Annotated in this window: 91 protein-coding genes and 1 tRNA gene (2 of these 92 only partly in view); 49 read left to right on the forward strand and 43 right to left on the reverse strand. The window is 42.7% G+C overall.

The annotated features are described in order from the left end of the window. On the forward strand, positions 1-325 hold the end of the coding sequence (locus N7E81_RS11020) for an IS110 family RNA-guided transposase (protein ID WP_263049646.1). It extends 695 nt beyond the left edge of the window; 325 of the gene's 1,020 nt are visible here — the last part of the coding sequence; the start codon falls outside the window, past its left edge; its stop codon occupies positions 323-325. Positions 326-539: 214 nt separating this feature from the next. Here the strand turns inward: N7E81_RS11020 and N7E81_RS11025 are convergent, their stop codons facing one another. Continuing rightward, positions 540-1,547 carry a hypothetical protein gene (locus N7E81_RS11025; RefSeq protein WP_263049647.1) on the reverse strand — a complete coding sequence of 336 codons (1,008 nt, stop codon included), beginning with the start codon at positions 1,545-1,547 and terminating at the stop codon, positions 540-542. Between the two features lie 241 nt (positions 1,548-1,788). On the opposite strand from N7E81_RS11025, the gene N7E81_RS11030 reads away from it, so the two are divergent. The 5 genes from N7E81_RS11030 (at position 1,789) to N7E81_RS11050 (ending at position 5,923) form a co-directional block, all read left to right on the forward strand. Further along, entirely contained in the window at positions 1,789-2,082 is a 294-nt protein-coding gene (locus tag N7E81_RS11030; protein WP_263049648.1) for a hypothetical protein, read from the forward strand. Between the two features lie 29 nt (positions 2,083-2,111). Beyond that, on the forward strand, positions 2,112-2,570 hold the full coding sequence (locus N7E81_RS11035; protein ID WP_263049649.1) for a hypothetical protein: 459 nt from the start codon (positions 2,112-2,114) through the stop codon (positions 2,568-2,570). Further along, positions 2,545-2,955 carry a fibrobacter succinogenes major paralogous domain-containing protein gene (locus tag N7E81_RS11040; protein ID WP_263049650.1) on the forward strand — a complete coding sequence of 137 codons (411 nt, stop codon included), beginning with the start codon at positions 2,545-2,547 and terminating at the stop codon, positions 2,953-2,955. The genes N7E81_RS11035 and N7E81_RS11040 overlap by 26 nt, the downstream gene beginning before the upstream one ends. A gap of 324 nt (positions 2,956-3,279) precedes the next feature. Next, a complete protein-coding gene (locus tag N7E81_RS11045; protein ID WP_263049651.1) occupies positions 3,280-4,890 on the forward strand; it encodes a 1-acyl-sn-glycerol-3-phosphate acyltransferase in 1,611 nt (536 codons plus the stop codon). Continuing rightward, positions 4,868-5,923, forward strand: coding sequence for an NAD(P)H-dependent glycerol-3-phosphate dehydrogenase (locus N7E81_RS11050; RefSeq protein ID WP_263049652.1), 1,056 nt, complete (start codon positions 4,868-4,870; stop codon positions 5,921-5,923). The genes N7E81_RS11045 and N7E81_RS11050 overlap by 23 nt, the downstream gene beginning before the upstream one ends. Here N7E81_RS11050 and N7E81_RS11055 read toward each other — a convergent pair. Continuing rightward, on the reverse strand, positions 5,916-7,154 hold the full coding sequence (locus tag N7E81_RS11055) for a M48 family metallopeptidase (protein ID WP_263049653.1): 1,239 nt from the start codon (positions 7,152-7,154) through the stop codon (positions 5,916-5,918). The two genes, N7E81_RS11050 and N7E81_RS11055, sit on opposite strands and share 8 nt — an antisense overlap. A gap of 322 nt (positions 7,155-7,476) precedes the next feature. On the opposite strand from N7E81_RS11055, the gene N7E81_RS11060 reads away from it, so the two are divergent. Continuing rightward, on the forward strand, positions 7,477-8,766 hold the full coding sequence (locus N7E81_RS11060; protein WP_263049654.1) for a T9SS type A sorting domain-containing protein: 1,290 nt from the start codon (positions 7,477-7,479) through the stop codon (positions 8,764-8,766). Between the two features lie 7 nt (positions 8,767-8,773). Here N7E81_RS11060 and N7E81_RS11065 read toward each other — a convergent pair whose 3' ends face one another. Continuing rightward, positions 8,774-9,811, reverse strand: a complete 1,038-nt coding sequence (locus tag N7E81_RS11065; RefSeq protein ID WP_263049655.1) for a PorP/SprF family type IX secretion system membrane protein — start codon at positions 9,809-9,811, stop codon at positions 8,774-8,776. Between the two features lie 229 nt (positions 9,812-10,040). Between N7E81_RS11065 and N7E81_RS19315 the strand changes: the two genes are divergently transcribed. The 5 genes from N7E81_RS19315 (at position 10,041) to N7E81_RS11095 (ending at position 18,229) form a co-directional block, all read left to right on the forward strand. Further along, on the forward strand, positions 10,041-15,254 hold the full coding sequence (locus tag N7E81_RS19315; RefSeq protein WP_317624037.1) for a PKD domain-containing protein: 5,214 nt from the start codon (positions 10,041-10,043) through the stop codon (positions 15,252-15,254). 61 nt (positions 15,255-15,315) lie between these two features. Beyond that, a complete protein-coding gene (locus N7E81_RS11080; RefSeq protein ID WP_263049656.1) occupies positions 15,316-15,678 on the forward strand; it encodes a carboxypeptidase-like regulatory domain-containing protein in 363 nt (120 codons plus the stop codon). Positions 15,679-15,680: 2 nt separating this feature from the next. Continuing rightward, complete coding sequence (locus N7E81_RS11085; protein WP_263049657.1) at positions 15,681-16,220, forward strand: NUDIX hydrolase; 540 nt, start codon at positions 15,681-15,683, stop codon at positions 16,218-16,220. Further along, positions 16,220-17,002, forward strand: coding sequence for an ABC transporter substrate-binding protein (locus tag N7E81_RS11090; protein ID WP_263049658.1), 783 nt, complete (start codon positions 16,220-16,222; stop codon positions 17,000-17,002). Before N7E81_RS11085 ends, N7E81_RS11090 begins: the two co-directional genes overlap by 1 nt. A 96-nt stretch (positions 17,003-17,098) precedes the next feature. Beyond that, complete coding sequence (locus tag N7E81_RS11095; RefSeq protein ID WP_263049659.1) at positions 17,099-18,229, forward strand: hypothetical protein; 1,131 nt, start codon at positions 17,099-17,101, stop codon at positions 18,227-18,229. 88 nt (positions 18,230-18,317) lie between these two features. Here N7E81_RS11095 and N7E81_RS11100 read toward each other — a convergent pair whose 3' ends face one another. Continuing rightward, positions 18,318-19,232, reverse strand: coding sequence for an ATP-grasp domain-containing protein (locus tag N7E81_RS11100; RefSeq protein ID WP_263049660.1), 915 nt, complete (start codon positions 19,230-19,232; stop codon positions 18,318-18,320). 162 nt (positions 19,233-19,394) lie between these two features. On the opposite strand from N7E81_RS11100, the gene N7E81_RS11105 reads away from it, so the two are divergent. Both N7E81_RS11105 and N7E81_RS11110 read left to right on the forward strand, forming a co-directional pair. Then, positions 19,395-19,991: a hypothetical protein gene (locus N7E81_RS11105; protein ID WP_263049661.1), complete on the forward strand. Its 597-nt coding sequence runs from the start codon at positions 19,395-19,397 to the stop codon at positions 19,989-19,991. A 128-nt stretch (positions 19,992-20,119) separates the two neighbouring features. Further along, on the forward strand, positions 20,120-21,367 hold the full coding sequence (locus N7E81_RS11110) for a DEAD/DEAH box helicase (RefSeq protein ID WP_263049662.1): 1,248 nt from the start codon (positions 20,120-20,122) through the stop codon (positions 21,365-21,367). A 197-nt stretch (positions 21,368-21,564) separates the two neighbouring features. Here the strand turns inward: N7E81_RS11110 and N7E81_RS11115 are convergent, their stop codons facing one another. Then, positions 21,565-22,896, reverse strand: coding sequence for a GntP family permease (locus N7E81_RS11115; RefSeq protein WP_263053076.1), 1,332 nt, complete (start codon positions 22,894-22,896; stop codon positions 21,565-21,567). A gap of 370 nt (positions 22,897-23,266) precedes the next feature. On the opposite strand from N7E81_RS11115, the gene N7E81_RS11120 reads away from it, so the two are divergent. From N7E81_RS11120 to N7E81_RS11140, 5 genes are all read left to right on the forward strand, one after another. Beyond that, positions 23,267-24,445 (forward strand): YHYH protein, encoded by a 1,179-nt coding sequence (locus N7E81_RS11120; RefSeq protein WP_263049663.1) that lies wholly within the window; start codon positions 23,267-23,269, stop codon positions 24,443-24,445. A gap of 1 nt (position 24,446) precedes the next feature. Further along, the gene (locus N7E81_RS11125; protein WP_263049664.1) at positions 24,447-25,070 is read left to right on the forward strand and encodes a toxin-antitoxin system YwqK family antitoxin; all 624 of its coding nucleotides are present in this window, start codon (positions 24,447-24,449) and stop codon (positions 25,068-25,070) included. Next, the gene (locus N7E81_RS11130) at positions 25,067-25,726 is read left to right on the forward strand and encodes an SCO family protein (protein WP_263049665.1); all 660 of its coding nucleotides are present in this window, start codon (positions 25,067-25,069) and stop codon (positions 25,724-25,726) included. Before N7E81_RS11125 ends, N7E81_RS11130 begins: the two co-directional genes overlap by 4 nt. A gap of 111 nt (positions 25,727-25,837) precedes the next feature. Continuing rightward, positions 25,838-27,382, forward strand: a complete 1,545-nt coding sequence (locus N7E81_RS11135; RefSeq protein ID WP_263049666.1) for a T9SS type A sorting domain-containing protein — start codon at positions 25,838-25,840, stop codon at positions 27,380-27,382. A gap of 85 nt (positions 27,383-27,467) precedes the next feature. Continuing rightward, positions 27,468-29,228, forward strand: a complete 1,761-nt coding sequence (locus tag N7E81_RS11140; protein WP_263049667.1) for a hypothetical protein — start codon at positions 27,468-27,470, stop codon at positions 29,226-29,228. Between the two features lie 215 nt (positions 29,229-29,443). Here the strand turns inward: N7E81_RS11140 and N7E81_RS11145 are convergent, their stop codons facing one another. Together N7E81_RS11145 and N7E81_RS11150 are read right to left on the reverse strand one after the other, a co-directional pair. Next, positions 29,444-30,514, reverse strand: coding sequence for a M42 family metallopeptidase (locus tag N7E81_RS11145; RefSeq protein ID WP_263049668.1), 1,071 nt, complete (start codon positions 30,512-30,514; stop codon positions 29,444-29,446). A gap of 3 nt (positions 30,515-30,517) precedes the next feature. Then, a complete protein-coding gene (locus N7E81_RS11150; RefSeq protein ID WP_263049669.1) occupies positions 30,518-32,074 on the reverse strand; it encodes an acyl-CoA carboxylase subunit beta in 1,557 nt (518 codons plus the stop codon). 260 nt (positions 32,075-32,334) lie between these two features. On the opposite strand from N7E81_RS11150, the gene N7E81_RS11155 reads away from it, so the two are divergent. Then, positions 32,335-33,246: a Ppx/GppA phosphatase family protein gene (locus N7E81_RS11155; RefSeq protein ID WP_263049670.1), complete on the forward strand. Its 912-nt coding sequence runs from the start codon at positions 32,335-32,337 to the stop codon at positions 33,244-33,246. Positions 33,247-33,617: 371 nt separating this feature from the next. Here N7E81_RS11155 and N7E81_RS11160 read toward each other — a convergent pair whose 3' ends face one another. After that, a complete protein-coding gene (locus tag N7E81_RS11160) occupies positions 33,618-37,217 on the reverse strand; it encodes an FG-GAP-like repeat-containing protein (protein ID WP_263049671.1) in 3,600 nt (1,199 codons plus the stop codon). Between the two features lie 34 nt (positions 37,218-37,251). Further along, positions 37,252-38,343 (reverse strand): TIGR03032 family protein, encoded by a 1,092-nt coding sequence (locus N7E81_RS11165; protein ID WP_263049672.1) that lies wholly within the window; start codon positions 38,341-38,343, stop codon positions 37,252-37,254. 519 nt (positions 38,344-38,862) lie between these two features. Here N7E81_RS11165 and N7E81_RS11170 point away from each other — a divergent pair. Both N7E81_RS11170 and N7E81_RS11175 read left to right on the forward strand, forming a co-directional pair. Further along, entirely contained in the window at positions 38,863-40,902 is a 2,040-nt protein-coding gene (locus N7E81_RS11170) for a tetratricopeptide repeat protein (RefSeq protein WP_263049673.1), read from the forward strand. Positions 40,903-40,972: 70 nt separating this feature from the next. Beyond that, entirely contained in the window at positions 40,973-42,040 is a 1,068-nt protein-coding gene (locus tag N7E81_RS11175; protein ID WP_263049674.1) for an Ldh family oxidoreductase, read from the forward strand. Here the strand turns inward: N7E81_RS11175 and N7E81_RS11180 are convergent. Both N7E81_RS11180 and N7E81_RS11185 read right to left on the reverse strand, forming a co-directional pair. Further along, positions 42,037-42,582: a hypothetical protein gene (locus N7E81_RS11180; protein WP_263049675.1), complete on the reverse strand. Its 546-nt coding sequence runs from the start codon at positions 42,580-42,582 to the stop codon at positions 42,037-42,039. The two genes, N7E81_RS11175 and N7E81_RS11180, sit on opposite strands and share 4 nt — an antisense overlap. Before the next feature lie 39 nt (positions 42,583-42,621). Further along, positions 42,622-42,912 (reverse strand): FtsB family cell division protein, encoded by a 291-nt coding sequence (locus tag N7E81_RS11185; RefSeq protein ID WP_263049676.1) that lies wholly within the window; start codon positions 42,910-42,912, stop codon positions 42,622-42,624. 425 nt (positions 42,913-43,337) lie between these two features. Between N7E81_RS11185 and N7E81_RS11190 the strand changes: the two genes are divergently transcribed. From N7E81_RS11190 to N7E81_RS11200, 3 genes are read left to right on the forward strand one after another with little or no spacing between them, the layout of a single operon-like run. Continuing rightward, positions 43,338-46,013: a TonB-dependent receptor gene (locus N7E81_RS11190; RefSeq protein WP_263049677.1), complete on the forward strand. Its 2,676-nt coding sequence runs from the start codon at positions 43,338-43,340 to the stop codon at positions 46,011-46,013. Next, positions 46,010-47,119, forward strand: coding sequence for a DUF4249 domain-containing protein (locus N7E81_RS11195; protein ID WP_263049678.1), 1,110 nt, complete (start codon positions 46,010-46,012; stop codon positions 47,117-47,119). The genes N7E81_RS11190 and N7E81_RS11195 overlap by 4 nt, the downstream gene beginning before the upstream one ends. 6 nt (positions 47,120-47,125) lie before the next feature. Next, positions 47,126-49,237, forward strand: a complete 2,112-nt coding sequence (locus N7E81_RS11200) for a hypothetical protein (RefSeq protein WP_263049679.1) — start codon at positions 47,126-47,128, stop codon at positions 49,235-49,237. 18 nt (positions 49,238-49,255) lie between these two features. On the opposite strand, the gene N7E81_RS11205 is transcribed toward N7E81_RS11200, so the two are convergent. Both N7E81_RS11205 and N7E81_RS11210 read right to left on the reverse strand, forming a co-directional pair. Next, positions 49,256-50,158 (reverse strand): hypothetical protein, encoded by a 903-nt coding sequence (locus tag N7E81_RS11205; RefSeq protein ID WP_263049680.1) that lies wholly within the window; start codon positions 50,156-50,158, stop codon positions 49,256-49,258. Beyond that, complete coding sequence (locus N7E81_RS11210) at positions 50,155-51,123, reverse strand: vWA domain-containing protein (protein WP_263049681.1); 969 nt, start codon at positions 51,121-51,123, stop codon at positions 50,155-50,157. Before N7E81_RS11210 ends, N7E81_RS11205 begins: the two co-directional genes overlap by 4 nt. A 366-nt stretch (positions 51,124-51,489) precedes the next feature. Between N7E81_RS11210 and N7E81_RS11215 the strand changes: the two genes are divergently transcribed. Next, the gene (locus N7E81_RS11215) at positions 51,490-52,467 is read left to right on the forward strand and encodes a metallophosphoesterase (protein ID WP_263049682.1); all 978 of its coding nucleotides are present in this window, start codon (positions 51,490-51,492) and stop codon (positions 52,465-52,467) included. Positions 52,468-52,503: 36 nt separating this feature from the next. On the opposite strand, the gene N7E81_RS11220 is transcribed toward N7E81_RS11215, so the two are convergent. Continuing rightward, on the reverse strand, positions 52,504-54,354 hold the full coding sequence (locus N7E81_RS11220) for a hypothetical protein (protein WP_263049683.1): 1,851 nt from the start codon (positions 54,352-54,354) through the stop codon (positions 52,504-52,506). A gap of 152 nt (positions 54,355-54,506) precedes the next feature. Next, positions 54,507-55,571: a hypothetical protein gene (locus N7E81_RS11225; protein ID WP_263049684.1), complete on the reverse strand. Its 1,065-nt coding sequence runs from the start codon at positions 55,569-55,571 to the stop codon at positions 54,507-54,509. A 168-nt stretch (positions 55,572-55,739) separates the two neighbouring features. Between N7E81_RS11225 and N7E81_RS11230 the strand changes: the two genes are divergently transcribed. After that, positions 55,740-56,027 (forward strand): hypothetical protein, encoded by a 288-nt coding sequence (locus N7E81_RS11230; RefSeq protein ID WP_263049685.1) that lies wholly within the window; start codon positions 55,740-55,742, stop codon positions 56,025-56,027. Between the two features lie 9 nt (positions 56,028-56,036). Then, positions 56,037-56,315: a GNAT family N-acetyltransferase gene (locus tag N7E81_RS11235; protein ID WP_263049686.1), complete on the forward strand. Its 279-nt coding sequence runs from the start codon at positions 56,037-56,039 to the stop codon at positions 56,313-56,315. A gap of 44 nt (positions 56,316-56,359) precedes the next feature. Here the strand turns inward: N7E81_RS11235 and N7E81_RS11240 are convergent, their stop codons facing one another. The 6 genes from N7E81_RS11240 to N7E81_RS11265 form a co-directional block, all read right to left on the reverse strand. Beyond that, positions 56,360-57,289 carry a GNAT family N-acetyltransferase gene (locus N7E81_RS11240; protein ID WP_317624038.1) on the reverse strand — a complete coding sequence of 310 codons (930 nt, stop codon included), beginning with the start codon at positions 57,287-57,289 and terminating at the stop codon, positions 56,360-56,362. 16 nt (positions 57,290-57,305) lie between these two features. Next, positions 57,306-58,118: a 1-acyl-sn-glycerol-3-phosphate acyltransferase gene (locus N7E81_RS11245; RefSeq protein ID WP_263049687.1), complete on the reverse strand. Its 813-nt coding sequence runs from the start codon at positions 58,116-58,118 to the stop codon at positions 57,306-57,308. 181 nt (positions 58,119-58,299) lie between these two features. Beyond that, on the reverse strand, positions 58,300-59,631 hold the full coding sequence (locus N7E81_RS11250) for an MFS transporter (protein ID WP_263049688.1): 1,332 nt from the start codon (positions 59,629-59,631) through the stop codon (positions 58,300-58,302). A gap of 75 nt (positions 59,632-59,706) precedes the next feature. Next, positions 59,707-61,101, reverse strand: coding sequence for a dihydrolipoyl dehydrogenase (gene lpdA / locus N7E81_RS11255; protein ID WP_263049689.1), 1,395 nt, complete (start codon positions 61,099-61,101; stop codon positions 59,707-59,709). Between the two features lie 273 nt (positions 61,102-61,374). Beyond that, positions 61,375-62,247: a succinate--CoA ligase subunit alpha gene (gene sucD, locus N7E81_RS11260; RefSeq protein ID WP_263049690.1), complete on the reverse strand. Its 873-nt coding sequence runs from the start codon at positions 62,245-62,247 to the stop codon at positions 61,375-61,377. Positions 62,248-62,384: 137 nt separating this feature from the next. Further along, a complete protein-coding gene (locus tag N7E81_RS11265) occupies positions 62,385-62,879 on the reverse strand; it encodes a KdsC family phosphatase (RefSeq protein WP_263049691.1) in 495 nt (164 codons plus the stop codon). Positions 62,880-63,112: 233 nt separating this feature from the next. Between N7E81_RS11265 and N7E81_RS11270 the strand changes: the two genes are divergently transcribed. The 6 genes from N7E81_RS11270 (at position 63,113) to N7E81_RS11295 (ending at position 73,471) form a co-directional block, all read left to right on the forward strand. Continuing rightward, the gene (locus N7E81_RS11270; RefSeq protein WP_263049692.1) at positions 63,113-64,411 is read left to right on the forward strand and encodes a sugar MFS transporter; all 1,299 of its coding nucleotides are present in this window, start codon (positions 63,113-63,115) and stop codon (positions 64,409-64,411) included. Positions 64,412-64,707: 296 nt separating this feature from the next. Continuing rightward, positions 64,708-66,768, forward strand: coding sequence for a M13 family metallopeptidase (locus N7E81_RS11275; RefSeq protein ID WP_263049693.1), 2,061 nt, complete (start codon positions 64,708-64,710; stop codon positions 66,766-66,768). Positions 66,769-66,817: 49 nt separating this feature from the next. Next, on the forward strand, positions 66,818-66,940 hold the full coding sequence (locus N7E81_RS19400) for a 30S ribosomal protein THX (RefSeq protein ID WP_263049694.1): 123 nt from the start codon (positions 66,818-66,820) through the stop codon (positions 66,938-66,940). A gap of 197 nt (positions 66,941-67,137) precedes the next feature. Next, complete coding sequence (locus N7E81_RS11285; protein ID WP_263049695.1) at positions 67,138-69,183, forward strand: tetratricopeptide repeat-containing sensor histidine kinase; 2,046 nt, start codon at positions 67,138-67,140, stop codon at positions 69,181-69,183. A 141-nt stretch (positions 69,184-69,324) separates the two neighbouring features. Continuing rightward, positions 69,325-71,256, forward strand: coding sequence for a PKD domain-containing protein (locus N7E81_RS11290; RefSeq protein ID WP_263049696.1), 1,932 nt, complete (start codon positions 69,325-69,327; stop codon positions 71,254-71,256). Between the two features lie 277 nt (positions 71,257-71,533). Continuing rightward, entirely contained in the window at positions 71,534-73,471 is a 1,938-nt protein-coding gene (locus tag N7E81_RS11295) for a YgiQ family radical SAM protein (RefSeq protein WP_263049697.1), read from the forward strand. Between the two features lie 114 nt (positions 73,472-73,585). Here the strand turns inward: N7E81_RS11295 and N7E81_RS11300 are convergent, their stop codons facing one another. From N7E81_RS11300 to metG, 5 genes are all read right to left on the reverse strand, one after another. Next, positions 73,586-74,461, reverse strand: coding sequence for a patatin-like phospholipase family protein (locus tag N7E81_RS11300; protein WP_263049698.1), 876 nt, complete (start codon positions 74,459-74,461; stop codon positions 73,586-73,588). A gap of 35 nt (positions 74,462-74,496) precedes the next feature. Continuing rightward, positions 74,497-74,745, reverse strand: a complete 249-nt coding sequence (locus N7E81_RS11305) for a hypothetical protein (protein ID WP_263049699.1) — start codon at positions 74,743-74,745, stop codon at positions 74,497-74,499. 50 nt (positions 74,746-74,795) lie between these two features. After that, positions 74,796-76,289: an arylsulfatase gene (locus N7E81_RS11310; protein ID WP_317624039.1), complete on the reverse strand. Its 1,494-nt coding sequence runs from the start codon at positions 76,287-76,289 to the stop codon at positions 74,796-74,798. Positions 76,290-76,371: 82 nt separating this feature from the next. Further along, a complete protein-coding gene (locus N7E81_RS11315; RefSeq protein ID WP_263049700.1) occupies positions 76,372-77,919 on the reverse strand; it encodes a DUF1254 domain-containing protein in 1,548 nt (515 codons plus the stop codon). Positions 77,920-78,675: 756 nt separating this feature from the next. Beyond that, positions 78,676-80,766, reverse strand: coding sequence for a methionine--tRNA ligase (gene metG, locus N7E81_RS11320; RefSeq protein WP_263053079.1), 2,091 nt, complete (start codon positions 80,764-80,766; stop codon positions 78,676-78,678). 79 nt (positions 80,767-80,845) lie between these two features. On the opposite strand from metG, the gene N7E81_RS11325 reads away from it, so the two are divergent. Then, the gene (locus N7E81_RS11325; protein ID WP_263049701.1) at positions 80,846-81,418 is read left to right on the forward strand and encodes a hypothetical protein; all 573 of its coding nucleotides are present in this window, start codon (positions 80,846-80,848) and stop codon (positions 81,416-81,418) included. On the opposite strand, the gene N7E81_RS11330 is transcribed toward N7E81_RS11325, so the two are convergent. The 10 genes from N7E81_RS11330 to N7E81_RS11375 form a co-directional block, all read right to left on the reverse strand. Next, complete coding sequence (locus N7E81_RS11330; RefSeq protein WP_263049702.1) at positions 81,415-83,142, reverse strand: transglutaminase domain-containing protein; 1,728 nt, start codon at positions 83,140-83,142, stop codon at positions 81,415-81,417. The genes N7E81_RS11325 and N7E81_RS11330 overlap by 4 nt on opposite strands. 91 nt (positions 83,143-83,233) lie before the next feature. Beyond that, positions 83,234-84,553 carry an RIP metalloprotease RseP gene (gene rseP / locus N7E81_RS11335; protein WP_263049703.1) on the reverse strand — a complete coding sequence of 440 codons (1,320 nt, stop codon included), beginning with the start codon at positions 84,551-84,553 and terminating at the stop codon, positions 83,234-83,236. Then, complete coding sequence (locus N7E81_RS11340) at positions 84,553-85,704, reverse strand: 1-deoxy-D-xylulose-5-phosphate reductoisomerase (RefSeq protein ID WP_323131632.1); 1,152 nt, start codon at positions 85,702-85,704, stop codon at positions 84,553-84,555. The genes rseP and N7E81_RS11340 overlap by 1 nt, the downstream gene beginning before the upstream one ends. Positions 85,705-85,809: 105 nt before the next feature. Further along, positions 85,810-87,306 carry a GH3 auxin-responsive promoter family protein gene (locus N7E81_RS11345; protein ID WP_263049704.1) on the reverse strand — a complete coding sequence of 499 codons (1,497 nt, stop codon included), beginning with the start codon at positions 87,304-87,306 and terminating at the stop codon, positions 85,810-85,812. Positions 87,307-87,311: 5 nt separating this feature from the next. Further along, positions 87,312-87,893 carry a DUF6624 domain-containing protein gene (locus N7E81_RS11350; RefSeq protein ID WP_263049705.1) on the reverse strand — a complete coding sequence of 194 codons (582 nt, stop codon included), beginning with the start codon at positions 87,891-87,893 and terminating at the stop codon, positions 87,312-87,314. Continuing rightward, positions 87,890-88,942, reverse strand: a complete 1,053-nt coding sequence (locus N7E81_RS11355; RefSeq protein WP_263049706.1) for a M42 family metallopeptidase — start codon at positions 88,940-88,942, stop codon at positions 87,890-87,892. The genes N7E81_RS11350 and N7E81_RS11355 overlap by 4 nt, the downstream gene beginning before the upstream one ends. Positions 88,943-89,150: 208 nt before the next feature. Beyond that, a tRNA-Leu gene (locus N7E81_RS11360) sits at positions 89,151-89,234 on the reverse strand. A 94-nt stretch (positions 89,235-89,328) separates the two neighbouring features. Beyond that, positions 89,329-90,303: an L-histidine N(alpha)-methyltransferase gene (gene egtD, locus N7E81_RS11365; RefSeq protein WP_263049707.1), complete on the reverse strand. Its 975-nt coding sequence runs from the start codon at positions 90,301-90,303 to the stop codon at positions 89,329-89,331. Next, a complete protein-coding gene (egtB, locus tag N7E81_RS11370; RefSeq protein WP_317624075.1) occupies positions 90,296-91,582 on the reverse strand; it encodes an ergothioneine biosynthesis protein EgtB in 1,287 nt (428 codons plus the stop codon). Before egtB ends, egtD begins: the two co-directional genes overlap by 8 nt. An 81-nt stretch (positions 91,583-91,663) precedes the next feature. Further along, complete coding sequence (locus N7E81_RS11375) at positions 91,664-92,572, reverse strand: cytochrome-c peroxidase (protein ID WP_263049708.1); 909 nt, start codon at positions 92,570-92,572, stop codon at positions 91,664-91,666. Positions 92,573-92,723: 151 nt separating this feature from the next. Between N7E81_RS11375 and N7E81_RS11380 the strand changes: the two genes are divergently transcribed. The 5 genes from N7E81_RS11380 to N7E81_RS11400 all read left to right on the forward strand — a co-directional run bounded on the left by N7E81_RS11380 (position 92,724) and on the right by N7E81_RS11400 (position 98,041). Continuing rightward, positions 92,724-93,827, forward strand: a complete 1,104-nt coding sequence (locus N7E81_RS11380) for a cytochrome-c peroxidase (protein ID WP_263049709.1) — start codon at positions 92,724-92,726, stop codon at positions 93,825-93,827. Continuing rightward, the gene (locus tag N7E81_RS11385; RefSeq protein ID WP_263049710.1) at positions 93,796-94,530 is read left to right on the forward strand and encodes an MbnP family protein; all 735 of its coding nucleotides are present in this window, start codon (positions 93,796-93,798) and stop codon (positions 94,528-94,530) included. The genes N7E81_RS11380 and N7E81_RS11385 overlap by 32 nt, the downstream gene beginning before the upstream one ends. A gap of 107 nt (positions 94,531-94,637) precedes the next feature. After that, positions 94,638-96,170 carry a carbon-nitrogen hydrolase family protein gene (locus tag N7E81_RS11390; protein WP_263049711.1) on the forward strand — a complete coding sequence of 511 codons (1,533 nt, stop codon included), beginning with the start codon at positions 94,638-94,640 and terminating at the stop codon, positions 96,168-96,170. Between the two features lie 104 nt (positions 96,171-96,274). Beyond that, positions 96,275-96,934, forward strand: coding sequence for a porin family protein (locus N7E81_RS11395; RefSeq protein WP_263049712.1), 660 nt, complete (start codon positions 96,275-96,277; stop codon positions 96,932-96,934). A gap of 54 nt (positions 96,935-96,988) precedes the next feature. Next, the gene (locus N7E81_RS11400; RefSeq protein ID WP_263049713.1) at positions 96,989-98,041 is read left to right on the forward strand and encodes an alkane 1-monooxygenase; all 1,053 of its coding nucleotides are present in this window, start codon (positions 96,989-96,991) and stop codon (positions 98,039-98,041) included. Here N7E81_RS11400 and N7E81_RS11405 read toward each other — a convergent pair. Continuing rightward, positions 98,038-99,012, reverse strand: coding sequence for a YheT family hydrolase (locus N7E81_RS11405; protein ID WP_263049714.1), 975 nt, complete (start codon positions 99,010-99,012; stop codon positions 98,038-98,040). The two genes, N7E81_RS11400 and N7E81_RS11405, sit on opposite strands and share 4 nt — an antisense overlap. Positions 99,013-99,188: 176 nt before the next feature. Here N7E81_RS11405 and N7E81_RS11410 point away from each other — a divergent pair, with 176 nt between their 5' ends. The 6 genes from N7E81_RS11410 (at position 99,189) to N7E81_RS11435 (ending at position 104,490) form a co-directional block, all read left to right on the forward strand. Further along, positions 99,189-100,151 (forward strand): ROK family protein, encoded by a 963-nt coding sequence (locus tag N7E81_RS11410; protein ID WP_263049715.1) that lies wholly within the window; start codon positions 99,189-99,191, stop codon positions 100,149-100,151. 38 nt (positions 100,152-100,189) lie between these two features. Beyond that, positions 100,190-102,586 carry a TonB-dependent receptor gene (locus N7E81_RS11415; protein ID WP_263049716.1) on the forward strand — a complete coding sequence of 799 codons (2,397 nt, stop codon included), beginning with the start codon at positions 100,190-100,192 and terminating at the stop codon, positions 102,584-102,586. 4 nt (positions 102,587-102,590) lie between these two features. Further along, positions 102,591-103,025, forward strand: coding sequence for a GNAT family N-acetyltransferase (locus N7E81_RS11420; protein WP_263049717.1), 435 nt, complete (start codon positions 102,591-102,593; stop codon positions 103,023-103,025). A 104-nt stretch (positions 103,026-103,129) separates the two neighbouring features. Continuing rightward, positions 103,130-103,402 (forward strand): MoaD/ThiS family protein, encoded by a 273-nt coding sequence (locus tag N7E81_RS11425; RefSeq protein WP_263049718.1) that lies wholly within the window; start codon positions 103,130-103,132, stop codon positions 103,400-103,402. Positions 103,403-103,416: 14 nt separating this feature from the next. After that, positions 103,417-103,800 (forward strand): WD40/YVTN/BNR-like repeat-containing protein, encoded by a 384-nt coding sequence (locus N7E81_RS11430; RefSeq protein ID WP_263049719.1) that lies wholly within the window; start codon positions 103,417-103,419, stop codon positions 103,798-103,800. A gap of 120 nt (positions 103,801-103,920) precedes the next feature. Then, a complete protein-coding gene (locus tag N7E81_RS11435) occupies positions 103,921-104,490 on the forward strand; it encodes a WD40/YVTN/BNR-like repeat-containing protein (protein WP_263049720.1) in 570 nt (189 codons plus the stop codon). A 3-nt stretch (positions 104,491-104,493) separates the two neighbouring features. Here the strand turns inward: N7E81_RS11435 and N7E81_RS11440 are convergent, their stop codons facing one another. After that, a complete protein-coding gene (locus tag N7E81_RS11440) occupies positions 104,494-105,981 on the reverse strand; it encodes a tetratricopeptide repeat protein (RefSeq protein WP_263049721.1) in 1,488 nt (495 codons plus the stop codon). Between the two features lie 105 nt (positions 105,982-106,086). Here N7E81_RS11440 and moaA point away from each other — a divergent pair, with 105 nt between their 5' ends. Beyond that, complete coding sequence (moaA, locus tag N7E81_RS11445) at positions 106,087-107,097, forward strand: GTP 3',8-cyclase MoaA (RefSeq protein ID WP_263049722.1); 1,011 nt, start codon at positions 106,087-106,089, stop codon at positions 107,095-107,097. On the opposite strand, the gene N7E81_RS11450 is transcribed toward moaA, so the two are convergent. From N7E81_RS11450 to N7E81_RS11465, 4 genes are all read right to left on the reverse strand, one after another. After that, positions 107,098-107,850: a hypothetical protein gene (locus N7E81_RS11450; protein WP_263049723.1), complete on the reverse strand. Its 753-nt coding sequence runs from the start codon at positions 107,848-107,850 to the stop codon at positions 107,098-107,100. Positions 107,851-108,158: 308 nt separating this feature from the next. Beyond that, positions 108,159-108,881 (reverse strand): hypothetical protein, encoded by a 723-nt coding sequence (locus N7E81_RS11455; protein ID WP_263049724.1) that lies wholly within the window; start codon positions 108,879-108,881, stop codon positions 108,159-108,161. Then, complete coding sequence (locus N7E81_RS11460) at positions 108,878-109,570, reverse strand: SIR2 family NAD-dependent protein deacylase (RefSeq protein ID WP_263049725.1); 693 nt, start codon at positions 109,568-109,570, stop codon at positions 108,878-108,880. Before N7E81_RS11460 ends, N7E81_RS11455 begins: the two co-directional genes overlap by 4 nt. A 19-nt stretch (positions 109,571-109,589) precedes the next feature. Beyond that, the gene (locus N7E81_RS11465) at positions 109,590-111,005 is read right to left on the reverse strand and encodes a pyridoxal phosphate-dependent decarboxylase family protein (RefSeq protein WP_317624040.1); all 1,416 of its coding nucleotides are present in this window, start codon (positions 111,003-111,005) and stop codon (positions 109,590-109,592) included. Positions 111,006-111,231: 226 nt separating this feature from the next. Here N7E81_RS11465 and N7E81_RS11470 point away from each other — a divergent pair, with 226 nt between their 5' ends. After that, positions 111,232-112,869, forward strand: coding sequence for a M28 family metallopeptidase (locus N7E81_RS11470; RefSeq protein WP_263049726.1), 1,638 nt, complete (start codon positions 111,232-111,234; stop codon positions 112,867-112,869). Between the two features lie 64 nt (positions 112,870-112,933). Beyond that, positions 112,934-115,048: a M3 family metallopeptidase gene (locus N7E81_RS11475; RefSeq protein ID WP_263049727.1), complete on the forward strand. Its 2,115-nt coding sequence runs from the start codon at positions 112,934-112,936 to the stop codon at positions 115,046-115,048. Positions 115,049-115,172: 124 nt separating this feature from the next. Here the strand turns inward: N7E81_RS11475 and N7E81_RS11480 are convergent, their stop codons facing one another. Further along, positions 115,173-115,343 carry the end of a DUF7009 family protein gene (locus tag N7E81_RS11480; protein ID WP_263049728.1) on the reverse strand. It continues 180 nt past the right edge of the window, so 171 of the gene's 351 nt are visible here — the last part of the coding sequence; the start codon falls outside the window, past its right edge — the gene reads right to left on this strand; it ends in the stop codon at positions 115,173-115,175.

Raw genomic sequence — 115,343 nt, forward strand, 5'->3', positions numbered from 1 at the left:
TTATACAGAAGGATTTACTCGCATGTTGGACAACCGAAAGCTGGCTTGTTATTGCGGTGTAGCTCCTTTCGAATACAGTAGTGGAACCAGCATATTTGCCAGTCCAGGCACATCAAGTTTTGCCAACAAACAACTCAAATTTCATCTACACATGTGTGCGATGAATGCCATCAAATGTCACAAAGAACTTCGAGGATATTACCTTCGGAAAACCGAAGAAGGGAAAAGTAAAATGAGTGCACTCAATGCAGTGAGAAACAAACTACTCCATAGAGTAGTCGCCGTAGTAAAAAGAGGAACTCCTTATCAAGAGAAATTGGATTAAAAAAAGACCAATACGCTTGTTTTTACCATAGATATCGCCCAGCTATCATCCGTGGTGCTTGACGTGTATTTTGTTTCGGTGACAATGTAGGAAAATCTTCGATTTTCATCACTACCTTTTTTGATCCAAGTGAGGGAAATCGAAGATTTTCCGGTGCTCTCAGAAACCGCAGCCCTCAACTCTAGCGCTGAACGCCATGGATGGATAGGTAATGTTAGGCCTCGTTTTTTTTACTATCAAAACTATCTAAATAATCTGCTATATCTTCAAGGCCTTTCGTCTCATTTCCTTGTTGAATACGGATAAACGATATGTTTGGCAAATATCGTTTTATAATTTTCTCTCTCTTCCTATCCTCTTCTATTTGAAATTTATGAGCGTATTCGTCATATTCTACAATTAAACTCTCGTTGATAAACCAAAAATCTGGTCTAAACTTTAAGTTCCAACTAATTTGTTCGTCATGGATATATCTATTTTTATACCCTTTTGAATCTAGAAGCCTTAGAAATTTTATTTCGGGCCGACTTTCATCTAAGATCTCTTTGGAAAAAATCTGTCGTTTTACGTAATCAATTTTACCCCAAAGATTATTATTGACACTCCATTTTCCATATGCCTCAATAATTTCATTGTGAAGCCATATCTTAGAAGACATCCAAAGTTTTTGAGAGCGTACAAAGTCTTTATCAAATAAATAGAGAAGCTTTCTTATAAGTGCTTCTTTCTTGATACCAACTGACACTTGAAATTCGTAAAGAAAGTTTTTGGCATTCTTTGATTTTAACCATTTAACCACGTCTGATTTTCGTTCAACTGCTTGGTACAGTCGATACGTATTGAAGTCAGGGTGGTCTTCCTTATCAAAAATTTCCCGAATGAGGTTGGCTACATTTATGTTAATTATTTGATCCCATTTAGTATCATTAATTTTCACTCTTGGTAACCAAATAACTTCTAGAGGAATAGAATGTATTCTAGAATGCTCTTTTAGCTTATTTCTAATGTATGAAACGCTTTCTGAGAATTCCATCTCATAGTGTTTTACATTAGATGATTTGAAAATAATGTATTCTCTAGGATTCGATGAAATATGGTTAAACATCTCATCATAAAGATATTTGTAATTATTATGCTCTTGTTCAGAAAAATTGTCTTTTATATAGCCTAATTCTTCTATGAAGAAGTTTTTGTAAGCTTTTATATATTCTTCCGTTATCAATTTCTCATGAGGCCTAACATCCGGATATCACACACTAGTGGTTGATATATTCCTTATGTTTTAGTTTTAAAAATGTTCTTTTTTTCTCAGAAGGGCTGCGGTTAGGTTTAGCCTTAGACAAGAATAAATCAATGTGGAGTAGATCGCAAGTTTTGGGCATACTTTAATGTGGCTGCTATGATCACCGTCTAGGGAGGCATTAGAGGACTTGATTTAGCTGCTATGGATAAACGCACTCTTGTTGAGTGTATTGGTGTTTTCGCAGTGTAGCGATGATAGTACAGGTGAAAAGTCCTATGCGGTCGTTGGGCAATTTGATGGCGACTATAGTTTAGATTATGTTAGCCACGCTGTAGAAGGTAGGTTTAGTGTTGAAAATGATGGCACATTTACACTCCAAACTTTTGCAGGCGAATTGGCTGGAAGTGCCATAGAAGAAGAGGGCGTTTATGACCTTACTTTAGATGAGTTTAGTGGGGTGTTTGATAACCTATCCGGCGTGTCGGGGACGTATGATGCCGAACTCAATATTTAGAAGTAGATGGATTATATGAAAGTGGTGATGTGTTTTCGGTAAGTGGTAGTGTACTTGCTGTAGAGGAGTCCGATGAAAAATTCAGTGAAAGGCTGGATAAGGTGACGGTGTATTTTCCCCACGAAGAGTCGTGTAGTGCTAATATATATTTGGATAACAACGAAGAAATAGAAGGGCTTATTAATCATTATGCAGATGGGGCACTGTGCAGTTCGGTGTATGATTATATGGACGATATCAAAACGGATGTAGATCACAAGTCTTCTAAACTGCTGTGTCATGATGTCGTTCTCAAACAAGAAAATGGTTCATATAAGACTTACACTTTGTGTGAGACGGCCGTCTTTGTGTTGAACAAGAATGAGAGATACAATTATACCGTAGAGTGGTCCAATGGAGAGCATACTTCAGGAGATTTCAAAACTGGTGATGGCGGTAGTTATACTCGGATTTGTATCACTAATGAGCGAAGAGTGTACAGACACTAGTGGTAGTTATAATTATACCTATACAAAAAGCACAGTTTCGGATGTCGATGGTAATAACTATCCTACTGTGATTTTTGGTGAACAGGAGTGGATGGCTGAAAACTTACGAACCACTAAATTTAACGATGGCACTGAGATACCATATGTCACTGACAATACGATCTGGAAGGAAGGAGAATGTGAGTCTTGGTGTATTGAAAGAACAACGCCTGCTTATAGCTGGTACGACAATTCCACATCAAATAAAAGTGTCTATGGTGGCCCTCGACTAATAGAACTAGTGATAAGAATCTATATAACAGAAACCTACAATATTATAATGGAGGCATATTTAGGCACGACATCACTGGAGACAAAAATCAAGGGTACGCTATCCTATGTATGAGAGACAATTAAAAAAAAGCCTAATGTAAAAAGGATAGTACCGCTAAGTGCTATCCTTTTTTTTATACCATAGTTCATACTAAAAACACACCAATGGGATAAGACCACATCTACAGTAGGATTTAAAAAAGAGCAGAAATATCTTGCTCGTAAAGGCTCTGAAAATCGCATATAATTCGCTATTTTAGCCGATTCTAAAGGGGTGAATTTTCAAGTTCATCCTTTTTAATTTAATTCTATGAAGCCATTGGTGATAAGAAAAAGGAATAAAAAATCTAGATATAAACCCATACTGAACAGTACGAAACATTGGCCTGTAGTACAGATGGCCAAAAAAAGAGATGAGTTTATACAGTTGGTAGTAGAGGAGAGTTTCGACAACATGCTATTGCTCAAGCGAGGACGTACCTTGCGTGAGGAAATAGAAATGACCGCTTATCGCGAAAAACAAAGAGCCAAAAACCATCCTTGGAAAGTAGATCCCAAAGACGATTATTCATTTTGGGACGGTGTGCAGCAGCGCGTGGTTAAGCTGGACGGCCTTGGTAAAAAAGAGCAAAACGATTGTTTAAAAGACATATTAAGAGAAATCTTAAACCGCTATGGCAATGAGATCGCAGGCAATTTCAATCCCTCTCATTACCATGTGGCTCGTGCGGTAGTTACACTAGGATTTGGCCGATTACTCAATGCAGCACGCGTCAAAGGGCCGTGGTCATTGTTTAGCAATCAGCTGGACTTGGATGACAAAATACACATCAAAGGCGAAGTGGATCAGTTGAGAAAATTGGCTAAACTGGGTACTGTAGTGATGGTGCCTACTCATTTTAGCAATATCGACTCTGTGCTTATTGGCTGGATCATCCAGTTTTTGGGGTTGCCGCCATTTATCTATGGTGCAGGGCTCAACTTATTCAACCTGAAGGTGTTTTCATATTTTATGAATAGTGTGGGAGCATATAAGGTAGACCGCAGAAAGAAAAATTCTATTTATTTAGAATGCCTCAAATCCTACTCGACCATTGCACTGAGAGAAGGCTGTCACAGTTTGTTTTTCCCAGGAGGTACCAGGTCTAGAAGTGGCCGAATCGAAAAGGCCTTGAAGCTGGGATTGCTCGGAACGACTATCGAGGCACAACGTCAGATTTTCCAATTCGAAGAAAATCCCGAGGAAAAGAAAATATTCATAGTACCCGTCACGCTCAACTATCATTTTGTGCTTGAAGCGCCGAGCCTGATCAACGACTATTTGAAAAGCAAGGGGCAGGAACGATACTATGAGGAAAACGATGAATTTACTACCTCATTTAAAATCTCTACGTTTTTGATGAAGTTTTTCACCAAAGGATCTGATATTTCGGTGAGCATTGGCAATGCCTTGGATGTATTGGGCAATGAAGTGAACATCAATGGAAGAAGCTTAGACAAGAATGGGAATGAAATTGATCTCAAAGATTATTTCAAATCCAACGGGGAGGTGACTGAAGATGCACAGAGGGAGCAAGAGTACAACCGCATTCTTGGCAAGAAAATCGTGCAGGAGTTTCACAAGCACAATCGTGTTTTCTCTAGTCATTTGGTTGCTTTTACGGCATTCAGAATACTCGAAAGGAAACACACCTCACTCGATTTATACGGCCTGTTAAGGTTGTCGGATGAGGAATTGATCCTCCCTTATGAGGAATACAAAGAAGGATTTTCGAATTTGCTAGATGCCCTCAGGGCAATGAAAGACGCAGGCAGTGTAGGACTGGCCGATCATTTGAGCAGAGAAAAGGATGAGGTGATCAAACATGGCATCAAAAACCTAGGAATGTATCATGCTCAGCCACCTTTGAAGTTTTCGAAATCAGGCGATGTAGTCATTCGCAACATGAACTTGCTTTATTATTATCACAATAGGTTAGACGGTTATGAGCTCGAAAAATACCTCTGATAAGGTCGTAGGTGTAATAGGGGCGGGGAGTTTTGGGACTGCAATAGCGAATATGCTTGCAGAAAAAACGGATGTGCTGCTCTATGTACGAGACAAGACCAAAGCGGAGGAGTTTGAAAAAAATCGAGCAGTAGGCACGCACCGTCTGTCTGATAGAATCCGAATCACAAACCAACTGTCGGATATTGGTGTGCAGTGTGAGATCATTTTTCCGATAGTGCCTTCGGCCAATTTTAGAGAAATGATTAGGAATCTGGCACCGCATCTCAAACCTTATCATATATTGATACATGGCACAAAGGGCTTGGATATGACTGTGCCAGAAGGAGAGCACCTATCGAAGAAGAATCCACTTTCGCGAAAACATGTGAAAACCATGAGCGAAGTGATATTAGAAGAAACGACGGTACTGCGGGTGGGCTGTCTGGCAGGGCCTAATTTGGCCAAAGAGATAGAAGAAAAACAACCAGCGGCAGCAGTAGTGGCCAGTCACTTCGAAGAAGTGATCGATCAAGGGCAAAAGCTATTGAAGAATGACCGTTTCTTGGTTTATGGTAGCAATGACCTGATCGGTATAGAACTTTGTGGGGTTTTGAAAAACATCATCGCCATAGGTACTGGTATGGTGAGCGGCATGGGGCTAGGCGAAAATTCTAGAGCCATGCTGATCAGTAGAGGTATGGTAGAGATGGTCTATATCGGCAACGCCCTAGGCGGCAATACCAAAGCTTTTTTGGGCTTGGCTGGTGTGGGCGACTTGGTGGCTACTTGCAGTTCTAAATTGAGTAGAAACTTTACCGTAGGATTTCGAATGGCCAAAGGGGAATCGCTCGATGATATTATCCAATCCATGGAAGAAGTTGCTGAAGGAGTCAATACCATCAAAATCATAGATCAATTGGCCGAGAGCTACAATATCCGAGTGCCTATCACGGAGACATTACACAATATCATCAAAGGGGAGATGAGCGTAAAGGAAGCTTATGCCTATTTTATGAAGTTTCCGTTCCGTTCCGAAATTGACTTTATTTAATCGCCTTCATGGCTCTGATTCGCTTGAGTAAGCTGGGGTGCGAATAGTTCATAAACTCATACCATGGATGTGGTGTCAGGTTGCCCAGACTGTCTGAGGTCAGCTTCTTTAGCGCAGTGATCAAGGGCTCTTTGTCGTAAGTAGTCACGGCATAGGCATCCGCTTCATATTCATTTTTTCGACTCATCAGATTCATCAGAATACCGATCACAGTAGAAAGGGGAGAAAATAAGATCGCAAAGGCAAATACGTTGAGATGGAGGGCCGTCACATGGCCACCTAAGGCCCATGAGATTTCACTGCTGAAGATAAACTTGGACAAGAGCCAAAGCATAAATCCAGTTTGAAGAATCCCAGAAACCATAGACCAAATGATGTGTTTTTTTTTGAAGTGACCTACTTCGTGTGCCAGTACACCCACTAGTTCTTCTTCTGTGTGTTTTTCTATCAAAGTATCGTAGAGGACTACTTTCTTTTTCTTGCCCAGCCCAGAGAAGAAAGCATTGCCTTTGGAGGAGCGTTTCGAGCCGTCGATCACAAAGATGTTGTGAAGCGGAAAACCTACTTTCTCGCTGTAATTGGTAATCGCTGTTTTGAGCGGCCCATCTTCGAGTGGGCTTAGCTTGTTGAACATCGGAATAATCAATGAGGTGTAAAACATATTGATGAAAATCATAAACACGCTAATAGCGACCCAGAAATAGATCCAGAAGTTTTCCTCGAAAAACATCACGAGCACGATAAATAGCGAAGCCAAAACTCCCCCTAGGAGCAGGGCGAGCAAGTAGCTTTTGAATTTGTCTGTGAGGTAGGTTTTGAAGGTCATCTTGTTGAACCCATATTTCTCTTCGATCACAAATGTGCCATAGAGTTCGAAAGGAATACCCATCAAATCTGAAGCTAGGTAGACCACACCAAAAAAGTACAATGACGTAAGCGGTTCTACAGAAGCTGCTCCTCTCAGATATTCGTCGAGCCAGCCAAATCCTCCAAACCACAGTATGGCTAGCATCATGAGAAAACTAAATGAAGAACTGATCAAAGAAAAGTTAAAGACTTCTGATTGATAGGCTTGAGATTGAGCATACTTCTCTTGGTCGTAGATGCCCTCGAGTTCAGCAGGTACTGGTTGTTGCCGACTTCTGTTATTGAGGATCCCCAATGCCTTGTTGAAAATGAAATCGAAGGTAAGAATACCTATAAGCAGTAAGCGGATCGCTTGATAGTCCATGTATTTTTTTGTACAAATCTAAGAAGTATTGATAACTGAATTTATATCGTTTGGACAAAAATCAATCAGTATCATTTGATTTTTGTGTTTTGATAGCGTATTCAGACTTTTATAAAATTGAAATATTCCATTAAGGGTTTTTCCTAAGGAACAGATTAGGGGAATGGCCGAAGATTTTGGTGTAGGCGGCGTCTAATTTTGAATCAAACTAATTCAAAAAAAACCAATTTAACGTCTAGCTATGAGAAAAATGCTATTTAAATCCCTTCTAATAGGAGCGGTTTGTTTCTATTCCTTCACGACTTATGGTCAATGCCCAAGTATGACAACTACCAATACCCAAACGGGAACAGATGTTTGTTCTGGAAATCAGGTTTATTCCGATGCCAACTGGAGGACGAGAACATTAACCATAGACGGGGTATTAACCATCAATGGAGATTTTACTACAGTAGATCGTGTGGTAGTCAATGGAACATTGATTGTCAATGGCTATTTAGAAGCAGGAGGTGCTTTGGACGTAAATGGAACCCTTACGGTAACAGAAGACTTGTATGTTGAAGATGATTTTCAGGTAGATGGAGATTTACAAGTAGGGGGCAGTGTGGATATTGATAGGTGGGGATTATTAACGGTTGCAGATGGAGGTAGTATGGATGTAAGTGAAAGCCTTGTTGCCAATGGAGACTTTTCTATAAGTGGAGATGTGATTGTAGATGAGGACTTGACTGTTGGAGAATGGTCAACACTTACTGTGAATGAAGGGGGTAATTTGCAGGTAGGAGATGACTTTAATAACGGAGGCTGGTTTGATTGGTTTGATAGTGAAAATAGGGGAGAGATCGTAGTAGGAGGAACTTTTACCAATGAAGAAAATGGAAACATGGTCATTACGGATGGAGGTGTATTAGATGTTTCGGAAGGCATTGTATTGGAGTCGGGCTCCATTATGACTGTAGAAGATGGAGGTACCATTAGTGGTGGTGCAGGAGGTATTGTCAACAATGGCGGCACTTTGACAGCACCAGACGAGTCAGAATGTTTGACTGGTTGCTGTGGGCCAGAATGTAAGACGCTGCCTGTAGAGCTTACGTATATTGTCATCACGTCTAGAGATGGTGAACAATACCTAGAGTGGGAAACTGCTACAGAGATCAACAATGAAGGCTTCGAAATACAAGCAAAACTAGCCTCAGTTGATGAATTTGAATATCTCGATTTTGTAGCAGGACATGGTACTACCTCGGAGGTGCAGAGGTATTCGTATCGATTGTATACTGCAGCCTATAAATACTACAGACTCAAGCAGGTCGATTACGATGGGCAGTTCGAATACAGCCCAATCGTTGCTTTGCAAAATCAATTAGAGCAAGCTAGCTATGCGGTGTTTCCTAATCCGACTGCAGGAGAAGTACACTTGGAAGGTGCAGGACAGACAGCATTTCAGCTTTACGATGCTTATGGCAATGCCTTACTAAGTGAGCACTTGCTAGCGGACGAGCTACTCGAAGTGAAAGTATCGAATTGCTTGTCGGCCTCACCTGATGGCAATTATATTTTGACCTTACAGACGGCTCAAGGACAGGAATCCATTCGAATTGTTAAAAAATAATAGGGTATTAAAAGACCATTGGAAGGGGGCATTGTAGCTCACGCACCGACCGTGAAGGTTTGCGTGGGTCGCCCCATTTGAAGCTGTAGGTTAGTGAAATCTCATGAGCACCACCACTTTGGATGCCGAGATTAGACAACGTATAGTCAAAGCTGTAGCCTATGGTGAACTTCTTTTGGGTTACCCCAAACATGAAAATCAAAGATTCGTTGTTGGCTCCGCCACCTTCTGGCGATTTGAGCGGAATACCCCTATACCACATGCCAAAGATTACGGGCTCCCAAGTGAAGTAAAGTCCCAAGTCCAATTGATTGAATTCGCCTTGTGCTCGATAGTTGAACGTAGGAGACAGGCTTCTTTTGGCTCCTGATGCTGTTTGCCCACGATTAAAGCCAGATTTTAAGGGAATCATATATCCGCCATGTATAGATAGTTTTTGTGGCAGGGGGCTGTCCTCTCCCAAAAAGGATTGGTTGGGCTCTCTGATGTGGTGCATGGATACGCCAATCCAGCTTCTGGCCGAATATACCACCCCCCCAAGAGCAATATCAAAGTAGTTGACTTTCCAATCTGTGTTGAATTGCTCTGCACTCGGATTGCCTGTTGGGCCATTGTTGTCTATTTGGTCTCCAAAAACTAGTTTGTTGAAATTTACATTTCTAGAGGTATAGGAGAGCTGAAAGGCTGGGCGAAAGACCCATTTATGGTTCACATTTACCTGATAGGCATATTGCAAGGCTATTTCATTAGATTGTAGCCCTACAAGTCCTTCTGTGTCATTGACAAAAATAAGCCCTACACTGCTGTTTTTCTCGTCAAAATTGTTGTCTGCATAGACCGAAAAGGTTTCAAAGTTGGCATCTATCGATGGCCATTGGTTTCTGTAATTGATTCCAGCACGGCCTTGTTGGGTGATTCCTGCCAGCGCAGGGTTCAGATACAAAGGTGCTGAGTAATACTGCGAAAATTGAGGGTCTTGCGCCCAAACCTTGTTAGTAGTAAGTAAGCTAGCAGTGATTAATAAAAAGAATGAAAATCTTTGCATCTGTTTGTTTGAATCGAGCTTACGCTCTTAAATAGAATCGTTGCAAAATATAAAATATTGTCCCAAATCAGAAATGAATTATTTTTTGTTGAGTCAATTGCATTGAAATATATTTTGTCACCGTTAGTATTAGTAATTGAGTTATTTTTAGCCCTTGATTAATATACTCCTAAATTTTTTTAAAAGGACACTTTAAGATTTGAGAACCCTTACCGAAATGATGAACGTTGTGAAATCGAAATTTGCGCTTTTGTGCGTTTTTTTTATCGTATTGAGTTCGTTCAGCTTCTCCCTTCAAGCGCAAAACTATTCAGAATATAATTGGTTGTTTGGTAATTCCACAAGTACCATCACATTCAACAAGTCAGATGCACGTGCGCAGCTCGATACTTTACAGTTCACCCCTTATGGAACTGGTGGTGGTGCTGTTATTTCTGACCCTGTTACGGGCAACTTATTATTTTATACCGACGGAGAAAATGTTTATGATGCCACCCATACCTTAGTACCCAATGGGGCAGGTCTAGGGGGGGATGCCACGATCAATCGTGCGGCCTCGGTGATGCCGATGCCTTATACTGATGGGGAGTATTATATATTCACTAATCCTGGAGCTAGTGGTCCAGAAATTCTTTATACAGTAGTAGATAGAACCGTACAGGGCAATGCCGCTGCAGGCGAGCCTCCATTAGGAGATGTAGATGCTGCAAGAAAGAACTTAGGCACTGGGCTTATGAACCCATCCGAAGGCATGATCGTGATTCAGCAGGACAAAGACAACTATTGGGTGATCACTAATGATAGAACTACTTTTGATTTTCAAGTATTGCCTGTAAATAATGGTGCAATCGGAGTCGTGCAAGTGTTTGATCTCAATGATTTGGCTGCTCCAGATTTTGAAGCGGCTTCTTTTGCCTACGATTCGGTTAATTCAGTATTGGCTGTAGCCCCTAGAGATGCCAATCGCAATGTAACCTTATATGACTTTGATATCCTCACAGGTACACTTACACTCAATCGAGCGATACTCAATACAGGAAATGCTGATTTTGCCACAGAAGCGGTCTACGATATTGAGTGGTCTGCTAGCGGTGATAATCTATATGTCTCTCGACATGGAGGTGCAGGAGTAGAGGCGGATCTATACCAGTACAACATCAATGACCCACTCAATACCATCAATTCTATCCTTTTTCAACCAGTGTTTAGAAGTTTTGGAGTACAGCGTGGTCCTGATCAAAACATTTATCATCTCTACCAACAGACCAGTACGGCGGCTATTGAGATTGGAGTGATCACCGAAGCAGATAGTTTGTTTCACGCAGATAGCTCGTTTTTCAATGTGGGTTACGACAGTTTGGCGTTTACACCTTCGGGTATTGCTGGTACGCAATTCCCTCATTTTCCAGCACCACATTTTGAGATGTTTGACTCTGTTGGTTTTGCTGTTTATGATTCTTGTGCGCTATTGTCTACCAAGTTTTTCTCTAACGTAGAGCCACCTGCACAATCCTATTTGTGGGACTTTGGAGATGGGGCTACTTCTACAGCTGTTAACCCCATTTATACCTATCAGGTAGGAGGGACTTATCCAGTTTCGCTCACTGTAGAGCTCAATGGTATCATAGAAACCTATACACGTACGGTCAATGTAGTGGACAATGATTTGCAAATCGACCTTGGTATGGATACCGTGAGATGTGTCGGAGAAATTTTTACTTATGATGCTGGAGCAGGGGGAGCTTCTTATTTTTGGAACACGGGTGAAATTACTCAGACAATCAATGTAGATACGACAGGACTCTATTCAGTAGCTGTACAAAGTGCTGCCACGGGCTGTATCAATTATGATTATGTAATGGTGACCACCTATGAAGATACCAATATCTTTAGAAACCAATGGTATTTTGGAGAGCAGGCGGGGATAGATTTTAATCCACCCACTACTACAGCGATTACTGATGCCAATCAGATGAGTTCTCCACAAGGGGCATCGTCTGTGTCAGATTATAATGGGGATTTACTGTTTTACACCAATGGAGAAACCATTTGGAATAAAAACCATAGAGTGATGGACAATGGAGACAATATAGGAGGAGACCCCAATTCCAGCCAAGGTGTTATGATTGTGCCTGTACCCAGTGACCAGACCAACTCTAACGACAGCTCGCTTTTCTATGTATTCACTTCAGATCCTATCTATGGTGATTTTAGTTATGACATGAAGTATGCCGTAGTGGATATGCGTAGAGATACTGCACAGGGAGAAGTTATTGTCAAAGATGTTTCGTTTTTTACGAATAGTACAGAAAGAATCGCCGCATTTGGGTTAGGACAAGGGGTGACTTGGTTGGTCACTCATGAATTTGGAAACAATCAGTTTCGATCATATCCCATTACTGGGGCTGGTATTGGGCAGCCGATTACTTCTTCGGCTGGAAGTGCTATGCGGTTTGATGAGCAAAAAACAGGACGGGCACAGATGAAGTACGCCGCTGGTGGTGGCATCATAGCAGTTGCCTTTCAAGACACCAACGAAAACTATATAGAACTCTTTAGTGTGGTGGACAGTACTGGTGTGATTACAGGACTAACCAAAATTGACATCGCAGAGCCAGCGCCTTCATTGATCTATGGGGTGGAATTCTCTTCTAGTCTTCAAAAATTGTACGTCAGCACCAATGGCACAGGAGGCTCTAAACTGCTGCAATACGACTTAGATAGCTTGTACGCACCTACAGCCAAAGCCGATATTCAAGCAACTAAATTTGTGTTGGGCAATGATACAGGGTTGCAATACGGAGCTCTACAAACAGGTTCGGATGGTATTATTTACATGGCTGTAGATGGCGAGACTGCTGTAGGTACAATTAGTAGCCCCAATAGCAACGACAATTCTGCGAGTTTCTCAGTCAGTGGTTTCGACCTCAACGGACGAGTCAGTAGATTGGGTTTGCCCAATTTTGTACAAGAGTTGCCACTCAGTGCACAAGAGCCAGGTATCGCCTATACCAATCCTTGTTTAGGACAAGAAACGGTTTTTGATGGAACGGGTACTTCCATAATAGATGAATTTTTCTGGGCGTTCGACGATGGCACTTCAGCGATTGTAGAAGATACTACACATTTGTACAACCTAGTGGGTGTGTACAATGTGAGCTTGCGTGTCACCAACCGATGTGGACTGGATACTCTGTTTGTAGAGCCAGTGGAGATATTCCCAATACCAGCCAATCCTACTTTGCTAGATGCCGTGGCCATTTGTAATGGTCCTGTCACTTTGGAAGCGTGGCCAGTAGATACCGCTGCTTTTAGCTATACTTGGTCTACGGGAGATACTACGCGTACCATAGTGGTAGATACTCCTAATTTGGTCAATGTCTACATTACTAATGAAGAAGGATGTCAGTCTGAGCCAAGAGAATCATTTGTAGACGATACGCGGCCTGAAGTGGATTTGGGTACGGACCAAACCATCTGTGAAGGCGTGGCCTTTCCTGCTTTGGATGCGCTCAACCCAGGTTCCACTTATCTATGGGCTATCAATGGCTCCTCCAATGGAAATGCCTTGCGGACGCAAACCGTAGATACTTCGACACCAGGAGTGTATACTTACGAAGTAACTATAGAAGATATTTTGAATTGTGTAGCAACAGATCAGGTAGAGTTTACAGTAGCCAACAGCCCTGAGTTTACTACTCTTGGAGGAACTACCTCAGGTTGTGGAGCGACCGATGGCACGATTGACATTGATGTGACTGAAAGTGGGAGCTTCACTTATTCGGTGAGTGGCCCATCAGCTATTGGGGTTACGCCATTGGCAGGGCCATTATTCGTGACTACTCCTAATACATTACGCTCAGGGGGATATTCCGTTTCTGTTACTAATACACTTACTGGTTGTGCACTGGCTCAGGTGGCGACCGTAGACGATGCAGGAGCAGGGTTTACTATAGATGGGTATGTGCCTACTCCAGACTGCCCAGGGGATGGAATACTTACGTTTAATCTAGATGTGGCAATAGCCAGTATAAATTACGAGCTGTTCAATAGTGAAGGAACTACCTCGGCGAGTGGTTCTGCTACTCCATCTCCCACACCAACATTCGATGTGAATGATCTCGATTCTGGCACCTATTCTATAACAGTAGTAGAGAATATAAGTGGCCTGTTGTGTAGGCAAACACTTGATAATATTATTTTGGACGGAAGTCCTGCAGCAGATTTTACGACCACTCCTCAGAATATTTGTGGTACAGAAGGAGAAATTAATATTTATCCGATCAGAACGGATCCCGCTATTACATATACATGGAGTGGACCTGGCATAGTAGGGACTTCATTGGGCGAAACAATAACTGTGTCTGCAGGTGGCACTTATTCGGTTACATCATCCAATGGTGGCTTCTGTGAAGTCACGCAGACCATGGATGTAGTGCAGAGTCAGGCACCTGAGGTAGAGATTCTTACTGAGGGTCAGGAGTGCGAAAGCGCTTATGTGCTGTTTGCCAATGTGACTAATGGATTGGTGGGCAACGGTGGCTATCAGTGGGACAATGGTGCCAATGGTTCCAGAAGAGGAATCAACTCTTCTGGAAGTTACGAGGTGCTGGTGCTCGATCAGGGCACGGGCTGTACAGGCACGGCCACTAAAGATGTAGAAGTATATAGTGAGCTCACCGTTTTTGCAGCTGCGTCGCCCAATTGCGATGATAATGCAGAAGTTTTTCTAACAGCTTATGCCAATATTACAGAGGACGTCACATTTACATGGACAGGGCCTGAAGGGGAAACATTAACTGATCAAGATGCTGAAATTTCTATTAGCGAAAGCGGCAACTACACCATACATGTAGCTTCTACCTTGAGTACTTGTGAAGCAGATGCCTCACTGAATGTGTCGGTCGTACCTATCACAGCTGATCAATTGCTATTAGGGGAGAGAGAAACGTTTTGTAGTGAAGACCCTGCCAACAGCTCGGTAGATTTGGATCCAGGGCTATTCAGTACCTATGAGTGGACGATTGTCAACGATGATGTGCTTCTTTCCACCGATCGGGTATACAATACCAACGCAGCAGGAGTATACGAAGTCACGTTGAGTAATGGATTTACCTGTACCAGAGACGTTATAGAGGTGTTGAACGACTGTTTGCCGAGAGTACATGCACCTAACGCATTTACACCTTCAGCTTCTCCTGGATTCAATGATGAGTTTTTTGTCTACCCGAATCCCTATGTGAGTAATTTTGAAATTAAAATTTTCTCCAGATGGGGTGAAATGATCTATCAGTCTAAGGATATCGCTTTCCGGTGGGATGGTACTTATCGAGGCGAACTGTTGAAAATAGATACTTATGTCTATGTGATGACTTTCAGAAGTTTGCTTAATCCAGAGCTGGGGGTGATCACTCAGCGTGGAGGTGTGGCACTCTTGAGATAGGTTAATGCTGGATTTCGGCACGGTATGTGATGAACCTAGTCTGACAAATAAAAATAAGAAGATGAAAAAGTATTTGATTATTACATTTCTGTTTTTGGCGGCCATTAGTGTGTCGGCCTACGAATTTGCTGATTTCAAATTTCTACCTACCTCTTTGAAGGTCACAGTATTGGACGAACTAGGGAATCCGGTAGAAGCAGCAGAAGTGACTTTGTTTAAAAACAAGGAAGATTATAAAGCCCATGTCAATCCATTAGAGAAAAAAGTAACTGATGAAAGTGGCGAGGTGGTGTTTAAAAAATTAGACCCTAAGTCTTATTTCGTTCATGCCGATTTTCAAAACAAAAACAATGTGGGATTAGGTGTGCAAACAGAAATACTTATCGAGGGACGTATAAATAAGGTAAATACAGTAGTACAGTAAGTATGAACAGAAGTTGGTTGCAGTCTGAATTGGAAAAATATCAGACGGCCTATGTGGAAGAAGAAAAATATAAAAGCAGGTTTTTGGACCTGCTTTTTTTTGATAATTGTTTTGAGCGTTCATTGTTGACAGGTCATATCACAGCATCTGTTTGGGCTTTGACGCCAGATTACAGACAGGTGGCTTTACTGCACCACAAGAAGCTTAATAGGTGGCTACAACCTGGTGGTCATGCCGATGGTGATGAGAATGTGCAGCGAGTAGCTTTGAAAGAACTCGCAGAAGAGACTGGTATCACAGATGTTCGCTTGTTAGGCGATTCGTTTTTTGATATAGATATACATGCGATTCCGGCTAGAAAGGAAGTACCAGCTCATGAACATTACGATGTGCGATTTGCTTGTGTCGCTAATGATCCGATGCAACTCATGAAAAATGAAGAGTCTAATGCTGTGGATTGGATCTCATTAGATGGCCTTGAAGAAAAGGTGGGACATGAAGTCTCCATCCTGAGAATGAGAGAAAAAACGAGTAAATTTTAATGCAAATTACCGATGACCTTCAACGAATTTTTCAATTAGTAGAGTCGCCTCAGCGAATCATCTCACTAGTGCCTTCTTTGACCGAGCTGCTCTTTGATTTGGGACTGGGAGATCGTATCGTGGGCGTGACTAAATTTTGCATTCATCCAGCCCAAGTGCAGCAAACGGTGAAGAGAGTAGGAGGTACCAAAAAATTTGATTTCGAAAAAATAGAAGCACTTCAGCCTGATCTGATTATTGCCAATAAGGAGGAGAACTATCGAGCGGGCGTGGAGCAGTTGTGTGAAAAGTATCCTGTGTATATCTCAGATATCTTTGAGCTCAAAGACGCTCTCCGAACCATTGAAAATATAGGGGTGATGACTGGTACTGAAGCACTGGCGCTGCCGATGATAGAGCAAATTCAGCAAAGTTTTGATGAGGTGAAGGGCAAGCTTCAAGGTGAAGTGTTATATTTTATTTGGCAGCAGCCTGACATGGTGGTAGCTACGGACAATTTTATCGACGATGTGTTGCAATGGTTGGGCCTGGACAATGCCGTAGCTCACCTCACTAGATACCCCGAACTTTCCGAAGAAACTTTAGCCAAATTATCACCTAATTATGTTTTTCTTTCATCCGAGCCCTATCCATTCAAAGAACGGCATATCAGTCGATTTCAATCTCTTTTTCCAAATGCCGAAGTACTTCTTGTCGATGGGGAGATGTTCAGCTGGTATGGAAGTCGCCTGATTCATTCACCGAAATATTTTATGAGTTTACCGGTATCTAGAAGACGTTAGCCTATTTCTAATCTTTTTTTTGGTTTCCCCGTGGGGGTAAAAAATTGTTTGGTTTCCCTGAAAGTGTAAAAACATTTAAAGGTTATGAAATCAGAAATGAAAAACGCAAAATCAATAGTAGTATTCGCACTCTTACTCACGGTGTTTCAATCCCAAGGTCAAAATAAGTATGATGTTCAAGAGGAGCATTCGGTCAAAGAAAGGCCTTTTCAAATCTCACTTGTCCCAGGCTTTGGGACGAGTAAGGGCCCCAAAGAAGGCTACATCAATCAATTTTCACTTAACATCATTGCTGGCTATGAGTATAGTCTAGCTGGTGCTGAATTTGGCGGGTTTTATAATGTCAACCAACAAAATATACATGGGGCGCAGTTTGCTGGTTTTGGCAATGCAGTGGGTGGTGATGTGAGTGGTGCACAGTTTGGCGGGTTCGTCAATACGGTGCAAGGGAAAGTACATGGTTTGCAGTCTGCCGGTTTTGTTAATGTGGTAAATAAAGAAGTACAAGGAACACAACTCTCTGGTTTTATCAATCTGGCTGATAGTATCAAAGGACTTCAGGCTGCAGGAGCGATCAATATAAACAAACGCAATGCAAACGCAGTGCAATTGGCTGGTTTGTTCAATTATGCCCAAGACATAGAAGGGACACAAGTGGCGAGTTTGGTCAATAGAGCGAAGCATGTAAAAGGTACGCAAATTGCCCTGATCAATATTGCTGATACTGTAGAAAAAGGTGTTGTTGTTGGTTTGATCAATGTCGTTAAAACAGGTAAGCACCAACTGGCAATAGAGCACAATGAAGTGATGGATATTAATCTAGCTTTTCGGTCAGGTACGAGCAAATTGTATAGTGTACTATTTGCAGGAATACAGGCACAAAGTAACTTCTTGTGGTCTTATGGTGCAGGTTTTGGTACGGAGTTCAATCTCAAAAACAAGTGGAACTCAAGCGTAGAGTTGACCACTCAGTCGATCAATGTCAAGGAAGAACACCATGAGGAGTTGAACCTACTCAACCGCCTCAGTTGGAATATAGACTATCGAGTGGCCCAGCATCTCACTGTATCTGCTGGGCCAGTGTTCAATGTGTATGTTACCAAAGTGTACGATCCCGCTACGGGTGTATATGGCGATGATATAGGGTTGGGTACTTTCTACGACGAGACGAGTTCAGACACCAATATTCAAATGTGGGTGGGTTACAATTTTGCCATCAAATTTTAGAGAAAGAGGAGGTTAGGAGCTCACTTCAGCATCTAACCTCTTTTTATGTTTTAGTTTTATAGATGAAGGCTGGCAGAGTGTATTTCTGCTAGCTTTTTTTGAAGTACCTCTCCCAGATCAGAGTTGCCAGTTGCTCTGCAGCACCTTTTTCGTTTCTGAACCAAAGCTCTGGTTCGATCAGTTCTAGTTCGGAGACGCAAAGATCGCCATCGTTGCCCCAGATAAAATCTACACGAGCTTGTGTAGGCACAGGATCGCACGCTGCTACTACGCGCTCTGCAAACGCAATCTCAGCGGCAGTGGGCTCATAGGTATGCACGGTGCCGCCAAAATCGTCTTGTACTCTAAAGTCTCCTACTTTGGCTTTTTTTAGCACAGCGTGAGAATATTTGCCCCCGAAGACCATGAGTGTGAGCTCTCCTTTATCAACTACATGATGTTGAAACTCTTGTAGAAGCATAGATTCTTCTTGGATAAGCGTAGAAAAAGTATTGGCTATAGCATTGAGCTGATTGTTGTCGAGTTTGTAAGTGTGTCGCCCACCACCAGAGATAGCTGGTTTTAGGATCGATTGCTCCCATCCGGATGCTTGTACTATTTCGTGAAGGTTTTTGCTTTCGCCCTGAGGGATGAAAATTGTAGGAGGAATTTTGATGCCTCGTGTTTTCAAATCTTTGAGGTAGCGCTTGTCTATATTCCAGCGGATGGTTTCATAAGTATTGATGAGTTGGGTCTGGTCTTTGATTCGATCCAGCCACGCTTCGAATTGATCAAACATCCCATCGTCATAAATATCCCATGTAGTGCGAATCATAGCGCATTGTGTGCTTGTCCAGTCAAACTGCTCATTGTTCCAGTGGGTTTTGTGTGCTTTGAGTCCTATGTGAGTAAGCGCATTGATGAGTAGCTGATCTTCCAAAAGTACATTTTTTGCATAATCGTCGATGGCTACTTCATTGGTAAACCGAGCATCGGTAAGTAGTACTATATCGTAAGTGAGCATGTTGTTTTTTTGCGGAAAACTAGTAAAAATACATGCTCAGAGATCGCCAGTAGTAAAATATTATGGAATTTTGTTAGTTATAAAGAAGCATTGGAATATTAGGAGATAAAATATCCATATTTTTGCATTTTTAAGAACAACACAATTGTAATAATCAGCATCATGCAGCTATCTACTTTGAATAAAACTTTACTTTCTCTAGGCCTATTTTTAACTCTAGCTATTGCCGCACAAGCGCAGGGCAATATCCAAGCTCAATTCGATCAGTTTTATGAAACCGAGACTTCTTCTTGGCAAGATTACAAATTGATAAAGAAACCAAGGTTAAAAGAATTTTGGACTGTAGTGGCTGATACGATCAAGGTAAAAGAAGGCAAAATAGCTTCAGCTAGAGCTGAAGTGAAGTCTTTGAAAGGGGAGCTGGTTGCTATCAATAAGCAATTGGCGGAAACGCAATCCAATCTTGCGGCGAGCGAAGAGCGCAATGATTCCATAGAGTTTATTGGTATTCAGATGAGTAAATCTGGTTACAATACCTTGGTGTGGTTGATTATAGCTGCTTTGGCTATAGGGATAGTGAGTCTGTACCTGTTGTATTTGCGCAACAACAGTACCACTAAAGAAGCTCGAAGATTGCTAGCTAAAGTGGAAGAAGAATATGCTACACATCAAGAAAAAGCAAGAGAAAATCAAACCAAACTCAAAAGAGAGTTGCAAACGGCACTAAACACGCTACAAGAGCACAGAATCAAAATTTGATGGCTTAAAAAAATAAAAATGAGAAAGCCCTTACTTGGTTGTCGAGTAAGGGCTTTCTGTTTATGGCGTGTATACAGTATAAAACTGAAAATGTAGATAGTTCGCTATACTAGTCTACCTTTGCCTCGATGAAATACGAAGATTACCACATCAGTCCAGAACTAAAGCGAAACCTTGAAACGCAGGGATTCAAGCGGCCTACCGACATTCAGTTCAAATCTATCCCTGCCATTCTCAAGGGAGAGGATGTATTAGCCATTGCTCAGACAGGTACAGGCAAGACCGCTGCTTTTGCCATTCCAGTGATCGATCGATTGCAGCGTTCCAAAAAACATGGGAGAGGTGATTCTATTCGCTGTGTAGTGATGGTGCCTACACGTGAGCTGGCCATCCAGATCACGCGAGCTTTTGAAGAATTGGCTAAAAACACCAAAGTACGTGTAATGAGTATTTTTGGGGGGGTAGAGCAAGATCCACAAATCGCCAAATTAGCGAAGGGTGTAGATGTGATCGTGACAACGCCAGGTAGAATGTTCGACTTGGTAAGTCAGGGGTTTATCCTGCTCGATCAGGTGGAAACGGTGGTGCTAGATGAGGCCGATCACATGCTCAATCTTGGGTTTATCAAAGACATTCAAGATTTGGTGAAATTCTTACCTAAGCGCCGGCAGACACTTTTTTTCTCCGCTACGATAGACGATAAGATCAAAAAAGTAGCTTATTCACTCGTGCATAAGCCTATCCGTATTCAGGTCTCGCCTAAAGACCCCGTGTCTAAAAATGTAGATCATGCGGTAGCTTTCATCAAAATGGACGATAAGCGTTTTTTCTTGGAAAGGCTCATTGGTGAAAACCCAGAGCAAAAAATTCTTGTTTTTGTAAGAACCAAAGTTAGAGCCGAGCGAGTATTGGCTGCTATGACGAGAGTCAAAGTGGATGCTCAAACCATCCATGGAGACAAGGATCAGGATGAACGAAACAGAGTGATGAGCGCTTTTAGGGCAGGGAGAAATAAAATATTAATAGCCACAGATGTGAGCGCCAGAGGGATAGATATTCCTAATGTGGATTTTGTGGTCAACTATGACCTCCCAGACGAACCTGAAAACTATGTGCATAGAGTAGGCCGTACGGGACGTGGCAAACAAAAGGGGCAAGCCATTAGTTTTTGCAGTCCAGAAGAAAAACCAATGTTGATCGAAATTGAAAAATATACCCACACGCCTGTGAAAATCATGGACATCGAGTGGAATACCTATCAGGATACCTTGGATCTTACCGCAGATACAAACGACAATTGGAAACAGTTGATCAATGAAGCTGAGGCCAATCCGCACAAACCTAAGAAGAAAAATAAAAAGAATAAGAAGCGCTAATCTCTATTTGAGTAGCATCAAACTTACTGATCCGTGTAGATAATAAAACAGGGACATTGCTGCTATCATGGCCATATAAACCATGTCTTTAGTTGATAAATCTTTCATAGCTGTTGAATTATTGAAAGACAAATATAGAAACAAATCAATAATTAATTGTACTTATCTATTAATTCCTTGTTAAGAAATCAAGAGGGTTATACAAAATAGGCGAGTATAAGGGTGATGACAAAACTAGAAAGACCAAGTAAAGTGGTCATGAGTGTCCATGATTTGAAGGTTTGCTTTACAGTCAAACCTAGGTAGCGATTGATGAGCCAAAATCCGCTGTCATTGACGTGAGACAGGACAGTAGCTCCAGAAGCAATGGCGATGACGAGCAAGGACAGTTGTGCAGCAGACAAATTTGCCGAGGCGATCAGCGCGGAGGTCATGCCTGCCGAGGTGATCATAGCTACAGTGGCCGAACCTTGTACTACACGCATGAGCGCCGCCATCACAAAAGCAAAGATAAAAGGGGAGGATAGATTGTCGGCAAAGGCATTTGCGAGCATTTGGCCTGCGCCAGTATCCATCAGTATCTGTTTGAACACGCCGCCAGCACCAGTGAGCAAAATAATGATACCTGCAGGTGCGAGCGATTGGGTACTCATTTTCAATAATTGTTCTTTAGAAAATCCCTTTTTGATCCCCATAAAATACCAAGCGAGCAAATTAGCAATGATGAGCGCCATGAACGGGTGTCCAAAAAATGCTAGCCAATTTATGAGTACCCCGACCTTTAGCCAGGTTTTAGAAATGGTATTTAATACAATTAAAAGAATAGGGGTAGCGATAATAGCCAGTACGATGGCAAGGTTAGGATTTTTGCTTGTTTCTTTAGGCTCTTCGTCGAGTGGCGGAGCAGCGATAAAAGTGATTTTTGCCAGTCGTTTGGCCAGCATAGGCCCACTGACGATCACAGCAGGTATGCCTACGATAAATCCAAACAGAATGACTAAGCCCAAATCTGCCCCCAAGATGTCTGCTACCGCAACAGGGCCTGGTGTAGGCGGAATGAAGCTATGTGTAGCTGCCAGCCCTGCCAATAACGGAATAGCAAATAGAAACAAAGATTGACCAGAGCGACGCTGTAGAGAGTAGATCAAAGGTACCAAAATGATAAAGGCTACATCGAAGAATACAGGTATGGCTACCACAAAACCCGTGAGGGTCATGGCCCAGGGTGCTTTTTTCTCTCCCATTTTATCTAGAAAGAAATTAGCCAAAGCTCCAGCTGCTCCTGAGTGTTCCAAGATGGCACCGAATATAGCACCTAGCCCAACTACAGTAGCCACAAACCCGAGGGTATTGCCCATGCCTGTTTTCATGGCATCCATGATAGTGCTGGGGGCCATGCCTGCTATGAGTCCTACTGAAATACTGGCGATCAACAAGGCTAAAAAGGCTTGGATTTGGAAGTATAGAATGAGAATAAGTAGAACACCTATTCCGCCAAGGACTGATAATATGAGCTGTACATCTATCATATCCACTCAGTATGTTTTGCTCAAGGGTTGATTGCTTAGAGACCTGACGATAGACGGATGGAAGTGTAACTGGTGCGTTTCTTTGAGCGCAGAGCAGGCTCGCTCACTTCTGCTTTGGTTTTGCCAATTTTGAAAAGGAATATTTAGCTTTGTAGCTAGTAATACCCCAACAGTGAACCTTCCTACTCCCGATACACTCACTACTATTATCATGAACTAAAGTTGCTAAATCTAGCATGGATCGTACCCTGCTAATTATTTCAAAGAAGCAGGTCAAATATATCAGTAGGGGAAAACGAGATCTACTCGTTGTATAGCAAAGGAGTCCTAAAAAGGCTTTTGGAAATTAATTATCAATAAAAAAACGACAATGAAAGGAAGGAATAAAATACTAACAGCATTGCTGTTTTCTCTTGTCACCGTGATTTTTGTGCGGTGCACCGAAGAGGAGCCAATAGACGAAACACTTTTGAGTGAGCTCAATATTTTCGTGCAAGCAGTAGCCTCACAAGATGGAGCCGAAGGAGGGAAGTCTGTGAAATTCGATATTACCTTGGTAGACGATAGTGAAAAGTCTGTGATTAACGAAACGGGAACTACACTATCTGCTACGGCTACTTTTTCGGGTACAGCCACCGCTGATGATTTTAGTAGTGAATTTATCGAAACAGTGAGCATTGCTGATGGAGCATCTAGTACCACAGTAGAGCTTGAAGTCTTGGATGATTCGATTGAGGAAGGTGAAGAGACTATCACACTGACATTGAGTGCAGCCAGTCTCGGTACCATCGAAATTGCTAGTGCTACAGCCAAAGTCATGGACAATGATGGCGACGAAGAAGAGGAAGAAGAGGAAAACCCTACTTCTACGGTTGCTGACATCAGTATATTGGCGAGTAAATTCTACCACTCCGATGGGGTGACCGTAACCTTCGACGACACATGGGTGACGATTACATCTAAAGATTTGCCAGATCACAAAAGCATGTATTATAGCGCGAATGATCCGTTATACGAGGATTATAGCGAGCCTAATAATCAAGATTTCAAAAAGAACCCTGGATCGATAGGTGAGCAAAATCTAGTCTTCAAATTGCCAAGATATCCCGCAGAAGCTTCTTCACATGCTGCTACCCCTATGGGACCGATGGGTGTTACCATCAATAGCGTAGCACTGTTCAATCAAAATGCAGCTGGCGACGACGATATTTTTGAAGAACTAAATACATTCGACCAGTACGAAGGGCACCCAGCGGGTACTACCTATCACTACCATACAGAGCCTGTCTGGTTGACTCAACACAGAACGGGAGCCGACAATGAAGCTTTCATTGGGTTCTTATTGGATGGTTTTCCAGTGTATGGCACACATGAAAATGGGGTTGAGGTGTTTTCCAAGGATGATGGCGGAATTCTGGATGATTATCACGGTCACTTTGGCGCGACTGATGATTTTCCAAATGGGATCTATCACTATCACATTACTGTGGATTATCCATGGATCAACGAAGATGGTTTTTATGGTACAGCAGGCACCGTGTCTAAATAAAATGAGATACTGTTGGTTACTGATAGTGGCTTTAGGCCTTTGGGCTTGTGATTGGTCTTCTTACGATCAATCACAAGCCAGATTGGCTTACGTGATTACTGATGAGGAGCTATTCGAAGACGATGTGCGGCTATCTAGATCGGTAGATGGCTATACCTATCTGGATAGTGTGCGCTATACAGGATATCTGATTTCTTATTATCCAGACGCTAGACTCAAATCCAAGAAGGGATATTATGACGGGAAACTAGAGGGAGATTATATAACTTATTACCCCAGTGGGGAGGTGTATAGCCAGCGTCCTTATCATAAGGGTGAAAAACACGGAGAGCATTTGGGGTATTTTGAAGATGGTGGCCTCAAGTTTCAATATCAGTTTGTGGATGGCCTAGGTGAAGGCACGCATAAGGAATGGTACGAATCGGGTGAACCCAAACTAGAAATGAACTACGTAAAGGGGCACGAGTTGGGCGCTCAGAAGTACTGGCGACCAGATGGTAAGCTGCGTTCCAATTACGTGGTAAGGGAAAATGGACGTAGATACGGTATGCTTGGTTTGAAAAGGTGTGCCAAAATAGACAGTGAAACTGGGGACATAGATCCCTACAAAGGAACGATACAATGAAAAATCATATGTGGGCTTGTGCCATGGTTTTGACCATATTGGGCTGTAGCCAACCTCAAAAAAAGCGAATGAACGACGAACTGGTCTTGCCATACTATAGCGAAGCCACATTTACCCCAGAGTGGATAACTGTAGACGATCCGAGATATAAGACCATTCATCAGGTAGAGGACTTTGCCTTTGTCAATCAAGTTGGAGACACACTGAGCAATGAGTATTTTGATGGGAAAATCTATGTGACCAATTTTTTCTTCACCATTTGCCCGAATGTGTGTCCTCGCATGACCAAAAACCTGAAAAAGATACAGGCTGAGTTTGCCTCAGATCAAGAGGTGAAAATCCTATCGCATACCGTCATGCCTTGGGTGGATTCGGTCGGTCGGTTGGCCGAGTATGCCAGCCTAAATGACATCGACAGCCAGCAATGGCAACTGGTGACGGGCGACAAAAAAGACCTCTATCATATGGCTCGCGAGGCCTACTTTGCCGACGAAGGTTTCGGTAAGACTGTGACAGTAGAAGAGGACTTCCTCCATACCGAAAACATTATTCTAATAGATACCCAAAGACGCATCCGTGGGGTTTACAACGGCACCCTGCCCTTAGAAATGAAAAGACTAATAGAGGATATATATACGCTCAAGAAGGAAGTGTAGTGCGGTTGTGACCTGTCGTTATCTTGCTGTCAGTGTGTATAAGGGCTATATTTAAACTAACTTAAGCAAGCACTAAATCCAGTCAATTATCCTTTCTTTGCCGTCAGGCCGATGAGAATATATTCAAACAGATTTTTCTTAAGATTTTTGCTGCTAGTGGGGCTGTCGTTGTCTTCCTTTCAGATTTGTGAAGGGCAGCCAGACCAGTCGGAGAAGCTCTTGGGACAGTTGCGTCATTTAAGAAATGCTTCTTGCCAAATCGTGATCAATGAATCGGTCGTATGCTCGGGTGTATTGATGAATACTACCGGCGATTTTCAGGCCAATTATATCCTGTCCTCAGCGCACTGTATCCCAGATACCTCCCAGATTCATTCGATTTCATTGACTTTCGGAGGACATCCCCCTTTGGTGAGCGAAGATTTTAAAGGAGCAAGATGGTCCACTTCATTTGGCGTAGATATTTTATCCATTGATTATCAGCAGGATTATGTTTTATATGAGTTGTCTGAGATTATACCCGCACATGTTTCGCCATATTATTTGGGCTGGGACACTCAAGTTTCTAAACCAGCTTTTGGAACCACCTATCATTACAGCGACATCAATACCCAGCAATTCGCCTTGAAGCGTACCTCCATTGAAGTATCTAGTTTTTCATTTCCTTCAGGTTATAAACCTGAACTTGAAACCATTTCTAATGGATTTTGGAAAGTGCCAAACTGGACATGGGGGGGCACTTCGGTTGGGGCTTCGGGTGCTGGTTTGATAGACCAGAGCGAAAACTATTTGGGTGGGTTGACAGGCAGTACCGAATCTTCCGATGGCACGGTATCCGATTATTTTTATCGATTCGATTTGGCTTATGCCGCTACGGAAGTATCAAACGGGTTGCAGAGTTTTCTTGACCCAACGAATAGGGGAGAAGTATCAGGAGCGTACTTTCATGACGTCTACAAATCTAGTGTTTTCAATACTTTCGATACGCTGCTTTCGACCGAAAACATTTCGTTATCCAATACCGTGGAAGTTGCGATTGATTTAGACGAGCCAACAAAAATCCGCGGGATTTATATGGTGCTAGGAGAGATCAATGTGGGCTTGGGTAGCGACCTCACCATAGAGGTGTTTGACAATGACGTGTCGATATATACTAAAACCATCTCATGGTCTTCGTTTACCGAAAATGCTGAAAACTACATAGATTTTAATGTTAGTATCTCAATAAGTAATATTCTTAAAGTACAATTTTCATCCAGTAGTGATGACCAGCTAGAACAAGCCGAAGTCCTTGTAGTTGATCATGAAAATCCTGCGATTGATTTCTCTACACTTGGTCATTCGAATGGTGCAATGCAACAGACTGGTCTACCTATGATTTCGTTCCTTTCAGATCGGGATTTTTATAGTAACGATCTTACGTTAGACCTTACATTTTTCCCCAATCCGTCAAATGATTGCGTTTTTATATCACCCGCAAGTGATTTTGAATCTATCGTTTTTTATGACCTCAAGGGTCGTCAAATCTATCCGTCGATGCAGACGCGATACGATGAGGTTATTGTAGATATATCCACGTGGCCAGTTGGAGTATATTTGGTTCAAATAATTAATAGGACGGGAAGGGTCATTCGTCGAAAAATTATAAAAGAGTAAGTCTGTTTTGATAGATTCGCATGTTTTTATAAGAAAAAAACAATTTAAAAAAAAACCTTAATAAATATCTCAAAACAGTAAAACAATGAAAAATTGGTTAGTGCTTATAATTTTAAGCGTATTTGTCTTCAGTTGTGCAGAGCAAACTGATGAAACTGAAATTTTAGAATCCACATTAAAAAGAATGCCTTTCAATGAAAGAGTGTTTTTATTGAATTCAGTGAGTAACGAATCTAGAATTTATGAATTGGACTATGATTTTCAAGGACTAGGCGAAACAGCCGTTCTTACCAGATTAGAAACGGACGTAGCCATCCCAAATGGAGGACATATGACCATGTCTCCAGACAACGAATGGCTGACTGTAGTGGTCGCATCTATCAGCAAGATTTTTTTAGTGAATGTAAACTCCGGAGCTGTAAGAGAGCTTGGGCTTTACAACTACAACCCTGACGGTATGCACTATGATGAGCATTACAACAACAAGGTATTTACTGGACAAATCACACAAGTAGATGTGGATCAAGAAGGCTATCTTTTTATCGCAGGAAAATCAGGATTTTTCAAAGTGGTAGCCGACAATGGAAATGGCAAAGTAGACCCTTCTTTTGTAAATGAAGGTGGTGACATTTGGAATGACACAGATCCTTCACTTTGTCAATCTGCCAATGCTCACTTAGGCGAGTGTGGAGCCGTTTGGGTGCATGCAGTGCCTTTTACATTCTCAGGCGAAAATTATGTGGAGTCTACCGAGGATGGCGAAGAGTATTTTGAAGATTTAACTGCTTTCAATCCTAAGAAAGTGAAATTTCTTGGAGGTGATATCTTGTTTACACAAAACAGTGACGAAACTGACGGATTTGAGCAGCAGAGATTACTTTCTTTTTCTCAATGGCAAGGAAACACTGCGATCGCTCTAGACTTAAATTGGGATTGGGACAACCACGTGATCTCTTTTAACGCCAGCAAAGTGTTTGGAGGATCAGGTTCTAAGTTTCATAAAAACAAAACGGAAAGAGTAACTGGCGCCGCCTTGACAGGTGACAATTATGTATTGACCTCTCATCATAAGAGAAACTATCTGAACCTTTGGAACCTAAAGGGTGATTTGATCCAAAAGGTATCTTTCTCTATCAATGATGCATCTGCCAACGATTTGTTTAAAGATAAAAAGTCTGTACACTTCTGGGGAGATATGGCATCTACCCAATCTTTTGATCTGAATTCTGAAAACCCTGAAGGGGTGAATTCTAGAGAAATTAATGGTGAGTACTACAGCCAATGGTACAGGGGCATGAATGCCAATCATCAATATGCCGAGATCAAACTATACAGACCGGGTATGGGAGTAGATCAATACGACCTAGAAGACCTTTCTGAAGACAATTACAATGTATCTAAGGAATCTAGACGAAACTCTGCCAATGCAGATTTGATCGACCACAAGAAAAATGCGACCAAATTTGTTTCTTTAGGAAAGAATGGCGGATATGTGCTGATGAGATTTCCAGAGGCAGTTACTGTGACGGATCATACCACGCTTCAAGTGGTTGAAACTTCTTGGAACAGAAAAGCTCAGTACGAGACGCTTGCAAGCGCGTTTGCTGCATACGGAGAGAAAGCGACGGTACATGTATTGGTAGGCGAGACCCCTCGATACTACAGCAATGGGTTGGAGAATAACGCAAACTGGGTACAGGTAGGATTGGCTTCTATTGCCAACAACGAATTCAGCCTGGAGGCTTTGGCTGGTGAGCAAATCCAGTGGATCAAAATCACGGATGATTATTCTAAAACTCCTGATGGTTTTGATGTGAATTTCGTGTCTATCTACGACGGGGAATAATCCTCAGTACATTGGTAAAAAACGAAAGGCTGTCTCTTTATTGAGACAGCCTTTTCTATTTTGTTTTGAAAATAAAATTTCAAGCTTTTTTGCTTCCTTTTTTGGCAATGAAAAAAAAGAAAGAGCCTGTTCGGGTTGAGGACAAAGCACCCAAGCCAACCACAGATTAAGCTTTTAACCCAAAGTATGCAGGTTAAACTTAGATGCTCGGCGCATTACTTGATATATCTATAATCATGTCCATCCTTGAGTTGTACCAGATATTGGTAGATCAGCTCGATCACATGATTGATGTCGTCGTAGTGAGCGGTTTCTACCGTCGTGTGCATATACTTCAGTGGTAGAGAGATCAGCGCCGACGCCACACCCTCATTTGAGTAAGCAAAAGCATCGGTATCTGTACCCGTTACGCGCGAAGCCGCAGCACGCTGGTAGGGAATTTTGTTTTTTTCCGCCGTTTGGATAATGTCCGCAATCAAGTTGTTTTGTACCGCTGGCCCAAAAGTCAATACAGGCCCTTTGCCCGCTTTTTGATCTCCGCTGATCTTCTTGTCGTACATCGGTGAGTGTGTATCGTGACACACATCGGTGACTACTGCCACATTGGGCTTGATCCGAGCCGCCATCATTTCAGCACCTCGTAGCCCTATTTCTTCCTGTACCGCATTCACGATATACAGTCCAAAAGGGAGCTTCACTTTGTTTTCTTGTAGCTTTCGGGCTACTTCGGCGATCATAAATCCGCCAATGCGGTTGTCCAACGCACGCCCACATACGAACTTTTTATTCAAGTCCATCAGTTCGTCGTCGAAAGTGATCACACAGCCTACTTTCACGCCCAGTTCTTCCGCTTCCTTCTTGGATTCGCAGCCCACATCGATAAAGATGTTGTCCATCGCTGGCGCTTTCTCATTGTTGTCTTTGCGCACATGGATGGCAGGCCAGCCAAAGACTCCTTTTACGATCCCCTTTTCGGTAAATATATTGACGCGCTTGGATGGGGCAATCTGGTGATCGGAACCGCCATTTCGTACGACATAGATATAGCCATTGTCGTCTATATAATTGACAAACCAAGAGATCTCATCCGCATGGGCTTCGATCACTACTTTGTACGCCGCTTTAGGGTTGATGACAGCGGCTACCGAGCCGTAGGTGTCTGTAATGTATTCGTCGGTATATGGCTTCACATAGTCCAACCATATTTTTTGTCCTGATGATTCAAATCCCGTCGGAGAGGCGTTGTTCAGGTATTCGTATAAAAATTTCTCGCTTTTTTTATTCATGTCTTACAATGGGATATTTCCGTGTTTTTTTCTGGGCATGTGGCCTACTTTGTTTTCTAGCATGTTGAAGGCAGCCAGTAGTTTGGTTCGTGTGTTGTGCGGGAGGATCACTTCGTCTACGAATCCACGCGCAGCGGCGATGTATGGATTGGCAAATTTTTCAGTGTACTCGTCTACTTTTTCGTCTAGTTTGGCTTGCGGGTCACTGGCAGCTGAGATCTCATTTTTGAAAATGATCTCGGCTGCACCTTTGGCACCCATTACTGCTATTTCGGCAGTAGGCCAGGCGTAGTTCATATCTGCTCCGATGTGCTTGGAGTTCATTACGTCATAGGCTCCTCCATACGCTTTTCGCGTAATGACTGTAATCCTAGGGACAGTAGCCTCGCTGAAGGCGTAGAGCAGCTTGGCACCATTCATAATGATGGCATTCCACTCCTGATCGGTGCCTGGCAAGAAGCCTGGCACATCTTCGAGTACGAGTAGTGGGATGTTGAAGCAATCACAAAATCGCACAAAACGAGCGCCTTTAACGCTGGCGTCATTGTCCAATACGCCAGCCATACTTGCGGGCTGATTGGCCACGATGCCGATGCTACGACCACCGAGTCTGGCAAATCCCACAATAATATTTTCCGCATAGTTTTTATGCACTTCGAAGAAATCCCCACCATCCACAATGTTTTCGATCACCTCCTTCATGTCGTAGGGCTGGTTGGGGTTGGTCGGTACGATCTCGTCTAGCTGCTTGCGTACCTCGTCGCCCATTTCGTAGGGGAGTTTGGCAGGCGTCTCTTCACAATTTTGAGGGATAAAACTCAGCAGTCTTTTTAGGTTTTGTATGCATTCTACCTCATTGGCACAGGAGAAGTGTGTAACCCCGCTCTTGGTGCTATGTGTGCTGGCACCGCCCAGTTCTTCGGCAGTTACGTCTTCTTGGGTCACGGTTTTTACTACGTTTGGCCCCGTCACAAACATGTATGAGGTGTTTTCTACCATCATGATAAAATCGGTGATGGCAGGGGAGTAGACAGCGCCTCCGGCACAAGGTCCCATGATGGCAGATAGCTGAGGTACTACGCCAGAGGCCAGCGTATTTCTGTAGAAGATATCGGCATAGCCACCAAGAGAGACTACGCCTTCTTGAATTCTGGCTCCGCCAGAGTCGTTGAGGCCGATGATAGGAGCGCCATTTTGCATGGCTAGATCCATTATTTTCACAATTTTTTCTGCGTAGGTCTCAGATAGTGATCCGCCCCATACCGTAAAATCTTGACTGAATACATAGACCAGCCGTCCGCTGATTTGCCCATAACCAGTCACTACTCCGTCTCCCAAAATTTTTTGTTTGTCTAGTCCAAAGTCTGTCGCTCGATGCGTCACGAACTTGCCGATTTCCTCAAAAGTACCTTCATCTATAAGTAGGGCTATTCGTTCTCTGGCGGTAAGCTTTCCTTTCTTATGTTGAGATTCGATGCGCTTTTCTCCACCACCCAAAAGGGCTTCTTGATTGAGTTTTTTGAGTTGCTGGATTTTTTCTTCTGATGATTTGAAATTCATTTCGACTTGGGTTAATTGTTCTACTCAAATATAGGGACTTGCTCAAATAAGACCCTAGAAATTCAGTGCACATTTAAAGTGCCAGCGTTTTAAGGGTTCTCAAAGGTAGAGGTGCTCGAAATATCTACCATTATTCAAAACAACCCTTGGGGCATTTGTCATATATTGGGTGATTAAAATGTGTTTGTATTGTCTAGGGTTTGGGGAGTAATTTGGGTTGTCATATTTATTCATAAATTAGCGGAATTTTAAAATTTGGCATGAGAGTAGGAATAATAGACATCGGTACCAACACTTTTCATTTGCTCATTGCAGATCGAGCACGCGACATGAAAATCCTTCATAAAGAGAAAGTAGCTGTGAGGCTAGGCAAAGGAGGGATCAGCAACAACATCATACAGCCTGATGCGATGCAACGTGCGATAGTAACGCTCTTGGATTTTAAACAAAAAATGCAAAATGAGGTGGTAGACGAAGTGTTTGTGTCGGCCACTAGTGCGGTGCGAAATGCCAGTAATCAACAACTATTTGTAGACTTAGTAAAAGAAAAAGTAGGCTTGGAGATATGTGTGTTGTCTGGCGAAGAAGAAGCCTCTCTCATTCACCAAGGTGTAAGCCAATACATAGATTTTGGCGAAGAGACGGGGCTGATCATGGATATAGGAGGAGGAAGCATCGAGTTTATCTTGGCCAACAAGGACGAAGTGAAGTGGCTTAAAAGCTATGAGCTAGGAGGGCAACGCTTGATCGATCAGTTTCACCATACTGACCCTATTTCTCTCGACGAAAAAAATAGGCTGGCGTCCTTTCTTCAAGAAAATCTAACGGAAGTGATGGCCATGTGCAAGCAGTATGAGGCGGCTTATCTGGTGGGGTCTTCAGGCTCATTCGATACCTTGTGGGATATTCATGCGAGGCGGCCAGATGCCTTGCCTATGCAGCGCCCCATTCTGTATCAAGATTATTTTGAGGAGATATACGAAGAGCTGATTAGCAAAAATAAAGAACAGCGACTACAGATCCCTGGCATGATCCCCATGCGAGTAGAAATGATTGTATCTGCTTCGGTGGCAATCAAGGTAATCATGGATGGGTGTGGGTTTGACCAGATAAAAGTCTCTCCATTTGCCTTGAAAGAAGGTCTGCTGTATCACGGTTTGCCTGTAAGGTAGCCGATCCTTAGTGAGGAAGGTAGTCTGTGAAGTTGGGGATTACTATATCGATAATTGATGTCCAATTTAAAAACTATCCTTTTTATCAAGAAAAAGGATGAGCCTCCATGGCTTTAATGGTGGTAGTCAATATTAGTTAAACTGAATGTATATTCAGATGTCTCCCAGATACGGAGTGATCTTTAGTGCGAAACTTAGTCTCCTCTCAATCTATTTTTTTGGGTATAAAAAAAGCACTTCTCCGTCAAGAAGAAGTGCTAAAGTTGTTGTGTGTTTGATTTGTATTATTTTGTTAGTGCCTCATGGTAGCCAGCCGAAAAACAGGAATTAACTTCCCAATTTCAGACTGGCTAATCCTTTTAGAACTGCTCTTAATACTTCTCTATTTTATGAGAAAGCAACGCTTTATCTGTTTGGATTCTCATGATATAAATGCCTGCTTGATAAGCGGATAAATCAATACTCATCTCTTGAGCCTGACCTGCTTTTTCTAACAAGATTTTTCCAGAAAAATCCAAAAGACGGATCGATTGAATATTGCTGCTCAAACCATTTACAGTGATTAGACTGTTTGTAGGGTTTGGATATACAGAAATACTTCTCTCTAGATCGTCTACAGAAGTGACGTTGTCGTTTACATCCTTCACGCTTATCGTGAGGGTCTGTACGTCTGATAGACTGCCATCTCCATTGTCGGTGGCAGATACCTCTACTACATATTGGTTGTCGGCATTGGCGTCCGCAGGTGCTTCAAAATCCGGAGCAGCCTTGAAAGTCAATACACCAGTACTGGCATCGATGCTAAACAGCGCTTTGTCGGCTCCATTGGAGATCGAGTAGGCGATGGCATCTCCATCCTTATCGGTAGCAGTGACTGTGGTCACGGCGGTCTGATTTTCATCTACACTTACCGCAGCAGCATCTCCACCGCCATTGCTGGTGATGACAGGCTTGCTATTGGTCGTGTTTTTGTAGAATGAGATGCCATTTTCGTATGTACCAACAAATACATCCATATCGCCATCTCCGTCGATATCGACAGCGGCGGGGGTACTATACACTCCTAGAATCTCCCCGTCGAAAGGATTGGCACTGCCAGTCTGCTTTTCAAAAGCAGGCGCAGAAGCAGATCCTGTGTTGATATAGTAATGGATCGTACCATATTTACTACCAACTAGCAAATCTAGATCTCCATCCATATCAAAATCCTCCAAGGCAGGTTTCGAGTATCTAATTGATTCCGATTCTCCGCCTTCATCCAATTGTCTGAAATCACCACCTTGGTATCCTCCTATGCCATCGAATGGATTGTTTGCTCCAGTGAGCTGGCTAAAGGCCGGAGCAGAGACGCTGCCTGTATTCTCGAAGTAATAAAGAGGACCTTGAGATGAACCGACCAGCAAATCCAAATCACCATCTGCATCCAGGTCTTTCAACTGTGGTGCCGAACGGGATACAGAAAAGCCCTCTTGAATTCTTCCTGGTATTAATTCACCACCTTCTTCATTGCCTAAATTGCCAAATGGATTGTCTTCGTCAGTTTGCTCAATAAATGCCGGAGCAGAAGCTGTCCCAGTATTTTCGAAATAGTAAATATTTCCTCCACTTGAGCCGACTATGGCATCCATATCACCATCGCCATCCATATCAACAAATATAGGGTTGCTCTTACTTATATGGGTGAGACCTGGTTCCTCTACTGGACCCTCTATTAGGGTTCTATAGTTTTCCCCCTCATCTTCTGGATATCCTCCACTACCTCTAATCAATTCATGGAATGGGTTTGAAGTCTCTGTTTGCTCGCTAAAGGCGGCCGTGGCAGTAGTTCCCGTGTTTTTGTAGAAGCTAATGCCATCATAGGCAGTACCTACAAAAGCATCCATATCACCATCGCCGTCGATATCTACAAAAGTAGGGACGCTATATTCAACTTCGTTACTTACAAGATCCAATGGATTGAGGGGGTTGGGTGCTGGCTTGCCATTGTCGAAAGCAGGCGCTGAGGCTGTGCCAGTGTTTTTAAAGTAATGAAAACTGCCGTAACCCTCTCCAACCAACAGATCCATGTCTCCATCGTTGTCCAAATCGGCCGCTGTGGTAAAACTATAATCGTCAACTTCAATACCATCGAAGGGGTTGTTGCTGTCTTTTAGCTTCACAAAGGCTGGAGCAGAAACGGTTCCTGTATTTCTGAAGTAGTGTATATAGCCATATTCATCTCCTGACACAGCATCCAAATCGCCATCGCCATCGAAGTCTCCAAACGTAGGAGACGATTTGTAATTCACTATTTGGTCATCTCCAAAAGGATTGTCCGCACCTGTTTGCTCGGTAAAAGCAGGATTAGAAGCGGAGCCTGTATTTTTATAATATAAGACGCTGCCATAACTAGTGCCTAGGAATACATCGAAATCCCCATCATCATCGATGTCGACCAATTCAGGGTTGACCCATTCATTAAAGTACTCAAAGCCAAATGGATTGCTTGATCCTGAAGTATGCTTCAGAAAACCTTCGTCTGTCTTCTCTAAATAAATGATATAACCATATCCGTCTCCTGCCAATGCATCTAGGTCGCCATCAGCATCTAAATCCGCCAAGGAGATACTGGAGTATTCCAGAACAGATATATCATCAAACGGATTAGCTTCATCAGTTTGTTCTTCGAAAGCTGGGTGAGTAGCCGTGCCCGTGTTTTTATAATATAAGATGTCGGAATTAATGCTGCCTGTGAGTACGTCCAAATCTCCGTCTCCATCAAAGTCTACAAAAGTAGGAGTAGCGTAGCGAGGGGCATGGAGGCCTGAAAACGGCGTCGTTCCAAAGTCAGGCTCAGAAGCCGTACCTTTGTTTTTGTAGTAAGTGAGATACCCATCATCGTCTCCGACCAAAAGGTCTAAATCGCCATCACCATCTAGGTCAGCGAATGCTGGGTGGCTTCTGTCGCCTCCCTCATTGTAGCCTATTAGGCTAAAAGGATTCGCTCTGTCTTCTAGTTCTATAAAATCAGGCGCAGAGGCTGAACCTGTATTTTTGAAAAATTGGATGTATTCCTCTTCATTTCCTGAGACCATATCGAAATCACCATCATTGTCGATGTCGACGAAGGTAGGTGTGGCATATCCGTCTACTATAGAATCAGAACCAAAAGGACTAGCACCTCCTGTTTGTGCTTCAAAAGCTGGTGCAGAGGCTGTGCCAGTGTTTTTGTAGTAATAGATATAGCCATAGTAATCACCGATGAACAGATCGAAATCGCCATCTGCGTCGATATCGACTAATGCAGGATTGGAATAATCATAATCTGTAGATATCCCATCAAACGGATTGTTTTCACCTGTCTGTTCTTCGAAAGCTGGGGCAGACGCTGTACCCGTATTTTTATAATAGAAAAGACCTCCATTCTCTTCACCCACCAAGGCATCAAGATCGCCGTCGGCATCTATGTCAGCAAAGGTGACATTGGAGTTGTATATATCATTTACCAAACCCAAAGGATTGTCTGCTCCAGTTCTTTTCTTAAAATGAGGTGCTGCAGCAGATCCTACGTTTTCGTAGTAATAAAAACCTACATAATATCCATATTCTTTGCCTACGAAGAGATCCATGTCTCCGTCGTTGTCGATGTCGACAAATGTGGGGGTAGCATCGTCATCTAGTTCAATGCCATCGAATAGTACTTCACTTCCAGGGAATACCTGCTTTTCGAAGGTAAGTGTCTGTGCTTGAGACAATGTAGCGGTGAGTGTGAGTGCCAGGGCTGTGCCTGCTACTTGCACACCTATACGCAGCAAGGCTCTTTCTAGCCTGTGATACACGTTTTGCAACTTGCTCGTCAGTCTTTTGACTTCCCTTTCGCAAGGGTTTTCGCTCGCCAGCAGCACCCGCATGCGGCGATAGAGGTTTCGGTACTTCCTAAATAATCGGTAGCGCACCGTGCCTCCTGAAAAACGTAGTTGTGGTTTTTTCATATGATAGGAGTTTAATTTGATTTGTTAATTTTTCTCAATTGTTTATAGTTGTTGGTTGTTTCGGTTTGTCGGATGCACCCCATAGGGCTGCTCCTGGTATAGACAGCGCTTGCTGATGGATGTCCATGTCTGGTGATAGAATAGAAGGCCGCTTGAGCTCAGGCAGCACTTTGACATCGTAAATTTCGTCTACGGTCATTTGATATTTGAAACTACCCACTACGCTGCCGTAGGGCAAATACACAGCTACTACGCCAGCGAAAGAGCTCTCGGCTATAGGCAAGTCTTTGAATGCCCAGGAGTTGTGTCGGAGCTTGGATACACCGATGAACAAGTAATCGCCATGTCGACTCATGCCTCTGGCAAAGCCTCCGAGTTGGCAGATCACTTCGTGCGATCCTGTTTCAGGGTCTATTTTGATAAGTTCGCCCTGAGTAGAGTTGAGTACATATAGTTTGCCATCATATATTCGTGGAGAGTGTGGCATACCCAGTCCGTCTTTGATGATTTTGCCCGAGGGGTATTCCATCACGATACCTCCATTCATTTTGCCATCTCTCCAGCCTTGCATGCTATTCGTATTTCCTAAAGCGGTCACATATTTGATTTCGCCATTTTCTGAGGCCAATCCATTGAGGTGGCATCGGTCTTCAGAGGCTAGCTCAGTGATGAATGGTGGTTTCCAGATGGGTGTGAAACTGTATTGGTGGTCGATTTTGCAAACACAAGAAAACAAAGTGTTGATGCCTATGATGGCCAGACCATCTTCTCCAAACATCATGTCGTGCATGGCTACATAGCCCGTATTGTACCTGCTGCGGGGCACATATAGTCCGTCGTACACGTCAGGTTTTTTGGGGTAGCTTTTTGCTAGCCCACTGTTGTTTCGTAGCACGATTACTTCGTTTCGAGTCGCGATGGCGAGGCTGTCTTTGGCAGTAGCCATGCCCATAGGACTATTGAAGGTTCGCGGAAGCTGAATCAATTTGTCGCTTTCGATCGCACTGAGTACGATTACTTTGTTGGCTTGGTAGGTGCTAATGGCTAAGGAAATGCCGAGCTTGTGAAGCAATTCGGCAAACTGAGGTGAGTATTCGCAGTCGAATGGTTTTGGTGCGCTATTCATGAACTTTTTAAAAAGAGCAATACGCACAGGGGGAGAGGAATGTACTCCTTACCAGCTTGTATGCTTTTCGTTTTACTTGTGAAAAAAAATGCTGGTTGAAGGGAGGTTTTAATTCCGTTGTTTAAATCTCACTAAACCTGTAATTACAAACAAGTTCTTTTACGTAAAAAATATTTGATTAGGAGTAAGGAAGGAATTAGTTGAAATATTTCTAGTCTGTTGAGTAAGTTTCCTGCATGCACATATTTTATGTGGGAGTTATTCACCTAAGAAGCTTCAAAGTGAGACACTTTCTAAGGGGTCTCAATGTAGCTGTTTCGGAGTATCCGAAACAGCTACATTTACCCAAATCTGCCTTAGGAATATTTTTTAAGGTAGTGGGTCGCGTAGGTTAGATGCGTTTGTACTGGGGGATGGACTAAAAGTTGTGGGGATTTATAATATGATTCTATATTAGCACATGCAAGTGTATCCTATGAGCAGGCAACTACTTTGCAAATACAGATACAGAAAAATAGTATGAGTGCACTAAAAAATGAACAGGAGTATAAACGATTAGCAGGCTTATTATCTACAGACGAGTATAATTTGGAGGCTTTGCTGTCTTTTGCCCAGCTTGCGTTTTCGCTTCGAAGGCATGAAGCAGCTCAAAAAAAACTAATCAACTATCAGAATAAGTACCCTGAGCAGGGTGAAGTATTATTCGCATTGGGGGTGAATTTTAAACAAATCGGAGCGTTTAAAAAAGCCCTTGTTTACTTTCTGAAAGTCAGCCAGTCCAAGCCCAAGACGAAAGGATTGTGGATCAATTTGGCGGACTGTTATTATCACCTGAATGATTACGGGAAGGCCGAGCAAAGCTTGAAACAAGGCATGAAATGGTCGGAAAACCATCCCGTAGTTCTCAATAGGTTGGCCTTTTTGTATAAGCAAACAGGCAGACAAAAAGAAGCAATGGCTTTATACCAGCAGCTGACCAAAGTGGCTGAATTTGCTGCGGCTGCACACTTCCAATTGGCTACGCTGATGCAAGAACTCAATATGCCGAACCAGTCTATTGCGCACTACAAGCACCACCTCAAGATACGTCCCGATCATGCCGACGCTTATTATGGGTTGGGGATTGCATATGCCTTCATGCAGGATTTCGAAAGGGCGATCGCTTGCTATCAGCAAGCACTGAAGTGCTCGCCCGATCACCTACAATCCCAAATGGAAATCAGCAGTGCCAAAGCGACTATTTGTGATTGGGGGTCTTACGAGGCAGACCGTGCCGCTTTCGAACAAGCCTTGGTGCAGTTGTCGATGGCTGGAAATGTGAGTCTTACACGAGCGACTTTCGATATCAATTATTTCAACCTTTCTCCAGAGCTACATTTGGCTACAGCCAAAAAATGTGCTGAGCAAATCGAGCAGGGAGTATCACGGCATGTGGATAAGCATTTTCCACCTTTGGATCAGTTGATACGAGGGGAGAATGATAAGATAAAAGTGGGCTACTTGTCGCCAGATTTTCGAGAGCATGCGGTCGGGCGATTGCTATACGATGTGTATCGTCATCATGATAGGAGTAAGTTTGAAATATATGCCTACTCGATGATTGTGCCTGAGGAATCGGATGCAATCACTGAAGCCACTCAAAGTGGGTGCGACCATTTTGTGAATAGTCAAGGATGGTCGGCTTTTGAAATCGCGAAAAAAATTAGACAGGATGGTATTGATGTTTTAGTGGACCTGGTAGGGTACACCACCTATTGCAAGCCAGCAGTGAGCGCACTGAAGCCTGCACGGGTTCAGATGCATTATTTAGGAAATCCAGATACGATGGGTGCGAGTTTTGTGCCATATTTCCTAACGGATAGCACCTTGGTGCCCGACGAAGATCAAAAGTATTATACAGAACAACTGATGCGTTTAAAAAGCAGTTGGGTGGCTTCGCCGCTGCCTACCCAACTACCCATGATGACCCGAAAGGACTGCCATCTTCCAGAAGATGCTTTTGTGTATTGTAGTTTCAATTTCCCAAAAAAACTTAATCCTGAGACGTTTGATTTGTGGATGGAGATATTGCGCGAAGTGCCAAATAGTGTGCTGTGGATCTATACGCCCCTTCAGCTACAGAAAGACCATTTGACTCATGAGGCCAAATTACGCGGTATCGATCCCGCTAGGATTATTTTCGCAGGCAATGCGCCATATCTTGAATACCTCGCTCGATTGCCACTAGCAGATTTGTTTTTGGATTGTCTTCATTATGGAGCAGGGTCTACCGCAGCCAATGCCCTCATGATGGGGCTCCCGCTGTTGGCCTTGCCGGGCAAGACCTTTGTTTCGAGATTAGGATCTAGTGTGAACGTAGCTGCCGGCATGAATGCATGGAACTGTAGCGACAAAGCGGAGTATCTGGATAAAGCCAAGTATTGGGGAACACATCAGGATGAGTTGGCGCAAGCCAAGGCAGGGTGGTCAGAAAAAGTAAAACAATCTGCGCTTTGCGATATTCCTAGGTTTGTGTCTGATTTGGAGCGTGTCTATCTGCAACTTGTTAAAAGTTCTTAAAATTCGCAGGAAAAAATATTAAAGTCCGACTTTAAAAGAAGGTTTACCAAAAAGAAAATAAATTCGCAGCATGTACAGCTATCAGAGATTATTCGACTTCGCAAAACAGGTCTTCGTGTCCATGGGGCATACTGAAAAAATGGCCGATACGGCCGCCACCGTATTGGTAAGTGCAGATATGCGCGGGGTAGACTCGCACGGCATCGCCAGACTCAAAGGCTATGTACGTCTTTGGGAGGTGAATCGTATCAATCCGAAGCCGATTTTTCAAATAGAACATGAAACACCTTCTACTGCTGTGCTCAATGCGGATGAGTCTTTAGGTTTGATTTCTGGTCCAGAGGCCATGCGGATCGCCATGATCAAGGCTAAAAGTGTAGGTACTGGTTGGGTGTCGGTAAAAAACTCTAATCATTACGGTATCGCTGGGTACCATGCCATGATGGCGTTAGAAGAGGATATGATAGGTATTTCTATGACCAATGCTAGTCCGTTAGTAGCGCCTACTTTCTCCAAAGAAAGAATGCTAGGTACTAACCCGATTTCTGTAGCCATACCCGCGGGCAAGCAACCGCCGTTTGTAGCTGACATGGCAACTACCACCGCAGCCAATGGCAAGCTAGAAGTACTGCAAAGAAAACAAGAGGATGCGCCACTAGGCTGGGTGCAAGATCAAAATGGCATCCCTACTACCAATGCCAATGGCGTGAAAGAAGGTGGTGCCTTATTGCCACTAGGCGGAGATAGGGATCATGCCTCTCACAAAGGCTACATTCTGGGGTCTATTGTAGATATTTTTTCGGCAGTACTATCAGGGGCCAACTATGGGCCATGGGTGCCGCCGTTTGTTAGTTTTATAGATCCAGTATCAGATCCAGTAGGAGAAGGGTTGGGGCATTTCTTTGGTGCCATGCGAATTGATGCTTTTAGAAAGGCAGAGGATTTCAAAAATCACATGGATACTTGGATCGAAAGATTCAGAAATTCTACGCCTATAGATCCTAGTAATCCTGTGCAGATCCCAGGAGACTACGAACGAAACATGGAAGCTATCCGGTCTAAGGATGGTATACCTGTTTTAGATCCTGTAGTGAAGGACTTGAATGAACTAGCAGAAAAATTTAAGCTGAAATTTTAGAAGCCTATTCCGATATTCATACCGATGACCCACGGGCTATCATAGCGGCCATTGTCGCCACCATCTGAATAGAGTACATTGTATAGGGCATAGAAATTCAAAAAGCCCTTGCCGCCCATGGGCTGGGTAATGCCGCCGCCTAGCAAAAAAGTGTCGTAAGTAGCTCTGCTGTCTATTTGATCCAAGAAGAAGATCTCATATCTTGCCATCACAAAGAAGGGCTGATACACCACGTATTGGGTAAAGAAATTAACACCATAGTCGTTGAAAGACTGTTCTATAGGCCTTTTGTATTTGAAATATTGGTAGGTGATCCCTACGCCTGCATTCCATTTTTCGGTGATGCGATAGCCTACTTGCCCGCTCACATTTACCCAAACTTGGTTGTCACTGATGCCAAATCCACCAAGTCCGCCTCCTACGTATATTTTGTCTACCCAAGCGGGTCGATCGTTGCCAAGCGCATTATATTCTCGCTGTGCAAAGCTCTGCATCACAAATAAAAGGCAGAAAAGCGCAATAAGGGATAGTTTTTTAATCATCTGCTTAAAGTTATGTCAAATAGAATAGGTGTGTGGGTATTAGTCTTCTACTACAACGAATAAATCCTCTCCGTCTTTTTTCATGAAGTATTTTTCACGAGCAAATTCCTCTAAGAGATCCATGTCGTTGATGAGTGCTTCACGATCAGCATTCACTTCTTCTATTTTCTGGAGATAGTATTGTTCTTGGTGCTCGAGTTCTTCTACTTTTTGGCTCAATTGGTATTGAGAATAAAAATCATTGGTGTCGAAAAATAGCATCCAAACCAAAAATGATAGACCTGAAAGGAAGTAGAAATTTTTGGTGATATGAAGTGATTTCTTAAACATGCTAAATGTTAGTCAGCTGTAAAGTAAAAAATGAATCTTTCAATTGCCAAATATAAGTGCTCTTATCGTGATTTTGTGCACTGGTTAATATTAAACACTATAAAATAACCTTCCCTTACTTTTAAAATGTCGTCGATTGACATATGCTATATTTTGTTTCGATAGAGAACTGTATTTGTCAAATGCCAAGTAGTTTTAAATAAATAGCAGTGAGGTGAAAATATTAAGTGTAGGTAGATATAGAGGAATTATATTCTTTTTTAAACTTGATATGAATCCGAATTCAAAATATCCTGCAACCGACTGTGTAAGTATTCTACCATTGGTAGTTTCATTTTGAAAAATTATTTAAATGTCGGCTCGAATACATTCAATCTCATTATTCTTGCGACGTTTTCAAACATTAACTCAATCACATCAAATCCATGAAATTCAATACTATTGGATTTTTACTAGCTTTCTTTTTTTCTCCCTTCTTTCTTTTTGGACAAGAATCAATACGGCTCGATCGATCGTATCAAGGTTTGTCGCTAGCTAGTGCGTTGGATTCGATCCAAAAGCAAAACAAAGTGAGGATATTCTATCAGCCCAAATGGGTTGAAGGACAAAAAGTGACCCAAAATACGCAAGGGGTCATGCTGGTAGATTTTCTAAACCAAAGTGTGCAGGCTAGTGGGCTCAAAGCAGTAACTTATCACGGTACGATCGTGTTTGTAGCCAATAATCCAGAACTTTATCAAATCGAAAACAGTGCAGATGATGACTTGGTGGTGATTGGAGATCAAAACGCTAAACTCAATGAGATTGTATCGGTAAAGGGATATATCAGTGACGGGACGAATGACGAGCCCCTGATCGGTGCTAGGGTATACATCACCTCGTTAAACATAGGGACGGTGACAGACTTTAATGGCAACTATGATTTGAGAGTTCCGGTAGGGAAGTACACTATCGAGTACAGCTCTATTAGTTATGAAAACAAACCGATTGATGTAATAATAAAATCAGCAGGTAAGCTAGATGTAGCCTTGTTTTCGGGGTCTTTGCAGCTCGATGAGCTTGTGATCACAGCCGATGGTCAAGATGCTAATGTACAGCAAAGAGTGTCTGGTTTGGAAAATATGGACATCAAAACGATCAAACAGCTCCCCACCTTTATGGGTGAAGTAGACCCAGTGAAAAGTTTGACGACGATGCCGGGTATTTCTACTACAGGAGAGTTGTCCTCTGGGTTTAATGTACGAGGCGGTGAGACAGGACAAAATTTGATTTTGCAAGACGGAGCGGTGATTTACAACCCCACTCACCTGTTTGGTTTTTATAGTGCTTTCAACTCTGATATGGTAAATGAAGTCAATCTTTACAAAGGCGGAGGGCCAGCCAATTTTGGGGGACGAATTTCTTCGGTATTGGATATTAAACTACGACATGGAGACGATGAAGAATATAAGGTTTCGGGTGGTGTAGGTTTGGTGTCTAGTAGACTGACGGCTGAGGGGCCAATTCTTAAAAATAAAGCATCATTTATCGTCGGAGGACGTACTTCCTATACCAATTGGTTGTTGCATTCATTGAAAAATATTGAGTTGAATAGTAGTTCAGCTGCTTTTTATGATACCAATGTCAAATTGCTCTACCGCATAGGTGATAAGGATTATTTAACAGGATCTTTTTACCTCAGTCATGACGATTTTAATTTGGCGGGAGATGCTCAGTACGACTGGGGAACTACCAATTTTAGTTTAGAATGGAGTCATGTTTTTGGTGCCAAGTGGATGTCCAGTTTAGTGCTTGCTACGAGCAACTATGAGGTGAAATCAGAAAACACAGAGAATGAATTAGAGGCCTTTAGTTTTAGAAATGGTATTCGGAATGTTGTGGGTAAATATGAAATACTTTATAAAATGCATCCGAAAAATACCATTAGTGCGGGAATAGAGTATAACCATCATCAAATAGAACCAGGTGTGCTAAAACCATTCGTTGGCAATACTTCGATCGACCCTGTAGATGTGAGTGATCAGCAGGCGCACGAAGTGGCTATATATATTCAAGACGATTGGGATCTGGGTGCCAGATTGGCTTTGTCGGCAGGGTTGAGAGCATCAGGCTTTTGGCGTGTAGGAGAGGGTGAAATATATGATTTTGAAAGTGGAGAGCAAGTGAATAGAGTACCGAGCTCTATTGATTCTGTTTTTTACGGCAAGGGAGATTTGATATCGAGTTTTAGCGGACTGGAACCAAGATTGTCTATGCGATACTTGTTGACTACGAGTGCTTCGCTCAAGATGAGTTACTATCGTACATTTCAATATCTACATATGATTTCCAACACGGTGTCGGCAACCCCACAAGACTATTACATAACGAGCGGCCCCAATTTGGATCCTCAATATGCTGATCAGTATTCCCTAGGTCTATTCAAAAACTATAGAAATAATCTTTATCAAATATCTGGAGAGGTGTTTTATAAGAAAATGTATAACACCGTCGACTTTATAGAAGGGGCAGAGCTATTGGCCAACGAAGAATTGGATGGCAGTTTGGTGCAAGGAGATGGCAAGGCTTACGGTGTGGAAGTGCAGCTAAAGAAGAACTCAGGCAAACTGAGTGGATGGGTGTCCTATACCTATTCTAGGAGTTTGAAGCGATTCGAAGGTGATTACGATTACGAAACAATTAATAATGGGGATTACTACGGCTCTAACAATGATAAACCACATGATTTGTCAATGGTACTGAGCTACAAGTTAGGTGCTCGGTGGGTTTTGTCTGCCAATTTTAGTTATAGTACAGGCAGGCCTATTACAGTGCCAGTATCTAATTTTAGATTTGATAAGACGCCATCAGTGCTGACTTACTCGGAGCGAAATGCTTATCGTATTCCAGACTATCATAGATTGGATTTATCATTGACATTACTGCCTACCCTTAAAAAGAGCAGTTTGTTGAGTGGAGAATGGATTTTCTCCATTTATAATGTGTACGGTCGAAAGAATGCCTATTCGATCTATTTCACACAATGGGGTGGAGCCAAAAAAATGTCAATCCTTGGGTCTGTTTTTCCTTCTGTTACCTACAATTTTAGTATTTCCAAATGAAATTGATATACCACTTTTCGCTAATTGTATTAATGCTCACGTTTTCGTGTGTGGAGAGATATGAGTTTCCGATTACGGATGATGGAAGAACAGGGCTTGTCGTAGAGGGATTTGTGTCAGACTTATCTTATAGCGATATTCAGTCGATGCCGTTAGATCAAAGGTATTTTACGATTACGCTCAGGGAATCTAATGCCATATCTAGTCAGAGTATAAAGCCAGTAACGGGTGCACATGTAGAACTTGTAAGTGATGCCAATGAGTTTTGGGATTATGCCGAATCAGGAGACGGAATCTATACGCTGTATTATGATGATTTGAAAATAGATCCTAATAAAAAGTATAAGGTATCTATTACGCTATCTGATGGAAATAGCTTCGAGTCATCTTTTGAGTCTGCTCCGGCCGTTTCGCCCGTCGGGAAAACGGCAATGATTGAGACATTTGAGACTGTCTACGAGACGCAGGGTGGTGAAACTGTTATTACTACCGAAGAGGCGATTCAGATCAATTTGGATTTGCCAGTAGTACAACCAGCCACTGAAACTTTATATGCTAAGTGGGATTTTCTCACTACTTTCGGCGTAAGGGCACGATTCGTTGACAGCCCTAATGATATTAGATATAAGTGTTGGGCGACCTCTATTTATGAAAATCCCGGTTTTTTGATGTACCAAGGAAAAGGAGGCGGTGTTTCAAAGATGTTTACGGTATTGCTAACCAATGAGGAGTTGCACGATGGGTATTCCACATTGATTCGACAGCAGTCAATGAATAAAGAAGGTTTTCTGTATTGGTCGGATATTCAAAAACAAACAGAGCAAGCAGATTTGTTTGCTCCACCACCTTACAATCTAATTAGTAATATAACAGCAGTCAATTCTGACACACCTGTATTTGGTTATTTTGGCGTGGTACGAGAGCAATATTACCGATGGAATTTTATGAAGTCTGATTTGTCAAAACCCTTCCCTTATCCAGAAGCATTAACTAGATCTTGTGAATTGGCATTTGAGCCATCGCGTGTTTGCTTTGATTGTAGGGAATTTAGTGGGTTGGGTATTACCAACAATCCAAACCAACCTTGGTGGTGGTCAGCTAATTAAACAATTATGAGAAACGTAAAATTGAAAAGGTTTACCGTTGCCAGTTTAGTTTGTTTGTTGGCACTCAACTGTTTTGCCCAAGATCATTTATTTCTTAAGACCAACAAAACCATCTACGTAGTAGGGGAGCAGGTGCATTTTGACTTTAGTCGAATGAATGACCTGGGACAGGTGGTGGAGAAGGACGAAGAAACCCTAGTGTCGGTGGATTTGGTGGCGCCTGATGGAAGAATCGTGCAGACCAAGAGCATCTTGCCTTTTGAAGATAGTCGATACTTTTTTTCGCTAGGAGACACGTTGCTTACGGGTATTTATAGGGTAGTAGCCAATGGCGTGGAGACTACGCAAGCGGTTAGTAATATCCACGTACTAGAACTGGAGCTGCAAGAAAAACCAGAACAGCAGATTACAAGTATTGAGGCTTATATACGAGGAGGTATATTGACGAGTAGTCAGTACAATTTTGTGGCCTTGAGGGTCATGGATCAAAACGGTGCAGGTATGGCAACGAAAGGCACGCTAGTCAATGCGCAGGATTCGTTGGTACAATATATCGATACGGATCTCAATGGTATTGCCTCGGTTGCTTTCATGGCTATAGATAGTGTGTATAAGGTGCGATTTGGAGCGAAAACCTACTCGCTTCATGCCAAAGAACGAACATGGCAGGTAGAGATGAGCCAGTCGGCTACAGAGGTGGAATGTAAACTTACGAACCTATTAGGTCAAGCAGATACTGTAACCTGGCAATGGGATGATGAACCTGCCTCTTTCGTATATTTGAGTGCTACCACAGATACTGTTTTCCGCTGGACTAAGCAGGATCTCAGTTTTGGATTGCATCGCGCAGTTCTAGGAGTAGGAGCGGAGCGAAGTGTATATCCTTTGATGGTGAGACCAGATACTTCTCTTCAATTGGGTTTGAAATCCATGAAATTACAGCATAATGTACAGCACGAATTTACCATCGATGGTATGAACGATCAAATCGATTATGTAGAGGTATCGATACTTGATGAGGCATCGGCTCAGAAATCAGACTTTTACGAATCGTTTTATTTTGATCAGTTGGGGCTGGATTTGCAATGGGTGGAGAATAGAGATTTTGATGCTTATTTGGAGGTCTTTCATCAGCAGCTTAGTCGAGTGGTGAACGTAGACAGACTGTCTACCGAAACCATTGGGGGTGCCTATAGTTACCAATCCAATTTTCCGTTCGATGAGGTGTCTATGCTCAACCTACAAACGATGAAAACCTTCGATATTCGCAACGAGTACATTCATGGGCTTCATGATTTTGAACAAACCATGAGTAGCCGATCACAGGTATTTCCTTATCATTTTACTACCTACCTACAGCCATTAGAACCAGTAAATCTCAAAGAAAAAGTAAACTACACTTACCCAGTATTGAAAACAGTCATGCAGGTGGGAGCACGTGAGCAACAAATTGTTCAGGCCTATGACATGCAGCGAAACATTATGCTGTCTTATCAAGAAAGTGAAACAGAATCAGCAGAATTGCCAGCAGCTGATTATGTATATGACCTGACCGATTACGAAGTCCCTAACACCATGGAAGAATTGATCAATTATATTATAAAGTATGTTTCGGTAGTCAAAAACAAAGAAGGGAAAAAAGACTTGTCTATGTTTAGGCATATGTCATCTTACAAATATCGTGGTATTCCGCTCATTTTCTTAAATAATCTACCTACTTACGATTTGCAAACGATTCTCAATCTGAATGCTAAGGATTTTGCTAAGGTAGAGGTCAGAAATTCCTATCAGGCCAATGCCCATCTAGGCAACTTTAGCTTGAATGGCTCGGTCTCTTTTTATTTGAAGGATGGCGTAGACAACCCCTTAGAGGATGCCTATAAGGATTTGCCTGTGTTGACTCCCTGTGAGAACTTTCATAAGAAAGCATCAGATAGTGAGTTTGCTCCCGATTTCCGTCATCAATTGTTTTGGAATCCAAAATTGGTTAATAAAAACCAATCCTTTTGGGTGGATCTAAAAACTTCGGATTTGAGCACGACATACAAAGTGTTGGTTACAGCTTATATGAAAGACGGCACGGTGATTCAAGATAGCTCATCTCTTTTAGTGGAATGAGCTAAGCGTCATTTGCGCTTACCAATCTGGCTTGTCACTGTCTTTACGTTTCGTTGGTTTTCTGCGATTTTGTTGGATGTATTGAATCTCGCTGTTTTTGAGTGCTTCTAGTATCATTTTAGCTTTCTCCTCAGAAATATTCATTTCTTGCATTTGATCCGAAGGGCTAGGAGGCTGTTGTTGCTGGTCTTCGTTTTGTTCGCCTTCTTCACCTTCCTGAGGCTGCGGTTGTTCTTCTTCTTGCTGCTCGCCGTCTTGTTGTTCGCCATCCTGCTGCTGCTCGTCTTGGCTTTCTTGATCTTGATTCTCTTGGTTTTGTTGATCCTCAGACTCTTGCTGCTCTTCGTTTTGATCTTGGTTCTCCTGGTCTTTATTTTGATCACCTTGTTGCTGATCCTCGTTTTCTTTTTTGTTCTCCTTATTTTCCTCGTCTTCGTTTTCTTGATCTTGATCTTGATTTTGGTCTTGATCCTGATTTTGCTCTTGTTGTTCTTTGAGTTTCTTTTTTACTAGTTCATAGTTGTAGCGAGCATCCTGATTGGAGGGGTCATTTTTTATAGATTCTTTGAAAAAAGCCATGGCTTTTTCTAGGGTCTTGGGGTCGTTGGAGAGCGTGCCGAGTTGCTGATAAGCTACAGATTTCAACGCCTTGTCGTTAGACAGGGTGAGCTTTTGGTACTGGGCTTGCGCCAAATCCTTTTGACCTAATTTATAATAGGCGTGTCCCAGGTTCATCGAGACTTGTTCGTCTTCGATGTGTAGTGTATCTATAAGGTAGGAATAGTTGGTAACAGCTTCATCGTACTGTCCCGCTTTGAAGGCCACTTCAGCTTTTTTCTTCAGCTGATTGATTTTCGATATGTCATTGGCCGAAGCGCTAAAACAAACCGCAAAAAAAAGGATGAGGGTAAGCCTAATCATATGTTTACTGTTCTTACTTTAATAACGGCATCTAAGCACACAAGCAACAATGCCAGTGCGAGGAAATAATAGTACTTGTTGGCAGATACGTCCATGGTCTTGCTGTCGCGCAATTCACCTTCGATGTCACCTATTGTGTTGATCAATTTTTCTACGTCGTTTTGCGTAGCATTGATTTCAAAATATTTGCCGCTGGTGGCAGTGGCTATTTTTTTGAGAGAGACGGGGTTTAGTCTAGAAATTACATCTTGTCCACTTTGGTCTTTTTTGAATCCTCGTTGGGTCATTATTTTGCTTCCTTGAGCGGTGCCAATACCGAGTGTGAATAGTTTGATGCCTTCATCTTCTATGGTTTTGGCTATGCTAGCCGTGTTTTCGCCGAAGTCTTCACCGTCGCTGATCAGGATAATGATCTTTGACTTTTGACGGGTCACGGTTTCCCCATCGTCTGCTATTTTGCCTAGTGCCATTTTGAGTGGTGGGCCAAAGTCCGTCCCCGTGTTGGGTACTAGGTTGGTGTTTAGCGTTTCGATGAATAAATTGAGTGCACTTTTGTCGTAAGTGAGGGGGCATTGGATATAAGCTTCATTCGAAAACATAATTAAGCCAATGCGATCCGAAGAGAAAGCTTCTACGATTTGTTTCAGCTCAAATTTAATTTTTTCTAATCGAGTAGGGGGAATGTCGAAAGCATTCATGGATTCGGATAAATCTACAGCTATGAAAATATCTTTGCCGATCGATTTGATTTCTTTGGTGGACTCGCCAAAAGAAGGGCCGAGTAGAGCGAGAATGATCAATGAAAAGTAGGCTGTTCGGAGAGCTATTTTATAAAATACCCGTCGATAACCCGTGCCTAGTGCGCGTGCTGCCCGAATTGTTCTAAATAGATATAGAACATAGAATACACCGAATAAAAGAATAAAGAATAATTCTAAGCTGCCGACCTCACCGCTCCAGACCATAAAAAAATAGTGTTTACAAATCAAACAAATATAGACATCCTCTAACCAAGCCAAAAGCTGAGCTTGGGCATTTAACATTTTTTAGCATTTGTTGTATTTAGGTGGGTCATTACTATTTTTTTCGTTTAGTCATATTAGCACAGAACTTATTTAAGTTATACGATCGATTTGGTAATCTTTTAGTGAAATAAACCTAACCGATGCTTAACATCGTGAGGGTATTTTCGTGTCGGATTCCAAATAGACAGACAAACCCGCTGTCTGAAAGTATTGGGACAGAAGAAATTTCACAGATTTAAAATTTTTGGGTTAGTAAAGGATCACGCTTGTTCGTGGTCTTTTTCTTTTATTTTTTTAACCATTACTATGAAAAAAGAAATTGTTTACCTCAGTATTTTCGCCTTGCTACTCACCTTGGGCTGTTTTACAAATAAGGGTAATATAGAAATCAATGAGACCAAGGTATCGTCAGTATCGGATGTAGAAGTACTCGACGGTGCACTTAACTGGTACGTGATAGGAGATTTTGGTAGAAATGGCTACGATGGACAGCAAGAATTAGCGGATCAGATGCAAGTCATGACTAAGGTGATCGAACCAGAATTTATTATAACTACAGGCGACAATTTTTACCCTGATGGAGTAGCCAGTACACAAGATCCGTATTGGATTTCGTCTTTCGAAAATGTCTATAGTGGGTTTGGTTTGTTTGTGCCGTGGTATGCAATCCTAGGCAATCACGATTATAGGGGCAACTATCAGGCAGAAATCGATTACACAAATGTGAGCCAAAGGTGGAATATGCCTGCTCAGTACTATGTAAAGGAAAAATCAGAAGATGACGTAACGGTCAAGTTGGTGTTTATAGATACCAATCCGTATGAAGATGGCTACTATACGCAGGAAAAATACAAAGCCATATGGGGGCAAGACAGTACCAAACAGTTGCATTGGATGGACAGCGTATTGGCAGACAATACGGCCGACTGGAAGATAGTGGTAGGGCATCATCCGCTGTATTCAGGAGGAAAGCGACTCAACGATACACAAAACGTAAGAGGACATTTGGAAAAAGTACTGAAGAAACATGAAGTAGATGTGTATTTTGCTGGCCACGAGCATGATTTGCAACACATTCAAAACCCATCATACAAAACACACCATATTATTTCTGGTGCGGGATCTGAAGTGAGACCTACTGCCAAGATGGAGTATTCATTATTTGCAGCGTCTATTCAAGGGTTTGTGGCTGCATCAGCTACCAGAGAGCAGCTGCTATTGCAGTTCATTTCTTATGAAGGAGAAGTGATTTACAGGTATAATATCAAAAAGCAAGTAAAATAAGAGCGACTGGCTTTTAAAGCTATCTCGTCAGCCTTTTTATATTTTAGTCAAATCTATAAAAAGAAGACCTTCAGGAGCTTTGCCCATTCTAGCCGATCTTTTTACCTGTTTTTTGGTTCGCTTCTGAATGTAGTTCATGCCTTTGTAGCTATTGTAATAGCTTTTGAAATTGAGCTTGTCTTGTACCATCCATTGTTCATAGCTGGACAGTTGGTCTCTAAATTCTGCATTTTCTAAGTTGAGGCTACTAGGTCCATCGATATTGTATTCACGAAGGATGGCTAGTACATAGATGAGCTTTTGCTGTAGGAGAAAAATCTGACTGCGTAACGAACCATATTTGTTCAAATCATTGAAACCAAAGGCATTGGCACCACCAGCAATCGCCGCCATAATACCAATATACGGCACGGCTTGTTTGGCGGCAGTTCCGTCAGGAAATACGTTACCTGCAGCGGTATAGCCCGCAAAAAGCATAGTCATCACAGATAGACCTTTTTTGAGGTTTTTCACACGAGTTTCTCTACGCTCTAGGTCTATGTGCATTTCGCTCAGGTTGTCTATCAAGAAGATGGCCTCATCTCGGTAGTCCAAATAACTTTGATATGTGATCTCTGTATTTTCTCTGTGGTGTACCGTAAGGGTAAAAGCTCGCTGGTCGATAGAACCGTCGGGGTCTTCTGCAACCATTAGCATATCAAATTTCTTTGGTTTTAGCTCGATGCCAATGATGTTGTAATCGGGTGTCCAGTCTAGTTCTACGGCATCATTTCTTTCTTTCCATGTCATACCCTGAGGGGCACCTATGATTTCAAATTTGAGATCGGAAAAATCGTCATTGACATCCTGAATGAAGATCGTTCGATGAAAAGGAAGCCCCTCATAGACGTCTTCATTTTGGAGATTGAGTATGCGTGGAGGTTCGTTTTTAATGCTTCTTTTAATTAAAAAAGTCTTGGTGATTGTGATGGGATCATCTGTGCCTACTTCGCTTACCTCTAGCTCTACTTTGAGTGGAAACTGCTTCTTGAGTTTGTCTATCTGGTATTGGTTTAGCTTCCAATAGAACTTGCCATTGCTCATCTTTGGGTTGCCCTCAGAGGTGGGGATATTCATATTGAAATGCAAGGAGTCCTGATCTGGATCTATTACTGTTAAGTCTACTTCGAGAGCCTCGTTGGCATGCATGAGGTACTCGTCCAGTACGGGAAATTTGAAATAAGGAGGTTCATTTTTTCTGGTGATAATAAATAGAAAAACTTGCTGTGAGTTTTGTCCTTGGGTGTCGTGGGCATTTACTGTAAGGCTGAAATACTTTTGCTTTAGATGGATTTCGAGTGGTGTCCATTTGAAAGTGAGCTGATTGTGTATGATTTCTACCTTGCCATTTCCAATATGGTATTCGCCTTCATTGTCATTAAAAAAGTGATCTAAAATGACTTTAGAGGAATCTTGTGAGGCATATCCTAATACGGAGAGTTCTATGGTTTGTCCTGGGTGTAGCTCATAAAACCCATTTTTCAATTCTTGATTTGAATGAATGAAAAACTTAGGGGGATCGTAGTCTGGAATTATTTTTATAAAGACAGATTCAATGTCGATCAGTTTGGTGCTGTCTATTAAGAAAAATTCGACGGTAATTTTAGAGTCTTCGGAGGTAGCAGGGATGAGCCATTTGAAAATGCCTTCATCTGAGAGTTCGGCATTTTTTGGTGCATTTTTCATTACGATGCTCCCTTGGCCAGTTTGTTCTATTTTTATTTCTACTTGCTCTCCTACTTTGGCTTCAATGAATTTTTGGCTAATCCTGAGTGAGGGAGAATCTTGTGCCGAGAGTGTCTGAAATAGAAATAGGAGAAGGTTGAGAAGGGCTAACTTTTTTGTCATTCTTTCCTGGCTATTGAAAATGCTAATTAATTTAACTCTTGGGCAGTACACAAATATAAGACCGTTTTTAAAACTAAAGCGAAAGGATTTGTAATCCTTAATGCAAGGGGCGTTTTCTAACGGAACAATAACAATTCAGAAATAGAGTGTGTTTAGGTGTTCATCCACCGCCAGAATCGTTGTAGCACATTGCCTGTTGGCTGCTCTTGTTTTTGCTTTTTCTTGGCGACCGATTTTTTCTTTTTTCTTTTTGGAGCTGGTGCAGTGGCTGTTATAGGTGCTGCTACTTTTTTATAGTGTTTTTCTTTGGCTTTTTTTCTGCGCTTTTCTTCTTGTTCCTGACGCTTTTTTTCTTCCCATTCTTTCTTCTTACGGGCTGCCTCTACAGGATTGTAGTCTTTGTTGTATTTTTTGCCTTTGTAGTTTTTAGGCTTGCGTTTACGATCTCTTTTTGGACCTGTAGTGGTTATTATTTCGTCTGGGTCGTAGGCTTTTGGCGTCTCCTTTTTAGGTTCTTCTTTTTCCTCTGAAGGAGTTTTTGGCTCTGGGAGTTCTATTTTCCCTTTCACCGTCAGTCCTTGTAGTTTTACCTTTGGGGGTTTGATGACTTTTACTGACGCATCGTGAGCAAGACGTTCCACATAGGACTCTATTTCAGGGTCTAAATCGGCAGTAACTTGTGACTCATATGGTTCTTTCTTTTCAGGAGTTGCTTCTTTAGCTTTCTCCGTGGGAATTTTTTCGGTTGTGTCTATTGGCGTGTTCACAGATTCAACAATCGGAGCAGAGGATTCCTCTGTTTCAAGTTCTTCGTCGAGCTCGTGAGGAAGGGCTATTTCAGCAAAAGATTCAGATATATCAGGGGTAGATTTTTTGGATAACGCTGGCTTTTCATGAGAATCGGTTGGCGCAGGCTCTACTTTAGCGTCAGAGGCTTCTACTTCTGGTTTTTTTGTTTCTGTTTGGTCTTCGACTTTTTCATAGAGAACATCTTCTAATACTGCTGTCGATGGTTTTTCTGCTATGAATTTTTCGCTGGGTGTTTCTACAGATACTGGAGGTAGCTCTGCTTTGAAATGAGCGAGTACCAGTTCGATTTGCTCTTCGGTCAGTTTGGTGTTGGTTCCGCTTGATAGGTCGATGGCTTGTGCCTCCAAAAAGGCAGTCAGCTTGGATGGGGTAATGCTAATTTTTCTTGCTAAAGTTCCGAGCCTCATTCTAATTTCATTCTTAAATAATTATGCAAATATAAGTGTCGCAGGATATTCTGTAATATGATATGTAGTAAACCGCACTTTTTCTACAAGACTTACGACTAAAACTCCGTCATGTTTATATCTTGACATTTAAAATAGTTCCAATTTAACACTTTTAAAAAATACAAAATGATCAGAGTAAAGAAATTCGGTGTATTGCAAACGGCTAAAGTTGTCGCGATGATATATGTGATTGTTTCATTGGTAATCATCATGCCATTTGCCATGATAGCTTCCATGTTTTCAGATGAGTTTTTCCCTGAGTTTGCGGACTTTGGCGCAGCGGCCATGTTGATGATTCCCGTTATGTATGGAGTGATGGGTTTTATATTTACGGCTATTGGCTGTGTGGTTTATAATCTGATTGCAGGTTTTACTGGTGGTATCGAGATTGAAATGGAAACCGCTGAAAAATAAATGTTAGCGATGAAAATCAGTCAATTTGATCGAGATCAAAAAGGTTATTTTAAAGCCAGTGATGGCGAGCAGCGAGGAGGTCTAATGACTTATACTTGGGCGGGGGATGATCGAGTCATTATTGATCATACAGAAGTGAATTCAGCCTTCAAAGGGCGGGGAGTAGGCAAACAGATGGTGCTCGCCGCTGTCGAATTTGCCCGAGCAAAGGGAATTAGTATTGTGCCTCTTTGCCCTTTCGCAAAGGCTATCTTTGATAAGAACGAAGACATAAGGGATGTGCTGTGATGCACTCCCTTTATCAAATCATTGTAGTGAGTGGACGTGAATTTTTAATATTTCGTATAACGATCTTTTTTAGAGTCATAAATTTCTGAAACGGTAATGAGAATTCCCGTTTCTTCCACACTGCCAAAGTCTGGGTTTTTCGCAGCACCAAATGCCTTCATTGTAGGAGAGAGAGACATGTAGTTTTTGATTAACGGAGGTACTCGCTCGCCTCTTTCTTTACAGAAGGAGTTGAGGGCATTCATTCCTTCCTTAAAATTCTTGTCCTTGAGGAGCGTTTTCAATGCTGTAATGTCTGACACGTATGGTAGAGGAGCTTTGGGCGTGACTAATTTTTCTTTGTCAGCAAAAAACAAATCCATGAAGTACAACACCGCATCGCGAGCCTCTAGATTGTAGTTGGGGTACATGGTTACCTTCCCGAAAAAATGCTTCATGCCTGGGTGAGTCACATAGATTGCCCCAAGTCCGTCCCAGAGGTTGTCAAGCGCAAATATTCCCTTTCTGGGGTCTATATGCGGCTGATACTTGGGCTGTATCCATGATCTACCTAGCTCTAAGGTGTGTGGGAGGTAGTTGTTTACAAACTGGTCTGAAAAATCGAAATAATGTGCTGTAGAGAGCTCTATGTGTTTGGGATCGGATAGATCCAATTGGCTACAGTCTATAAATCGGTAGCCACCTACGATTTCCTCATCTTCGGGAGAGTATACGAGTAGTTGCTGATAACATTTTTCATTAATGTCAAATTCGTCGATGTCTACTTCTTTGCCAGTACCTCCTCCAGCGCTGGCAAATGAAATTTCGCGTAAGCGCCCGATTTCACGCATGGTATGTGGCGAGTTGTGGGCATTGATGAAATAAATCTTGTTGCCACCCTTTTTTGTGTCGCGCACAAAACGCTCTGCATTCAGTTCGGACTTTAGGAGTTGCCTGTCCACGGGGTCGATGACGTAATCTATATTTTTATTCAAATCAAAACGGTTTCTGCTATTGTAGCTTATATACTTTTTCTTTTACCCAATCTGCCCACGCCTGATCCGTTTTAGTACGGTCAAAAACTTCAGCAGGAATCGGTTTTCCAAAGACAATTTTAAAAGTACTATTCTTTTGTTTCATCATCTCATCAACTAAATAAAACATTTCCACATTTGCCTTTATTCCTATTGATTTACGAAAGTTAGACAAGTTGTAGAAGAAATCAGATAGCTGAGAGCCTCCAGTATATACGGGTATCACCTGACTGCCAAATCGCTTGGCTCGGGAGATGAAAGTTTTTTTCCATTCGAGGTCTTTTACTACGCCTTTGTTTCTTCTGCTTACCAACCCCGCAGGGTAGATAAATACGGCACGTGCTGAGCCAAACAGTTCGTTTATTTGCTTCACGGCACCTGAAGGAGTAGTGCCGTGTTTGTTGACGCCCACAAAGAGCTGTTTGAGGTTGGTCATATTTAACAAAATGTCGTTGACTAAAAATTTGACGTCTGGACGAATAGGATAAACGGCTGTTAGGTGAGCCATGGCTTCGATGCCCCCAAAGGGGTGATTGCCTGCGAATACAACCCCACCATTCTTAGGGATGTTTTCCAAGCCTTGAATCTCTACTTTTATATTGAAGCGATCTAGTACTGCTTTCGCAAAATCAACGCCGTACAGATCAGCAAAATCACTGATGCCTTGGTTCATTTCTTCTTGATGTACGATACGTTTGATGTAGCGAATAATAAATCTAGGCATCCACTTTAGGAGTGTTGGGTTCTTGTCGTGGATGATTTTTTCTATATCTATTAATTTGTCACGCATGCTGTATTCTCAAAGAAATTGCAAAATATGAAGACCTATCGAAAATAGCTCGTCGAGCGACCAACTTATATTTTTTTTAACATTAGTAATTCAAAAATTAGGCTGTCATTGAAGATTGTAACCTTACGATTCGTTGACAGCCAACAGTAAAGCGATTGGTGGTGTGCCTACGAAACATCCCTTATACTTTGCGGTACTTCTCCTGAGGGTTATTTGCCCAATAGGCTGCTACGGTCAGAAAAAGAAAAAGAACAAAACAGAGCCAACCCGCCATGTCGTACGAGCCTGTCCAAGACAAGGATTCGCTAAAAATGATGGGCCCAATAGAGCTGCCCAATACGACAAAAGTGATCGCGCGTCCAGAGATGGCCCCAAGGTGCTGCGTGCCATAAAATCGAGGCCAGGTGACAGACAAAATCACACCGTATAAACCTAACATGATGCCGTTTCCTCCGATCAAGACATAGAGCATCCAAGGCCATTCGTTCAGCAGGATCATGCCTAGCACGGCAGTCATCGACCCTATGCCCATGATGTAGAGTAAGTATTTTAGCTTGATGTGATCACTCAGGCTGCTTACAGATAGTGTCACAATAACGGCGATAATGGAAGAGGGTAGAAAGATCGAAATGGCTGTACTTCTTAGGTAATTACCAGTTTCGAAAATAGAGACAACATTGAAAGTGAACCCCGTCCAATAAAAAGCCTGCATAGCTAGCATCATCGCAAAGACCCAGAAGGCGAAGTTGCCCATTGCATCTTTCAGCGTGTAGGATTTGACTACTGGAAATTTGTTGACTTTGCTGTTTTTTTTGACTTGATAATCCCCGTCGGGTTTTAGTCCACTTTTTTCAGGATTGTCTCTAAAGAAGAATAATATAATTAAAGGAAATCCCAGACCACCTACAGCTGCCAAGATCAGCCAGGCGTCTTTCCATCCAAAATCCAAAATGAGCATTTCGAACAATACAGGAGCCGAGGAAAAAGTAAGGGAAGTCACTACATTAGAAAAGCCCATGGCAAAGCCTCTGCGTTTTTCAAACCACTTCATCATCATGTTTCGAGACACCAAGGTTAGTGCACCTTGCCCTGTAAATCGAAGTGCGGCAAAGCCAATGTACATAATGAGAAAATTACCCACAGGCCCTACCAGAAAATCAGGCAAAAAGCCTTGGATATGGTCTGTTTGACTCAAAAACAAGAGCGTAATTCCCATGCCAACGGAGGCAAGGATGGCAATTGGTCTTACACCATATTTGTCATACTGCGCACCTACCCATGTCAGAAATGAGGCACTGGTGATCGTACCGCACATATAGGCGAAACTTAGTTCGCTTCGGCTCATACCCAAGGCTTCTATGAGACTGTCCGTAAAGGTGGAAACACCCATGGTCTGCCCAGGAATACTCATGGTGATACCTAATGTACCAAGAACAATGATCGCCCATCCATAGAAGAAAGGGCTTTTGCCTGGATGAAAGGGCCAATTGGAAAAGGAGGTGATTTTAGACATGAAAGTGTATATATAAGATATAAAAAAAAGCCCAGTAAAATACTGAGCTTTTCGATTTGTAAATTTTTATTTCACTTACAAGTGAACAGCTTCTCCGTAGGCATCTTCTACGGCATCTTTGATGGCCTCAGACATGGTAGGGTGAGGGTGTACAGCTTTCATGATTTCGTGACCTGTGGTCTCTAGTTTCCTAGATACTACAGCTTCAGCGATCATTTCAGTCACATTGGCACCGATCAAGTGACAGCCCAACCACTCGCCATATTTGGCGTCGAAAATTACTTTTACGAAGCCTTCTGGGTTTCCTCCCGCTTGTGCTTTCCCAGAAGCAGAGAATGGGAATTTGCCCACTTTGATTTCGTAGCCAGCTTCTTTAGCAGCCTTCTCAGTCATGCCTACAGAAGCAATCTCTGGAGAGCAATAGGTACATCCTGGGATGTTACCATAGTCTAGCGGCTCTGGTGAGTGCCCGCATATTTTTTCAGCACAAATGATGGCTTCAGCAGAGGCTACGTGAGCCAATGCAGGTCCGTGTACGATATCGCCGATGGCATAGATGCCAGGAATATTGGTTTTGTAGTAATCATCGACTAAGATTTTACCTTTGTCGGTCATCACGCCTACATCTTCTAGGCCAATGCCTTCGAGGTTAGATGATACACCTACGGCAGAAAGTACGATATCGCATTCGATTTGTTCTTCGCCTTTTTTGGTTTTCACTGATACCTTACAAGTTTTTCCTTTGGTGTCTACAGCAGTCACTTCAGAGTCCGTCATGATTTTCATGCCTGCTTTTTTGAAGGACCTTGCGAGCTGCTTAGAGATATCTTCGTCCTCTACAGGTACAATGTTTGGCAAGTACTCTACGATGGTCACTTCAGTGCCAATAGAGTTGTAGAAGTAAGCGAACTCTACGCCGATTGCACCAGAGCCTACGATGACCATTTTCTTAGGCTGCTTGGGCAAGTTCATCGCCTCTCTGTAGCCAATGATTTTTTTGCCGTCGATAGGCAAGTTTGGCAATTCTCTTGAGCGTCCACCAGTAGCCACGATGATGTGGTCAGCTGTATAGTTTTCTGATTTGCCTTTGTCGTCTGTGACTATTACGGTTTTGTTGGCGGCCAATTTACCGAAACCGAGCAATTGATCAATTTTGTTTTTCTTGAAAAGAAACTGGATGCCTTTGCTCATGCCATCGGCCACACCACGACTTCTTTTTACCATGCCTGAAAAATCAGCCTTAGGGTCTTTTACGCTGATGCCATAGTCTTCTGCGTGAGATAAGTATTCAAATACTTGCGCACTTTTGAGTAGGGCTTTGGTAGGGATACATCCCCAGTTGAGACAGATGCCACCGATTTCGGCTTTTTCTACTACTGCCACTTTTTTTCCTAATTGAGATGCTCTGATCGCTGCTACATAACCTCCCGGTCCGCTACCGATCACTATAAGATCATATTTGTTCGCCATAATTTTTGCTTTGTGGATAATAAAATTGGCTGGCCCGTCAGCCTCAAAAAACTAGCGCAAATTTAATCGCTTTGCCTAGAGAAAAAAACTTATTTGGAATAGTGAATGGTTAAATCCATGTTAAACCTGAAACAGCGTTAAACCTTAATGTATCATGCAGGTTAAATTCAAGATAGGAGAGATGCATTCGATTGGCATTTAGCTAAAGCAAAAAAAAATGCCCCTTACCTACTGGAGGTAAGGGGCATTTTAGAACTTAATGTCTTGATACGATTAGCCAATCGCCTTTGCGATGGTTTCTCCGATATCGGCAGGAGAGTTTACCACGTGAAGTCCACATTCAGTCATGATCTTCATTTTAGCTTCAGCTGTGTCGTCTGCGCCACCGATGATTGCACCAGCATGACCCATTCTTTTTCCTTTAGGAGCAGTTTGTCCTGCGATAAATCCAACTACAGGCTTTGGATTGCCTTGTGCTTTGATCCATCTGGCAGCTTCTGCTTCGTAGTTTCCTCCGATCTCACCGATCATTACGATGGCGTCTGTTTCTGGGTCGTTCATCAAAAGTTCTACTGCTGCTTTTGTAGATGTACCGATGATTGGATCGCCTCCGATACCAATAGCGGTAGAGATCCCCAATCCTGCTTTTACTACTTGGTCAGCTGCTTCGTAAGTCAAAGTACCAGATTTAGATACGATACCGATTCTTCCTTTTTTGAAAACAAAGCCTGGCATGATGCCTACTTTGGCCTCTCCTGGGGTGATTACGCCTGGGCAGTTAGGGCCGATCAAGGTTACGTCTCTGTTTTGGATGTATTTTTTGGCCGCTACCATGTCTTTTACAGGGATGCCTTCTGTGATCGTGATAATCACAGCGATACCTGCATCAGCAGCCTCCATGATTGCGTCAGCAGCAAATGCTGGCGGCACGAAAATAATTGAAACGTTAGCGCCAGCTTGGTCTACGGCTTCTTTTACTGTGTTGAACACAGGCTTGTCCAGATGAGTCTGACCACCTTTGCCAGGAGTCACTCCGCCTACTACATTACTTCCGTACTCGATCATCTGCGTTGCGTGAAAGGTACCCTCAGTGCCAGTAAAGCCCTGAACTATGATTTTCGAATCTTTATTTACTAATACGCTCATGCTATTTCAATTTTGGTGCAAAAATAGGATAATAAATGGCATAATCAAGGGCTCTGGGAAGAGTTGAGCAAGTTATTGAATGAATAATTGACCCAGATTAGAGATATGCGGATTGCTAGTCGTTGATATTGATTGGGTTAGGCCATTTTTGAATAGGAGACCGTCATGTATTTGTCGATAAATTCACGGATACACCCATCACCACCATTTCGCTTTAAAACAAGGTCTACATAAGAGACTACTTCGTCGGCAGCATCTGCAGGGCAAGCCGAAATGCCTACTTTTTTCATGGCGGGGATGTCGTTGAGGTCGTCGCCTATAAATGCAATTTCGCTTAGGTCTAAGTCAAGTTCGCTACACCAGCCTTCGATGATTTCGTCTTTTTCTTCTAGGCCTGTATAAATATGCGATACACCTAGCATTTGGCCTCTAGCTTGTATAGCGCCGCCAGAGAAGCTGTGACTCACAATGCCCACTCGGATACCTTTTTTGATGAGCATTCGAATACCCAGACCATCACGTGCGTGAAATTGTTTGAATTGTTGGCCTTCCTCGGTTACATTGATACGACCGTCAGTCATGGTGCCGTCTACATCGAGGATGAGCATTTTAATTTTTTCTGTGTTGATCATGATTAGTCTTTAGGTTCATAAACTCGCAACAAAGAAACGATCTAATTTGAAAAATCAAACATCCGAAGGTGCATTTCAGAGATTAAGTTTTACGCTTTAGCGAAAAAGTATGGGTGTGTAGCCGATAAAAATTTTCTGCTTTCCAAAACTTACTATATTGGCAAACTCAAAAGAGTGAGCAGCTAGGATTTGAGCTGTGAAGGTTTAGTAAGAAAGTATTTTAAAATAAGTATATGTCAGAGCAAAAGGGGAGTATGATCGTACCGATCTCAATAGTAGCAGGGTTGTTTGCCACATTAGGATTTATCACTTGGGTGAATGGGGCCTTGATTCCATTTATGAAATCTATCTGTGAACTTACAGATGCAGAGTCGTTTTTGGTGGCGTCGGCTTCTTATATCTCCTTTTGTGTGATGGCATTGCCGGCCTCGTTTATCCTTCAAAAAATTGGTTATAAAAAAGGCATGTCTTTCGGCTTGCTGCTGATGGCTGCTGGGGCGTTGGTCTTTATTCCAGCTGCTTCGTCTCGGACGTACTTTGTTTTTCTTACGGGTATTTTTATCCAAGGGGCGGGCATGACGCTCTTGCAGACGGCCGTCAATCCATACATTACCATTCTAGGGCCAATGGAAAGTGCCGCCAAGCGTATCTCCATCATGGGTATTTGCAATAAGGCCGCGGGTGCTATCGGATCAGTGATTTTTGGTACACTACTCCTTTCGGGAATCAATGAAAAAAATGAAATGCTAGCCGCAGTGGGTGAGGCAGAAAAGGAGACCTTACTCAATACCATGGCAAGTGGTGTCGTGACTCCATATATTGTTATGGCCGCGGTATTGGTCGTGTTGGCCTTGCTGATTCGAGTAGCGCCGCTGCCAGATATAGAGGCACCAGAGTCCGACGAAACCAACGAGTCTGGCGTGTCCAAAACCAGTATTTTTCAATTTCCACATTTGTGGTTGGGCGTGCTTACGCTATTCACCTATGTGGGCGCAGAAGTGATTGCAGGGGACTCCATTATTAAGTATGGTTTGACTCTTGGTCTTGACAACGCAGAGTTTTTTACCTCTTTTACTTTAGGTGCGATGATTGTAACTTACCTGCTAGGTGTGGTACTTATTCCTAAATTCATTAGTCAAGAAACTGCGTTAAAAATTAGCGCCATATTAGGCATCATATTTTCATTCTGTATCTTATTTACTACAGGGTTTACCTCTGTATTGTTTGTAGCTTCGCTAGGTATCGCCAATGCATTGGTTTGGCCAGCGGTTTGGCCGTTGGCTTTGAATGGGTTAGGAAAATTCACTAAAACAGCCTCAGCTCTATTGGTAATGGGTATTTCTGGAGGAGCGGTGATCCCGCCACTATATGGGGCATTGGAGGATGCTAAGAAAGCAGCGCTGACGGCAGAGGGGGCTGTAGATGTAGCTGCTACGGCCGCTACAGGTAGCTACTGGATTTTGTTGCCTTGCTATGCGGTAATCTTATTTTATGCGTTTTCTGGGCACAGAATAGGCTTAAATAAAAAATAAGTAATTGGTTGATAGAAGTCGTATGTGTTGACATGCGACGCTTGCCCCATCCTTTTGTAAAAAGCCACTTAATGGTTTGACATAGAGACATAGAGTATTTTTTTTACCTAAGCCTAATGAGACTTTCAGTACATACAGGTTTAGAGTGCAAGGTTTTGGGTTAGATGGCCGTCCTAAATAATGTTTTGGGGCGGCTTTTTTGTCTCCTATCGTCCATAGCTACCATTGATGTATTTTTTGATGGTAAAATTGGTAATTTTTCTACCTTGCATAATTAGAACTAATTTCCAATTGAAATGATAAAACTTAAAACGTACACCAAAATTTTCCTGCTTGCTAGTGCGGTCTTAATTCTTGGTTGTGAACCGACCAACCAAGAATCTAAGGAGGAGGTTGAGGTAGTGAGTCTAGACCTTTCGCTTAGAGACACTACCACATTGCCTAGCCAAAATTTCTACAGATATGCTAATGGTACTTGGCTAGACAAGACCGAAATCCCTGCTGATAGATCCGCTTGGGGGAGCTTTCATGAACTCTTCGAAAACAATGAAAAAGTACTCAGTTTTGTGCTTGAGCAAGCCACCAAAGGCGAGCTCTACGACGAAAATTCTAACGAAATAAAAGCAGCTAATTTCTACGCTTCGGCTATGGATTCGTTGGCTATCGAGCAGCAAGGTACTGAGCCTCTCATGCCTATGCTTGCACGCATAGACGAGCTAGTTAGCAAAGATGATATGGAGGGCACATTGTCAGCCTTGCAAATGATCGGGGTGACACCACTTTTCAATATTTATGTGGGTATAGATGATAAGCAGACGGATCGTTACATTATGAATGTGACACAGTCGGGTTTAGGGCTTCCTGATCGGGATTATTACTTCAGAGAAGACAAAACAGGACAGGATATTATTGCTGGTTACAAGGCTTTTATTACCAAAATTTTTGTATTGGTAGGAGAGGATTCATTAGCAGCAGCGAGCAAGGCAGAAAATATTTATGCTTTGGAGGCAGAGTTGGCAGCCAACTCGATGACCCGACTAGAACGCAGAAACCCTGAGACGAACTATAATAAAATCACGCTGGCAGAACTGCAAGAGAATAGCAGTTGGTTGGACTGGAATCGTTTTTTTAAAGGGATCGGAGTCAACGGTATCAGTGAGATTAATGTAAACCAGTTGGATTATATCACTAAACTCACAGACGTGATTGGCTCGGCAAACTTAGCTGACATCAAAGATTACCTCAAGTTGAGATTGATCAGTTCGAATACAGGCTATTTGTCGAACGACTTTGTAATGACTGCTTTCAATTTTTATAGCAAGCAACTATCGGGGCAGCAAGAAATGAGGCCACGATCAAAAAGGATGGTAAATGCCACCAATGGCAACTTGGGCGATGCTTTGAGCAAGCTTTATGTAGATGAGGTGTTTCCCCCTGAGGCGAAAGCCAAGTGCTTAGAAATGGTAAATAACATCAAAGCGGCTATGCACAAACGCATAGATGGCTTGACGTGGATGAGCGACGAGACCAAGAAGGAAGCGCACATGAAATTGAAAAAACTCAAGGTGAAAATAGGATACCCAGACGAGTGGAAAGACTATGGTAGCGTGGAGATTACTAAAGATAATTTTCTTCAAAATAGATGGAATGCCAATGCTTTTGCCAACTCGGAGAACTTTGGAAAACTGGGCAAGCCCATCGATCCAAACGAATGGCATATGGCTGCTTCTGTAGTGAATGCCTACTATAATCCACCAGCCAATGAAATCGTATTTCCAGCGGGTATTTTGCAGCCTCCGTTCTACAATTACAAGGCTGATGAAGCCGTAAATTACGGTGGGATTGGCGCTGTGATAGGCCATGAAATCACGCATGGATTCGACGATAGCGGTAGGAAATATAATCACGAAGGACAATTGAAAGATTGGTGGACAGAAGAAGATGGAGCTGAATTTGAAAGGCGTGCAGAAGTAATGGTGGCTCAGTACAATAGCTTCACTGTGCAGGATACACTTCATGTGAATGGCAAGTTGACACTTGGAGAAAATATTGCAGACCTTGGTGGAATGCTGATTGCCTACGATGCACTGCAAATGTTTTATGATAAAAACGGGAGGCCAGACAACATCGATGGGATGACACCAGAGCAGCGCTTCTTTATGTCGCAGGCCACCCTATGGAGAGGTAAATATAGACCAGAGCTAGAGCAGCGCCTACTGATCGGAGACACACACTCACCAGGCAAGTTTAGAGTAAATGGCCCTGTGTCTAGCATGACGGCATTTTACGATGCCTTTGGGATCAAAGAAGGTGATGCGCTTTGGAGATCTGAAGATGAACGTGTGGATATTTGGTAAAAAGCCAAAATCCTTGTAGCTTTTCCCTTACAACTAAACCAAGATTAATATGGGTAAAGGAGATGTTAAAACTAAAAAAGGAAAAATTAGCAAAGGGTCTTTTGGCGTAAGCCGACCACATAAAAAGAAGGCTGTAGTCGTAGAGAAGCCTAAAGCTAAAAAGAAAAAATAGCCCTAGGCTAGGGTTTGTTTGAAACAAAAAGAGGGGTTGAGGATTTAGAAAGTTTCTAAATTCTCAACCCCTCAATATTTTAGAGGAGTGGTGTTTAGTTTGTTTCTTTAAATAGGTGTGGTTTTCTCTTGTTGTATAGATTCTATAAAGTCTATCTAATATTAGAATGGTAAAGACAGTTTTTTCTAACTTTCCTTATGAACTTACCCAAACCACTCCTGCTAGCTGTCCTATTTTCGCTATTCTTTTGTAGTGCTCGTGCTCAAATCGATAGCCTGAAATCAGTGCTAAAAACGGCTGAGGGAGTGCCTCGTGTGCAGCTACTCAATAAGATTTCGTTTACCTACGGTTATTCCAACTTCGATTCGGCGCGATACTACGGAGAGCTTGCACTGGCATCGGCTCAGACTTTGGGCTATATCAAAGAAGAGCTTGAGGCTATGATCAATGTCAGTTATTCCTATTTCGATGAAGGACGAACGGATACGGCTATCTATATAACTAAAATCTGTCTGGTAAATGCACATGATCAAGGTCAGTTCCTACCCGAGATGGATGCCTATTTGGCTTTGGGTAATTTTTATGATGATAAAAACAAACTGGATAGTGCAGCATGGGCTTACAGCCAAAACATATCGATAGGCAAGGAAAACGATAGGGTGCAAAAAACGACAGCAGCCGTTGGGAACTTAGGCAATCTCTACAAACAACAAGGCTTGTATGATCTGGCTATTGGCCAATATGTAGCTGCAGCAGAGCTCAATTTGAGCATGGGCAATGTGAATAAACAGGCCAATTATCTAGCAAATATTGGTTTTATCTATTTAGAGACGGATGCCTATGAGCAAGCCTTGACTTATTTTACAGAAGCCTATGATTTAGTTAAGGATTCAGATTATAACAGAAATAAGTGGCATGCTTTGACTGGTAAGAGCTTGGTGCATGTCAATTTGAAACAGTACGAACAAGCCATGGAGGGGTTTGAAATGATATTGAAAGAAGCCAAAGAATCAGGCGATCCTTATCAGGTTCCTTCGACCTTACACAATTTGGCTGATCTCAGCAATGAACAAGGAGAGCATAAAAAGGCTTTGGTTTATTGTCTGGAGGCATTGGAGCGGTTTGAGGCTTTGCAGTCACAGGTAGCAATCACTCAAACACACAGTTTATTATGTTCTATTTATGGGGAACTCGGTCAAACGAATCAGGCCTTACTACACTGCGATACCGCATGGGCTTTGGCAAAAGCTCACGAACTGTCTGCCACTTTTCAAGACATTTATGAGATAAAGTCTAATGTTTTGAGTGGTGCATTAAGATATGAGGAGGCCTATGCTACTCGATTGCAATACGAAAAGACGAAAGATGAACGCCAAAGTGCCGCAAGAGCGCGTAATATAGAAGCACTCAATACACAATTCAAAACCAAGGAAAAAGAACTCCAAATCAAAGTACAAGAAGAGCAGCTGGCTGGTCAAGAGACGTTCATTAAACAGCAGCGAGCCATCCAATTGCTGATCTTGGTGGTACTACTATTCGTGGTTGGTTTGGCGATGGTCATTTGGAAAAACAATAAAAAACAACGCACTGTAAATGCACAACTCAGCGAACAAAAAGAGATTATCGAAAGAACAAGTAAAGAGCGGGAGACCCTGCTCAAAGAAATACATCACCGGGTAAAAAACAATTTGCAAGTTATCTCCAGCTTACTCAGTATGCAGTCTCGGCAGATGGAAGACGGGGAGGCCAAAATTGCGGTACGCGAAGGTCAAAGTAGGATCAAGTCCATGTCGCTCATTCACCAAAAACTATATAGCCAGGATGAACTGTCGAGAATCAATATGAGCGAGTATATAGATGAACTCAGCCACTTTTTGTTTAAAAGCTATAAGGCCAATAATCATATAGAGGCCGTCATCAACACGCAGCGATGCCTTTTGGATGTCGATACAGCAGTGCCTCTCGGACTAATCATTAATGAGCTCATCGCCAATGCCCTAAAGTACGCCTTTGACGGAGATCAGATGGGTGTTGTACAGGTCAATTTAGAGTCGAATGGCGAGGAATACAAACTCCGAATCAGCGACAACGGCAAGGGACTGCCTGAGGGTTGGAATACGGGAAAAAGCATGGGCATGCGTCTGGTTCATATCTTGGTCGATCAGATCGACGGTACCCTTCACATAGATGGAGACAGCGGCACTTCGTTTACCATCACTTTTAGAGACACTCAGGCTGCCTAGGGTTTAGCAGGAGTAGATTCAAATTTGTAATACAAATTCCCGTAGTTCAAATACATTATTCTGCTGTTCGTCCCAGCAACAGAAAAAAAGTAAGGGATTGTCTATTTATTAGCGTCTTTCACAAACTAATAAATAGAGATTATGAAATCACTTATACTACTAGTGAGGCTGATGACCTTGATGATTCTACTCACGTTTTTGCAATCCTGTGACCTTGATGAGCTTCTTGGCAAAGAAGAAGATCCCGATTTTGGAAAAGAACTGCCTGCCAAAATACAAGGCAGCTGGTACAACGCCTCTGGTGTATGGCTGTACGAAATAGGTACGGATACGGAAGAAGGCTATTACATTCAGACAGAAGACGTTCAATATTTTTACACCGAGTATGACTTGACCTCTGGCGTATACACGGTTTTGGCAGAATCTCTAGATGGTAATGAGGCACAGTTTTACATCATCCCTGGTAGTGAAAGCTACATCATGGCTATTTCGCAGGAATCACCGAGTTCTGGGCTCGTGACTGTATGGAATGATATAGAGCTGATAGGCTCTGGCGAAGTGTCTGGAGGAGGTTTGCCAACCACGATGTACGATGGTTGGTATAACGCCAATAGCATCTGGTTGTGGAGCATACAAAAGAGCACCCCTGATAATTATGTGCAAACAGGTAATGTGAAGTACTATTTTGAGGAAGCAGATGTGTCTTTGTCTAACGAAGCGTATAAGGTATTAGGAGTTTCTGCTTCGGGTACAGCCAGGACTTTTTATTTCAAACACGGAGCTAATACTTCTGAACTTCAAGCTAGTACGGTTTCTTCTACTTCTGGTTTTGAGACGTATTGGAATGCGGTGTCTAATATCCCACTACCGCATGCGTTGTTTACAGCTTCTAGTGGAAACATAGCCACTGGGGAGTCTGTACAATTCAATGATTATGCCTCCTATGCCGTGAAATATTTATGGACATTTGAAGGAGGAACGCCTGCTACCTCTTCGGATAAAAATCCAAAGGTAACTTATAATTCGGCAGGTGAATTCAAAGTGTCTTTGAAGGTGACCAACTATGCTGGGACGCATACCGAAGAAAAAGATAATTATATTAAAGTATCCGCTTCCTCAGTGACCCGAGGTTTTGCTTGGTGTGGCAACCCTACTAGTATTAGTTATACACCAAGTACTAGTTATTCCTACAATTCTAAAGGAGGAGCCATTTCAGTTACAAGATCCACTACGGGTTCATATGCGGTCAGATTTGCGGGCATGTCTATGAGCAATGCCCATGTGCAGGCTTCATTATATGGCGATTCCGAAGGAGCCGTTAGAGTTTTGAGTTGGTCTAATTCAGGTGCCGATTTGGTTGTAGACGTACGCACATTTGATAATGAGGCTAACTTGGCTGACCGTACCTTCAATATATTCGTGACGGGGACAGGTTTTGAAGGCGCTTATTTATATGCTAGTGAGGAGTCGTTGGGCAGTTATACACCTACTACTACCAAATCCTATAACAGTAGTGGAGGAAGTCCTACCATCACCAGTTCTTCTGTTGGTACATACAAAGTCAAGATACCAGGTGCAGGTAGCAGCTTAGGCAATGTACAAGTAACAGCCGCAGGGGCAGTAAGTGCTATTGCAAAAGTTAAAGAATGGAGTATCCTAGGGAACGATTTGATCATAGAGGTACGCACTTACCATTCTGGTACTGGAGCACTGAAAGATGCTGAATTTAATCTCTTATACACTAAAAATTTGACTAATGTCAAAGGGGCTTATGGCTACGCACTATATGAGACTGCTACTACGGCCTATACGCCAAGCCGTACGAGTAATTCTGCCACAGGAACCATGTATATGAGGAAAATAGAGACAGGGTCATATGAAGTAATTGTATCTAATCAAGCAGGAAGCGGAAATACCATTTTAGTAACCGCACATGGAAATAATAACTATAAGGCGAGTGTGTCTAGTTGGTCTTCGTATGGAGCGGATCTAAAGGCGTATGTCAATACCTACAATAGTAATGGAGTACTTACAGATGCTGAATTTACCTTTTTTACCATTTACCAAGATTAACCTAGTTGCGCTTTCTAGTTTGTGAAAAGACGATTGATTGATTCAAGCGAACTGGTTTTTTTAAAAATGAAAGCACCACTTGCAAACGGCAGTGGTGCTTTTTGTTTTTTTATACATTCGTTTTGATTTAAGAATTAGCCTGTGAAATTGGGTGAGTTACTTTTAGTTCTAGGCCTTATGGTGTAAAAAACGTTAAGTAATGCCTAGCCAGAGAGGCAAAATGGCCTTTGGAAAGAAGAGCATACACCCTTTCACATCTTTTGTCTAGCTTTGCCAAATGGCAGTGAAGCACGAACTAAAGGATTGGCTACCCATTACTAAAAAGGAACTGGAAGCACATGGGTGGGACGAATTGGATGTGGTGATCATCTCTGGTGACGCCTATGTGGATCATCCAGCTTTTGGTGGTGCGGTAATTGGGCGAATCATCGAGTCGGCTGGCTATCGTGTGGGCATCATCCCGCAGCCCAACTGGCAAGACGACCTTCGTGACTTTAAGAAATTTGGCAAACCCAAATTGTTTTTTGGAGTGACCTCAGGCTGTATGGATTCGATGGTGAATCACTACACGGCCAACAAACGAAAACGCTCCAACGATGCCTATACACCTGGTGGAGAGGCTGGCTTCCGACCCGACTATGCCACCATCACCTATAGCAAAATCCTCAAAGAAATTTATCCAGATGTTCCCGTTGTGATTGGCGGCGTAGAAGCCAGCCTCAGACGCGTGACGCACTACGACTATTGGTCAGACCAACTGATGCCTTCTATCTTGGTAGATAGTGGAGCCGATCTGCTGGTGTATGGCATGGGAGAGCAGCCCTTGCGGGAAATCATGAGTTTGTTGGGCAAAGGCGTGCCGTTTCATCAGCTCACCAATATCCCACAGACCAGTTATAAAATGCCTCGACAAGAGGACGTGCCAGCACACAAAGACTGGAAAGACATTGTTCTGAATACCCATGAAAAATGCTTGCGCGACAAGAAATCTTATGCTTCTAATTTTAAGCATGTAGAACAGGAGTCTAATAAGCTTAGAGCAGATCGTATCATACAGGCAGCGGGTGATTTTAATGTGGTAATCAATCCGCCGTACTACACCATGACGGAACAGGAGATTGACCAGTCGTTTGATATGAACTACACCAGACTGCCTCATCCTAAATACAACAAGCGAGGACCAATACCCGCTTATGAGATGATCAAGTTTTCGATCAACATGCACAGAGGGTGTTTTGGTGGTTGTAGTTTCTGTACTATTTCTGCACATCAGGGCAAATTCATCGCCAGTAGGAGTCAGGATTCTATTATGAAGGAAGTAGATCAGGTGGTGAATATGCCAGATTTCAAAGGCTATATCTCAGACCTAGGAGGCCCTTCGGCCAATATGTACGGACTGAAAGGCAAGGTGCAAGAAATCTGCGATAGGTGTGTGAGCCCGTCTTGTATCCATCCTGTGATCTGTAGTAACTTGGATACGGATCACAGCCAGATGACGGAGCTTTACCGCAAGGTAGACAAACACCCGAAGGTGAAAAAGGCATTCGTAGGCAGTGGCATTCGCTATGACCTGCTCACCAAAAGCTACAACAAAGATGCTAACGATAGCATAGACGAATACATGGAGCAATTGATTACTCGCCATGTGTCTGGTAGACTGAAAGTAGCACCCGAGCATACTGCCGATGATACTTTGAAGATTATGCGAAAGCCGTCTTTCAAGCATTTCCATGAATTCAAAAAGAAATACGACAAAATCAATGAGAAGCATCAGCTCAATCAGCAGCTGATTCCTTATTTTATATCTAGCCACCCGGGCTGCAAGGAGGAGGACATGGCCAATCTAGCGGCAGAGACCAAAGATATGGGCTTCCGATTAGAGCAGGTACAGGATTTTACACCTACGCCCATGACCGTGGCCACGGTCATTTACTACTCAGGGTACCACCCATACACCATGCAGCGGCTATTCACGCCCAAGTCCGAGAAAGAAAAGCGCAACCAGCACATGTTCTTCTTTTGGCACAAGAGCGAATACCGCCAGCGCATCAAAGATAAGCTGCAAAGTAAGGGTAGGGAAGATCTGATCGAAAGACTGCTCAGTAACAGACCACCACAAAAGTCGTTTGGGCAGAAAAAGACGGAATCGGCAGGTACGTTTGGTAAGAAAAAATCATTTGCAGGCAAGCGATCGGGGAAGAGTAGGAGGAAGTAACCCCTACGTTTTACTCTAATGAGTAACTCTTGGATGCGCTTGTGCCTCTTTTCGATTGGCAATATGTTTTGCTATAAGCGAAATATTATTTTCAAAATGGTGTTAACATTTTGCTTATTGTTTTGCTTCAGAAGCATATTCTTTGGCTTTTTTATAACCATATGCTATCATTTCTGCTGATCTGTCGAAATCAAGTGTACCACAGATGTTTCTAGGGATTACGATTTCGATATCTGGAGGATACGCAGCTAGTTTTTGCCTAGCTATCGTACTTTGCATGGCATCAAACGCTTTGTCAGCAATGGTGTACATGCTCCAACTTTGTTCTGTTACCACCGTGCTTTTTAATTTTAAGCTATCAACAAAGCCCGTAATTCTGTTTTGAAAAGGTGAAATTGCTTTAGAAGAAGTAAACTCATTCGTAATGTTTATAGGAGGGCCTCCAAGATTTACAGCTATTGTTAGGTCTGTATTGTCACCAAAAGTAGGGGCTATAGGCACTGGGTTTAGTACACCACCATCAATCAATTTTATTCCATTATAATCTACAGGGGTGAAAAATAAAGGCAAAGAAACTGACGCTCGAATAGCATCAAATAGAGATCCTGAATTTAACCATATTTCTTTTTCTGTATCTATAGCTGCGGCAACAGCTGTATAGGGAATAGGAAGATCCTCAATTTTGACATTGCCTATGAGGTTGATTAAAGTGTCAATCATTTTATCTCCTTTGAATAGACCACTACCATCCCAGGAAATATCAAGTAGAGATACAATGTCGGACTTGGTAATGGAACACATCCATTCTTCCAAAATTTCAAGTTTTCCTAAAGCATAAGCACCCCCTATGACTGACCCTATGGAGCAACTTGAAATGGACTTTATTTCATAATCATTTTCTTGAAGCCATCTAATAACTCCAATATGGGCGAGGCCTCTGGCTCCTCCACTACCTAGGACAAGAGAAACGGTCTTTTTATTTGATTGCATTAGATTAATAATTTATGGATATGAAGATAGCTCAATTAGCTAATTCCCATACCGTTCTGGGTCACCTCGTTGGGTTGGATCAGTCGGAGCTTGCCGTCGTGGTCTTCGGCCATCAGGATCATGCCTTGCGATTCTATGTCCATAATCATCAAGATGTTGGTTCTTTGTTTTTTCTGGGCTGAACCAGTGGCATGTAAAAAAACACATACTACTATGGGCGTCCAAAATGATTTGTTTGTTCTTATGGTTTTTGGTTTAAGATGAAAACCCTCCAAGGATTTCATACCCTTGGAGGGTTTTACTAGCTTAACATTACTTCACAAATTCCAAATCATTATTTAGGAGTAAAACTTCCAGACTCTTGTCTTACGGGGTATTCTTTAAAAGTAGCCATGAAATTCGCTACCACATCTTTCAATGGCTCAAAAGCAAACATACGTTTGAGTAACCAGTCGTCATAGTAAGAAGAGCTTTCCATGGCTGATTCAAATGGGTCTGCATATAAATCAACCAATAGAGGTGCTTTATGTGGGGTTTGCATTTCAGTCCATGCGCCGAGTCCTTCATGGTCTTGTGTGGAGAAGTGAAACTTCCAACGTCCAATACGAACTGCTCCCAAAGTGCCATCATCTACAAAGGCAAAGAACTCATTACGAGGACCATTTTTCTCTTTTCCTGTGAGGTAAGGCATAAAGTTGTAACCATCCAAGTGCACCTTGAACCCTTGATATCCACTCAATAATTTGCCTTTGACATTGTCCTCACCAGCAGCAGCCACCAATGTTGGCAAACAGTCTTCTAAAGAAATGATTTCATTTGAGACTTTTCCAGCTTCAATTTTACCAGGCCACTTGATCATAAAAGGCACTCTCAGGCCACCTTCCCAAGTAGTGGCTTTTTCACCTCTAAACGGATTGGTGCCACCATCAGGCCATGAAAACTTCTCAGCGCCATTGTCTGTGGTGTAAATGACAATGGTGTTGTCCGCAATCCCAAGTTCCTCAAGCTTATCCAGCAACTGGCCAACTTGTTGGTCATGCTGAGCATAACCATCTGCATTGATACCTAGACCAGTTTTTCCTTCATACTCATCAGGTAGATGCGTAAAAATGTGCATTCTGGTAGTATTGAACCAACAGAAGAAAGGTTTGTCTGCTTTGCTCTGCTCTTCTATAAAATCCATCGTTCCATTCAAAAATTCCTGGTCGATGGTCTCCATACGCTTCTTCGTCAAAGGTCCCGTATCCTGAACTTTACCATCTGCAGTTGCTTTGATCACACCTCTTGGCCCATATTCTTTTCTAAACTTGGGGTCTTTAGGATAATCAGGGTTTTCTGGCTCTTCTTCTGCATTCAAATGGTACAAATTCCCAAAGAAAACATCAAAGCCATGGTTGGTTGGAAGAAACTTATCTAAGTCACCTAAGTGGTTTTTTCCAAACTGTCCACTGGAGTATCCAAGTGGCTTCAGCATCTCAGCGATAGTTGGGTCTTCCTTTTGTAATCCTATAGGGTCTCCAGGCATTCCGATTTTGAGCAGCCCTGTTCTTTTGGGAGATTGCCCTGTAATAAACGCGGCTCTTCCAGCTGTGCAACTTTGCTGTGCATATGCATCGGTAAAACGCATACCCTCCTTAGCTATGCGGTCTATGTTGGGAGTAGTATAACCCATCATACCGCTGTTGTAAGCACTGGTATTGAACCAGCCTATGTCGTCACCCATGATCACCAGGATGTTGGGTTTTTTGTTTTTTTTCTGTGCGTGGACCAGTGGCATGCAAAAAAAACATGCGACTATGAGCGTCCAAATTGATTTGTTTGTCCTCATGGTTTTGGTTTAAAATGAAAATCTTGAAAGAAGTTAAAAAAACTCCAAGGGTTTTAAACCCTTGGAGGGTTAATGTTCTATGTTATTTCACCTTCACAAAGTCGCCCGGCTTGTATGTACGGTCGAAGAAAGCCTGCTCTGGTCCATAGAAGCGGAACAAGCTAAACCAGCCTCTGCCAGGTACGGTTTTGATGAAGTTGGACTTGTTGTCTGGATTGTCTGGCCCTATGAAGAAGGTCACTGAACCGTCTTCGTTGGCTACCAACTCGTTCATGGTATTGAGAGAAGGATAAACTTGCCCCTCGGCATCTACACCCGCTGCGGTCTCTGCGTCATACAAAGTGAGTGAGGTAAACAGCTTGGCAGGCATATCAGCAGGGAAGGTAATTTCATAGCTGTTTTCACCCATCAGGTAGTTGCCTTCGCTGTCTTTGTAAGCATTGCCATATTTGGCTCCCAAGCCGACGATAGACGACATCATACCTGTACTGATCGAGTAGTGATTGATGTACATGTGCGCTTTGGCATTGACATCTGTATGCTTGGTCACTCTGTCTCTAAATTCCTCGTCTATCAAAGTATGCATAAAATCATCAAGCTCTGTATGTGCATGAGCGACCCATTTGCGGTCGTTCCACCACAGTCCGTCAGGCTCTCCGTCAAAATTAGCCGCGATGTTTTTGGCCATGCGCCAAGCTGTCTCGGCAGCCTGACCTAGTAGTTCCTTTTGGCGAGCTGTCGGGTTGAATTTCCCTCCTTTTTTGATGCCCATAGCTGCCAATGTGCCGTGCATATAGGGATCGATATTGTCCACTCGGTCGCTTTGGATAAAACGATTGAGCATTTCGAAATACGAGTAATCATGCGCAAACAAAGCATAAGAAGGGATGTCAGAGGCTTGCTGAAAATCCATCGGCTTAGCCTCACCCTCTAGCGGGTAAATCTTGATCCCCTGTACTGCGTCTACGCCAGGCTGTAGGTTGTCCACAGATTGGAAAAAACCACGTTGGAAGATAAACACGCCATTGGTTTTGCTGGTGTAGAGGTAATAGCCTTCGGGTACTTCTCCGTCATAGCCCTCGGGTACGATCAGGTACTTGCCTCCTTTGCCTCGATCTGGGCCAGGGAAGCCAATGTCGCCCAAGAAGCGGGTACCATCGGGGCGCTCTGGTCCTTCGAGTGGTCTGTGCCAAAAGTCATCCAACAATCCCTGTAGCATCGGAGGCACATCCAGCACCAAAGGACCTGTTTTGCTCAGATCGGCAAAACCCAGTGCATAAATCACATCCGAGTTGGGCGTAGTGATGATCGTTTGGGGCTTTAGTCTTTTCTCAAAGACTGAGATTACATTGTAGCCTTCTCCAAAGGTCTTGCCTAGCCCTTCTTTCATAGCGTACATATTGACTGCCGGCAATGCCCACAGATAGGTTTGCGTGGCACGTTGGAAATAAAGTTCTTCGTCCAGTGTGCGTGACACCTCCGCTGTAGGGTACCCCCCCTCAAGCGGCAGACTAGCCAAACTTTCATAGTGATTAGGTTCAGTAGCAGCACTTTGCTGCTTTTCTTGACGCTGGCAGGCTGTGAGTAATACTGCGGTAGCCAAGGATAGGTTTAAGATGTGGTTTTTCATAATATAAAATTAACAATTACAGGTTGAAAATATTTTGTAGTACGCTCACTAGTTGCTGTCAACTGTAGCTTGGCTGGCTGACACTATCACCGCCCATCACGGTAAACTGTCCAAACCTCTGAATGACCGAAAGGAACAAAAATGAAAATAAGATAGATTGTTTCATGGTTATAAAGGTTTATGGTAGTTGTGAATTAATACATGTCAGCTTTAGAAAGCTATATGTATGTGTTATTCTCCCAAGTCAGCCTGGATATCACTCAATTATCCTTTGATGCTCAATCTTTAAGAGAGACTCTGATATGTTACACGCTATGGTTCATGATCGTTATTTATAAAAGGTCCTTGTCAAATGTGATTTGACCATAACTGTACTTAGTTAGAAATAAAGTTAAAGTTATAATGATTGCTTTTTTCATGTTTGATTTGAGAGGTACAATTGGTGCTTGACTATTTACCCAGTTTTTTATTGCAAATCCATTCCGTGGAGTATGAATATACTTTGTGTCTTTTTAAAGTGCTTTATTTTTTCTCAGAAGGGCTGCGGTTAGGCTTAGCCAAAGTCGAATGTAATCCAATGTGAAGAAAATAACAAGCCTATGATTTGTGTGAGGGGTGGTTATAGACGAAATTTTCAACAAATCTTATATAGACAGGCTTGACTGAATTATTAATACCAAAATATGGCTGTAAACTAAAAACAGCTCTTGGTGATAAAGTCAAGAGCTGTTTTTAGTTTAGTGTTTTGTAAGCGGATTAGCTAATTCCCATACCGTTCTGGGTCACCTCGTTGGGTTGGATCAGTCGGAGCTTGCCGTCGTGGTCTTCGGCCATCAGGATCATGCCTTGCGATTCTATGCCCATGATGGCTCTAGGTGCCAGGTTCATCAAGACCGTCACTTGCTTGCCGATCATTTCTTCGGGGCTGTAGTGCTTGGCGATACCACTCAAAATGGTACGCGTATCTACACCAGTGTCTACTTTAAACTTCAGTAGCTTGTTGGACTTAGGTACTTTTTCGGCTTCGAGAATGGTGCCCGTGCGGATGTCCATTTTCATAAAATCGTCAAAAGTCACCTCTGGCTTCTGAGGAGCTACTTCTACATCTTCTACTATCGCTGGTTCGTTGGCAGTTGTTGCCTTTAGTTTGGCTACTTGTTTTTCCACTAGTTTATCTTCTATTTTTTCAAACAATAAGGCTGGCTTCTCTATGTTTTGTCCAGCCAGTAGGATATTGGCAGATCCTGCTTCGTCCCATTTTTCTCCATCCATATTGAGCATGGTAGAGATTTTTTCGGCTGTTCTTGGTAGGAATGGCTCACAAAGAATGGATAAGTTGGCAGCGATTTGCAAGGCCACATTCAAGATCGTAGCCGTTCGTTTTTCATCAGTTTTGATCAGCTTCCAAGGTTCCGTATCGGCCAGGTATTTGTTGCCCAGTCTAGCCAAATCCATCAAATGAGACAGTGCTTCTCTAAAGCGATACTTGTCAATGCTATCCGCTATTTTGTCGGGGAAAGTGGCCATTTCCTTAATGACCTGCTCATCTACTCCTTCTACATGGGCAGCGGGCAATTTACCATCAAAATATTTGTGAGTGAGGACTACGGCACGGTTCACGAAATTCCCAAAAATAGCCACTAACTCGTTGTTGACTCTGGCTTGGTAATCTTTCCATACAAATTCGCTGTCCTTAGTCTCTGGCGCAATAGATGTCAGTACATATCTTAGTTCGTCTTCCTTTCCTGGAAATTCGTCTAGGTATTCGTGCAACCAAACGGCCCAGTTTCTCGACGTAGATATTTTCTCTCCTTCAAGGTTTAAAAATTCGTTGGCAGGTACATTTTCTGGTAAGATGTATCCGCCGTGGGCATGAAGAATCGCAGGAAATATGATGCAATGGAAGACGATGTTGTCTTTGCCAATGAAGTGAATCAAGCAAGATTCATCTTCAGGATTGTCTTGTGTTTTCCAGTAGTCCTCCCAGTTTTTGTTGTTTTCTTTTGCCCAGTCTTTTGTGGCTGAGATATAGCCGATGGGTGCATCCAGCCATACATACAATTTTTTTCCTTCGGCGTGTGGGAGCGGCACATCCACACCCCAGTCGAGGTCTCTGGTCATAGCACGAGGTTGTAATCCTTCTTTTAGCCATGAGCTACATTGTCCGTAGACGTTGGTTTTCCATTCGCCTTTTTTGCCTTCTATCAGCCATTCTTCTAGCCAAGGCTGGTATTTGTCTAGTGGCAGGTACCAGTGTTTGGTGGTTTTCAAGACGGGCGTTTTTCCACTTAGCGTGGAAATGGGGTTGATCAAGTCAGTGGCGTTGAGCGAGGTACCACATTTTTCGCATTGGTCGCCATAGGCAGCAGGGTGGCTGCACTTGGGACAAGTGCCCGTCACGTACCTATCAGCAAGAAACTGTTTGTACTCTTCGTCGTAAAATTGCTCTGATTTCTTTTCGGTAAATTCTCCTTTTTCATAGAGATTTAGAAAAAACTCCTGAGAAGTCTTGTGGTGAACTTTTTTGGATGTCCGATGATACATGTCGAACGAAATGCCAAACCTTTCGAAAGTATCCTTGTTGATTTTGTGATACTTGTCTATGATCTCTTGAGGTGTGGTGTCTTCTTTCTTGGCTCTGAGCGTAATAGCTGCTCCGTGCTCGTCGCTACCACAGACGTAGGCTACTTCTTTTCCTTTGCTACGAAGATAGCGCACATAGGTATCTGCAGGCAAGTAGGCTCCAGCGATGTGACCAATATGTAAGGGGCCATTCGCATAAGGAAGGGCAGAAGTGACAGTGTATCTTTTGAACTCTTTTTGCACGGATTTTTTTTCGGCAAAGATAGAAATATTCGAAAGCTCTCAGATGGATTTAATAGTTATTTAAAATCTGAAATTTAATACACTCATTTTTTGGTAACTTGTGTCAAACCAATCCTATTTCAAATTGTCTCCAGACCTGATATATTTATTAGACAAGAATGGTTACACGGTTTTTCAGACCAGCGATCATTTTGTGGTTCGCAAACAGGTATTCGCATCATGGGGCGTGTTGGGCTTGTTTTTGTCGTTGGGCGCTATATTTTTTGCTATTGGCGTTTATGTCATTTCATTTGAGAATGTACTTGGATCAGGGGTGCTTGTTATGGCTGTGGGATTGATTTTGATATTTGCACCGTTCTTCAATTATCTCACGGCAGCCTATCGTAGTCTGGTCATTGACAAAAAACACAAAACCATTCTGTTTAGAGCTGGTTTTTCCAGAGCGTACCTTTTCACGGAAGTGAAAGAAATGAAACTCGAAGTGCAAGATAGATACGCTGATGCCAATGCCTTTTCAGATTCGAATAAAGAATTTTACTATACCATTTCGGCTTATATGGCACGAGGAGATAGAGAAGAATTGCTTACGCTAAAATTCAGAAATGAAGATAACGAGCGACTAATGTTTGATTTGAAAGACTATATGCAGACACTGCTGACCTACAATTGCTAATACTTGATGTGTAAGTTTTTTCGAGTGAGTATGAGCATCATAAAATCGGGGTCTTGGTGCATTATGCGTACAAAAATAAAACTGCTGCCTTGTAGTATTGCCATGGCTCCACGCTGTTTCGAAAACCCATACCATCTTTTTAGTTTTTTATCATAATTCAACGGTACCTCTGGTGCTTCTAGGTAGGTTGAGATTTTTGCTTTGGCTTCAGCTTCGCATTGAGACTTGGAAGTCGCTAGTTCTTGAGAGAAGGTAATTTTTTCGTCGTACTCATTGGTTAGTGCTAAGAAGACTGGCGAAGGCCTATCGGTGCCATCTGCAGTGATACTAAACCCATCTGGTATGTTGAACCGTAGTCCCAACCCCTCATTTTCATACACTGGATTTTCGTAGTAGAATGGAAGGATTTGATGAGATACAGCGTATTTCTTATCGCCGAGGAGAAAATTTTGGACTTGTATGTCCTTGAGCTTAGGCATGCTTTCTAAATAAGCCTGATGGATATTTTGCCCTGGTTGGCTTCTGTACAATACGATTTGTAATGCGGGATTTAGTGGGGTATCACTTGTTAGGTCGTAGCTCTTCCAGTTGTCATCGATGACCAGCTCTACCCATGTTTTTGCTGTCCAAAACCATTGCGCATAAGCGTACCCGTAGACCAACCGTGCCGGAATACCTAATGCTTGGGTAAGCGCAATGAGAGCCAAATGCGGATAATCATTCGTGCGTGCGTAGTGGACAAGACGCTTGAGGTTTTGTGACCTGCTCAGCGAGTCGACGGTGAGTGAATCGACGAGGGCTTTTGCTTGGCCATGTGACCAAAGAAATGCGGTAGATGTGAGGTATGCCGTGTCGACGTCTAGTACAGGCTGTGAGGTCTGTCGGATGCTGATCCTGTACCAGCTGCTGTCGGCTTTGGAAATGCTCTGATTGGGGTAGAATGCTGAGGAGTAATTGATACTGTCAAGGCCTTGGACGTCTACGCGGATCTTTTGTATACGCTTGGGGTCTGGCAGTCGCACATTGGATCGCAACTGATGGGGGGTGAAGGTGGTCGTGTTGAAAAATTGAGCAAATGAGGGATTGCTGACAAGTGTCATCTTTATTTCTCCGAAAGGGGAGGGAGAGCGAGCTTCTATTAAGCGAAATTGTTTGTCGTATTTTTGAAGTGTCGTTTTGGTATCATTGATGGTCTCTTTTACTAGCCAGTATTTCTGCGCTTTTTCGATGCTAAAGTCAATTAGTTCACGCGTGACCTTGATTGGCTGATTCAGCTCGGTGGAGTAGGTATGATAACAGAAAGAAGCCCCAATGGAGTCGAGTAGAACGGTGCTCATGCACTTGATTTTGTCAGGCCCTATCAGGTTGGGCCAAGTCGCTTGTTGAGTGAGGAGGCCGTCAGGAGACACGAAAGACAAAGAGTCGTGTAGGAAGGTCACATCAAAACGTAAAGTGTCTCTGAAAAACTGTGTCCAAGAGATGGAGGAGAGAAGGCCTGCGTCTGATTCCACGAAGTGTGTTTGGGTATGGTAGGAGAGGGTATCGTCGAGCGTGAGGATTTCAAGGTCGAGAGAGGAGAAGGTATGTGTGTAGCCGCTATGTTCAGTGCTTTGACGGAAAGCGCCTGTTCTGTGATGGTCTATTTCTATTTGGTACTGGAGCGTTTGTCCTATGGAGAGGTGAAAGACGCAAAAAAAACTAAGTATTAGGGCAGGTATCTTCATTGAAAAATGTTGATTTCAATCTTTAGAACAATATAAATAAAAAAAGAGCGCTGAAAATATTCAGCGCTCTTTCCTTTATCATTTTTTGTCTTTAGAAAATCGTCTGAACAATATCGTTGAAGAAGGCAAAGACCATGAGGCTCAACAGGATGATCATACCTACTTTTTGTGCATTTTCTAAAAATTTATCAGACGGTTTTCTGCCAGATACGATTTCGTATGTCAAAAATACCACGTGTCCGCCATCCAATGCAGGAATAGGCAAGAAGTTCATAAAGGCCAATACCATGGATAGCAAGCCTGTCATGTTCCAGAACTTGTTCCAGTCCCAGGTGCCTCCAAACATTTGTGCAATACGAATTGGCCCGCTGAGCGATTTGGATACCGCTACATCCCCAGAGAAGATTTTTCCCAAGCCTTTGATGTTGGCCCATACCACATTGAACGCCTGAGTAGTGCCGATAGGAATAGCTTCTCCAAAGGAGTATTCATCATGCTGATAGTCGATCAGAGGGCTTGGCTGAAAGCCAATGGTGCCATCTGTAGTCACATGGAATGTTAATGTTTTTGAACTGTTGTCTGCTCGTTTTACTGTGACCACCACATCTTTGTCTTTGTTGGCCGTAAGGATGGCTTTCAATTGATCGAAGTATATGGCTGGTTTATTGTTGACCGTTAGAATTTGATCACCAGCGAGTAGGCCTCCTTTGGCTGCTTCTGTGCCTGAAAGTACATCTCCCACATAGTATGGAAATCTAAAATCAATGAACCTGTCCTTATATTTCTTATCTGTCAGTTTGTTTAAAAAACCATCAGGGAAAGCTAGTGTGAAAATAGAGTCGTTACGTTTGACTTGGTAGGTAGGCTGATCTGCAAATAGCACATCCATACTTAGCAAGTCTGTAAATCTGTCGTAGTCTTTGCCATTTACCTTTAGGATCACATCGCCCGTTTGGAGACCTATTTCTTGCCCTAATTCAGAAGCAACTATGCCGTGCTTGTTTAGTTCTTCTTTAGGAATATAAGAGTTGCCATTGCTGTAGACCAAGAAAACAAAGATGATGATGCCCGTAATGACATTCACGATGATGCCGCCCATCATCACAATCAGTCGTTGCCAGGCTGGCTTGGCTCTAAATTCCCAATCTTCGGGCTCGGCAGACATGCTTTCGGTGTCAAGAGACTCGTCTATCATCCCAGAGATTTTCACAAATCCACCTAATGGTATCGCCCCAAAGGAGTATTCGGTTTCACCGTATTGAAATCCCCAGATTTTTGGCGGGAAGCCAATCGAATATTTTTCTACCCTCATACCGAAGGCTTTTGCGGCAATCAAATGCCCAAATTCGTGCACACCCACCAAAATGGATAATCCCAACAAAAGTTGGGCAGTCATTATTAGTCCTTCCATCAATTAATTAATTCAGTTGCTAATATTCGCGTTTCTTTATCAGTCTCTACATAATCATCAAAACCAGGTGCGGAGATATACGGAATCTTATTTAGACAGGATGCTACCACATCAGACATCTCCAAGAAGCCGATACGGTCTTCTAAAAATTTTGATACCGCAATTTCGTTAGCTGCATTCAATATACAAGGTTGATTACCACCTTTTTTTAGGGCTTCGTATGATAGTGCAAGGTTTTTGAAAGTTTCTAGGTCTGGTTTTTCAAAAGTCAATTCAGGGTAATCCATAAAATTGAACCTAGGGAAATCTGTTTTTAGTCGATTGGGGTAAGTTAGAGCATATTGGATTGGCAGTTTCATGTCTGGCAATCCCATTTGTGCTTTGATAGAACCATCTTCAAACTGCACCATAGAATGGATGATAGATTGCGGATGAACCACCACCTCTATTTGTTCGCTGGTCAGATCGAAGAGCCATTTGGCTTCAATCACTTCCAAGCCTTTGTTCATCAAGCTGGCAGAGTCGATGGTGATTTTGGCTCCCATTTCCCAATTGGGGTGTTTGAGTGCTTGTTCTTTTTTTACTTTCGTTAAAAAATCACGATTCTTTCCTCTGAACGGTCCGCCCGAAGCAGTCAAAATGATTTTCTCTATAGGATTGGCGAATTCGCCAGTTAGGCATTGGAAAATGGCTGAGTGTTCAGAGTCTACAGGCAAAATAGGGACTCGCTTTTTTTTGGCTAGGGTAGTCACGAGTTCGCCAGCGACCACCAGCGTTTCTTTGTTGGCCAGTGCAATGGCTTTGCCTGCCTCAATGGCTCGGAGCGTAGGCTTTAGCCCCGCATAGCCAACCAAGGCTGTCAATACGACATCCACCTCTTCTAGTTCTGCGGCATGGCAAATTGCCGATTCGCCTGCATATACTTTGATGTCAAGTGCGTCAAGTGCGTCAAATACTTTCTGATATTTGTCTTCATTGGCAATCACCACTAGGTTGGGTTTGAACTGGGCTGCCTGCTTGATGAGCAAATCCGCATTCTCATTAGCTGTAATGGCTTCTAATTCGAAATGATCTGGATTGGCTTCGATCACTTCCAGGGCTTGCGTGCCGATCGAGCCTGTAGAACCAAGTATGGATATTTTCTTTTTCAAATGTTCAATTTTGGGTGATTACCTGATTTCAAAAAGCAGCTGCAAAACTATAAAGAATAGGTGGGTTGTGACTGATCTTTTCCAAAGTTATCAACTTTGGAAAGGTTATAACTTGAGGCGAATCAATTGGTCTGCAATCTTTCGATCATTAGACAGTCTCGGTACTTTATTTTGACCACCGAGTTTGCCTTGGGATTTCATGTATTGGATGAAGGCATCTTTTCTTAGTGGCACAATTTCCAGTCTTTGGAGAATGTTTCCTACTATGAGGTCATCATAGTAAACATTCAACTTGCGTAAATTTTGGTCGATGGTATTAGCAAAGCGTTCGAAGTCTTTGGGTAGTTGCCCAAACTCGACAAACCATTGGTGGCGTGGCAGGCCTGTGTCTGGGGTTACCTGTGGGGCTACTGTCAACTCTGTGATTTCTGTTTCTGGCTGCTCTAGTACGGCTGCTTTTATGGCTTTTTCTACTTCCTGCCCTATGACATGCTCCCCAAAAGCAGAGATGAAATGTTTGATCCTACCAGTGACTACCAAGCGATAAGGTGAGGTAGAGACAAACTTTACCGTGTCGCCTATTGAGTAGCCCCATAGGCCTGCATTGCTGTTGAGAATCAAAGCATAGTTGACTCCTGTTTTTACTTCGCCGATACTCAATCTGGTGGGCTGCTCGTCGAAATATTCATCCGTAGGGATGAATTCGAAAAAGATCCCAGAGTTAAGTAGGAGTAGGAGGCCTTCCTGATCCAAGGTATCTTGATGGGCAATAAAACCTTCGGAGGCGGGGTAAGTTTCTACAGAATCAATGGTTTTTCCGATGCTTTCAAACAACTTGGCTTTATAAGGCTCGAAGTTGACTCCGCCATATACGAATAACGAAAAGTTGGGGAAGAGGTCTTTGATGGCTTTGCCAGTTTTGGCGGTGAGTCGGTCGAAGTACATTTGCACCCAAGGGGGAATCCCAGAGATCAGTGTCATGTTTTCTTGGTATGTCTCTTGTACGATCTGGTCTACTTTGGCTTCCCAGTCTTCAATGCAGTTGGTTTCGTAGCTAGGCATTTGGTTGGATCGCAGGTAGCCTGGCACGTGATGGTTGACAATGCCTGACAAACGTCCCGTGTGTATGCCGTTGGTTTGTGTCATGATGGGGCTGCCAGAGAGAAAGATAAGGTTGCCATCGAGAAACTGACTGTTGCCAGAATGATAGACGTAGTTTAGTAGTGCATTTCGAGCGCTGTTGATGTGATTAGGGATGGAGTCTTTGGTGATTGGGATGTATTTGGTGCCTGAGGTAGTGCCTGAGGTTTTGGCAAAGTAGGCGGGTAAGCCTGGCCAAAGCACGTCAGGCTCGCCAGTTTTGACTCGGTCCACATAGGCGCGTAAGGCTTCGTAGTCTCCTACTGGCACTGCTTCTTTGAATTCCTGATAGTTACCGACATCTTTAAACCTATGGTCTTTACCAAAGGCTGTGTGAGCCGCTTTTTGGGTAATGTTAGCGAGAATTTTCTCCTGAGTGGGTATTGGGTTTGCTGCCCATTGGTTTTGTTGATTGATGATGTATTTGGCGAATGGCTTACTGAGTATCGATCGGATGCCCATGTTTATTAGTATTTGCTTTGTACGGTTTGGAGTTCTTCATCAGTGAGCGGAGCCAGCCCCACTGTGATTCTGTTTTCATTCACCGAATTTACATCTTCCAAAGGAAACAAGACGGGTTTGTCTTCTACATAATTCCATTGTGTACCATAGCGCTGCGGTTGTTTTTTGTTTACTAATATTCGGTCTTTCATTGTTGCCATTTGCGACAAGCTTGATTCTCCTCTTTTGGCGGAAGCTTCTAGCAAGGGATAGTATTTTTCTCTAAACTGGTCGTTAGAGTTTTGAATGGCAAGAAAAAGCGAAATATTAGCCTTTTTGCCAATCAATGAGCGGCCCAGCCAGCCATGTTCTGTGAGTACGCTAACGACATACTGGAGGTGAATTGAATCTTGAAAGTTGATCAATTGATTGAGTGAATCCATAGGGTATGATTCGAAACCATAGCGTTCGGCAGTGGGCATTACTGCTTCGCGTACTTCGATGCTTTGATCTACAAATCGTTCCAGTTTTTCACGAAGACTGCTGTAGTCTTGTGCCCAACTTGTCGTAGAGACAAGAACTAAGCAGGCTACCAAATGTTTTTTCAAGTCCAATCCCAATTATAAGTATGAATGTTTTCTAATGCAGCCACGGTCAGATCGATAGACGCTTGAATATCGTCTTTGTCGGCCATCTCAATGACTTGGTGTAGGTGCCTGGTGGGTATAGATATGGCGCCAGATATGGCACCGTTTTTACCTTTTTGCTGGATGCCCGAAGTATCCGTGCCTCCAGCTACAAGGATTTCATTTTGCCATTTTATTTTATGATCGTCGGCTGTTTTTCTTAGGAAGTTGACCATGCGTGTATCGCAAATTGTCATGGCGTCTAGTATTTTGATGGCAGTGCCATTGCCTAATTCGGTCACGTACTCGTGTGGCTGTGCACCAGGGAGATCGTAGGCGATGGTGGTGTCTAGTGCAATCCCAAAATCTGGATTGATGCTGTGTGCAGCTACATTAGCTCCTCTGATACCTACTTCTTCTTGTACAGAAAAAACGGCGTATACGTCGTGTGCATTGTTTTTCAATTGTTTCAAAGCTTCGATCAGAATGAAAACCGATACCCGATTGTCGATCGATTTACAGTTGACACAGTTGCCCATTTCGATGAGATCTCGTTCACGGGTTACAGGATCCCCTACAGCTACGATTTTTTCTACTTCTTCTTTGGGCATACCCAAGTCGATGAAGTAGTCCTCTTTCTTCGCTGGTTTTTCTCTTTCGGCAGGAGACATTACATGTATGGGTTTGCTGCTCATCACACCGATAATGTCCTTTTTGCCATGTACGACCACTCGCTGTGCTGTAAAAGTTTTAGGATCGAATCCTCCAAGGGTTTGAAAACGAAGAAATCCTAGGTCGTCTATGTGGCTGACGATGAAACCGATTTCGTCCATGTGAGCAGCAAGCATTACTTTTTTTGGTGCTTTTGTCGACCCTCGCTTGATGGTAATGAGGTTTCCCATGTTGTCGATGTGGTACTCGTCTACATGGTTTTTTACTTCTTCTATCACTAGGTTTCTGATTCTGGATTCGAACCCAGGAGCACCTGCGATTTCACATATGTTTTTTAAGAGGGGGATATTTAGTGGCATTTGATACTTTTATTTTGAATTAAGACTCGATTCTTTTTTCCACTACTTTGGACTTTGTTTTGAAGCTATTTTGCTACTGAAGACCAGTACCAGTAGTGTTGCGATTGAATAACTTTAGTATAGAACAACTTTTGTTATGAAAGTTTGCCGTTTAGATATTCTGATTTTACGAATATGAAAAGACGTATGATATGATTTGTTGAAAATGTGCGCACGAGAAGATTCGAACTTCCACGAGCGTGAGCTCACCAGCCCCTCAAGCTGGCGTGTCTACCAATTTCACCACGTGCGCATTTATATTGTGATGAGCCCAAATAATTTGGGATTGCAAAAATAGAAGGAATGTTGAAAAATCATCACAATCTCATTTCTAATTTTAAAAGTATTTATTTTTTAATCTCCCAGATAGAATCCACAAAATACCGATGGGTATCAAATAGATCTTTTTTGATAATGAACCCTGATTTTTTAGCCAGTTGGTGTAATTGTTTCAAAGCATATTTTCTTGAGATTTCGGTGTGAATGGGCTCCCATTTTGCGAAATGAAACGTGTTTTTTTCGATAGTGACGTCTTGTTCTATTTTGCTAAGGAGGGCGCTTTTACATTCGCCAGTCACGGGGTCGTAGGTGGCATGGTGTTCAAACTGTGCTACGTCGAAATTTGCTCCTAGCTCACGGTTGATTCTGTGGAGTAAGTTGTAGTTGAACGATGCAGTGATACCTGCGGGATCATTGTAGGCAAGAAGGATTTTACGTGGTTCTTTTTTTAGATCTACACCTATGAGTAGTAAATCGCCTGTATTTAGTTTGTCAGAAATCTCAGAAGTAAAGGACAACGCTTCTTCATTGGTGAAGTTGCCGATGTTGGAGCCTAGAAATAGCACCACATTTCGTTTGTTGTTGCCTTCTTTCAAGAGGTTCAGCACTTCAAAGTAGTCACCTTGTATGCCTTTAAAAGACAGTGCAGGCATTTCTTTGGTCAGGGATTGATTTAGCTGATCCAATGCATTTTGTGAAATGTCGATAGGCACATAGTCGAATGGGATCTCATGATCCAGTAGTTCTTTGAGGAGTACTTTTGTTTTCATGCCATCGCCAGCTCCAAACTCAATAAGATTAAACGGCTCCTTGTTGGGCGCAAAAAGTTGGGCAATTTCACATTTGTGAGTTTGAAAAATATCCAGCTCAGCATTGGTCAAATAATACTCTTCCATATGCATGATTTGCTGAAAAAGTTCATCTCCTTTTTTATCGTAAAAGTATTTTGATGAGAGGTGTTTAGGTTCATCAGACAGGCCTTTGTGGACATCTGTTAAGAATTGCTTGTTTTTGATTATATCTTTTTCGATCGTTTCAAACATGTTTTGCTAGGCGTATTCCAGTAAAATGCCATTTTAATTGTGGGTGAAAAAAATTTCTGTACGATGACCGAACATGATCCTTTGGTGTGGCGAATGAGCCACCTTTGAGTACCATTTGATTGATCATAAATTTTCCATTGTATTCTCCTATAGCTCCCTCTTTTGTTTTGAAAAATGGGTAGGGTAGATAGGCCGAGTTGGTCCATTCCCATACGTCGCCATAAAATTGGTAATGACCTTCTGTTGCACCTAAAGTGCTGAGAGCTGCGTTTTCAATAAAGTTTGCTTCAGGGTGTATAGTTGCTTCATGTGTACGGCAGGCTACTTCCCATTCAAATTCGGTAGGTAGTCTCATACCCTTCCATTGCGCAAAAGCGGCTGCTTCGTAATGGCTGACGTGCGTCACAGGTTCGTGTAGATTTAGCTTCTGCAAGCCAAAAAAAGTGTACTGATGCCATTCGTTGTCGATCTGGTGCCAGTGCATAGGAGCAGTTTCTTTGTTTTCTTGCACCCAAGCCCAGCCTTCCATGTACCAATGTCTGAAATCTTGATACCCTCCAGCTTCTATAAATTCGAGATATTCCCCATTGGTAATCAGCCGATCGCCGACCTCATAGTCGTGTAAGTACACTTGATGTACACCTAGTTCATTGTCGAAACAAAAGCCCTCTTGCTGGTGCCCAATGGTGTAGTTGCCAGCTGAGATGGGCAAAAAAACAAGCGGTCGACTTTCGGTAGTTGGGATCGTTTCTTTTGGTGTGTAGGCGGGAAAGAGTGGGTTATTGCCTAGAATGTATTTGATGTCGTAGACCAAAAGCTCTTGGTGCTGTTGTTCGTGCTGGAGTCCTAGTTCGAGTAGGTTGGCGATCTCGGGATTTAGGTCGGTTGTAGTATTTAAAAACGCCAGCATTTGTTCATCCACATAGGCTCTATACTTATAGATCTCTTCTGTAGTGGGTCTGGTTAGATTGCCTCGATCGGTACGGAGTACTCGTTTGCCGATCGATTCGTAGTAGCTATTGAATACGAAATTGAACTCTGGGTGATAGACCTGATAGTTTTTAGCATGCGTTTCCAAGATCATTTTTTCGAAAAACCATGTGGTGTGTCCCAAATGCCATTTGGGAGGACTCACATCCACGACCGGTTGCACTACCATGTCTTCTTTTTCTAAAGGAGCGCAGAGACGAAGGGATTGATTTCGCACCCGTTGATATTTTTCCTTGAAATAGGAAAGGGATGAATCTGGGGGCTTGGAGTAGGTAACCGTTGAGATAATGCTTTGAGTTTTGGTTAATTAAATTTAAAGCTTCTTACGCACTTATGTAATCAAAGTTGATTTTTTGACTTGGTTGTTAACCTATAAAGGCTTGTCGTCAAGTGTTTTTAAGAATGCCAATAGGGCTTTTTTTTCTATATCATCAAATTCAATCAACCTAACAAGAGAATCTTGGTTTTGGTTCGTGCGATCTAAATTTTGATAATGATCAATCACCTTTTCTATGGTGGAAAATCTGCCGTCGTGCATGTAGGGTGCGGTAAGGGATAAATGACGAAGAGTAGGTGTTTTGTATTTGCCCAGATCAGAAGAGTCTTTAGTGATTCTAAACCTGCCTGTAGAAAGGTATAAATCTTTAGAATCATAGGTTTGGCTGATGCCATTATGATGGAACTGATGGTTCGTAAACAATGGAGGGGTATGGCAAGCTGCACAGTTTTTTTTAAAAACTAATTGGCCTTGAGATTCGAGAGAATCGTACGATGCCGTTCCTTTTTGCACAAGGTCATATTTGGAATCTGCCGAAATCAGTGTGCGCAGGTATTGCGCAATAGCGCGACTCACAAAGGCAGAAGAGATGGAATCTATGCCGAACGCTTGTTTGAAGGCTGGCCGATAGATAGTATCACGATTGAGCCTCTGAGTCAGTGTAGGTAGGTCGGCACCCATTTCGTCAGGACTCATTAGGGCCGCAAAAGCAAGCGATTCTAGGTTTTTGACACCACCGTCCCAAAAAAAGCTTTCAGACCATGCCAAGTTGATTAATGCTGGGGTATTTCTTTTCAAAGCTTTGCCACTGTGTCCCCTACTGAAGGCCTGCCCGTCTGTAAATGCGTGCGCTTGCTGATGACAAGAAGCGCAAGCTATTTTGCCATCGGGCGAAAGACTGCTGTCGAAAAAAAGCCGCTGCCCCAAAGCAACACCAGTTGTTGTTAGCTCATTCCTTTGTGGAGTAGCAATCGGTGCTGGGAAATAAGAGGGATAACTCAAGTGTAATTTTGTTTCAGAAATTGAGTTAGTATTACAGCTCCAGAGTAGCGCAATAAAAATAGGTATAGTAAGGAGTGTTTTCAGTTTGATGTGTTTTATTTGAACGAAGATCAAGTTAGTAGAAATAGTGTTTTTCACTGTAGTGTAAACGATGAAATTGAGGGTGAGTATGTTTTTGATGGGGATTGGCCTGTGGTCTTGTACAGAGGACACGCAAATCAAGGTGCCTACACCATATGTGCTAGAGCCTCCACCATTGTTTAATGACAATTATGACCTACCTGTAGATAACCCACTCACAGTAGAGGGCATTGCGCTGGGAAGACAGCTTTTTTATGAAAAACAGCTGTCTAGAAATAGTACCATTTCTTGTGGGTCTTGTCATCAGCAAGCGCACGCATTTACTGATGGGACTCAGTTTAGTCAGGGTGTAGATGGTGAGCTGACGACACGTCATGCCATGTCTTTGGTCAATCTTCTTTGGCAGACCAAATTTTTTTGGGATGGTCGGGCGAGTACACTCGAAGAACAGGCTTTGCAGCCTATCGCTGATCATATTGAGATGGATTTGACGTTGGATGAAGCTGTAGAACGATTGATGGAAAAGGAAAGTTATCGCCAATCTTTTTTTGCTGCTTTCGAGACAGAAGCAATTACTGCAGGTTTGATAGCCAAAGCTCTAGGGCAATTTATGAGAACGCTGATTTCGGCAGACTCCAAGTATGATCGTTACTTGCTAGGTGCAGAAGCATTTACTCCGCAGGAAAAATTAGGTATGGATTTGTTTTTTACGCATCCAGTGCCGAGTATAGGGTTGCGTGGAGGTAATTGTGGGGATTGCCATGTGCCCATCCTGACTTCAGGAGATCGGCAAGGGTTTAATGGCTTTCACAACAATGGATTGACTGGGGAGAAGGAGTTAGAAGCGGGTTTGATGGCTGTGACAGGCAAGGCGGTGGATCAAGGGAAATTCAAGGCGCCAAGCTTGAGAAATATTGCCCTGACAGCACCCTACATGCACGATGGTAGATTTTCTACCTTGGAAGAAGTGCTTGATCACTACAATGAAGGCATACAAACCAGCCCTACACTGGATGCGCTCATCGTGGAGGCTACCAACAATCCGACACAGGAGTTGCCTGTAAAATTGGGGCTTACTCAAGAAGAAAAGGAGGCGATTATTGTATTTTTACAGACCTTAACTGACAATAATTTTATACACAATGAAGATTTTTCAGACCCTTTCAAGCCTTAGCCTTTCGCTGATACTTGTATTTTGGCTTTCGGCCTGTTCGAGCGACGAGGCGACAGAGACACAATCACTAACTCTTACCTTTCAGGTAGTGGCTCATGGGGAGACGATGGATTTTGAAACCCAAAAATACCAGACCGAAGCAGGTCAGGAAATGTCATTTGAGCGAATTAAGATTTATTTGAGTCAGGTACATTTGATGGGAGAAAATGAGCAAGTGCTCTATACCGAGTCAGAAAGTTACCACCTGCTCAGTTTCGATGTTGAAAACAGCACAGTCTCATTTACACTTGACGGCGTGCCTGCAAATGTCCCCATTGTAGCCGTACAGATGGGGGTCGGGGTGGATGCCACTGCTAATGGGTCTATCGATCAAGTGGGTGATTTAGACCCTTCCAATGGTATGGCTTGGGATTGGAATACTGGTTACAAGTTTTTGCTGCTTGAGGGACGATATTTCCCAGAAGCAGATGAACTGGGTAAAGAGATTAAAATGCACATTGGTACAGATAAAAATTACTTTGTACAAACTTGGACACTTGAAGCACCACGGTCTCTATCTCAGGCAGAGACGATTCATTTCGTTGTAGATGGCTTGGCGCCAATAGGTACGGTAGATTATACGCAGGGTACTGTGTTTATGAATGACGATAGAGGAGATGAAGTGGCTCAAAATTACAAAAATACATTGATCAGCTTGAAGTGATCTTCTACTCAGGAGGAAATAAATCCAAGCGTTTCATTCCTACTTCCACACAAATTCCGCTAGCTTTATTTCCGTTCTCATACGAGCGAGATAAAGTATAATAAGTGATGGAAGCAATAGAAAATATAGAGTTGACCTATTTGACTCTGGGGGATTACAAAGAGTTGAAAAAAGCGATGATCGAGGCTTATGGCACTATGCCAGATTCCTATTGGAAACTCGAACAAATCAAGTCGCTCATAGACAAATTTCGAGATGGTCAGATTGTGATCAAAGTCAATGGTCAGTTGGCAGGATGTGCGTTGTCGATTATTGTCAAATACAACCAGTTTGACGAGCATCATACCTACAAAGAAATCACAGGTAATTATACATTTGATACTCATGATGAAGATGGGGACGTTCTGTATGGAATAGATGTTTTCATCAAGTCTGAGTTTCGAGGGTTGCGATTGGGGCGGAGGCTGTACGATTACCGTAAGGAACTTTGTGAACGGATGAATTTGCGGATGATCGCCTTCGGAGGGCGTATTCCTAATTATCACAAATTTGCAGAGGAGATTTCTCCAAAAGAATATATAGAGCGGGTGAAAAGGAAAGAAATAGACGATCCCGTACTCAACTTTCAGATTTCCAATGATTTTCACCCTTCTAAGGTACTCACTGGATATTTGGAAGGCGATGAGGCATCTAGCGAATATGCTGTGCTGCTAGAGTGGGATAATATTTATTATCAAAAGCCAACCAAAAAAGCGGAAACTAAGAAGAAAATAGTACGGTTGGGGCTGGTGCAGTGGCAGATGCGACTCTACAAAGACCTTGAAGAACTGATGCAGCAGGCGGAGTATTTCGTAGATGCAGTATCTGGTTATCGAAGTGATTTTGCATTGTTTCCAGAGTTTTTTAATGCCCCACTAATGGCAGAAAACAATCATATGTCTGAACCCGACGCGATTCGCGAATTGGCAAAGCATACGGAAGAAATAGCGAAGCGATTTTCTGAACTGGCGATTTCTTATAACATCAATATCATTACGGGTAGTATGCCCGAAATCAAAGACGACCTGCTTTATAATGTAGGGTATCTCTGTAGAAGAGATGGCACGACTGAGCGCTACGAAAAAATCCACGTGACACCTGATGAGTCCAAGGTGTGGGGTATGCAAGGCGGACATGAGATACAGGCCTTCGATACAGATTGTGGCAAAATTGGAGTGCTGATTTGTTACGATTCGGAGTTTCCAGAGTTGAGTAGATTGCTCGCGGACGAAGGGATGGATATTTTGTTTGTGCCGTTTCTGACGGACACACAAAACGGCTACTCTCGGGTGCGCAATTGCTCACAAGCACGAGCGATAGAAAATGAATGCTATGTAGCAATCGCTGGCAGTGTGGGCAACTTGCCCAAGGTGCATAATATGGATATTCAGTTTGCTCAGTCTATGGTGTTTACACCTTGTGATTTTGCTTTTCCAGCCAATGGCATCAAGGCTGAGGCCACACCCAATACTGAGATGATCTTGATCGCTGATGTAGATATTGACTTACTTCGAGAGTTGAATCAGTTTGGTAGCGTACAGAACTTACGCAACAGAAGAAAGGATATTTTTGATTTGAAAAAGAGAAAAGTGAAGAAGTAAATTGGCCATCCTAATAAAAAAATAGTCCTAAAATTCAGGACTATTTTTTTATCCCTTCTACAAATACGAACCAATTTCATAATTTAGCGGTTCGATCGAATTCCATGAAAAAAGCAACTCTTTGTTTGTTATTGCTCCTTAGTCTAGGTCTGATTAGTCAGGCAGATGCCCAGCGCAAAACCTATGTAGGGGTGAAAAGCGGATACAATCTATCCACAGCTTATTTCTTTCACTCTTTATATGGCTCAGATATCGAGCCCAAGATGGAGGGTGGTTATCAAGGTGGGATTATTGCGATGAACTACCTGAGAAATCATGTGGGACTACAAGCGGAGCTGCTTTATACACAAAAAGGGTGGAGGCAGGAATTTGATGATCAGCCAGATCTCGTGACAGAGCTGGATTATGTGGAATTGCCATTGCTTGTGAATATCCATACAGGTAAGGATCGTTTGCACATCTTTGCCAATGGGGGGTGTTATGTGGGCTACCTTGTGAGTTCAACTCAAAGTGCCACATCTGCAGCAGACAACTTTTATGTTTACGATGAGTCTCGTGACAATAAAATCAGTTATGGTTTTAGAGGAGGAGTAGGTGCTTTTTATGATTTCAATTTTGGCACTTTGCTTTTCGAAAGCAGTTTTACCTATAGTTTGAGCGATATGTTCGATCCAACCACACTCAGCAGTGGCGTGCCCAATACGTCTAAAAGTATGGTTGTTGGCTTCTCAGTTGGCTATATGTTCTCCTTTGGAGAGTTGTAGGATTCTTCCTGCTTGCAGGTTATATTTATGGGTGATACCCAAAATAAAACAACCATGAATACCCGGTTTCTCAAGTATTCTATTGCCTTTATTATCCCTCTGGTAGCTTATATTTCAATACAAGCCTCTGGTTGGTGGACATTTGCTACGGTACTACTGGTCTATGTGTTATTACCACTTTTCGAATTTTTGTTTGCTGCAAATCAGGATAATCTGATAGAAGCGGAAGAGGAACTTGTTGCCCAAGATCCTGTGTACGACTATTTACTCTATTTGGTCGTGCCTGTTCAATTTGCGTTGCTATATTATTTTGTGTCGGTAATCGGAAGAGAAGGAAGCACAAATGTAGAACTGATTGGGAGAGTGTTGTCTATGGGGATTACTTGTGGTGCATTGGGTATCAATGTAGCTCATGAGTTGGGGCATCGCAAGAGTAAGTTTGAGCGTTTTTTGGCGAAAGCTCTACTACTTAGCTCCTTGTATATGCACTTTAATATCGAACACAATAGAGGACATCATAAAAATGTATCAACACACGACGACCCTTCTTCGGCACGTAGAGGCGAATGGGTGTTTGCCTTTTGGGTGCGTTCGATTGTGATGGGGTATAGGTCTGCGTGGAGACTTGAGGCGTCTCGGTTGCAAAATCAAGGACAGCCTGTATTTTCCTTTCAAAACGAAATGCTTAGATTTCAAACCGTCCAATTGGTGTTTGTTGCAACCATATATGCAGCATTTGGCTGGCTATCGGTTTTGTGTTTTGTCGTTGCGGCATTGATTGGTATTCTTCAGCTAGAGACTGTCAATTATATTGAGCATTATGGTTTGAGCAGGTCATTGAAAAAATCAGGACAGTATGAACGGGTGCAGCCATGGCACTCCTGGAACTCTAATCACACCTTAGGTCGATTGTTTTTATTCGAATTGTCTAGGCATTCGGATCATCACTATATGGCTAGTCGCAAATATCAAATATTGCGACATCATGAAGCCAGCCCTCAGATGCCTACGGGCTATCCAGGCATGATGCTATTGTCTTTGGTGCCACCGCTTTGGTTTAAGATAATGCATGAGCAGATAGCCAATATTCAGCGAGTAGAAGGTTAGAGTTTAGCATACTTCTCTACAAACTCCAGTGCCCGTTCGTCCATCCATGATTTTTTATCGCCAAGGGAGAAAAAGCCTACATGGCCGCCTACTCTAGGAGTCTCTAAGTATAAGAAGTCATGATGTTTGCAGGTGGTATAGGGATAGCATTTTTCTCCAAGCATGGGGTCGTTTTTGGCATTTACGATCAAGGCAGGTATGCGGATGCTGGTGTAGTGCAGGTCTGAGGTGACCGTGCGATAAAAGTGCCTGCTATTTCTGAAGCCATGCAGGGGAGCGGTGTATCTTTCGTCGAACTGTCCAAAGGATACAATTTTGTCTATGTCGGTAAGGTCGATAGCATCGGGGTATTGCTCGTGTTTGAGTTTTACCTTCTTGATCATTTTTTTTAAAAACCGTTGTTTGAAAAACCAGTTTTCTCTGAAGGTGAGTTGGTGAGCACTGTCCCATAGATTGCAAGGTACAGAGAAGGTAGCTGCTGCTACGATGTGCTTTGGGACGTTGGGTCCATTTTCACCCAAGTATTTCAGGGTGGTGCTACCCCCCATAGAGAATCCTACAAGTACTATTTTTTTGTATTTTCTCGTATCTATCGCATGTGTGATGACTTGTTCTAGATCTTCTGTGTCGCCGTGATGATAGAGTCTTAGGTTTCGGTTCATTTCGCCACTGCACGAGCGATAATTCCATGCCAGTACGTCATAACCGTATTGGTTGAAGTGTCTGGCGCAGCTTTTTATGTAGTGCCTATCTGAGTTGCCCTCTAGTCCATGTGAGATAATAACGAGTCGTTCGTAGCCCGACTTTATCCAATCAAGATCTAAGAAATCGCCATCAGTTGTATTGATTCTTTCCCTTGTGTAATTGACCCCCTTTATTTTTCTAAACAAACTAGGAATAATGGTTTGCAGGTGACCATTTTTAACGAAGTCCCAAGACGATTGGTAAGATGAATAAACGATTAGTGGCATATTTCTCCTCACAATTTATATAAAGTTGCCAAGCTATTTCTTATAAAATTTGGAGTCATAGCTATGAGGTTAGAAAAGGATTGTTTTTTTCTACGTGCTTCTACGTAAAAAAGTAATTGTAATTGCGCTTTCTCAAACCATCATGCTATATTTTTGAGGGTTTAAAGGGAGAAAATATGACGGATTATATTCTAGGGATAGACATTGGAGGCACCAATACAAAATATGGTCTTGTAGACAGAAAAGGAAATGTGGTCAATGAGGGTGCATTTGCCACACATGCACATGAGAAAATAGAGATTTTCTTGAAAGAACTAAAAAAACATGTGCTTCCAAAACTAGAAGGAAAATCCGTGAAAGGGGTGGGTATAGGTGCCCCTAATGCCAATTATTTTGATGGTACCATCAAGCAAGCAGCTAATATTGTATGGGGAGATGATGTCCCGTTGAAAAAACTCATAGAAGACCTATTAGGCTTGCCAGCAGTACTGACCAACGATGCCAATGCGGCAGCGATGGGTGAAATGAAATTTGGAGGTGCTCAGGGTATGAAGAACTTTGTTGTTTTTACCTTAGGGACAGGCTTGGGCAGTGGACTAGTGGTCGATGGAAAAGTAGTCTACGGGCATAGTGGTTTCGCTGGCGAAATAGGACATGTTAGTGTCAATCCAGACGGGAGATATTGTGGTTGCGGTCGACGAGGTTGCTTAGAGACTTATGTGTCTGCTACTGGTATCAAAAAGACGGTGTTTAAAATGATGGCTGACTATACACGACCCAGTGTGCTAAGAGATGTGAGCTACAATGCCATGTCTGCCGAAATGATCACTAATGCAGCCAAAGATCATGATTATATAGCGATTAAAGCATTTGAATATACAGGTCAGATATTTGGACAAAAACTTGCAGATACTGTAGTGCACTCTAGCCCAGAGGCTATTTTCTTGTTTGGAGGGCTGGTTAATGCTGGCGACTATTTGATGGACCCTGCTACTTACTACATGGAGAAATTCATGTTTAAACCTTTCAAGAAATCAGTAAAACTTGTGCCTTCTTCTCTTATGGATCGCAATGCTGCCGTACTTGGTGCTGCGGCTTTGGGGTGGGAAGAGATTGATAAGGATAAGGTAATTGCCTAGTGCAATTATGTTATTGGATCAGAAAATATTGTCTATCCATGAATTTTAAACTGTCCCTGTTTGTCATACTTTTTTGCCTAGTTTATTCTGCCCATTCACAGCTGCTTTCGATCAAAGACGAACTTACTCAAGCACCCATTAAGCAAGCGAGTGTCCTCTTTCAAAATTCTAATAAAATAGTAACAACTGATGAATTTGGTCAGGTCTACCTAGGAGGTACTGCTAGCGAGCGAATGATCATTAGCCATCCATCTTATTCTTCTGTTCTAGTTTTTGATGTCAGTACAGACACGATAGTCTATCTAAGTGAGCCATTTTTAGAAATAGATGAAGTGGTGGTTTCGGCCAGTAAGTGGGAGCAAGATCGCTCAGAGGTACCTAATGAAATTCTGAGTATTTCTGCCAAGCAAATTGCACGCAACAACCCTCAGACATCTGCTGATATGCTAGGTCAGTCGGGGCAGGTCTTTATCCAGAAAAGTCAGATGGGGGGAGGTAGCCCTATGATTCGCGGCTTTTCGGCTAATGCCGTACTCATTATGATGGATGGGATTCGGATTAACAATGCAATCTATAGAGGAGGCAATCTTCAGAATGTAATCATGTTAGACCCAAACCTGTTGTCGGAGTCAGAAGTGATTTTTGGTCCAGGGTCGTCCATGTATGGTAGCGATGCTTTGGGAGGAGTCATGGATTTTCATACCTTGAGACCGAGTTTTACAGATGACAAGTCATTTGAGTCACACGGGACTGGTATGATGCGATTTTCTTTGGCTAACCTAGAGCGAACAGGCCATTTTCATCTCAATATTCAAAACAAAAAATGGAGCAATACCTTCGGAGTCACATTCAGCGAGTATGATGACCTGCGAGAGGGAAGCAACCGGACTTCAAAATTTCCAGATTATGGAAAACGATTCGAATATATAAAAAGAATAAATGGACAGGATAGGATTATTCCTAATGGAGATGTGAATAAACAGCGGTTTTCGGGTTATCACCAGTATAATATAATGAACAAACTGAGCTATAGGCTTTCTAATGAATCTTCACTGACCTATATGTTGTATTACACATCGTCTTCAAATATTCCTCGATATGATCGTCTGATCGAACGCGATGATCAAGGAGTACTGGAAAGTGCAGAGTGGTATTATGGCCCTCAACAATTTTTGTTGAATGCGCTCACATTTGCTAATTATAGTTCGAATGCCTTTTATGATGGAATCAAAATCATACTCTCTAGTCAGCACGTAGAAGAGAGCCGTCATGACCGGAAGTATCAGGCGAGTAGTCTGAGATCGCGGACGGAGCAGGTAGGCGTGTATGCGCTCAACGTGGACTTGGACAAAAAAATATCCTCACGTAGTGAGTTGTATTATGGAGCGGAGCTATTACTTAATGGGGTATCTTCTGAGGGGCAAAAAACCGATATAAATACCCATTTAGTTTCTCCTACGAGCACCCGCTATCCCGACGGAGGGAGTGTCTATGCGTCGGCAGCGACCTATGCAAACTTCAAGACACGGTTAAACGAAGAGGTGATGTTTACGGCAGGACTTAGATATACGTATGTGCATTTGAAGTCTGCGTTTGATGACCGATCGTTTTTTGATTTTCCTTACGATGAGATCGAATTGAATAATGATGCACTCAGCGGATCTCTGGGGGCGGTGATTAGTCCTGTCAAAAACTTGCGATGGAATCTCCTTTTTTCTACAGGATTTAGATCACCCAATGTAGACGATGTGGGTAAAGTGTTTGACTCAGAGCCAGGAAGCGTAGTCGTGCCCAATGAAAATCTTTCACCCGAATATACTTTTAATTATGAGACAGGTATTTACTGGGCATTAGCCAATCGCGTGACGTTGGATGGGACTTTGTACTATACCCAGTGGAGGGATGCATTGGTGCGTAGCCCATTCACTTTCAACGGACAATCTACTATTGTTTACGATGGGGTGCCGAGTGACGTGGAAGCCTTGGTCAATGTAGGAGAAGCGTATATTTGGGGTTATTCGTTAGGCTTGTCTGCAAAGCTCTCTAGACATTTCGTATTCATGAGTAGAATAAGTAACAACGATGGAGAGGATCAAATCAACGATACACCACTTCGACATACCAATCCGTTGTTTGGCCATGTGTCGTTGAGTTATCGCTCAAAAAAGTTGACGCTAGAAGGTTATACAGATTTCCAAGGCAAACGAACTTGGAACGAGCTTGCACCTAGTGAGCAAGCAAAGGCTTATCTGTATACTACAGATGGGGCTTTAGCATGGTACACACTCAATATCCGATCGGCTTTTCAAGTTAGTAATGAATTGCAGATAACAGCGGCGCTCGAGAACATATTGGACAAACATTACCGCCCTTACTCATCGGGAATTAGTGCAGCAGGGATCAATGGGGTCATTAGCGCGAGATATACATTTTAAACCTATGCATGTCATTAGTTCATTAACTCATACAGCTTATCCCGCTCTCATCGAGGTGTGGGAAGCTTCTGTCAGAGCGACTCATGATTTTTTGCCTGTGTCTAGGGTTTCAGAATTGAAGCCACTGATTTTGGAGCAATATTTTGATGCGGTACAGTTGTTTGGTGTCAAGCAAGGCAATGAGGTTTTAGGTTTTCTGGGTGTTTGTGACACAGCTATCGAAATGTTATTTATTCACCCTGAAGCCAGAGGTAAAGGAGTAGGAAAGGCATTATTACTTTATGCCGTTGAGGTGTTACATTGCACGAAAGTGGATGTGAATGAGCAAAACCAGCAGGCCGTAGGTTTTTATGCATATATGGGATTTCAGATCGTAGGGCGATCTCCATTCGATGGTCAGGGAGCACCATACCCGTTGTTGCATATGAGTCTGGGGTAAGACATTTCAGTTAGTTGATTTTTAGAATTTTATTTAGCTTTTAGTAAATTGAGTAATAAGCAGGGAGACTGCCGCTACGTTTGTGCTTTATTATACTATAGCCTATGCCTACCATCAAGTTTACAGCAAATCTTAAACGTTTTTATCCTACGCTTACAGCTGTACATTCAGATGCCTTGGATTTGCATTCGATTTTGGAAGAATTAGAAGGACAGTTCAAAGGACTGAGGGACTATGTGGTAGATGAGCAAGGACAGTTGCGAAAGCACGTTAATATTTTTATTGGAAACGAACTGATACACGACAGGGTGAAACTTAGTGACCCTGTGCAACCTGACGACGAAATATACATCATGCAAGCCTTATCTGGCGGCTAAACTCAATAATCGACATGGCAAATCTACTACTTGGAACTCGCAAAGGATTGATCGTTTACCACAAGGAAAGCGATGAGTGGAAGCATCAGGCTACACATTTTTTAGGTATACCAGTCTCGTTGACCTTGGTTGATGAGCGGACCCATACATGGTGGGCTTGTTTGGATCATGGACACTGGGGGTGCAAGTTACACCGTAGTGAAGATAGAGGGGAGACCTGGGAGGAAGTGGAAGCACCCAAGTTTGCAGAAGGTATGGAGATGAAAGCGGGAGTGCCAGCTACGGTTAAATACCTTTGGGCTTTTGCGCATGGAGGACTTGACAAACCAGGGGTATTGTACTTAGGTACAGATCCGGGTGCTTTGTTTCGGTCTTCCGACAACGGCAACAGCTGGTAGCTGGTCGAGTCGCTATGGAATCACCCTTCTCGAGAGCAATGGTTTGGAGGAGGTCGAGACAATCCAGGCATTCATTCGATCATCGTAGATCCACGAAATACGGATCATCTTTTTGTAGCAGTGAGCTGCGCAGGTGTATTCGAATCTTTCGATGCAGGAGCTACTTGGCAATCAGCCAATCAGGGAATGACCGCTGATTTTTTGCCCGACCCAAATTCGGAAATTGGCCAAGATCCACATATCGTAGTTGCCTGCCCGTCTCATCCAGATGTGCTTTGGCAGCAAAACCATTGCGGTATTTATGTGAGTACTGATGGTGCTAAGAATTGGAAAGAAGTCAGTCAAAAGGATGGGCCTGCCAATTTTGGATTTGCAGTAGCGGTAAAACACGATAATCCAGACCAAGCATGGGTAGTGCCAGGTATCAGTGATGAAATCAGGGTAGCCGTAGGCCTCTCACTTATGGTGTGTCGTACAGACGATGGTGGTAAAACATGGGTGGAGCAAAGAAATGGTTTGCCACAAGAGAACTGTTTTGATATTGTCTACCGGCATGGGTTAGCTATAGCAGGAGAAAGCCTAGTATTTGGAACCACCACAGGCAATGTCTTCTATACCAATGATCTTGGTGAACATTGGCATCAACTCTCTACCTATCTGCCCATGATTTATTCGGTAGAGCTGGCTTAGGTGTTAGTTGATTTGTTCCCCTTTTTCTAGTCTTGTTTTGATATCGGCGAGTACATCATCGAGCTTATTGGCAGAGTAGCGGAGGTGATTTAGCATTTCTTGTTTTTCTATGGGGTCACCGTCTTTTTGTAGTAGTTTAGTCAGGCCTAGTATATTGGCGAGAGGGCCGCGGACGATGTGTGCATTTAGAAAGGAATACTCTTTCAGCCGTACATTTTTCTTTTGAATCACATTGGTGCGCTCTTCTACCATTTCTTCCAAGTTGTTGTTTAGAATTTCAAGTTCAAGTGCCTTTTCCTTGATTTCTTTGTTTTTTTCTTTGAGAAGGCGGTTGAGTCGGGCTTGTTTTTTTACTTGATTATAAAATAGAAAAGCAATGATAGAGATCAATAATAGAATCAAAGCGATACCAGCGATGATGGTACGCTGATACTTGACAATATCTTCACTTAAAGCCTTTTCTTTTCGGAGTTCTTCATGCAGTTTTTTGCTTTCTTCAAATTCAAATTTGGCTTGTACCGTCTGCAGTTGCCGTTCCTTAGCGAGGTCGAAAAATTTACTTTTTAGTCGATCGAGTACTTGCATAGAGGCAAAGGCAGATTTGTAGTCATTCTGAGCAGAATCAATCTGATACATCAGCTGCATGCCTTTCAATTCCAAATCTTGTCCACTTACTTTTTCTGCAAAGCTTACAGCTTTCTCTGCCTCTATTTTAGCCTGTTTGAAGGCACCTTTGGCCATGGCTATTTTGGTTTTTTCTAGGGCTACTTTAGACATGCCTACGTAGTCTTCTTGTATAACCCAAATTTGGTTGGCTTGATTTAGGTAGTTAATAGCTAAGGGGTATTTTTTTTGACTGGCATATAAGCTACCGATTCCAGTGAGTGCAGCGCCGATGGCTTTGGGGTGATTTTCTTCTTTAGCCATGTCTTCGGCTATAATGAAATGTATCAATGCAGAGTCGAGTTGGCCGAGTTTGCAATAAACATTTCCTAGATTCACATGCGATATGATGGGGTGACGCCCCTTGAGGTATTTCTTTTTTAGCGCAAGAGACTTCTTATTATAGCTCAAGGATTCTTCAAACTGACCTTTTTTCTCATAGAGCTCTCCTATGTTGTTGTATGTCACGAAAATGCCATGTTGAAATTGTGTTTGTTCATATATTTCTAATGATTTGAGGTAAAACTCCAAGGCGGTGTCATATTCTCCAATAACAAGAAAGGAACTTCCCACTAAGTTTAGCCCGCGGGCATAGCCATTTTGGAAACCAATTTTCTTGGCTAACTCATAGCCTTGCATGGCATACTTTCTGCCTAGGTCAGGGTTGGTGTTAATAGTCTCAAAGGCAATCTGATTGTATAGATTGACCTTGATGGTGTCTTCTTCTGTATAAGAAGATACGATATTTTCTAGACTGTCTATTTTATGTGATTGTGCTACAGTCCAGTGAGCCCATATGCTCAGTAATATTATGAAGGGTTGGCGCATGCATAAAAATATATACGGATCAATTGCTATTCAACCAAAAACGAAATTATTCCGTCTTATCTTTGAGGTCAACGTTATACCCCGACACAAAACGAATATTTAGTAATGACAAATTTGCCCATCAATACATTGGTAGACCCGTGGAATCGCACGATCGATTATCTGCGAATAGCAGTGACCGACCGGTGCAATTTGCGTTGTTTTTACTGTATGCCTGCGGAGGGCATCAATTATTTGCCAAAGAAAGAATTGCTTACCTATGAAGAGATCATTCGTCTGGCGGAGATCTTCGCTTCTTTAGGGATCAAAAAAATTAGGCTAACAGGCGGGGAGCCGTTTCTCAGAAAGGATTTTATTTCCTTATTGACTAATCTTAAAAAAATCCCAGGTATCGAGGCCGTTCACATCACTACCAATGGTGTACTCACTCACCAGTATCTGGATCAGATGCAAGAGATAGGAATTGATGGGGTCAATTTGAGTTTAGATAGTTTAGATAAAGAAAATTTTTATAAGATCACTCGTCGAGACGAATTTGATACAGTGATGAAAACTTTAGGCGGATTGCTTGACCGAGGCATAGATACCAAAATCAATATGGTAGTGATGCATGGAAAAAATACGCAAGAAGTGGTAGCTATGGCTGGATTGGCTCGTCACCGAAAAGTCAGTGTACGGTTTATAGAAGAAATGCCTTTTAATGGTTCGGCACAGTCGGCTACACAAAACAACTGGAGCCATGTCAGAATTTTGGACGAGTTGAAGCAAGCTTTTCCTATGCTGACTAAATTAGATAGCCACCCCAGCAATCCAGCCACGTTGTATCAGGAACCAAGTCATTTAGGAAATATAGGTATTATCCCTGCTTTTTCGCGCACGTTTTGTGACGCGTGCAATCGTATTAGGCTTACTGCTACAGGTACGATCAAAAACTGTTTATACGACGAAGGGGTATTGGATGTCAAAGCGTTACTAAGAAGTGATCAGACAGATGACGACATCCAGCAAATACTAATAGCCACAGTTCAGAAGAGAGAAAAAGACGGGTTTGCCGCAGAAAAGAATCGGACAGTAGACCAAAACATTTCAGAATCCATGTCTTCCATAGGAGGGTAATTAGCTTACCTTCATGATTTTCATCATGCCATGCTCAGGCATAAAACTAAATTTAGAATCCTTGTATGCGTAAAATTTGATCCCCATCACGAGTATCGTAGAAGTATCAGTTGATATGTTGGTCGCTGTAGGGACAGACAATTGAGCCGTGAGAGGCTGTGTTGGAATACGGAGCACTGGTAGCATCGTGGTTTCGTAGATGCCTACTTTGCCATGCTGATCTTTGTTTATGATTGTGACTTGCTCACCATTTCTTTCAAAGGAAGAAACGGATACTAGACGAGCACATATTTTAAAGTTGGTGGCATCTACAGGGATGTTCAATTCCTTTTCAGGAATGAATGCTGGCAAGTGCATAATCATATGTCCTTTGTGGGACCCTTCTCTCAAACAAAACTTTGAAGTGACACCAGCTTCAAAGGTATTGCTTGTATTGAACTCAAATCCTTCAAGTGCTTCGTTCGTGTTTTTGATCGAAAGGTGCTTTTCTGCTTCACCAAAGCCTTTGTTGATCAATGAAGCCAAACGCTTGGAAGTGTAGGCTTCTGTCATTTCTTTCATTTCCTCGTCTAGTGCATTGAAAACTGCCTTGCTGATTAGTGTGGCGATACCATAGTTGTTTTTTTGAATGGATTCTTTGACTTCTGGTATGGGGGTAGTTTTTGTGTAGCGAGTCTCTTGTGGCTGGACTAGTGTACCTAGCCCTTCGCTGGAAAGTTGAAAGGTGCTACGCAATTCGAGGTTGTGTGACATAGTGGATTCTGGTTGATGTTGACTGCACTTCAGGTTGTGCAAGTATTTAGTTTTTTTCTCTACGACTAAGTTGTATAAATTAATTTAATAATACAAGTAGAAAGACCTTAATATCAGTGTGTTATGGGTTTTGTATTTCGATTTAGGGGGAACGCTGATTGAACCGTAGGTAAAGAGGAAATAGATTAGGGTATTTACCTATAGCCTAGTTGTGGGGTATCGCATGCAAAGAACTGCGCTTTGATAGGTACTGTTGCTGATTGGTTTTTCTTGATGGAAAAAGGAATTTTTTGACGTTGCAGAATGAGCTAGATCAAACGGTTGTAAATACCAATAAAATTGGATGAGCAGGTTTGTGTGAACTTTTGATATTCATCCGAATAAACAAAAGCATGTATTGCATGTTCGTCGAACCCGCTAAATACAAAAACATGGCTGAGTATAAAATCCATGGTTTTTAGTTGGCCTCTTCCTTTCTGAAAACCCAAAAGGGCTGACCGATGACCAATGAAATGAGGAAAGATTTCAAACGAAGCGGCCAGTGCTAGGAGTGATTGAAGGTCTAGCTCTTGTCGGCTTTCGCATACATGCACCAGGTATTTTAACCGACCAGTGTAGCGCAGAGAATGGGGGACGATGTCTTCTTCATTTTCTTTTTGCATAAAACCAAATTGGAAATATTTGATTGATGCATTTCTTAGTTTACTTTTCAATTGGAAAAAAGGAGAGGCCAGTAGGTCTAAAAAGCCTTGAGCATTTCTGTGCTGTACGATGAGCAACATGTCTCGTCGTAACCTGTCATTTTTTAGTAGCGTGCTGGTGAGTTTACCTTTAAATACTGGAGAAGCACCATGCTGCCTGAGTTGGCCAAAGGCCAATTGATTGTATCGTTCGTAGAGCCATGGTTTTCTCAGGTCAAACCAGTTGATAGCCCACATGGGATTGGATAGGTCGGTAGTTGGGTTGGCGCTGATAATTGAGGCACTAACTTGAGCAGTATATTTGACCGTGATGATTTTGTCTGGTGTCATAAGTACTTTTCTCTTAGAATTTGCGCCACTTTAGGTACGCCAGTACTCCCTTTTTCTTCAAACAGATGTAGACAAGGGTCTGATGCTAAATCAGGCATGCTAGGGTCTATAATATATTTGGGTGTGTCAGGCCTTGTTTGATGGATTAAGCCTGCTGCAGGGTACACTACGAGTGAAGTGCCCACCACCATGAAAATATCAGCTGATAAGGCTTCTTCTATAGCTACATCCATCATGGGTACCAGCTCTCCAAACCAGACAATGTAGGGGCGAAGCTGGCTTTCTTTTTCGCACTTGTCGCCTAAGTTTAGTTCCCATCCACTCATATCATAGACGAGCGATGGATCTATTGTGCTTTGTGATTTGAACAATTCTCCATGGAGATGAATGACGTTAGAAGATCCCGCTTTTTCATGGAGATTATCCACGTTTTGAGTCACTATTGTTACTTCAAAATCTTCTTCTAGCTCTGCCAATGTGAAGTGTCCTTGGTTGGGTTGAGCAGTGAGGGCTTGCTTTCTTCTTTGATTATAAAATTCAAGTACTAGTTCACGGTTGGAGGCCCAGCCTTCTGGAGAAGCGACTTCCATCACATCGTGACCTTCCCAAAGTCCGTCAGCATCTCTGAAAGTGCGAATGCCTGATTCCGCACTGATCCCTGCGCCAGTGAGTACAACTATCTTTTTCACTTTTTTCTGTTAAATATACCTAAATCAATGGTTTTAGACATTTTTGAATCACTTGCCAAGTACTTTCCACATGATGCTTCTGTACATAAGTTTGCCCAATGACCATGCGTAGGGTGTATTGCCCCTTCACTTTAGTATGCGTTAGGTAAGCATCTCCCGTAGCGTTGATCGCCGTTATCAGGTCGGCATTTAGTCGATCGAGTTGATCTGCAGAATAGTTCGCTATTATAGCTCTGAAGCAGACCACATTCAGTGTGTGATCTATGACCAGTTCAAAGTGTTCGTGCGCATCTATTTGCGTTACAAGCCAGTTTGCATAGCTAATATGCTCCCTCAGTCGGGACTGAATGCCTTCTACCCCAAAGTCTCTGATCACAAACCATAATTTCAAGGCTCGGAACCTGCGACCCAGCGGGACGCCCCAATCCCTGAAATCTTTGACCTTGCCTCGAGTGTTGGTTTTTAGATATTCAGGGAGGATTTCAAAAGTTTTGATGAGCGCGTCTACATTTTTCACAAAATAGATGGTGCAGTCGAAGTTGGTGAACATCCATTTGTGAGGATTGAAGACTAAGCTATCAGCTTTTTCAATACCCTTGATGAGTGTGTGGTATTCGGGAAGTAGCAGTGCGGTACCTGCATAAGCGGCATCTATATGCAGCCAAATTTTATGCTTAGCGCAAATGTCTCCAATGGCATCGATAGGGTCTATGGCGAGCGTGCCAGTAGTGCCTATTGCAGCAACTACTCCACATGGGGTGTAGCCGTTTTTAATGTCTTTATTGATGGCTTCTTCGAGTGCTTCGGGTATTATCGCCAATTGATCGTCTACAGCTACTTTCACTAAATTCTCAGTACCCACACCCAGTATTTTCACTGCTTTATCGATCGAAGAGTGAGTTTCCGACGAACAGTAGAACCTGAGCTTTTGTTTGTCAAACCCTTTGTGATTGATCGCCCAGTTGGTTTTTCGCTCTCGTGCCGACAAAAGTGCCGCAAGGGTAGCCGTAGAGGCAGTGTCTTGGATGCAGCCCGTCCATTGGTCTGGGATGTGCATAAGTGGCTTCAGCCAATTGATAATCAACTCCTCGAGTTCAGCTGCCGCAGGAGATGTTTCCCAAATCATACATTGCGCACCCAATGTGGAGGTTAGCATTTCTCCTAGTACGGATGGGTAGCTTGAGTTGCTAGGAAAATAGGCATGAAAATTAGGGCTTTGCCAGTGCGTAATGCCTGGAAGAATGATGTTTTCGAAGTCTTTAAAAACCTCTCCAAACGGTTCTCCTTTGGTAGGGGGTGTGGCAGGGAGCTGGCTTAATATTTCTCCGGGTTTGGACTGAGATTTTACAGGGTAATCTTCTATGTTTTCATAGAAGTCTGCCATCCAGTCTACTAGTTTGTGAGCTTCTTCTCTGAAAGATTTTTTATCCAACATATTCATCATTTTTAGAAAGACAAAACTAAACGTAGCCACGCGGCAATCCATCCAAAAAATTATTAAGTTTCATAATGTTTGAAAATGAGGGGGCGGCCTTGGGTTATAAGAAGCTATAAGGAGAAGCCACTTTTAGAAAGATTTCAAAGGGTTAAAATCTGGTTAAGGGTTGTCAGACGCCATCAGATTTGCCTAAATTGGAGGTCTAAACAATCTCATTAATCTGATGAAAAAATCAACAATTGTATTTGCAATGGTGCTGACCATTTTGGGCTGTACACCAAAGGAAAATTTTCAAGAAGCCTATGACAGTATTTCTGAAGAAGGCTTAAAGACTCGAATCAAAGCGTTGGCTTCTGATGAATTTTTGGGTAGAATGCCCTTCACTGAAGGGGAAACCAAAACCATCAACTATCTCAAGGGCGAATTTCAAAAGCTGGGCTTGAAGCCAGGTAATGACGATAGTTACTTTCAAGAAGTACCTCTTGTAGAACTCACAGCTACTGTTGACCCTCAAATGAAAATTGCAGGAGGTGATGCCGATATTGCGCTCAACTACTGGGATGATTTTGTGGCTCTTACTCGACGAGTAACGGATAGTGTAAGATTGGAAGATTCAGAATTGGTTTTTGCAGGCTATGGCACCATCGCCCCTGAGTATGGTTGGAACGACTATAAAGAGCTCGATGTGAAAGGCAAGACCGTGGTGGTACTGATCAATGACCCTGGGTTTGGTACAGAAGACAAATCCTTTTTCAAAGGCAATGAAATGACCTATTATGGTAGATGGACTTACAAATATGAGGAAGCCGCCAGACAAGGTGCTGCGGGGATTATTATCATACACGAGACAGCGCATGCCAGTTATCCATTTGAAGTAGTGCAGGGTGGCTGGTCAGGAGCCAATCTCTACCTTGAAAACCCAGACAATAATGAATCTCGGTGTGTAATAGAAGGCTGGATTTCTGAGAATAGTGCAAACAGAATTTTCGCCAATATGGGTATGAAAGATTATAATTTCTACGAAGAAGCCCGACAACGAACATTCAAATCATTTGCCTTGAATCAACGGTTGTCTGTAGGGTTGAAAAATAAGATCAAGCGATCGAAGTCCAACAATGTGATTGCGAAATACGAAGGCTCAGAGCAGCCAAACGAAACCATTATTTATAGTGCGCACTGGGATCATTTTGGGGTGGGTAAGCCAGTCAATGGGGACTCTATTTACAATGGTGCCGTAGATAATGGCACTGGAGTAGCGGCAATTGTTCAAGTGGCTGAGGCGTTTGCCAAACTGAATGTGCCAACCAAGCGATCCGTCGTGTTTATGGCCGTGACGGCTGAAGAGCAAGGGCTGCTCGGCTCTGCACACTATGCAGTCAACCCTATCTACGACCCTGCCAAAACTGTAGCCAACCTCAATGTAGATGCTATCCGACCAATCGGCCGAGTCAATGATTTTTCTATTGTGGGCTATGGCCAATCCGAACTTGACGATTATGCTCAGCGAGCAGTGGAGAAACAAGGCAGATACATTACCCCAGATCCACACCCAGAGTCGGGTGGTTTTTTTAGGTCGGATCATTTCAATTTTGCGAGTATAGGTATTCCTGCATTATATGGCAAAGGAGCCACAGATAGCGAAGCCAATGGCAAGCAGTGGGGAGAAGAGCAATACAAAAAATATACGAGTGAAAATTATCACAAACCATCCGATGAATACAGCGAAGACTTCAACGCAGAAGGGGTGAAACTCGATGCTCAAGTACTTTTTGATATTGGGTATACATTGGCTAATGAATCTGTTTTCCCAAAATGGAAAGAAGGTTCGGAATTTAAAGTGATTAGAGAAGGCAATAACTAGAATAATATGAGTTGATTGGGTTATTAAACAATCAACTCTTTTTTTACCCATAAACATTATCCCTATGAGAAACGCAATTCCCATTTTGGCGGCGGGCATGTTGGCTATAGCCAGTTGCCAGTCTCCAGATCAAAAAATCGCTATGAATACTGAAAATCCATTATTGTCCGAGTGGCGTACGCCATTCGGAGTGCCACCGTTTGATCTAATCAAAAATGAACATTACTTACCCGCTTTTGAGCAGGGCATGACAGCACACAAGGCGGAGATAGATGCGATCGTCAATAACGAAGAGGCGCCAACTTTTGCCAATACGATGGAAGCAATCGAGAGAGCAGGTGCTTTGCTCAACAATACTTCGAGGGTGTTTTATGCCGTAGCAGGTGCGCATACCAATGATGTGTTGGACTCGGTTCGTACAGTGGTTTCTCCCTTACTTTCGCAGCATTATGACTATATCAACCTCAATAAGGGGCTGTTCGAAAGAGTGAAAGCTATTTATAATCAGCTCGATGAGTTGGGGCTCCATGCGGAGCAAGAGCGACTGGTCAGCGAATCATACAAAGATTTTATCCGTTCAGGAGTAGCGCTCGAAGGTGAAGAAAAAATTCGACTGCAGACAATCAATAGCCGGCTCTCTGAACTTACGACTAAGTTTGGACAAAATGTGTTGGTTGAAACTAACAACTTTGAAGTGCATACTTCTAACCCTAAAGATCTAGGCACTTTGACAAGCAGTTTGGTGTCATTGGCGGCAGCCGAGGCGACAAAAAGAGGGCACGATGAAGGCTGGTCTTTCACACTACAGCGCCCAAGTATCAATCCGTTTTTGCAGTATTCGCCTAATCGGGGATTGAGAGAAAAACTTTTTCAAGGTTACGCTATGCGCGCCGATAATGACAACGCCAATGACAATAAAGCGATCATCGAAGAAATTGTACGCTTGAGGGTAGAACGAGCTAATTTGTTGGGGTATCAAACGCATGCAGCGGTACGTTTGTCATCAAGTATGGCACAGACACCAGAGGCAGTGTTGGGCTTTATGGATCAGGTGTGGCCAGCGGCTTTGAATTTAGCGAAAGCGGAAAGAGAAGCGCTCACTAAAGAGATGAAAAAAGACGGAGTAGACGATGTGTTGCGAGGATCGGACTGGCGGTATTATGTAGAGAAAGTACGGAAGGCCAAGTACAATTTTGATGAAGATGTGATGCGCCCGTACTTTGAGTTTACGGCGGTTAGAGATGGTGCGTTTGCTTTGGCAAATAAGCTTTTTGGAGTTCAGATCAAGGAGCTAGCAGACATGCCCAAATGGCACGAAGATCAGCAAGTATTTGAGGTGCTCGAAGCGGATGGTACCCACATAGGTGTGTTGTATATGGATTTTTTTGCCAGAGACAGTAAGCGAGGCGGGGCGTGGATGAATTCGATGAGATCGCAGTCCAAAATGGATGGGGTAGTTACGCCTGTGGTTACAAATAATTTCAATTTTCCTGCACCAGCGGCAGGAGGGCCGTCTTTGCTGTCATTTACAGAATCACAAACTTTATTTCATGAGTTTGGTCATGCCTTGCATGGTTTGTTTTCTAACGTGACCTATCCTTCACAATCGGGTACGAATGTGCCTCGTGATTTTGTGGAGTTTCCGTCGCAAGTGATGGAAAACTGGATGAGCGAACCAGAGGTGTTGAAGTTGTATGCCAAGCATTATCAAACGGGAGAAGTGATCCCTGATGAACTGGTGCAAAAAATGAACGAGGCCAATGCATTCAACGAAGGTTTTAGGACGGTGGAATACATGTCTGCAGCTTATTTGGACATGGCGTGGCACTCACTCACTCAAGCAGACCATGTGGAAGCCAGAGCCTTCGAGAAGCAAGCCATGGATCAAATGGGTTTGATTGACCAGATCTTACCTAGGTATAGAAGTGGGTATTTTAATCACATATTTTCGGGAGGCTATTCGGCGGGTTATTACAGTTATTTGTGGTCGGAGTTGTTGGATGCCGATTGTTTTCAGGCATTCAAAGAAACTGGCGATTTGTTTGATCAGGAGACTGCTCGCAAATATAGAATTTTACTTAGCAAAGGAGGCTCGCAGGAGGGTATGGATTTGTATCGTGAGTTTAGAGGAAAGACGCCAGAGATTGGGCCTTTGTTAGAAAAGAAAGGATTGAAGTAATTGTGTAAATGTTCATTCCGAAAGGGATTAGTTTAGCTTCCTTTTCGGAATGAATGAAATGGCACGACTGTGGTGTTTTAGCTATGTTATATACTTGCAAATTCAAAATAATGACTCTCTATGCTTAGGCAGCAGGGTTGGGGAAATTGTCCGATTCGTCTTCTCCTGAGCGCTTATGCAAGCATTGGAAATCCTTTTCTACTAATATTCTGACATTCGACTGGTCGGCGTTTTCAAACCCTACCAGTTCGGTTTGTATCCAGTCATCTGCCAAAGCTTTTGGTACACTGACAGT

The organism is Reichenbachiella carrageenanivorans (assembly GCF_025639805.1).
GTDB lineage: Bacteria > Bacteroidota > Bacteroidia > Cytophagales > Cyclobacteriaceae > Reichenbachiella > Reichenbachiella carrageenanivorans.

Coding starts and splice junctions, on each gene's coding strand:
- moaA (WP_263049722.1), top strand. CDS start 106,087: ATGACAAATTTGCCCATCAATACATTGGTAGACCCGTGGAATCGCACG.
- N7E81_RS11250 (WP_263049688.1), bottom strand. CDS start 59,631: ATGTCTAAAATCACCTCCTTTTCCAATTGGCCCTTTCATCCAGGCAAA.
- N7E81_RS11195 (WP_263049678.1), top strand. CDS start 46,010: ATGAAATTGATATACCACTTTTCGCTAATTGTATTAATGCTCACGTTT.
- N7E81_RS11265 (WP_263049691.1), bottom strand. CDS start 62,879: ATGATCAACACAGAAAAAATTAAAATGCTCATCCTCGATGTAGACGGC.
- N7E81_RS11170 (WP_263049673.1), top strand. CDS start 38,863: ATGAGTGCACTAAAAAATGAACAGGAGTATAAACGATTAGCAGGCTTA.
- N7E81_RS11175 (WP_263049674.1), top strand. CDS start 40,973: ATGTACAGCTATCAGAGATTATTCGACTTCGCAAAACAGGTCTTCGTG.
- N7E81_RS11235 (WP_263049686.1), top strand. CDS start 56,037: ATGAAAATCAGTCAATTTGATCGAGATCAAAAAGGTTATTTTAAAGCC.
- N7E81_RS11330 (WP_263049702.1), bottom strand. CDS start 83,142: ATGAAGATACCTGCCCTAATACTTAGTTTTTTTTGCGTCTTTCACCTC.
- N7E81_RS11385 (WP_263049710.1), top strand. CDS start 93,796: ATGAAGATTTTTCAGACCCTTTCAAGCCTTAGCCTTTCGCTGATACTT.
- N7E81_RS11165 (WP_263049672.1), bottom strand. CDS start 38,343: ATGAATAGCGCACCAAAACCATTCGACTGCGAATACTCACCTCAGTTT.
- N7E81_RS11115 (WP_263053076.1), bottom strand. CDS start 22,896: ATGATAGATGTACAGCTCATATTATCAGTCCTTGGCGGAATAGGTGTT.
- N7E81_RS11420 (WP_263049717.1), top strand. CDS start 102,591: ATGCATGTCATTAGTTCATTAACTCATACAGCTTATCCCGCTCTCATC.
- N7E81_RS11285 (WP_263049695.1), top strand. CDS start 67,138: ATGAACTTACCCAAACCACTCCTGCTAGCTGTCCTATTTTCGCTATTC.
- N7E81_RS11395 (WP_263049712.1), top strand. CDS start 96,275: ATGAAAAAAGCAACTCTTTGTTTGTTATTGCTCCTTAGTCTAGGTCTG.
- N7E81_RS11245 (WP_263049687.1), bottom strand. CDS start 58,118: ATGCGTGACAAATTAATAGATATAGAAAAAATCATCCACGACAAGAAC.
- N7E81_RS11440 (WP_263049721.1), bottom strand. CDS start 105,981: ATGCGCCAACCCTTCATAATATTACTGAGCATATGGGCTCACTGGACT.
- N7E81_RS11180 (WP_263049675.1), bottom strand. CDS start 42,582: ATGATTAAAAAACTATCCCTTATTGCGCTTTTCTGCCTTTTATTTGTG.
- N7E81_RS11065 (WP_263049655.1), bottom strand. CDS start 9,811: ATGCAAAGATTTTCATTCTTTTTATTAATCACTGCTAGCTTACTTACT.
- N7E81_RS11150 (WP_263049669.1), bottom strand. CDS start 32,074: ATGAATTTCAAATCATCAGAAGAAAAAATCCAGCAACTCAAAAAACTC.
- N7E81_RS11185 (WP_263049676.1), bottom strand. CDS start 42,912: ATGTTTAAGAAATCACTTCATATCACCAAAAATTTCTACTTCCTTTCA.
- N7E81_RS11110 (WP_263049662.1), top strand. CDS start 20,120: ATGAAATACGAAGATTACCACATCAGTCCAGAACTAAAGCGAAACCTT.
- N7E81_RS11160 (WP_263049671.1), bottom strand. CDS start 37,217: ATGAAAAAACCACAACTACGTTTTTCAGGAGGCACGGTGCGCTACCGA.
- N7E81_RS11300 (WP_263049698.1), bottom strand. CDS start 74,461: ATGCAATCAAATAAAAAGACCGTTTCTCTTGTCCTAGGTAGTGGAGGA.
- N7E81_RS11190 (WP_263049677.1), top strand. CDS start 43,338: ATGAAATTCAATACTATTGGATTTTTACTAGCTTTCTTTTTTTCTCCC.
- N7E81_RS11315 (WP_263049700.1), bottom strand. CDS start 77,919: ATGAAAAACCACATCTTAAACCTATCCTTGGCTACCGCAGTATTACTC.
- N7E81_RS11095 (WP_263049659.1), top strand. CDS start 17,099: ATGAAAAACGCAAAATCAATAGTAGTATTCGCACTCTTACTCACGGTG.
- N7E81_RS11425 (WP_263049718.1), top strand. CDS start 103,130: ATGCCTACCATCAAGTTTACAGCAAATCTTAAACGTTTTTATCCTACG.
- N7E81_RS11405 (WP_263049714.1), bottom strand. CDS start 99,012: ATGCCACTAATCGTTTATTCATCTTACCAATCGTCTTGGGACTTCGTT.
- N7E81_RS11040 (WP_263049650.1), top strand. CDS start 2,545: ATGAGCGAAGAGTGTACAGACACTAGTGGTAGTTATAATTATACCTAT.
- N7E81_RS11100 (WP_263049660.1), bottom strand. CDS start 19,232: ATGCTCACTTACGATATAGTACTACTTACCGATGCTCGGTTTACCAAT.
- N7E81_RS11125 (WP_263049664.1), top strand. CDS start 24,447: ATGAGATACTGTTGGTTACTGATAGTGGCTTTAGGCCTTTGGGCTTGT.
- N7E81_RS11355 (WP_263049706.1), bottom strand. CDS start 88,942: ATGCCACTAAATATCCCCCTCTTAAAAAACATATGTGAAATCGCAGGT.
- N7E81_RS11155 (WP_263049670.1), top strand. CDS start 32,335: ATGAGAGTAGGAATAATAGACATCGGTACCAACACTTTTCATTTGCTC.
- N7E81_RS11465 (WP_317624040.1), bottom strand. CDS start 111,005: ATGTTGGATAAAAAATCTTTCAGAGAAGAAGCTCACAAACTAGTAGAC.
- N7E81_RS11045 (WP_263049651.1), top strand. CDS start 3,280: ATGGCCAAAAAAAGAGATGAGTTTATACAGTTGGTAGTAGAGGAGAGT.
- N7E81_RS11090 (WP_263049658.1), top strand. CDS start 16,220: ATGCAAATTACCGATGACCTTCAACGAATTTTTCAATTAGTAGAGTCG.
- N7E81_RS11145 (WP_263049668.1), bottom strand. CDS start 30,514: ATGAATAAAAAAAGCGAGAAATTTTTATACGAATACCTGAACAACGCC.
- N7E81_RS11345 (WP_263049704.1), bottom strand. CDS start 87,306: ATGGGCATCCGATCGATACTCAGTAAGCCATTCGCCAAATACATCATC.
- N7E81_RS11310 (WP_317624039.1), bottom strand. CDS start 76,289: ATGAGGACAAACAAATCAATTTGGACGCTCATAGTCGCATGTTTTTTT.
- lpdA (WP_263049689.1), bottom strand. CDS start 61,101: ATGGCGAACAAATATGATCTTATAGTGATCGGTAGCGGACCGGGAGGT.
- N7E81_RS11275 (WP_263049693.1), top strand. CDS start 64,708: ATGATAAAACTTAAAACGTACACCAAAATTTTCCTGCTTGCTAGTGCG.
- sucD (WP_263049690.1), bottom strand. CDS start 62,247: ATGAGCGTATTAGTAAATAAAGATTCGAAAATCATAGTTCAGGGCTTT.
- N7E81_RS11270 (WP_263049692.1), top strand. CDS start 63,113: ATGTCAGAGCAAAAGGGGAGTATGATCGTACCGATCTCAATAGTAGCA.
- N7E81_RS11455 (WP_263049724.1), bottom strand. CDS start 108,881: ATGACACCAGACAAAATCATCACGGTCAAATATACTGCTCAAGTTAGT.
- N7E81_RS11200 (WP_263049679.1), top strand. CDS start 47,126: ATGAGAAACGTAAAATTGAAAAGGTTTACCGTTGCCAGTTTAGTTTGT.
- N7E81_RS11430 (WP_263049719.1), top strand. CDS start 103,417: ATGGCAAATCTACTACTTGGAACTCGCAAAGGATTGATCGTTTACCAC.
- rseP (WP_263049703.1), bottom strand. CDS start 84,553: ATGGAAGGACTAATAATGACTGCCCAACTTTTGTTGGGATTATCCATT.
- N7E81_RS11060 (WP_263049654.1), top strand. CDS start 7,477: ATGACAACTACCAATACCCAAACGGGAACAGATGTTTGTTCTGGAAAT.
- N7E81_RS11085 (WP_263049657.1), top strand. CDS start 15,681: ATGAACAGAAGTTGGTTGCAGTCTGAATTGGAAAAATATCAGACGGCC.
- N7E81_RS11080 (WP_263049656.1), top strand. CDS start 15,316: ATGAAAAAGTATTTGATTATTACATTTCTGTTTTTGGCGGCCATTAGT.
- N7E81_RS11050 (WP_263049652.1), top strand. CDS start 4,868: ATGAGCTCGAAAAATACCTCTGATAAGGTCGTAGGTGTAATAGGGGCG.
- N7E81_RS11105 (WP_263049661.1), top strand. CDS start 19,395: ATGCAGCTATCTACTTTGAATAAAACTTTACTTTCTCTAGGCCTATTT.
- N7E81_RS11415 (WP_263049716.1), top strand. CDS start 100,190: ATGAATTTTAAACTGTCCCTGTTTGTCATACTTTTTTGCCTAGTTTAT.
- N7E81_RS11390 (WP_263049711.1), top strand. CDS start 94,638: ATGGAAGCAATAGAAAATATAGAGTTGACCTATTTGACTCTGGGGGAT.
- N7E81_RS11230 (WP_263049685.1), top strand. CDS start 55,740: ATGATCAGAGTAAAGAAATTCGGTGTATTGCAAACGGCTAAAGTTGTC.
- N7E81_RS11205 (WP_263049680.1), bottom strand. CDS start 50,158: ATGATTAGGCTTACCCTCATCCTTTTTTTTGCGGTTTGTTTTAGCGCT.
- N7E81_RS19400 (WP_263049694.1), top strand. CDS start 66,818: ATGGGTAAAGGAGATGTTAAAACTAAAAAAGGAAAAATTAGCAAAGGG.
- N7E81_RS11450 (WP_263049723.1), bottom strand. CDS start 107,850: ATGTCACACAACCTCGAATTGCGTAGCACCTTTCAACTTTCCAGCGAA.
- N7E81_RS11215 (WP_263049682.1), top strand. CDS start 51,490: ATGAAAAAAGAAATTGTTTACCTCAGTATTTTCGCCTTGCTACTCACC.
- N7E81_RS11135 (WP_263049666.1), top strand. CDS start 25,838: ATGAGAATATATTCAAACAGATTTTTCTTAAGATTTTTGCTGCTAGTG.
- N7E81_RS11475 (WP_263049727.1), top strand. CDS start 112,934: ATGAGAAACGCAATTCCCATTTTGGCGGCGGGCATGTTGGCTATAGCC.
- N7E81_RS11130 (WP_263049665.1), top strand. CDS start 25,067: ATGAAAAATCATATGTGGGCTTGTGCCATGGTTTTGACCATATTGGGC.
- N7E81_RS11410 (WP_263049715.1), top strand. CDS start 99,189: ATGACGGATTATATTCTAGGGATAGACATTGGAGGCACCAATACAAAA.
- N7E81_RS11380 (WP_263049709.1), top strand. CDS start 92,724: ATGAAATTGAGGGTGAGTATGTTTTTGATGGGGATTGGCCTGTGGTCT.
- N7E81_RS11055 (WP_263049653.1), bottom strand. CDS start 7,154: ATGGACTATCAAGCGATCCGCTTACTGCTTATAGGTATTCTTACCTTC.
- N7E81_RS11295 (WP_263049697.1), top strand. CDS start 71,534: ATGGCAGTGAAGCACGAACTAAAGGATTGGCTACCCATTACTAAAAAG.
- N7E81_RS11140 (WP_263049667.1), top strand. CDS start 27,468: ATGAAAAATTGGTTAGTGCTTATAATTTTAAGCGTATTTGTCTTCAGT.
- N7E81_RS11220 (WP_263049683.1), bottom strand. CDS start 54,354: ATGACAAAAAAGTTAGCCCTTCTCAACCTTCTCCTATTTCTATTTCAG.
- N7E81_RS11210 (WP_263049681.1), bottom strand. CDS start 51,123: ATGGTCTGGAGCGGTGAGGTCGGCAGCTTAGAATTATTCTTTATTCTT.
- N7E81_RS11305 (WP_263049699.1), bottom strand. CDS start 74,745: ATGAAATCCTTGGAGGGTTTTCATCTTAAACCAAAAACCATAAGAACA.
- egtD (WP_263049707.1), bottom strand. CDS start 90,303: ATGTTTGAAACGATCGAAAAAGATATAATCAAAAACAAGCAATTCTTA.
- N7E81_RS11225 (WP_263049684.1), bottom strand. CDS start 55,571: ATGAGGCTCGGAACTTTAGCAAGAAAAATTAGCATTACCCCATCCAAG.
- N7E81_RS11290 (WP_263049696.1), top strand. CDS start 69,325: ATGAAATCACTTATACTACTAGTGAGGCTGATGACCTTGATGATTCTA.
- N7E81_RS11120 (WP_263049663.1), top strand. CDS start 23,267: ATGAAAGGAAGGAATAAAATACTAACAGCATTGCTGTTTTCTCTTGTC.
- N7E81_RS11470 (WP_263049726.1), top strand. CDS start 111,232: ATGAAAAAATCAACAATTGTATTTGCAATGGTGCTGACCATTTTGGGC.
- N7E81_RS11400 (WP_263049713.1), top strand. CDS start 96,989: ATGAATACCCGGTTTCTCAAGTATTCTATTGCCTTTATTATCCCTCTG.